The organism is Streptacidiphilus cavernicola (assembly GCF_042510955.1).
Classification (GTDB): Bacteria; Actinomycetota; Actinomycetes; order Streptomycetales; family Streptomycetaceae; genus Streptacidiphilus; species Streptacidiphilus cavernicola.
In genome coordinates, this window is sequence record NZ_JBHFAB010000001.1 from 311,399 (window position 1) to 423,872 (window position 112,474).

Here is a 112,474-nt window from a genome sequence, read left to right on the forward strand (position 1 = left end):
GGGGACCACAGGGCGGGGACCCAGCGGGTGGGGACACAGGGGGAAGCGGACGGACCCGGCGCTCGGGGAAAGAGCCGGGTCCTTCCGCTGTCTGCCGCGCCGGATCAGGCGCGGGCGACGAAGACGTGCGCGGCGATCTCCTTGTCCAGCTCGGCGGCCTCGCCGCCGCTGCTGACCAGGACCCCGCCGGGCGCCTCGGTCACGCTGACCACCGCGCCCGGCTGCACACCGGCCCGGCGCAGCGTGTACATCAGCTGGGCGTCGGTCTGGATCGGCTCGCCGATCCGGCGGATCACCACGCTCTTGCCCTCGGTGCCCGGGGCCAGCAGGTCCAGGGTGACCAGGGTCTCCCCCGCGCCGTCGTCGGACGGCAGCTCGCCCAGCTCCTCCAGGCCCGGGATCGGGTTGCCGTACGGCGACTGGGTGGGGTGCCGCAGCAGTTCCAGCACCCGGCGCTCCACCGCCTCGCTCATCACGTGCTCCCAGCGGCAGGCCTCGGCGTGCACCTGCTCCCATTCCAGGCCGATGACGTCGACCAGCAGGCATTCGGCGATGCGGTGCTTGCGCATCACCCGGGTCGCGAGCTTGCGCCCGCCGTCGGTCAGCTCCAGATGGCGGTCGTCGGCGACCTCAAGCAGGCCGTCCCGCTCCATGCGGGCGACGGTCTGGCTGACCGTGGGCCCGCTCTGCTCCAGGCGCTCCGCGATCCGGGCGCGCATCGGGACGACGCCCTCCTCCTCCAGTTCGAAGATGGTGCGCAGGTACATCTCAGTGGTGTCGATCAGGTGCCCTGACATCGGCCGCGGGCTCCGTTCCTCGTGGGCTGTCGTGGTCGCTGCACCAATTCTGACGCATAGCGCCGACAAACCCCCCGTCCCGTGCCCGGGACCCTGTTGACAGGGCCCCGGTCAAGGCAGCAGCGTGCCTCCGGACGGAGCCCCCATCCCAGCGAAAGCGAGCGCATTCCTGATGAGCGATCTTGCCGGGCAGTACTTCGACGCCGCGGTCTCCCTGCTCCAGCGGGTCCGCACGGAGGAGGCCGGGAACATCGGCCGCGCGGGCGAGGCCCTGGCCGGGACGGTGCGGTCGGGCGGCCGGATCTTCGCCTTCGGCGCCGGGCACTCCTCACTGGCCGCGCAGGACGTGGTCTACCGGGCCGGCGGCCTGGTGCTGATGAACCTGCTCGCGGTGCCGGGGGTGACCGGGGTCGACGTCGTCCCGGCGCACCTGGGCAGCTCGCTGGAGCGGGTGTCCGGGCTGGCCACGGCCACCCTGGACGCCAGCCCGGCCCGGCGCGGCGACCTGCTGTTCGTGATCTCGCTGTCCGGTCGGCAGGTGATGCCGGTGGAGCTGGCGATGCACGCCCGCGAGCGCGGGATGACCGTGGTCGGGGTCACCTCGCTGGCCTACCCGGCGGCGGTGTCCTCGCGGCACCCGTCCGGCACCTACCTCAAGGACCAGTGCGACGTGGTGCTGGACAACAAGATCGCGGTCGGCGACGGCGAGCTGACCGCCGAGGGCGCGGACACCACCTTCGGGCCGGTCTCCAGCATCACCACCATCGCGCTGATGCAGGCCGTGGTCGCCACCGCGGTCGGGCTGCTGGCCGCGGAGGGGCCGCCGCCCGCGCTGTTCCGCTCCGGCAACGTGGACGGCGGGATGGACTGGAACGCCAAGCTGATGGCCGAGCACCGGGACCGGGTCTTCTACACCTTCTGACCGCGGTCGGCGCGGCCGGCCAGGTCGACGGCCGCGGCGACCCGGGCCGCGATGTCCTCGGCGTAGGCGATGTCGGCCCGGTCGAACCGCGGCCGGGTCGCGCCGCGCAGGAAGGTCAGCACCCCGACCGTCCGGCCGCGGCTGCGCAGCGCCGTGCAGAGCCCGTGCACGGTGCCGCTGGGCCAGTGCCGCAGCAGCGCCCAGTCCGGGCGCTGCCGCGGCTCGGACGCGGCGGCGGCGCCCGCGGGGGCGGCCGGGGGCGCGTCGGAGACCGCGACCGTCCCGGCCCGCTCCAGGGCGCGGACCGCGGGGTGGACCTCGCCGTAGCGGGCCGGGATGCCGGAGGGCTCCAGCGCGGCCTCCTGGCCGACCGCGCCGACCGGGGACACCGCCGCCCGCACCAGCCCGCTGCCGCCGCGGTCCTCGACCACGTCCAGCAGCGCGTAGTCGGCGAAGCCGGCCAGCACGAAGTCCAGGTAGCCGACCGCGCCCTCCATCGGGTCCTCGCACTCGGCCGCGGCCTGCCCGGCCCGGCGCAGCTGGGTGGCCCGGAACCGCAGCACCGTGCCCTCCTGCTCGGACTGCTCGTGCAGGGTGACGTCCTCGAAGAACCAGGCCACGCCGAGCGGCACCGGCTCCTCGCCGAGCGGCGAGCCGAGCCGGACGAACTCGCTGCGCCAGCAGCGGCGGCGGCCCGGGTCGGCGCGCAGCGCGGCCCACAGCTTGACCCCGCTGAGCGGCTTCCCGGTGGCCAGCACGTGCTGCAGCGCGGCCTCCAGCTCCTGGACGCCGTCGCCGAGCACCTCCCCCAGCGGATGGCCGAGCAGGGCGTTGCGCTCGCAGTCCAGCCAGCGGGCGGCGGCGTCGCCGACGGCGGCCGGGCGCAGGTCGGCGTCCACCAGCACCACGCCGGTCGGGGCCTCGTCCATCATCGCCTCGGCCAGCGCCAGCGAGCGCTCCAGCTCGACCTGCGCGCCGGCCTCGGAGAAGGCGAAGTAGAGCCCGAGCCCGCGGCCGTCGGGGGCGGCCACCCGGTGCGCCTGGGCCCGGACCAGCACCCGGCGGCCGTCCCTGGTCAGCAGCGCGAACTCGTGCACCCGGGGCGGCGCCCCGGCGCCGGCGCCGAGCAGCTGTGCGCGGACCGCCTCGGCGTCCGCCGGGCGCAGCGCCCAGCCCTCAAGACCGGGGCGGCCGACCGCCTCCTCGACGGTCCAGCCGAGCATCCGGGCGGCCTCGCGGTTCCAGTGGGTGAGGACGCCGTCGCGGTCCATCGCGGCAAGGCCGACCTCCATGCCGTCCAGCAGGGCGGCCAGCAGCCGCGCGTCGGCGTCGGCCTGCACAGTCGCTCCCCGCAGCGCGGGTCCTTGGGCGTCCAATTCCGGGGCACCTCCCCAACCGGGTCGTCCCCATTCAACTCGCCCGTCCCGGCGGATACACCAGTTTCCGCCAAAAGTCCCCCGACCGGGAGGATTCGCGCTATCGACGGCGGCCGGGAAAAGCCGTTGCCGTACCTCCGCGGGGGTGCCTACAGTGGCCGCACACTGAAAGGAGGTGATCCGAAAGTATGAGTACTTCCGGGACTCGTGAGGTGGCTGCTTCCTAGCAGCCCTTACCCGCTGTGCGCGTAAGGGCGGCGGGGCAATCCAGAGCAGTCACCCGGCCCCTGGGCCCGCCGGCCGTCCTCCGGCGCCCGTCCCCCCTTCGGGACGGGAGCAGGCCCAGGGGCCGTTCCCTTTCCCTCCTCCCCGCTCCAGGCCCGCCCTCAGGAAAGTTCGGCGCATACGTGTGCTGTGCAGAGCCGCTGGGCAGCGTCAGACTTGGCGCAGTCCGGCCGTCCTCCGTCCAGGGGCAGCACGGCGACACGAGGGGGATGTCGATGATCCAGAAGGACCCGTCGAGCCAGCGCGAGCGGGAACTGCTCCCGGAGCCCTTCTGGGCGGTGGACCTGGCCTCGCTGCGCGGCCAGTCGCGCTCGATCACCTGGTACCGGGGCCAGATGCTGATGCTGGTCCTCGCCGCGCTGGCCGGGATAGGCAACGTCAGCAAGGACCACCTCAACTGGCTGCAGGGCGTCTCCGCGCTGCTGTTCGCGGGGGCCGGCTACTTCTGGTGGCGGCTGGGCCGGGACAAGCCGCAGACGCTCTGGTACGAGGGCCGCGCCGCGGCCGAGTCGATGAAGACCCTGGTCTGGAAGTACGTGGTCCGGGCCTGGCCGTTCGCCGGGGACGCCGACTCGGGCGAGGCCGACGAGGCCTTCCTCAAGCAGATGAACGAGGTGTTCCTGGCCTTCGGCGAGAGCACGGTGATACCGGTCGACGCCCAGCCGATGATCACCGACGCGATGCGGCGGCAGCGGCAGCTCCCGCTGGCCATGCGCCGCGACGTCTACCTGCAGGAGCGGATCCGGCCGCAGCGGACCTGGTACCAGTCCCGGGCCGACCGCTGCGAGAGCGCCACCACCACCTGGCAGTTGATCTCCAGCGCCACCATCATCGTCGCCGTGGCCTTCGCCGTGATCCAGTTCCTGGGGCTGGCGAACCTGCACCTGCTCGGCGTGTGCACCACCATCGCCGCCGCGGTGACCGCCTGGACCCAGCTGAAGCAGTTCCGCCCGCTGGCCTCGGCCTACCGTCTCGCCGCCGCCGAACTCGGAATGATCGAGGCCGAGTTGACCCACTTCAACATCAACGTCCCGATGGCCGAGGAGCGTTGGTCCCGACTCTCCAGCGACGCCGAGGACGCGGTCTCCCGGGAGCACACCATCTGGCGGGCCCGCCGCGACCGGCGGGTCTGATGCGTCACACGTCCTGACACGTTCTGTACGGGGACGATCCGACTCGGCAGACTGGGACGGACGCCAGGGGGACGCCGATGCCGTACCAGGAACCGCCGCGCCGCCGGGAGGCGGAACTGCTGCCCGACCCGTTCTGGGCCGCCGACCAGGCCGCACTGAGGGGCCAGGACTCCGCCCTGTACTGGTACCGCTGGCAGTTGGGGCTGACCCTGCTCGCCGCCCTGTTCGGGGTGTTCCCGGCGCACCGGGTGGACGGGGTGAACATCGTCCCGCTGCTCTCGGTCGCCTCCTTCGCCGGGGCCGGCGGCTTCGCGCTGGCGCTGCACCGGCTCTCCCCGCAGGAGCTGTGGTACCAGGGCCGTTCCGCAGCCGAGTCGTTGAAGACGCTCACCTGGAAGTACCTGGTCCAGGCCCGGCCCTTCGACGGTCCGGCCCAGTCGCCGCTGGCCGACCGGCGCTTCCTGGAGGCGCTGCGGGACGTCCCGCGGTCCTACCCCGGGATCGGGACGAGCATCGGGACGGCCACCGGACCCGACGGGCCGCAGATCACCCAGCGGATGCGGGACGAGCGGCGGAAGCCGCTGCAGCAGCGCCGCCAGCTCTACCTGACCGAACGGGTCTACGCCCAGCGGACCTGGTACCTCTCCCGGGCCGACGAGTGCGACCACAAGTCCCAGGTGTGGGCCCTGTGGACGGTGCTGATGTTCGTGACCGGCATCGCGGTCGCGGTCGCGGAGGCGACCAGCTACCCGTCGGCGCACGTGCTCGGCCTGTTCTCCACCGGCGCGGCCACGGTGACCGCCTGGGCCCAGCTCAAGCAGTTCCGCCCGCTCGCCGCCGCCTACCGGCTGGCCGCCCGCGAGCTGGACCGCATCTCCGCCCTGCTGGCCCGGATCGACCTCGGCGCCAAGGACGCCGAGGAGGCCTGGTCCCGGCTGGCGGGCGAGGCCGAGGACACCATCTCCCGCGAGCACATCATCTGGCGGGCCCGCAGCCAGCACCGCACCTGAGACCACCCCAGAGGAGCGACATTGCCGGGAACGACCGTCGAACTGCCGGACCGCAGGACACTCGCCGTGGAGACGTCGGGCAGCGCGCGCGGCAAGCCGGTCTTCCTGCTGCACGGCACCCCCGGCAGCAGGCTGGGCCAGGCCCCCCGCGGCGCGCTGCTGACCTGGATGGGCATCCGCCTGATCACCTTCGACCGCCCCGGCTACGGCGACTCCGACCGCTTACCGGGCCGCCGGGTCGCGGACGGCGCGGCCGACGTCGCCGCGGTCGCCGACGCCCTCGGCCTGAAGGAGTTCGCCGTGGTCGGCCGCTCCGGCGGGGCCCCGCACGCGATGGCCTGCGCCGCCCTGCTGCCGGACCGGGTGACCCGCACCGCGGTCCTGGTCAGCCTGGCCCCGCGGGATGCGGCCGGGCTGGACTGGTACGCGGGGATGGCGCCGGCGAACGTCCGGGACCACTCCAGCGCCCTGGACGGCAGCCTGACCCTGGCCCCGTCGCTGCGGGCCCGCTCCCGGGACATCAGGAGCGACCCCTACCGGCTGGTGGCCGCGCTCAAGGAGGAGATGCCGGACTCCGACCGGCGGATGGTCGCCGACCAGGGCGTGCGGGTGATGCTGCAGAACAACTTCCGCGAGGCGATGCGCAGCCCCGACGCCGGCGGCTGGATCGACGACGTGGTGGCGTTCAACCAGCACTGGGGCTTCGACCCGGCCGACATCCCCGGCCCGGTGCTGATCTGGCACGGCGAGGACGACGTGTTCTGCCCGGCCGAGCACGCCCGCTGGCTGGCCGAGCGGATCCCCCGCTCGATCCTGCGGATCGAGCGGGGCGCCGCCCACTTCGGGGTGCTCCGGCGGCTGCCGCAGATCCTCCCGTGGGCGGCCCGCTGACGGTTCGTCAGACCGGCTGCAGCTCCAGGTCCCGGCCGTTCCTGCGCCAGCTGCGGACGCTGCGGGTGGCCGGGTGCTCCTCGCCGAGCTGCCGGATCAGCTCGGCGATGACCCGGCCGCGCAGCTCCGTCGCCTCCTGCTTGCGGCCCGAGTCGCGCAGGGTCACCGCCAGGTTGCCCTCGCAGACCACCACGTCCGGGTGCAGCGACCCGTAGCGCTCGGTCAGCCCGGCCAGCGCCTGCCGGCCCAGCTGCTCGGCCCGGACGTAGTCCGCGCTGTCGCCGTAGCAGTTGGCGAGGTTGACCATGACCGACAGGGTGAACGGGTGCTCCTGGCCGATCACCCGCCGCATCGACGCCAGGGTGGACTCGCCCAACGCGGTCGCCTCGGCGACCTGGCCGCTGTCCCTGAGGTAGATCCCGACGTTGTTGGCACAGGCCAGGGTGAACGGGTGCTCCGCGCCGAGCGACTCGCGGTAGCCCTGGTGCACCGACTCGGCGAAGTCCCGGGCCGCCTCCTTGTCGCCGACCGCCGAGTAGTCGGCGGCCAGGTTGAGCGCGCAGGCCAGGGTGTCCGGCGAGGAGGCGCCGTAGCGGTCCAGGTAGCGGTCGTAGGTGTCCTTGGTGAGCTGCCGGGCCTCGGCCTGCCGGCCGATCCGGCGCAGCGCGACCGCGTAGCTCTTGGCGTAGCGCAGCGTCGGCAGGTCGGTCACCGGCACCGCCGCGTAGGCCTCCTGGAACTGCTCCAGCAGTTGCACCGAGCCCTGGTAGTCGCCCAGCGCCCGCAGGTCCTCGGCCAGGGTGGCCATGCTGGTCAGGCTGTCCTGGTGCTGCGGGCCGAGCACCGCGACCCGCTTGGAGTAGGTGTCCTCGTTCAGGGCGCGGGCGGCGGCGTAGTCGCCGGTGAAGCGGTAGTCCAGGGCCAGGTTGTGGGCGGCCTTGAGGGTGCGGATGTGCTCCTCCCCGAATATCTCGCGGAGTTTGGCGTAGGTCTCCTGGTCCCGGACCAGCGCCTCGGCGAAGCGGCCCAGGGTGCGCAGGTCGCCGCCCAGGCTGCCGACCGTCATCAGCGAGTGCAGGTGGTCCCGGCCGAGCACCGCCTGCTGCCGGTCCCAGGTGTCCTGGTCCAGCTCCAGCGCCTCCTCGAACCGGCCCTGGCTGCGCAGCACGTTGGCCAGCTGGAACCGCAGCACCAGGGTCTGCCGGTCGTCGGAGCCCATCTTCTCGGTCCAGGCCTCGTTCAGCCGGTGGCCGAGCTCCTCGGCGGCCTCCAGCTCGCCGCGGACCCACAGGTAGCGCACCCGGTCCACCAGCAGCTGGCGGCCCTCGGGCTCGTCGCACAGGTGCGCCTCGGAGGGGGTCAGGTGCGGCCAGATCAGTTCGAAGTCCGGCCAGCTGGCCCAGTCGTCGACCTCGCGGTTCTTCGGCCGGGCGGCAGACAGGATCTGGTGCACCTCGTGCTTGGTCACCTCCTGCCGCTCGTGGTCGAGTTCGGACCGGATCACCGCCTGCACCATCCGGTGCACCTGGAAGGTCTGGCTGTTGGTGTCAACCTTCGCCAGCCCGTACCGGGTGACCGCGCGGACCACCTTGCCGAGCATGACCTCCTCGGTCAGGTCGGAGTCGTAGGCGACCAGGAACTTCGCCATCTGCTCGTTGTAGATCAGGCTGAGCGCCACCGGGTCGGCCGAGAAGTAGGCGCACAGCTGGAGCAGCCGGTTGGCCGCCGGGGACTGCTCGCGGAGCCTCGCTATCGAGACGTTCCAGGTGGCGCTGAACCGCTGCGGGTAGTCCTGGGTCTCGATCTGGGTGGTGGTCAGCGCCTTGACCGCCTCCCGCTGCAGTTCGGCGATGTAGGCGCTGACCGGGGTCCCGGTGGTCTCCAGCCAGGCGGCGGCGATCTCCACCGCCAGCGGCAGGTCGCCGACCGCCTCGGCGACCTGGTCGGCGTCGGCCCGGCTGAGGCCGGTGCTGCGGCGGCGCAGGTGCTCGATGCTCTCGTTGCGGGTGAAGACGTCCACCGGCAGCGGCTTGGCCTGGGCGGTCCAGGCCGGGTTGCGGGAGGTGATCAGCACGTGCCCGGGGCCGCCGGGCAGGAACCTGGCGATCTCGGACGGCTTGTCGGCGTTGTCGAAGATCAGCAGCCAGCGGTCGGTCCTGGTGCCCTGGCGCAGCGCCTCCCTGGCCGCCTCGGCCGCCTCGGCGACGTTGTCGCCGACCCGGAGCTGCAGTTTCGCGGCCAGCTCGGCCAGCGACAGCATCACCTGGTCGGACTGCTCGGACTCGACCCACCAGACCAGGTCGTAGTCGGCCATGAAGCGGTGCGCGTACTCCAGCGCGACCTGGGTCTTGCCGACGCCGCCGAGGCCGTAGAGCGTGGTGGGGGTGGGCAGCACCACGGCCGGGCTGCCGCCGCGGAGCTGGTCGCGCAGGTTCTCCAGGATCACCGACCGGCCGGTGAAGGCGGGGTTGCGGAGCCGGACGTTCCAGATGTCCGGGCGGGTGCCGGGGAAGCGCGGCCCGTCCGGGGAGAGCGTCTGGGTGAACTCCTGCCCGTCCCGGCGCAGCGCGCGCAGCAGCGAGGTCGCCGCCTGCGCCTCGTCCAGCCGGACCAGGTCCACCGCGTTGCGGTTGTTGAACGGGGCCGACAAGCGCACCTCGCCGACCCGCACGGGTATCAGCTCACGCCGGTCGCCGGACGGGTCCGCGTCGGTCACCGACCCCCAGACCGCAGCGGCCTGCGGGGAGCGGACGTACGAGGGGGACAGCACCACCAGGGTGCGGGCCGCCGCGTCCATGCCCTGCTCGGCCTCGGCCCTGGGCTCGGCGCCGACCTCGTGCGGCAGCACCCGCAGCCCCGCCCCGGTCAGCAGCGCCGCGATCCAGTCCGCCCACATCCGGTCCTCGGGCGCGTACGACAGGAAGATGTCCTCGCGGATCGCGGGCCTGCGCCGGGTGAAGGAGTCGGCGTAGCGCAGCCGCACGTCCTCCGGCATCACCGGCAGGCTGGTCACCTGGCCGTTCGTCAGCTCCGCGGTGAGCCGCTCGCAGGCGGACAGCAGCGAGTTGGGCGAGCCCGGCTGGTCGCCGAAGGTCGCCAGGATCTCCTCGTAGGCGTAGAAGGGGCGGTAGGGGATCTCCACCGCGCCCCAGTACCGGGCCAGCCGGGTCTCGTTCATCCCCTCGGGCAGGCCGCCGAAGCGCTGCCGGGCCAGCGCCCGGCCCGCGTCCGCCTTCACCTTCTCGAAGTCGTCGACCCGCATCGGGACCGGCAGGATCCGGATGCCGCGGGAGTGGTAGCGCTCGGTGACGGTCCGGGCGATGGAGGAGGCGCCCTCGATGCTCTGGTCGCTGAGGGTGAAGCAGACCACCAGGTCGTCGGGCATCTCCACGGTGCAGATGTCGGCTATGTCGGAGAGGCCGGTCCGGCTGTCGATGAGGATGTAGTCGTAGTGGCTGCGCATGTCCTCGCGCATCGCCGCGAAGAACTGACTGCCGTTCAACTCCTCATAGAAGTGGTCCCAGTTGATGCCGGCGACGGTGATCGCGTAGTCGCTCCTGACCAGTCCGGCGGAGAGGAAGTCCAGGCTCCCGCCCTCGGGGAACAGCGGCCAGTTGACCGAGAGGGCGTGCCGCCGGACCCGGGCGAAGTCCTGGTGCCAGCCGCTCTCCCGGGGTACGTCGCGGAGCGCCTCCTCCCGGTAGTCCATGATCAGGTCGATCACCCCGGTGGTGGCCCCCATCGCCTCCTGGTCCAGGAACGGCCGGAAGAAGTGGGCCAGTCCCGGAGCCTCCAGGTCCCAGTCCACGGTCAGCACCCGGTTGCCGTTGGCGGCCAGGATCCAGGCGGTGTTGGCCAGCGCCATCGTGCGGCCGGTACCGCCCTTGTAGGAGTAGAAGGTGATGATGCGGCCGTTCCTGTCCTCCACCTGGTACTCGCTCATGAGTCCGTTTCCTCCGCCGGGTCCGCTTGGCTGATGTCAGGATCCGTGCTGCCCGGGTCGTCCGTACCCGGGTCGTCCTCGGTGCCGGTCGGTTCGCCCGGGAAGGGTGGGGAGTGCCCGGGGGCGGTACGCAGACTCGGCCGGCCCGACGAGTGGCCCGCATGGCCGCGGGACGGGGCCGCCGGGCCCTTGCCGCCGGCCTGCTTGCCCCGGTCGTTGAACCCGTAGATCGCCCGCTGTGCCGCGCGCGGGAGTTCGGCCTCGAAGGAGTCCAGGGTCGGCAGTCCGTCGAAGCCGCCGCGCAGGCTCGGCCGGGTGTCCCGGCGCCGGTGCCGCAGCGCCTCCTCGGCCGCGCTCAGCAGTTCCCCGTTGGCCCGCTGGCACTCCGGGTCGTCCGCGTTCCACGGTTCCAACAGGCTGATCCAGGCCGGGTTGCGCTGGTCGAAGGCCTTGACCAGCTCCCGCCTGGCCGGGTCGAGCAGGGCCCAGCGGTCGAGCAGCAGCAGCCCGGGGGCGGTCGGCTCCTCGGCGCTCAGCACCGACGCGACCTCGTCCTCGAACTCGTGGATGCTGGGGTGGAAGCCCAACTGCCGGGCCACCCGGTCGGCGTGCTGCACCAGCGGGCGGCTGGAGTCGGGGCGGTAGGGCTGCCAGTCGAGCCCGCTCTGCCCGTAGGAGTCCGCGGAGCGCCCCGGCGGCAGGTTCTCCGACTCGCAGGCGAGCACCGCTATCCGTAACTGCCGGGACGGCGCCGGGTCGTCGAAGGCGCCCGGCCGGGTCAGGAAGTCCTCCCGGCGGCCCACCGGGATCATCGTCTGCTCCGCCACCTGCACGATCCGCTGGGCCAGCCGGTGCACCGCCAGGTCGTAGGCGTCCCGGAAGTAGTTCAGCTTCAGCAGGGCGTAGAGGCCCTCGCGGACGTAGTCCTGGCCGAAGTCGCTGTGGTTGAACTGCAGTCTGCTGGCGACCGGGGGCAGCGAGCTCTGCGGGAGGGTCACCCACAGCGCCGGCACGATCCCGCTGGCGTGGCCGCTGTTCCGGGGTATCCGGTACACCGGGCGGGAGGCGAAGGCGTCCCACTCCTGGCCGCAGGCGACACTGCGGAAGTAGCGCGGCGAGTACAGCGGGACGAAGACCCGGCAGTGCGCCAGCGCCTCGGCTATCCGGTCGGCCCAGCCCTCGCCGAGGTGCATGCCGCGGTCCATGAAGCCCGGCGGCTCGCCCTCGGGCAGGTCCGTCAGCTCCATGACGGCCGCGCAGAGGTCCTTGTAGAGCTGGTGGACCCAGTGGCTGGGATCGCCGTCCACCTGGCTGTTCGCCGGGGTGTGCGCGTAACTCAGAAAGAAGTAGGGGCGAGGCGCGTCCTCACCCCATCCTTCGCGGACACTCAAGCGCTACCCCCGAACACAGGCCTGCTCCGAAGAACAAAGACTCTCACGGACCGTCAAGCTTTGGTCAGAGTACGTGTGATGAGTACTCATCAGACAGTCGGCGGCCCGTCAGCCAGTCGGTCGCGGCGTCGACGGCCGGGACGATCGGCACCAGCAGGCAGTCGGCGTCTCCCAGCCTGCCTTCCCCGAACGGCACCCGTTCACGCACCGCGGCGCCGAGTACCGGGAAGTGCCGGTCGTCGAGGTCCACTCCTTCGAAGTCGATCCAGCGGCGCTCGCCGTCCGCGCCGCGCACCAGGCAGGTGTACGGCCGCCGGGGCGGGTCGGGCACCCGGCAGTCGGCCAGGTGGTAGGGGGTGAGCAGCCAGTCCGGGATGCCGACCAGCAGCGCCGAGGCGTTCAGCTTGTAGAGCCGGCCGAGCGGGGAGTCCTCGCCCAGGTGGCAGTCGAGCCGGTGGTCCTCCACGATCCAGCGGGCGTCCGGGCCGACCGCCGCGAATGAGGTCTGCGGATGCGCGCTGCGCAACGCCCCCGGTGTGGTCCTGACCGCCTCCGCCAGCCGCCCGACCGACGGCGAGCAGGGGGTGGTCGCCGGGTCGAAGGCGGGCATCGCGGCCCGGTGGCGCTCCCGCTCCGGCGCGCCCATCCCGGCCGTGGCCTCCCGGTAGAGCCGTGAGGAACGCGAGTTCTCCGGGGTCGCGGTGTAGACGACCAGCGTGCCACCGGGGCCCAGCGCCCGCCGCAGCGCCCGCACCACCGTGTCCGCCCCCCCGGCCACCGGTCCTACGCTGCGCAGCGAGGACTGGACCAGCAGCACGCCGCCGCGCGGCACCCCGGCGCCGACCAGGTCGTCGACCAGTTCGTCCTCACCGCGCACGCTGGATTCAGCTCCCCGGGACCAGGGCCGGCCCCCGGCCGGACGGCCGGGTCGAGCACGGCTCGTCCAGCCAGGGTGCCACGGTGGCCCGCATTCCGGCAGTGAAGCGCTCGCCGAGTTCGGTGAGCGAGCCGGATCCGGCCAGGTCCTCGACCGCCTGGGCGGTGTGCCGCCGCCAGGTGTCGAACGCGGCCGAGGCGTGCGCGACCGCGGCGTCGTCCGCGCCCTGCCCGATCAGGTCGAGCCGCCGGGAGCGCCAGTACTCCGCCACCGCGACATGGGCGTAGGTGCCCTGGAACAGGCCCTCCAGCGGACGCGGGTCGGGGCGCCAGGGCGGCGAGAACCGCGGCGCGGTGTCGGTGGGGTCGAACAGGTCCGCCAGGTCGAGCACCGCGCCCAGCTTGACGTGCTGGAACTCATGGACGATCAGCAGCGCCAGGGTGTCGGGACCGGCCGGGCGGGCGATACCGACCGTGCCGAAGGCCTGCCTGGCCGCCGCGCTGACATCGCTGCCCTCGGGGCCCGGCGCCAGCGGGGTGATGGTGGAGAGCCCGGCCGCGACGCCGTCGGCGTACCCGGGCAGGGTCCGCCGGATCAGCTGCCAGGCCTCGGCGAGCGCGGACCGCCAGGCCTCGGCCTCGCCCCGGGACAGCCGTCCGGCCACCGGGTGCAGATGGGCGTCGCGCTGCGGATCGGTGTCCTCCAACGCCACGGTCCAGCCCGGCAGTTCGCAGCGCCGCAGCGGCTGCCAGCGCGGGTCCCGGTCGTCGTCCCAGCCGTCGCCGTCCGTGGAGATCCGCAGCGGCTCTCCGCCGGAGCGCACCTGGAAGCCGTCCGGGCGCGCGGTGACCAGCGCCTCGGACACCCCGTCCAGCCGCAGCGCGCCGAGGGTGGGCAGCCGCAGCAGGCCGCCCCGCACCGGGACCCGCACCGCGCGGTCGTAGCCGGCCCGCACCGCGGCCGCGGCGGCGATCTCGGCCAGGCCCCCGGCGTCGGCGCCGCCGTCGCCCTGGAGGCACCGGTAGGCCCAGGAGCGGGTGTACGGGTGCGCCATCACCTGGTCGAGCGCCTGCGGAGCCGCGGTGTCCAGCTCGGTCATCAACTCCCAGGCGGCCCGCGCCTCCGGGCTCCGGCCGGTCTGGCTGAACACCCGCGCGACGATCTCCCGGCTGACCTCGAACTGGCTGTCGGCGAGGGCGCGCACCGCCCCGGCGCCGCCGTAGCCGGCCGCCAGCTCCCGCAGCTGCTCCTGGTCCGGGCCCGGCGTGCGGTCCGGTGCCTGGGCATCCGGTGCCGACACGGTTTGCTCCTCGATGTCGGTGATGAGTTTCAGCAGGTCGGCGCAGAAGACCGAGGGATTGTCGAAGCCGTGGCCGGTGCGGTAGCGGTGGGCGTAGAGGCCGCCGCCGCAGGAACGCACCACCGGGCAGGCGCGGCACTGGGCGCTGAGCGACTCCAGGCCGAGCTGACGGTCGATCATGCCCGGGTGCCGGGCCGCGGTGTCCAGGTCGTGCGAGAAGACGTCGAACCCGGTGGCGGCGGCGCCGTCGAAGGCGGTCTTCAGCGAGTCCGCCTGCTCCAGGGTGCCGTCGGTGTCGATCACCACCAGGTCGGCCGGGTCCAGGCCCAGCGACTCGGTCAGGCTGCTCTGCCCGCGCAGCGTGCGCAGCACCGAGTCGAAGATCCGCACCGGCACCGGGCGGCCCTGCCGCTCCCAGCGCTCGAAGATCGCGCCGAGCCAGTCGGCGTACGGCGTGGGCGACCCGTCCGGTCGCAGCGGCGGCTCGTCCCAGGTGGCGTGCGGTAACAGGAAATCGATACGCGGCGGTTCGAGCTCGACCAGCGCCTCGTACACCGCGATCGGGTCGTTGCGAATGTCGATCGTGCACAGAATTCCGGCGTAGAGATGACGGAAACGGGGCTGGTTCAGCAGCTCGATCGCTTGGATGACTTTCGCATGGCTGCTGCGTCCGTCGGCATAGCGCCGGTGCAGGTCATTGGCTGCCTTGTCGCCGTCGAGGGAAATACCCACCTTGACGTCGAATTCAGCGAAGAGGTCGCAGAACCGCTCGTCGAGCAGCACCCCGTTGGTGTGGATGCGAAGATCGAGCGCGCACACCCCGGCCAGCGCCGCGGTCAGCTCCTCGGCCGCGCGGCGGAGCCGCGGCCGGCCGGCAAGCAGAGGCTCCCCACCGTGGAACACCACGTGCACGGCGCTGAGCCCATGGGCCTTCGCGTGCTCGGCGATACGTTCCGCCGTGCGCGTGAGGACCTCGTCGGAAGCGGCCTTGGGGCGGCCCATCCAACTCGTGTCAGCGTGTTCGTAGATGTAGCAGTGGTCGCAGGCGAGATCGCAACGGCTGTGCATCTTGAGAACGAACTGACTGAAAGGCACCAACGTAGTGTCCATGACGTAGCGGCAGGGAGCCCTCGGCGATCAGATGGATGAACTGAAAGCGGCCACCTCGACGCGATCCGCCCCGTTCACGGGCAGGATGCGCTGGAGCCTGGAACTGGGTGCGGCACCACCACCCGCCGTCATACGGGCCAGCGGAGTACGCGTCGGTCGAGCGGGGGCCGCAGGGACCCCCGCGGACTTGACAGCCACAGCAGTGTTCATAACCGGAGCCAATCAGAGGGAAGGGATTGAAGGGGTGAGCAGCTGCAATGTGCGGCGATATATCGGCTCCGGCGATTCCATGATCAACTAGCCCCAGAGATCCCTCCGGAACGGGTTTTTTCGCGCGCGCATACAACCACATAGCTCGAAGGGCACGTTACTCGCCCCCCGGACCAGCGTAGTTGGATTGAGCCATCCCGCCCTACAGGCGTGCACGAGTCCGCCTCCAAGGGACGTCTGGCCTCCGCTTCTCCGGCAACCCTCGGACCTGGCCTTTTGCCCGGCCCCTAGAATTCACTCGGCAGAGTGAAGGCGGCCTGCGGCCAAACAGTGGATCAGTAACGATTCAATAACATCTCCAGCCCCATCCGTCCCTCGGACGACCGGGCCGGTCCCAACTCCGGTTCCGGGCTCACGGCCTGAGCCGCCGCCAGGCCCCGGCGGGCCCGGCCCGCGGGGCCCGGGGCGAAATCCGAGCCGGGAATCCAGCGGTTTACCTCCGGGCCGATAACCGGGAAACAAACCCCGAAGACCGGACCTACAATCACCTCGGATAAGGAACCGAACGAGGGGCGGATTTCGTGAGTCCTGAACCAGGCCAGGTTCCGCGCGCCCGGGTGGAGCGGGTGGAGCACACGACCCTTGCGGCCAAGGCGGCGGACGGCCGCCTTTTGATGGTTTCCGAGTGGGGGAAACGCACCGGGGTCCCGGTCTTCGTGCTGCACGGCACCCCCGGCAGCCGGCTCGGCGTGGCCCCCCGCTCCAGCGTGCTGTTCCGGCTGGGCGTGCGGCTGATCGCCTACGACCGCCCCGGCTACGGCCGCTCGGACCGCGACCGGGGCCGCACCGTCGCCTCGGCCGCCGCGGACCTGCGCGCGGTCGCCGAGCAGCTGGGCATCGACCGGTTCGCCGTGGTCGGCCGCTCCGGCGGCGGACCGCACGCGCTGGCCTGCGCCGCGCTGCTGCCCGACCTGGTCACCCGGGCCGCCGCCATGGTCAGCCTGGCGCCGCTGGCCGGCCCCGACGGGATGGGCTCCGCCTGGTACGACGGCATGACCGAGGGCAATGTCGAGGCCTACACCCGCGCGGCCGGCGGCATCGCGGTGCTCGCCCCGGAGTTGGACGCCCGTTCCCGCTCGCTCCGGGAGGACCCCTCGCTGATGATCTCCCAGCTGCTGAAGGGGGCCCAGGCCGCCGACCAGAAGGTGATCTCCGACTCCGGGATCCGCCGGCTGCTCCGGGACAACTACCGGGAGGCGGTGCGGAACTCCGCCGACGGCTGGATCGACGACGCGCTGGCCTTCACCCGGGACTGGGGCTTCCCGCTCGACCGCATCCGGGCCGACGTCCTGCTCTGGCACGGCGACGAGGACGCCTTCGTGCCGGTGGGGCACTCCCGCTGGCTGCACCGGCGGATCCCCGGCTCGCAGCTGCGGGTGGTCCCGGGGAAGGCCCACCTGGACGCGGTGCCGGCCCTGCCGGACATCCTCACCTGGCTCAAGGGGCCGGGCCGGGTTGGCTGAAAGCACCACCGAAGGGCCGAGTACGGCTGTTCCCGCACGGCCTCCGCGGTCCTACATTGGAGGGACCCTCGGAAGCGGCGGCAAGGGGATGAATATGCCTCAGACCCCTTGCGCGGCAAGGCATCTCACGTATCATCACGCTCACGTCGCGCGCCCGGCACACGCTTGCGCGGCCCGGGGGCTCGGACACGCCATACCGTACCGGATATTCGTACTGGCGTGCCTTCGATGACCTGTTTGCGTGAATTGCGGAGGGGCGTTCTCGTGTCCGGTGGGTCGGCAGCGGCGGGTTCCGCCAGCATGGGTCCTCTCATACGCCCTACGCACACTCGACGCAAGGCCGGTCGGGGGGTCCGCGGCTGATGTCGGAGAAGCTGGCAACGGCCGAGGCGCCGGGCGGGGACACCGCCCTGCGCACGCACGGCACGGCCCCGGAGTTACCCGCGGCGGGCCGGCCCCGCCACTCCGGACAGAAGGCCCCGGCCCGTCGGCTGGGTCCGGCGTCCGGGAGCCCCCCTGTGAACCATCTGGTCATGAACGCCGGACGCAAGCTGACCGTGAGCGAGTGGGGCAAGCGCACCGGCACGCCGGTGTTCCTGCTGCACGGCACCCCGGGCAGCCGCCTCGGCGTGGCGCCGCGCCCCAGCGTGCTCTACCAGTTGGGCATCCGGCTGATCGCCTACGACCGCCCCGGCTACGGCGAGTCGGCCCGCCACGAGGGCCGCAGCATCGGCGACGCCGCCGCCGACGTGCGGGCCATCGCCGACGAGCTGGAGATCGACGAGTTCGCCGTGCTCGGCCGCTCCGGCGGCGGACCGCACGCGCTGGCCTGCGCCGCACTGCTGCCCGAGCGAGTGACCAGGGCCGCCGCCATGGTCAGCCTGGCCCCCAAGCCGGCCGTCGGCGGCATGGGGACGAGCTGGTACGAGGGGATGACCCCGGGCAACGTCGAGGTCTACCTGCGGGCCGAGCAGGGCATCGGCCAGATCGCCCCGGGTCTGACCGAGCGCTCCTCCACCATCAGGGCGAACCCGGCCGCCATGCTCGCCCAGCTGCTGGCCGAGGTGAAGGCCTCCGACCTGCAGGAGATGTCCGACGCCGGAATCCGCCGCATGCTGAAGGTCAACTACCAAGAGGCGCTGCGCGATTCGGGCGACGGCTGGATCGACGACGCGATGGCCTTCATCGGCGACTGGGGCTTCCGGGTCGAGGACATCCGGGTCCCGGTGCTGCTCTGGCACGGCAAGGAGGACTCCTTCTCGCCGGTGCAGCACTCCCAGTGGCTGCACCGGCGGATCCCGGAATCCCGGCTGGAACTCGTGGAGGGGAAGGCGCACTTCGCCGCGGTGTCGGCGCTCCCCGGGCTGCTCCCCTGGCTCAAGCAGCCCCGCGAGGTCACCAGGAGTGCAGCTCCAGCACATGGCTGATCCGCTCCCAGCGCTCGGCCCTGACCGCGTCCGGATGGGCCTCGCCGAAGTTGCGGTCGCGGCCGAAGCCGCGGACCGCGTCGTCGTGCAGCCGCTGCGCCTCCTCGGTCTGCCCGAGCCCGCGCAGGGTCACCGCCAGATTGGACCGGCAGGCCAGCGTGTCCGGGTGCTCCGTCCCCAGCTTGGCCGCCAGCCGGTCCAGGCAGGACCGCTCGCTCTGCTCCGCTGACACCGGATCGCCCAGCTCCGCACGGGCGTTGGCCCAGTTCACCTCCGCGCAGAGGGTGAACGGGTGGTCCTCGCCGAGTTGTGCGGTCAGCCCCCGGGTCGCCTCCTCGCCCAGCGCCGCCGACCGCTCCAGGGCCGACCCCGAGGCGTCCGGCGAACGCAGGTAGACCGACACGTTGTCGCTGCAGGCCAGGGCGTTGGGGTGGTCCTCGCCGAGGACCCGGATGAACTGGCCCCAGATCTCCTCGGCCTGCAGCAGCGCCTGCTCGTACCGCCCCCCGCACCAGTCGTCCGCGGCCAGGTTGAGCCCGCAGCTCCAGGTGTCGGGGTGGTTCTCGCCGTAGCGCTCGACGTAGCGCCGGTAGGTGTCCCTGGTCAGCCGTGCGGCCCGCTCGTACTCGCCGAGGACCCGGAGCGAGACGGCCAGGCTCCTGGCCGCCCGGAGCGTCTCCGGAAAGTCGTCGCCGCGGGACGCCCGGTAGGTCTCGTAGATCCGCGCCAGGTCCGCCGAGGCCTCCCGCAGCTCGCCCCGGTCCCGCTTGTCACGGGCCAGGTACAGCTGGGTGGTGAGGGTGCGGTCGTTCGCCGGACCCTTCAGCACGCGGCGGATCCGCTCGGTGCGCTCGCTGTACTCCTGCGCCTGCCTGGCCTCGCCCAGCAGCCGGTAGTCGATGGCGATGTTGTGACTGACCGTCAGGACGTCCGGGGCCTCCTCGCCGACCTGCGGGAGCAGGCTGGCGTGGGTGCGCAGATCCCGTTCCAGCGCCTCCCGGTACATCCCCAGCGCGCGCATGCCGGCCGCCATACCGCGCGCGGTCGCCAGGGTGGTCTGGTCCTCCTCGCCGAACAGCGCGCACTGGCTCTCCCAGGTGCGCCGGCTCAGCTCCAGCGACCGCCGGTACTCGCCGAGGTCGCGCAGGATGTTGGCGAGCATGCAGCGCAGCGCCAGGGTCTGCTCGTCCTCGGGGCCGAGCATGCCGGTCCACAGCGCGTCGATCCGGTCCGCCTCGGCTCGGGCGAGCGCGAAGTCGCCGCTGCGCCAGTGCAGTCGGACCAGGTCGATCATCAGCTGCCGGACCGCGGGATCCGCCGAGGACTCGGCCGAGCAGGCGGCCAGGTGCGGCCGGATCAGCTCGAAGGCCGGCTGGTTCTCCTCCTCCTCCACCTCGCCGCCCAGCGGGCGCTGGCGACCAGGACCTGCCGTACCTCGTCGCGGATCTGCTCCCGCTCCGCCTCGGTCATCTGCAGCAGCAGCAGCGACTGCAGCAGCCGGTGCACCTGGATGGTGTTCTTCCGGCCGTCGACCCGGCCCAGGGACAGCCGGCGGATCGCCTGCACCACCCGTCCCAGCGCCTGCACCGGGTTCGACCGCAGCCTGGGGTCGGCCGCGGACAGCGCCCCGACCATCGCCGGGCTCTTGTAGACCAGGGCCTGCGAGAACGCGTCCGGGCCGAGGAACACCGACATCTGCAGCAGCCGCTTGGCGGAGGGCCACTCGGCCGCCAGCTTCTCCAGCGAGGCGGCGAAGGTGGTCACGATGGGCAGCGGGTAGTCCGCGCCCGGCGCCGCGCCGAACATGTCGGACGGATAGGTGTCCAGCAGGTCCAGATAGGTGTCCGCGGACATGCCGGTGGCCAGCAGGTACGCGGCAGCGTGCTCGACCGCGAGCGGCAGGTCGCCGAGCGCCTCGGCCAGCCGCCGGGCCTGGGCCGGGTCCAGGCCGGGGACCCGGCGGCGCAGGTGGGCGACGCTCTCGTCCGGGGTGAACACGTCCACTTCGAGCTCGGTCGCGTCCCGGTTCCAGACCTGGTTGCGCGAGGTGATGATCACGTGGCCGTCGCCGCCGGGCAGGAACTCCCGCAGGCTGTCCGGGTCCTCGGCGTTGTCGAAGACCAGCAGCCAGCGGGCGAACGGGGTCCCCTGGCTGAGCGCGTTGCGCGCCGCGGCCGCCGCGTCCGGGTCGCTCTGGCTGCCGCGCAGGTCCAGCGCCTGGGCCAGCTCCGCCAGGTCCGTGGTGATCGAGGCCGGGCGCTCGGCGGCGATCCACCAGACCACGTCGTAGTCCGGCAGGTAGCGGTAGGCGTACTCCAGAGCCAGTTGGGACTTCCCCACGCCGCCGAGTCCGAACAGCGCCTGCGCGCGGCCCTCGGCGTCCGGGCCGCGGCCGGTGAGCCGGTCCCGGAGCCGTCCCAGCTCCGCGGCGCGGCCGGTGAAGTCGGAGTTGCGGCTCTGCAGGTTGACGACCAGCGCGCGCAGCCCCGGGTAGCGCGGCGCCTGGGGCTCGCCGAGCGCCTCCGCCGCCAGCCGCACCGACTCCTCGTCCGCGCCGACGTGGCGCAGCAGCAGCTCCGCCGAGCGGGGGCCGTTCAGCGAGGGCGACGACAGGTCCAGCGGGGCGCTGTGCCCGGCCGGCGCGCCCGGCTGGACCGCGCCCAGCCGCAGCCCGACCGTGCGCTGCCCCGGCACCGCGGGCTCGCCCGGTGTCAGCGGGCCCCAGAACTCCTCCGCCCGCGGGGTGCGGGCGAAGTGACGGGTCAGCAGCGGCATCGAGACCAGCTCCCGCGGCTGCTCGCCGTTCACCTGCGCGGCCGGGACCGGCGCGGGCGCGGACTCGTCGTCGAGCCTGGCCGCGGTCACCGGGTAGCCGGCCCGCTCCAGCACGAACGACACCCAGTCGGCCCACATCTGGTCCTCGATCGCGTGCCTGAGCCGGAACTCGGTGTGCCCGGCGACCGGCTTGCGGGTGAACCGGGCCAGCGTGCCGAGCCGCAGCTCCTCCGGCATCGGCGGCAGGGCGGTGACCTCCCCCCGGGTCAGCTCGCCGACCAGGCGCTCGCAGGCACCCAGCACCGAACTGGGCACCCCGGGCACGTCGCCGAAGGTGGCCAGCACCTCCTCGTAGGCGTAGAAGGGCCGGTAGGGGATCTCCACCGCGCCCCAGTACTCGGCCGAGCTGACCGTGCGCACCTCCCTGGGCAGGCCGCGGAACCGCTGCCGGGCCACCGCCCGGCCGCGGTCGGCCCGTTCCTTCTCGCCCTCGTCGACCCGCATCGGCACCGGCAGGATCCTGATGTTGCCGTCGTTGAAGCGGAGGTCGACGTGCCGGGCCACCCCGGCCGCGCCGTCGATGCTCTGGTCGCTGAGGGTGAAGCAGACCACCAGGTCGTCCGGCAGGTGCTGGGTGCAGATCTTGGACGAGTCGCTGAGGCCGGTGCGGCTGTCGATCAGGGTGTAGTCGTAGTCGCGGCGCATCTGCTCGCCCAGCGCGTCCAGGAACGTCCCGCCCTCGTAGTCCTGGTAGAACTGGTCCCAGTTGAGGCCGTTGAGGATGGTCGAGTAGTCCTCGTTCTGCCGTCCGGCGGAGACGAAGTCGATACCGCCGCCGCCGGGGAAGTCCCAGCTCAGGCCGATGGCGTGGGTCGCCACCGCGGCGTGGCCGCTCTCCACCGCCTGCTCGGCCGCGGGCATGTCGTAGGCCCGCTCCAGGTAGTTGTTGACCATGTCGACCACGCCGCCGCTGGTGGCCAGCGCGTCCCGCTCGATGAACGGGTGGAAGAAGCGGTGCAGCCCCGGCGCCTCCAGGTCCCAGTCCACGGCGAGCACCCGCTTGCCGTTGGCGGCCAGGATCCAGGCCGTGTTGGCGAGCGTCATGGTGCGCCCGGTGCCGCCCTTGTAGGAGTAGAAGGTGACCACCCTCCCGTCGCGGGGGGCGTCCGGCTCCTGCGCGGTGTCGTTCATCGCGGTTCCTTCACCTGGTTCGGTCGATGCTTCTGAGGGCGAAGAAGGCCTGCCGTGCCTGCTCGGTCGCCCGGGGCAGCAGGTCGGCGAAGGCGGCGGCGTCGGGGATGCCCCTGCGCAGCGGTTCGAAGTCGGGTTTGGGCCGGCCCACCGCGCGGTCCAGGGTGGCCAGGGTCAGTTCCTGGAGCGTGCGTTCGTGGGCGGCGGCGCCGGGGGTCCGGGGGTCCCAGGGGACCATCACCGCCAGCGGGCGCCTGCGCCGTTCGTTGTGGGTCAGCAGCAGGGCGCGCAGCCGGGTGTCGCAGAGCGCCCAGCGGTCCAGCAGCAGCAGTTGCGGGCCCTCCACCGTGCCGGGACCGGGGTCGTCGGCCGCCACCTCCTCGAAGTCCTCGATCGCGGTCACGTGGATGTTACTGGCGTGCGCCTGCCGCGCGGCGAACTCCGCGACGGACAGGGCCGGTTCGAACCCGTACGGCTGCCAGTCCCGGGCCCTGGCGCCGTAGCGCCCGTCGTCGCAGCCCGGCGGCAGGCGGTCGCCGCGGCGGCGGGCCAGCACCCGGATCCGCAGGGTTCGCTCGATCGGGTGGTCCGGCCAGGGCTCCGGCGGACCGTCGAGCGGGCCGGGATCCCCCGGTGCGAGGTCCGCCCGCGCCACCGCGGCCCGGACCGCCTCGGCCACCCCCCGCACCGCGCGCAGGTACTCCTCGCGCAGCCGCGGCTTGGCCGCCGCCGCCCGCAGGCCGTCCTGGCCGAACCGTTCGGCCAGGCCCCGGCGGTCCACCGCGACCCGGCCCGGCCGGTCCCCCCAGAGCCGCTCCCAGAGCACCGGCACCACCGCCGCGTGCGGGTCGCCCGAGGCGGCGGGGCGCCGGTGGAAGGCGGTCCACTCGCGGTGGCACTCCAGGTCGGTGAAGTAGTCCGGCGAGTAGAGCGGGACGAAGGTCCGGCAGCGGCCGAGCGCGGCCGAGCGCAGCTCGCCGCGCCGGGTCTCGCCCTCGCCGGGCAGGTCGAGGAAGCCGTGCGGCCCGGGGCCGCCCGCGCCGAGGGCGCTGGTCAGGTCGGCGTGGAAGCGGCTCACCCAGACGTCGGCGGGCGCGGCACCGCGCCGGTGCGCGTAACTGAGGAAGAACCAGGGCGGAGTGTCGCCTGCGGGCTCCCCCATCGCGGTGGCCATCCCTTCCTCACGCCTGGACCGGGCGCTCCGGCCGGTCCTCCTCGTGCCAGAACCTGACATGGTCCCAGGTCGGTTGACCCTTCACCGCCGCGAAGGCGTTGGGCGCGGTCGCCAGGTTGACCGGACGGCCCCGCTCGACCGTGCTGTGCTCCATCAGTTCGCTGATCCGGGTGGCGATGTGGTTGACCGCCATCCGGTAGTCGGGGTCGCGGCCGTCCCGACGGCTCAGCGCCAGCAGGCCGTCCCTGGTGTAGGAGGCGGGCAGGTAGCGGTTGGTGTACTGCAGCCGCTGCACCAGCGGGTGCATCCCGCCGCTGGGGACCGGCACCCAGATCACCGGCACCACCGCCTGCTCGTCGTCCTTGAGCGGCGCCCGGGTCACCACCCGGCGGCGGCTGAACACCCACCACTCCTTGCCGCACCACTCGCTCTCGAAGAACGGCGGCGACAGCAGCGGCACCAGCACCCGGCAGTGCGCCAGGTAGTAGGCCAGCCGCCGCTGCCACTCGGTGCCGAGCGGCATCTCCTGGTCGAAACCGGCGGATTCGGCCTGCTTCAGGGCCGGGGTGATGTAGCCGATCTCCTCGCCCAGGTCGTCGAAGAACTTCTTGATCGGGCCGAGGTCCGCACCGGTGCCGCGGGTCGGGCGCGCGTAGCTGAGCATGAACGGCGGCGCCTTCCTGGGGTCGGGGCTCCCGTCGCGACCGGGGTCGCCTATCCGCTCCTGCACCTGTGTCCTCCCCCGTTGCAGCTGCCCGACGCTCCGTCAAGAGCGCTTGGCTGCAACGGTAGCGCGCATGACCGACACAAACCGCACGCCCGACGGAGAGAGTGCGCCGGATTCGAGCAGGGCGGTGCAGACCTCCGCCGTCCAGGCCAGGAAGCGGTCGCCGCGCCGGGCCGCCGCGGCGGCGGCCGGGCCGGCCAGGGCCTCCGCCCTGGCCCGCCAGAAGTCGCCCAGCGCCAGGTGCGCGTACGTCCCCTGCAACGCGCCCTCGACCGGGCGCGGGTCGCTCCGCCAGGGGACGGTGAACCGGCCCCGGTGGCCCCGGTCGAACAGGTCCGCCAGGTCCAGCACTGCGCCCAGCTTCACGTGTTGGAACTCGTGCAGCAGCAACTCGGCCAGCAGCTCCGGTGTGCCGGGACGGGCGATGCCCACCGCCCCGAAGGCCGACCGGACCGAGGCGCTGTGCAGCCGGCCGCCGGGGAGTCCGACCAATGGGGTGAGCGCGGACAGCCCCTCCCGCAGGCCCTCGGCGTACTCCGGCAGCCCGACCGCGACCATCCGCCAGGCATCGATCAACTCCCGTTCCCAGCAAGCGAGTTCATCGGCGTTGAGTCGGGCCGACGGCTCACTTCGGTAGCAGTCGCGTTCCGGGTCGGCGTCCTCCAGCGCCAGCGTCCAGCCGGCCAGGCCGCCGGCCGCGGGCAGTGCGGCCCGCCGCACCGGCTGCCAGCGCGGCTCGTCCCGGTCCAGCCGCAGCCGCTCGCCGCCCGTGGTGGTCACCGACCGCCCGGCGGCGTCCACCAGCACCCGGTCCACCGCCCCGGTCCGCAGCACGCCCAGCGTCGGCAGCCGCAGCAGCCCGTCCCTGACCGGCACCGGGACCTCGACCGCGGCGCCCGCCCGCAGCGCCATCGCCGCGGCCGGCTCGGCCAGCCCGGCCGGATCGGCCGGCTGCTCCGTCCCCTCGGCCCGGCGCCCGCTCAGCGCCCGCTCCGCCCAGGGCCGCAGGTACGGGTGGCCGAGCACCTGCTCCACCGCGTCCGGCGCCTCGTCGCCCAGCCGCAGCACCAGCTCCCAGGCGGCGGCCACGGCGGGATCGCCCGCCGCCCGCCGCCGCAGGTTGTCCAGCAGCAGGCCGTTGACGAACCGCTCCGCGTCGGCCAGCTCCAGGACCACCCCCGCGCCGCCGGGACCGGCCGCCAACTCGTCCAGCTGCGCGTCGGTCGGGGCGGCCGGATGCGGGTCCGGCGTGCCCCGCCGCTCCGCGGTCCGCCGCTCCGCGGTCCGGCCGATGAACTCCTTGAGGTCGTCGCAGTAGACGCTCGGGTTCAGGAAACCGGTGTCCGCCCGGTAGCGGTGCGCGTACAGGCCGCCGCCGCAGGAGCGCAGCACCGGGCAGGCCCCGCAGGTCGCGCTCAGGCCCTCGGCTCCGCGCCTGCGGTCGGCCAGGCCGGGGTGCGCGGCGGCGTCGTCGAAGCTGTGGGTCCACACGTCCAGGCCGGTGGCCGGGGCGCCGTCGTAGGCGGTCTTCAGCGAGTCGGCCTGCTCCAGCGTCCCGTCGGTCTCCACCACGACCAGGTCCGCCGGCTCCAGGCCGAGCGACTCGGTCAGGCTGCTCCGCCCGTCCAGGGTGCGCAGCACCGAGTCGAACATCCGGACCGGGACCGGGCGGCCCTCGGCCAGCCAGCGGTCCCGGATCACGCCCAGCCAGTCCGCGTACGGGGTGCTCCCCGGCCCCTCCGGGCGCAGCGGCGGCTGCTCCCAGGTGGCGTGCGGCAGCAGGAAGTCCAGCGCGGGCGGCTCCAGGGCGCGCAGGGCGGCGTAGACGGCCAGCGGGTCGTTGCGCACGTCCACGGTGCACAGCAGGCCCGCGTAGAGGTGCCGGTAGCGGGGCCGCCGGAGCAGCGCGACGCCGCGGAGCACCCGGTCGTGGCTGCTGCGGCCGTCGGCGTAGCGGCGGTGCAGGTCGTTGGCGGCGCGGTCGCCGTCGAGGGAGATCCCCACCGAGATCCGGTGGGCCTCGAACAGGTCCAGGAAGTCCTGGTCCAGGCCCACCCCGTTGGTCTGGATCCGCAGGTCCAGGGCGCAGCGGCGGCCCAGCTCGGACCGCAGCGCCTCGGCCGCCAGCCGGATCGTGCCCAGTCCGGCCAGCAGCGGCTCGCCGCCGTGCAGGACCACCCGGACCTCCGGCAGTCCGTGCGCGAAGGCGTGCTCGGCGATCCGCCGGGCGGTCCGCCGCAGGGTGGCCGGGGTCGGTTTCAGCGGCTTCCCGCGCCAGCTGGTGTCGGCGTGCTCGTACACGTAGCAGTGGTCGCAGGCGAGATCGCAGCGGCTGTGCAGCTTCAGTACGAACTGCCGGAATACCGCCGTCTCGGAATCCATCGGGCTGCGGCGGGCCCCGCGGATCAGATGGAGGACTGGAAGGCCGAGACCCGGGGCACGTCGCAGTCGGGCAGCACCCGCTCCAGGATCGGGGCGTCCGCCGCGGTGGTGCGCGCGTCGAGGGCCCGGAGCGGCGTCCTGCGCGGTCGCGGCGCCGGGACGGTCTCACGGCGTGCAGGTGTGTTGGATGCGCTCATGGAGTACCAACCTTTACCCGAGGATCGTCCCCGTACGAATCCCGCCAGGACGAGTGCCGATTCTTGCATCAGGGTCGCCGGGGTTGACGCGCGTCGCAAGACCCCGGTCGGCGATGGACCGGAATCGTCCCCGCATCGACTGCTTCTGGACCGCTTCTGGCCAGAAACACCCGTCAGGGCTGGAGCCGGCGCACCTGCCAGCCGCCGCCGGGGGCCGCCTCGTAGCGGAGCCGGTCGTGCAGCCGGTTCTCCCGGCCCTGCCAGAACTCGACGCTGGACGGGGCGACCCGGTAGCCGCCCCAGAACGGCGGCGGCGGGACGTCCGCGCCCTCCGGGTAGCGCGCGGCCAGCTCCGCGTAGCGCCGCTCCAGCTCCTCCCGGGTGCCGATCGGCCGGGACTGCTCGCTGGCCCAGGCGCCCAGCTGGGAGCCGTGCGGGCGGCTGCGGAAGTAGGCCGCGGTCTCGTCCCGGCCGATCCGCTCGGCCCGGCCCTGGACGATCACCTGGCGGGCCAGCGGATGCCACGGGAACAGCAGCGCGACCTGCGGGTTCACCTCCAGCTCGGCGCCCTTCCTGGACCCGTGGTTGCTGAAGAAGACAAAGCCGCGCCGGTCGAACCCCTTGAGCAGCACGGTCCGCGCGCTCGGCCGCCCCTCGGCGTCGGCGGTGGAGACCACCATGGCGTTGGGCTCGTCGAGGCCCGAGGTCGCCGCGGCGGCGAACCAGCGGTCGAACTGCTCCATCGGCTCCGCGGCCAGGGCGGACTCGTCCAGCCCGGCGGCACGGTACTGGCGGCGCATGGCGGCGAGGGCCGACTGCGGATGCCCTGGACGGGCGTGTTCCTGAGGCTGCACGCCCACATCATCCCCCAGATGCCCCGGCCGCCCGCCGAAGTGGTCCCTTGATCACTACAACATCTCGATGTCGAGAGATAGGGTGTCCGGACAATCCCGCGCCCGTGCGGGGCATCACCCTCCTGCGCTCTGGCCAAATGCACCCAGTGCCTGCCACCCTGACACTGCGTGCCACACGCCTGCCTGCCCCCGCGCAACCGCGCGCGCCGTACCCGCAACCGACGACTTGGCCACACCACAGTCATCGACGTCGATCAAGAGGAGCCGCCTGATGTCCGATTTCGTACCCGGACTCGAGGGAGTCGTAGCGTTCGAGACGGAGATCGCCGAACCCGACAAGGCGGGCGGCTCGCTCCGCTACCGCGGCGTCGACATCGAGGAACTGGTCGGCCACGTCTCCTTCGGGAACGTCTGGGGCCTGCTGGTCGACGGCCGGTTCAACCCCGGGCTCCCGGCCGCCGAGCCGTTCCCGCTGCCGATCCACTCCGGTGACATCCGCGTCGACGTGCAGTCCGCGCTCGCCATGCTCGCCCCGGCCTGGGGCCTCAAACCGCTGCTGGACATCAGCTCCGAGGAGGCCCGCGACGACCTCGCCAGGGCCGCCGTGATGGCGCTCTCCTACGTGGCCCAGTCCGCCCGCGGCCAGGGCCTGCCGATGGTCCCGCAGAGCGAGATCGACAAGGCCGAGACCATCGTCGAGCGCTTCATGATCCGCTGGCGCGGCGAGCCCGACCCCAAGCACGTCCAGGCCATCGACGCCTACTGGACCTCGGCCGCCGAGCACGGCATGAACGCCTCCACCTTCACCGCCCGGGTGATCGCCTCCACCGGCGCGGACGTCGCCGCGGCGCTGTCCGGCGCGGTCGGCGCCATGTCCGGACCGCTGCACGGCGGCGCGCCTTCCCGCGTGCTCGGCATGCTGGAGGAGATCGAGCGCACCGGCGACGCCACCGCGTGGGTCAAGAACGCGCTGGACAAGGGCGAGCGGCTGATGGGCTTCGGCCACCGCGTCTACCGCGCCGAGGACCCGCGTGCCCGAGTGCTGCGCCGCACCGCGATGGAGCTGGCCGCGCCGCGCTACGAGGTCGCCGAGGCGCTGGAGAAGGCCGCCCTGGAGGAGCTGCACGCCCGCCGCCCCGACCGCGTCCTGGCCACCAACGTGGAGTTCTGGGCCGCGATCATCCTGGACTTCGCCGAGGTCCCGGCGCACATGTTCACCTCGATGTTCACCTGCGCCCGGACCGCCGGCTGGAGCGCGCACATCCTGGAGCAGAAGCGGACGGGCCGTCTGGTCCGGCCCGCCGCCCGCTACATGGGCCCGACCAGCCGCAGCCCGCACGAGGTCGACGGCTTCGACGACATCGCCCGCTAGGGCGGGCTTTTTTGGGGGCGCGGGGAACTGCGCGGCCGGACCTGCACGGAGGTGCACGGCTGGCCGCGCAGTTCCCCGCGCCCCTGGGTGGTCACCTGTCGGCGTCTCATTGGACGGACCTCCCTCTACGGGCCACCCCCGAGCCGGTAGGCTCGCCCCGTGGCTGAGATCCAGATCCCCGCTGACATCAGGCCCGTAGACGGCCGTTTCGGCGCAGGTCCGTCCAAGGTTCGCCCCGAGGCGCTCAGCGCCCTCGCCGCGACCGGTAGCTCGCTGCTCGGCACCTCGCACCGCCAGGCCCCGGTGAAGAACCTGGTCCGGCGCGTGCGCGAGGGCGTCAGCAGCCTCTTCTCGCTCCCCGAGGGCTACGAGGTGGTGCTCGGCAACGGCGGCTCCACCGCCTTCTGGGACATCGCGTCGTTCGGCCTGGTCCGGGAGAAGTCCCAGCACCTCAACTTCGGCGAGTTCTCGTCCAAGTTCGCCGCCTCCACCAAGGCCGCGCCCTGGCTCGCCGACCCGTCCGTGATCAAGTCCGACCCGGGCACCCACCCGCTGCCGGTGGCCGAGGCCGGTGTGGACGTCTACGCGCTGACCCACAACGAGACCTCCACCGGGGTCGCCATGCCGATCTCCCGGGTGGCCGGCGCCGACGAGGGCGCGCTGGTCCTGGTGGACGCCACCTCCGGCGCGGGCGGCCTCCCGGTCGACATCACCGAGACCGACGTCTACTACTTCGCCCCGCAGAAGTGCTTCGCCTCCGACGGCGGGCTGTGGATCGGCGTCTTCTCCCCGGCCGCGCTGGCACGGGCGGCGGAGATCGCGGCCTCGGGCCGCTACATCCCCACCTTCTTCGACCTGCCGACCGCGATCGACAACTCCTCGAAGGACCAGACCTACAACACCCCGGCGCTGGCCACCCTGTTCCTGCTCGCCGAGCAGCTGGACTGGCTGAACGGCAACGGCGGCCTGGAGTGGTCCACGGCCCGCACCGCCGACTCCTCCTCCCGGCTGTACACCTGGGCCGAGAAGGCGTCCTACGCCACCCCGTTCGTGGCGAACCCGGCCGAGCGCTCGCAGGTCATCGGCACCATCGACTTCGACTCCGCGATCAACGCGGACGCGGTCGCCAAGGCCCTGCGGGCCAACGGCATCGTGGACACCGAGCCCTACCGCAAGCTGGGCCGCAACCAGCTGCGGGTGGCGATGTTCCCGTCGGTCGAGCCCAGCGACGTCGAGGCGCTGACCGCCTGCATCGACTACGTGATCGACCAGCTCTGACCAGCGGAGCCGAGCACGACCGAGGGGCCGTCCGGTTCGACCGGACGGCCCCTCGGCGTCTGGCTAGCGCACCAGCGCGCCGATCACGACGGCCAACAGCAGCAGCACCAGCGCGCCGCTCACGATCCTGCTCCGGGTCTTGGGGTCCACGGGTCAGAGCGTACCCGCCGACCGGGTGACGCTCCGCGTCGAGCCCCGCACCACCAGCGTGGTGGCCAGCGGCTCGTCCGGTCCGGCCGGGGCCTCCCCGGCGATCAGCGCCGCCAGCAGCTCCATCCCGGCCCCGCCCAGCCGCTCGCCCGGCAGGTCCACCGTGGTCAGGCCGGGGGCGAGCAGCGCGGCGGCGAGGATGTTGTCGATGCCGACGACCGACAGGTCGTCAGGGATCCGCAGGCCCAGCTCCGCCGCCGCGTGGTAGAGGCCGGCCGCGACCACGTCGTCGTCGCAGACCACCGCGCTGGGACGGTCGGGCCGGTCCAGCAGTTCACGGCCGGCCGTCCGGGCCGCCGCCAGGCCGCCGTTGATCGAGACACCGGTCTCCCGCACCTCCAGCCCGCGCGCGGCCCGCTCGAACCCGGCCTGCCGGGAGCGGAAGGTGTGCGCGGAGTCGGTCGACCGCAGATGGCCGAGCCGGACGTGCCCCAGCCCGCGCAGGTGCTCCACGGCGGCGGCCATGCCCCCGGCGACGTCCAGCTCCAGGGTCCGGCGCAGCGGCGCGGGCGCGGTCGGCGGCTCCGCGTCCAGGAAGACCACCGGGACGGAGTCGGGCAGCCCGCCGAGCTGGCTGTCGTCCGGGGAGCACAGCAGCAGGCCGTCGAACCGGCCGTCGCCGTGGGCGCGGGCGAGGGTGGGGCCGTCCCAGCCGGAGCTGACCACGACGGCGACGCCGAGCCCGGTCGCAGCGCCCTGCGCCCCGTCCAGCACCCGGGCGAAGAAGGGGCCGAGGATGTTGGGCACCGCCAGGTGCACCAGCCCGGTGCGGCCGAGCCGCAGCTGCCGTCCGGCGGCCTGCGGCTGGTAGCCGAGCTCCTGGGCGACGGCCCTGACCCGCTCGCGGGTGGGCGCGGAGACCCGGGCCCGGGTCACCTCGCTGTCGGAGAACACCAGCGAGACGGTCGCCTGGGACACCCCGGCGGCCCGCGCGACGTCGCGTCCGGTGGGACGGGCCCCGGTCACCTCAGCGTCTCCCGCGGAGCGTCAGGCCGTGCCCTGCTCCGCGCGCACGGCGTCGTCCAGGGCGTCCTCGGCGGCGTTCTGCGCGGCGATGCGGTTCTTCAGCCCGCCGCCGTTCTTCGCCCGGAGCTGCTCGATGCCGCTGGTGACCTGCTCCGACACCTGGTCCCGCTGCTTGCTCAGCAGGACGTAGCTGAGCAGCCCGGACACCAGCAGGGCGATCATCAGCAGCAGCAGGACGCCCGCCGAGCCGGCCATCACCGGGAGGATCTTGAAGTGGGCCAGCAGCAGGGCGACGAAGAAGCAGGCCCCGAACAGGCTGACGCGCATGGAGGTGTAGCGGAGGGTGGCGTGTGACTTGCTGCTCACGGCGCTGGGCTCTCTCTTCCGAGCGGTTCCGGACGACCAGTCCAGTACAGCACGCGGCCGGGACAGATCTTCACGGAGGGGAGGCATGGCGTTCACCAGGGGCCGGAGGAACGGACGTCAGCGCAGCTCCAGCCACATCTGCACGTCGTCGTACTCCTCGCCAGGGGCGACCCGGATGGCGCCGGGGAACCGACCGACCTCCTTGTAGCCGCTGCGGCTGTAGAAGGCCTCCAGGCCGCGCCCGCCGCGCAGGGTCAGCCGCAGCCCGGCCAGGCCCCACGCGCGGGCGATCCGCTCGGCCTCGGCCAGCAGCGCGGAGCCGTAGCCCGCTCCCTGGTACCGCGGGTGCACCATGACCCGCTTGAGCAGTTGCCAGTGCGCGAACAGGTCGAAGCGCTGGTCCTCGAAGAACAGGCAGGCGGCGAGCTCCCCGGTGCCCTCCTGACGGCCGATCAGCAACCGGTCCGGGCCCTCGGCGACACCGGCGAACTGCTTCTCCGCGGTCGGCCGGACCCGCTCGGCGGTGACCGGCGGGACGAAGCCCACCGCGCCGCCCGCGTTGCTGACGTCGGTCCAGAGGTCGATGATCTCGGCCCGGAGCGCGGGGGTCAGCTCCGGGTCGAGGGTGAACAGCAGTGCCATGGTCTGACGGGTCCTGAGGTTCTAGAAGCGCATCGGCTGCGGGGTCTCGCGGCGGTCGGCGACCGGCCCGTCGTACTCGCGGATGATCTCGTAGCGGGTGTTCCGCTCGACCGGGCGGAAGCCCGCGTCGCGGATCAGGTCGAGCAGGTCCTCGCGGCTGAGCTTGTTGGGGGTGCCGAAGCCGTCCGCGTCATGGGTGATCTTGTACTCGACCACCGAGCCGTCCATGTCGTCCGCGCCGTGGTTGAGCATCAGCTGCGCGCCGTCCAGGCCGTGCATCACCCAGAACACCTTGACGTGCGGGACGTTGTCGAACAGCAGCCGGGACACCGCGAAGGTCCTGATCATGTCCGCGCCGGTGGCCATGGTCGTCCTGGCCTGCAGCTTGTTGCGGACGATGCCGTCCTTGGAGTCGTGGAAGTCGTGCTGGTAGCGCAGCGGGATGAAGACCTGGAAGCCGCCGGTCTCGTCCTGCAGCTCACGCAGCCGCAGCACGTGGTCCACCCGGTGCCGGGGCTCCTCGATGTGGCCGTAGAGCATGGTCGCCGGGGTCTTCAGGCCCTTGGCGTGGGCGAGGCGGTGAATCCGCGACCAGTCCTCCCAGTGGGTGTCGTGGTCGACGATGTGCTGCCGCACCTCCCAGTCGAAGATCTCGGCGCCGCCGCCGGTCAGCGACTCCAGGCCGGCGTCGATCAGCTCGTCCAGGATCTCGCTCGCGGACAGGCCGGAGATCTTCTCGAACCAGTGGATCTCGGTGGCGGTGAAGCACTTCAGCCCGACGTTCGGCAGTGCCTTCTTCAACTCCCGCAGCGACCGCGGATAGTAGCGCCAGGGCAGGGTCGGGTGCAGGCCGTTGACGATGTGCAGCTCGGTGAGCTGGTCGTTCTCCATCGCCTTGGCCAGCCGGACGGCCTCCTCGATCCGCATGGTGTACGCGTCCTTCTCGCCCGGCTTGCGCTGGAACGAGCAGTACGCGCAGGAGGCCGCGCAGACGTTGGTCATGTTGAGGTGGCGGTTGACGTTGAAGTGGACCACGTCGCCGTTCTTCTGCGTCCGCACGTGGTGGGCCAGACCGCCGAGCCAGGCCAGGTCGTCCGTCTCGTAGAGGGCGATGCCGTCCTCGCGGGACAGCCGCTCCCCGGCGTAGACCTTCGCCTCGAGCTCCCGCTTCAGTCCTGCGTCCATCCGGCCCTCAGCCCTTTCCTCAACGAACGACAAACCCCGATGAGCCTACGCCAGCAGTTCGGCCAGCAATGACGGCTCGATGTTCCCCCCGCTGACCACCGCGGCGACGCTCCGCCCCGGCGGCAACTGCTCCGGGTGGTGCAGGTACGCGGCCGTGGCGACCGCGCCCGAGGGCTCGGCGACCAGCCGCCCGCGCCGGGCCAGCACCGCGACCGCCGCGCGGATCTCGTCCTCGGTCACCGTGATGATGTCGTCCACGTACGCCTGGACGTGTTCCCAGGGCAGCAGGCCCAGCGTGTTGGTGCGCAGCCCGTCAGCGATGGTCCGGTGCGTCAGCTCGAACGGCCAGACCGCGCGCTCGCCGGTGCGGAAGCTCTCCGCGGCGTCCCCGGCCAGCTCCGGTTCGACCCCGACCACCCGGACCCCGGGCATGGTCAGCTTCAGCGCCGCCGCGGCCCCGCTGATCAGCCCGCCGCCGCTGACCGGGACCAGCACCGTGCGCAGGTCCAGGTCCAGCGCGGTGGCGTCCTCGGCGATCTCCAGGCCGACCGTGCCCTGACCCGCGATGATCCACGGGTCGTCGTACGGCGGCACCCAGACGTAGCCGTGCTCGGCGGCCAGCTCGGCCGGGGTGGTGTCGCGCTCGTGCATCCGCACCAGCACCACCTCGGCGCCGAACGAGCGGGTGTTCTCCACCTTCACCGCGGGGGAGGTGTCCGGCATCACGATGACGGCCTTGATCCCCATCTCCCGCGCCGCGTAGGCCACCGCCTGGGCGTGGTTGCCGCTGGACTGGGCGACCACGCCGCGGGCCCGCTCCTCCGCGGTCAGCACGGCCAGCCGGTTGTACGCCCCGCGGATCTTGAACGCGCCGGTGGGCTGCAGGCTCTCCGGCTTCAGGTGCAGCGTGTGGGCGTCGGTACCGGCCCAGGGGCAGGGCACCAGCGGGGTCCGCACCGCCACCGAGGCGATGCGCTTCTGTGCGGCGCGCAGCTCGTCCAGGGTCACCAGGGCCATCGCGGGCTCACGCCTTCCGGTCGGTCAGGACGTCGGTGTCGGGCAGCTCGGTCGCACGGTTCTCCCACTTGGTGGAGAGCACCACGGTGGTCCTGGTCCTGGCCACGCCCTTGGTTCCGGAGAGCCGCTTGACGATGGACTCAAGACCGTCCACGTCGGGCATCCTGACCTTCAGCATGTACGAGTCGTCGCCCGCGATGAACCAGCAGTCCTCGACCTCGCTGAGGTCCTTCAGCCGGTGCGCCACGTCCTCGTGGTCCGCCGCGTCCGAGAGCTGGAGGCCGATCAGCGCGGTGACGCCGAGGCCCAGCGAGGCCGGGTTGACGGTGGCCCGGTAGCCGGTGATGATCCCGGCCTGCTCCAACCGGTTGATGCGGTCGGTGACGCTCGGTCCGGACAGGCCGACCAGCCGTCCCAGTTCGGCGTAGGAGGCGCGGCCGTTCTCGCGAAGAGCCTGGATGAGCTGTCTGTCCACCGCGTCCATGAACTACCGCGCCTTCCGATCGTTGGGCAACCAGGCGACATTATCCGGAATCGAAGACTCCCGACGCGTCAACCCTGACATCCCACCGACAATACCCCGCGCGGGTGAGCTGCCTCACTTCGGCCGACCGCTGTCGCCGCCGCCGCCCAGCTCGCCGTTCCAGCGGCGGTAGAGGTCGTGCGGCACCCGGGCGGCGTCCAGCACCCGCCCGGCGACGAAGTCCACCAGCTGCTGCGCGCTCCTCGTCCCCGCGTAGAAGCCGGGGGCGGCCGGGAGCACCACCGCCCCGGCGTCGTCCAGGGCGACCAGCTGACGCAGCGTCTGCCCGCTGAGCGGGGTCTCCCGGACGCAGACCACCAGCGGCCGGCGCTCCTTCAGGGTGACTCCGGCGGCCCGCTGCAACAGGTCCTTGGACAGCCCGAGCGCGATCCCGGCCACGCTCGCGGTGCTGCACGGCACCACCAGCATCCCCTTGGCCGGGTACGACCCGCTGGACGGGCCCGCGGCGAGATCCCCCGCCGCCCAGTACCGCACCCGCCCCAGCTCCGGGACCTGCGGCTTCGCCGCGTCCAGCGGCTGCCCGAGCCACTCCCGCAGGTCGTCCTCCCAGTGCGCGTCCCGGAACGCGATCCGGGTCTCGTCCAGCAGGGTCAGCCGCGCGGCCCGGCTCACCACCAGGTCCACCGCCTCCCCGGCCGCCAGCAGCCCCCGCAGCACCGCCGCCGCGTACGCCGTCCCCGACGCCCCGGACACCCCGACCACCCACGGTTCTCGCTCCACCCGCCCGACCCTACCCGCGGTCCCGGCGTCAGCCGCCCAGGCCGCGGAGTAGTAGGTCGAGCAGGGCGAAGGCGAAGAGGGAGATTCCGACGAAGCCGTTGACCTGGAAGAAAGCACGGTTGAGTCGGGACAGGTCGCCGGGCTTGACGATGGAGTGCTCGTAGAGGAAGGCGCAGCAGACCACGATCAGGCCCAGCCAGAAGGCCCACCCGGCGTTCGTCAGCACCGCGTACCAGCCGAGCAGCAGCACGGTGACGACGTGGGCCGCGCGGGCGCCGCGCAGCGCGCCGTCGACGCCGAAGCGGGCCGGGACGGAGCGCACGCCGTCGGCGCGGTCCGCGGCGACGTCCTGGCAGCCGAAGATCAGGTCGAAGCCGCCGATCCAGACGCCCACGGCGAGCCCCAGCACCACCGCGTCCCAGGACCAGGAGCCGGTCACCGCGAGCCAGGCGCCGATCGGGCCCATCGCCTGGGCGATCCCCAGGATCGCGTGCGGGAAGTCGGTGAAGCGCTTGCCGTACGGGTAGACCACCATCGGGATCACCGCGATCGGCGCCAGCGCCAGGCAGAGCGGGTTGAGCAGCGCCGCCGAGCCGAGGAAGACGCAGACCGCCACCGCGGAGCCGACGTACGCGGTCCGCATCGACACCGCGCCGGTGACCAGCTCGCGCCCGGCGGTGCGCGGGTTGCGGGCGTCGATCTCGCGGTCGATGATCCGGTTCGCGGCCATGGCGAAGGTGCGCAGCCCGACCATGGCCAGGGTGACCAGCAGCAGCTGCACCCAGTGCACCTGGCCGTTGTCCAGGAACATCGCGGTCAGTGCGGCGATGTAGGCGAACGGCAGCGCGAAGACCGAGTGCTCGATCATCACCAGCCGCAGGAAGGCCTTGGTTTTTCCCGGTACCGGGACGACCGACGCCGTTGTCGCGCTCACAGCCCGTACTCCTTCCAGCGACGGGTGACCGTCGCGGCCGTCCGCGGGTCCGACTCGACCATCTCCGGCCAGCCCCCGTCCCTTGTGTAGCCTTCCCCGGGCAGCTTACGGGTCGCGTCGATCCCCGCCTTGCCGCCCCAGAACTGCTGGTACGAGGCGTGGTCGAGATGGTCGACCGGGCCCTCGACCACGCTCAGGTCGCGGCTGTAGTCGACGTTGCCGAGCGCCCGCCAGGCGACCTCCTGGTAGTCGTGCACGTCGCAGTCGGCGTCCACCACCACGATCAGCTTGGTCAGCGACATCATGTGCGCGCCCCAGATCGCGTGCATCACCTTCTGCGCGTGCTTGGGGTACTTCTTGTCGATCGAGACGATCACGCAGTTGTGGAAGCCGCCGGCCTCGGGCAGGTCGTAGTCGACGATGTCCGGGACGATGATCTTCAGCAGCGGCAGGAAGAACCGCTCGGTGAACTTCCCCAGCGGCCCGTCCTCGGTCGGCGGCCGGCCGACCACGATGGACTGCAGCAGCGGCCGTTTCCGCATGGTCACGCAGTCGATGGTGAGCGCGGGGAACGGCTCCTGCGGGGTGTAGAAGCCGGTGTGGTCGCCGAACGGGCCCTCCGGCAGCAGCTGCCCCGGCTCCAGCCAGCCCTCCAGCACCACCTCGGCGTCCGCCGGGACCTGCAGCGGGACGGTCCTGCAGTCGACCATCCGGGTCCGCTCCCCGGCCACGAAGCCCGCGAACAGGTACTCGTCGATGTCGCCGGGCAGCGGCGCGGTGGCGGCGTAGGTCACCGCCGGGGGGCAGCCGAAGGCGATGGCGACCGGCAGCCGCTCGCCCCGCCTCGCGGCGACCGCGGCGTGGTTGCGGCTGTCCTTGTGGATCTGCCAGTGCATCCCGATGGTGCGCTTGTCGTGCCGCTGGAGCCGGTAGAGGCCGAGGTTGCGGATGCCGCTGTCCGGGTCCTTGGTGTGGGTCAGCCCCAGGTTGAAGAAGGAGCCGCCGTCCTTGGGCCAGGTGAACAGCGCCGGGAGCTGCTCCAGGTCGACCTGGTCACCCGTCAGCACGACCTCCTGCACCGGGGCGTCACCCGGCTTCACCTTCTTCGGCGGGACGTGCGCCATCCCGGCCAGCTTGCCGAAGGCGTCCCGCACGCCGGTGAAGCCGTGCGGCAGTTCGGGCTTCAGCAGCCCGGCGATCTTCTCGGCGATCTCCTCCGGGCCCTTCAGCCCCAGCGCCTTGGCGAGCCGCCGCTCGGTCCCGAACACGTTCATGGCCAGCGGCATCGCCGCGCCCTTCACGTTCTCGAACAGCAGCGCCGGGCCCTTGGCCTTCTGCACCCGGTCGACGATCTCCCCGATTTCGAGGTAGGGGTCGACCTCCACCGTGATCCGCTTGAGGTCGCCCTCACGGTCGAGCGCCCGGAGGAAGGACCGAAGATCGTCGTATGCCATACGTGCCAGTATCGTCCACCGGCTAAGCTCCCCCCGACGCGCCTCGGCGGGGCCTGTCCGCCGGCTGTGCCGTGCACCCTCCCGGCCACGTACAGAACGTACGCCGCGCCCCCGCGCAGACCCGTCGTTCCGACCGTTTACGCGCCGCATACGCGCACCGACACTGACCGTATGACCGCCGCCCCCACAGAGATATCCGCGTACGGCGACCACGTGCTCGCCGTCGAACCCACGGGCGCAGAGCCCGTTCCCGACGACGCCAGACACGGCAGACCCCTCGGCCTGCTGTGGACCTGGACCTCCCCGAACATGGAGTTCGCCACCGTCTTCATCGGCGTCCTGGCCGTCGGCGTCTTCGGCCTCGGCTTCTGGCCGGCCGTGCTCGCCATCGTCCTCGGCACCGCGCTCGGCGCCGTCGCGCACGCCTTCCTCGGCCTCAGCGGGCCCCGCTTCGGCGTCCCGCAGATGGTCGCCGGGCGTTCCGCCTTCGGATACTGGGGCAACGCGCTCCCGGCCGGGCTGAACGCGCTGACCGCGGGCATCGGCTGGTTCGCCGTCAACAGCGTCAGCGCCTCCTACGCGCTGAACACGCTGCTCGGCTGGCCGGTGCTGCTCTGCCTGTTCATCGTGGTGGTCCTGCAGGTCGGCATCGCCTACTTCGGCCACAACTTCATCCAGAGCGCCGAGAAGTACACCTTCCCGCTGCTGGCCCTGGTCTTCCTGATCGCCTCCGGGGTGATCCTCAGCAAGTCCGACATCGGTGCGGCGACCGGTGCGCACGCCTTCAAGGGCGCCTTCCTGCTCACCGCGGGCGCGGCCTTCGGCTACGCGGCCGGCTGGACCCCGTACGGCTCCGACTACACCCGCTACCTGCCGCGGACCTCGCCCAGGTGGGCGGTCGGACTGTGGCCCGCGCTGGGCGTGTTCCTCTCCTGCGTGCTGCTGGAGACCGTCGGCGCGGCCTCGGCCACCATCGCCGTGCCGAAGGGCCTCACCCTCACCGACGCCTTCACCCACGCGCTGCCGACCTGGCTGGCCGACCTCACCCTGCTGGCCATCGCGGTCGGCGGGATCGCGGCCAACGCGCTGAACATCTACTCCGGCTCGCTGTCCTTCGTGGCCACTGGCATCAGGCTCCCGGCCGCGGTCCGCCGGGCCACCGTGGCGCTGGTCTTCGGCGTCGCGGGCACCCTGGTCGCCTGGAGCGGCCTCAGCGACTCCGGCACCAAGTACGAGGACTTCCTGCTGGTCATCACCTACTGGATCGGCCCCTGGCTGGCGGTCGTCTTCATCGACCGCCACCTGCGCCGGAACCAGTCGGACGCGGAGGTCGGCGGCCTGCTCGGCGACCGGTCCTTCAGCAACTGGTCCGCACCGGTCGCGATGGCCGCCGGGACCGGCCTCGGGGTGTGGCTGTTCTCCAACCAGTCCGACTACACCGGCCTGGTCGCCAAGCACGTCCCCGGCATCGGCGACATCGCCTTCCTGGCCGGCTTCGTCATCGCGGGCGTGCTCTACCTGGCCCTGCGCACCGTCCCCGGGCTGGGCCCGGTCACCGCCCCCGGCGCTCCCGCCCCCACCGCGGAGCCCGCCGGGGCCTGACGCCCCCTCACCACCCCGGCGGCCCCCGCAGACCGGAGGGTCCGGCACCACCGCACCGGTGCCGGGCCCTCCTCCTTTTCGGCTATCCGTCGGCCCGCAGCAGCCGGTGGGCGCAGCAGGCGAGGAGCAGTTCGGCGTGGCACTCCGGGTCGGTGACCGGCAGGCCGAGCAGCGACTCGATCCGTTCCAGCCGCTGGTAGAGCGACTGGCGGCCGACGTGCAGCAACCCGGCGGTCCTGGTCGGGCTGCAGCCGTTGCGGAGGTGCACCTCCAGGGTCCGGACCAGGTCGCTGGCGTGCGCGGCCTCCCATTCCAGCAGCGGGCCGAGCGAGCGGCTGACCAGGTACGCCAGCCGGTCCCGGCGGGCCGGGCCGAGCGAGGCGACGCCGTCGAAGGGGGCGCCGTCGAAGGCGCCGGAGACCGGTCCCGGCAGGCCGTCACCGGTCAACTGCCGTTCCAGGGCCAGCGCCCGGGAGGTGGTGACCAGGACCCCGCCGCCCGCGCAGCAGTCCGGCTCGGGCGGCGGGACGGCCAGCGCCAGCGCCAGCGCGGTCCTGGCCTCGCGCAGCGACTCGCCCCAGCGGCTCCAGGCGGCGTCCCCCGGTGCGGCCGGGCCGAGCGCGACGGTCGACCGCCCGGTGGCCGCGCCCGCACCGGACCCGATCCCGCTTCCCGGGCCGCCCGCGCTGCCGCCACCCGGCCCGTCGCCCGGCCCGCCCGCGCCCGCCGCGGTCAGCGCCCGCTGCGCCGCGCGGACCGGGTCGCCCGCGCCCGCCGGGACGGCGAGCAGCGCCGCCACCGTGCCGCCGGGCACCGGGGCCCGCAGCAGCGGCGCGTCCAGGATCACCGCTGCCCGGTCCAGTAGGGCGACCGCCTCGGCCGCCCCCGTCCCGGACCCGTTCACCGCACCGCCCGGCGCGACTCCCGTCGCGGCGACGCCGACCAGCCGCCGTCCCCGGTCCGGCCGGAAGTCCAGTGCTCGGGCGCGGGCCAGCACGTCCGACTGGCTCAGCGCGGTGCCCTCGGCCAGTTCCGCGAGCAGCGCGGCGGCCCGTCCGTCCCGGTCCGCGGCGGCCGGATGCGGACGGTCCGTCAGCGACTGGGTGACGATGGCGGTGTTGGCCGCCTCGGCTATCCGGATGAACGGCACCACCGCGCGCAGCGCGACCAGCGGCAGCCCGCGCCGGCGGCTCTCGTCCAGCAGTTCGTAGGGCATCTCGGCCAGCGACCGGCCCAGTTCCACCGCGATCCCGGCGACCCCGCGCTCGTCGAGTTCGCGGACGTAGTGCCGCCGCGCGCCCGCGTCCGCCCCGGCCAGGCCGAGGCCGGTGGTGAGCAGCAGTTCACCGCCGGAGAGCAGCGGCCCGATCTCGTAGATCTCGCTGGAGTGCACCCAGCGCACCGGCCGGTCCAGGCCGTTCTCCCCGCACAGGATCTCGGGCTCGGCGTCGCCGAGGATGTCGAAGGAGAGGATCTCGCGGAGGGTGAGCGCGGCCATGGGGGCTCCTGGATCGCAGGACACGGTGTCAGCGGCGGGGTGGCCCGGAGCGTACTTTCCGCACGTTGCCGAGGTGTTTCCGGACCGGGACAGTGGTGCCATGACTGACACCGCGAAACTGCTGGCCGTCGCCGTCGAGGAGGCCAGGCTCGGGCTCGCCGAGGGCGGCATCCCGATCGGGGCGGCGCTGTTCGGCCCGGACGGGGCGCTGCTCGGCCGCGGCCACAACCGCCGGGTGCAGGACGGCGACCCGTCCACCCACGCGGAGACGGCGGCGTTCCGCGACGCCGGCCGGCTCCGCGGCTACGGCCGGACCACCATGGTGACCACCCTCTCCCCCTGCTGGTACTGCTCGGGCCTGGTACGGCAGTTCGGCATCGGACGGGTGGTCGTCGGCGAGGCCGAGACCTTCCACGGCGGCCACGACTGGCTGGCCGAGCACGGAGTGGAGATCGTGCTCCTGGACGACCCGGAGTGCAAGGCGCTGATGCGCGACTTCATCGCGGCCAAGCCCGACCTGTGGTTCGAGGACATCGGCGAATGACCCCGGACGACCGGCCCTTCCGCACCAGACGAGGAGCGACATGTCCCCCCGCATTCCCGTGATCGACCTGGCCCCCTGGCTGTCCGAGGACCCGGCGGCCCGCGCCGCCACCGCCGCCGCGGTGGACGCGGCGCTGCGGCAGGCCGGCTTCCTGCTGGTCACCGGGCACGGGGTGAGCCGGGAGGAGCGCGAGCGGGTCCGGGCCGCCGCCCGCGCCTTCTTCGCACTGCCCACCGAGGTCAAGCAGCGCTACGGGGTCAGCGTCGGCGGCCGGGGCTGGCTGGCCAAGGGCGCCGAGGCCAACGGCTACGCGGAGGGCACCGAGACCCCACCGGACCTCAAGGAGTCCTGGACCGTCGGCGCGGACCAGCCGACCGGCGACCCGGAGACCGACGCCTTCTGGTTCCAGCCGAACCGCTGGCCGGAGGCGGAGGCCCCGGCGCTGCGGAAGACGGTGGAGGACTACCTGGCCCGGATGCGGACGGTCGCGGACGAGGTGCTGCGGCTGCTGGCCGCGGCGCTGGGCCAGGAGCCGTCCTTCTTCACCGACCACACCCGGCACCCGACCTACACCCTGAACATCAACTGGTACCCGGGCACCGGCGTGGTCGGCGAGCCGCTGCCGGGGCAGTTCCGGATCGGCCCGCACACCGACTTCGGCACGGTCACCCTGCTGGACCGGCAGCTTCCGGGGGCGCGAAGCGCTTCGGACAAGGGTGGTGGCGGGCGACGGGCGGGCGGCCTGCAGGTCTACATCGACCCGGCCGACGGCGGCACGGGCTGGGAGGACGCCCCCTACGACCCGGACGCGCTGACGGTCAACATCGGCGACCTGATGGCCCGTTGGACCGGCGACCGGTGGACCTCGGGACGGCACCGGGTGCTGCCGCCGTCACCGGACGTGCCGGAGGAGGACCTGATGTCGCTGGTCTACTTCTACGAGTGCGACCCGCACACCGTGGTCCGACCGGTCGGCGGCCCGGTGGCCTACCAGCCGGTCGACTCCTCGGACTACCTCCGGGCCAAGCTGGAAGCCATCACCGTGAGCTGACGGCCTCTCAGCTGACCTTGCGTCAGCTGTGGCCCAGCTCCTCGGCCGGGGCGTCGGCGGCCACCGAGCCGCCGTCCCGGTCGGGGTGCAGCGGGAAGTCCTCGTCGGCGAACTCGTCCAGCACCGGCGGCACCGGCGGCACCGGGGCGGGCACCACGGCTGCCTCGGAGTGGCCGCCGCAGCCGTAGTCCAGCGCGACCACATGGCCGTCGGCCGGGCCGAACTCATTGGCGCAGATGCCGAAGGTCTGGCTCAGCGTCCCGGCCACCGGGATCAGGAAGCCGCAGGTGGAGCAGTCGGCCGGGGCGGCCTGCGCCATCGGGGAGTGCGCGCCGAAGTCCTTCTCCCAGCGGTCGGCGGCGAGGTGCAGGCCGAGCCGGGACAGCACCCTGGTCCGGCCCAGGCCCAGTTCCAGCGCGACGGCCGCGATCGAGCCGCGCAGGGTCGGGCTGGCCAGCGCCTCGGCCCGGCCCGCGGAGCCGGAGCCACCGCCCTCGCCGCCCTCGGCCTCGTCGGGTTCGAGCTCCCGCTCCATCGCCTCGGCCAGGGCGGAGTTCGGCGCGATCTCGTCCGCGCCGGTCCAGCCCGGCTCAAGGCGCAGGTCGTCCTCGTCGGTCGGCAGCAGGTCGCCGGGGCCCATGTCGCCGGGGCGCAGCCGCTCGCTCCAGGGCACCCACTGCGGGGCGATCAGCGCGTCCGCGCCGGGGAGCAGCACCGTTTCGTCGAGGGTGACCAGCTTGCCGCGCGAGGCGCGGGTGACCGTGACGGCCCAGCGCCAGCCCCGGTACGCCCACTCGCGGGTCGCGAAGTAGTGCGTGACGACGCGCTCACCGTCCGCGTCCAGGCCGAGGTGCTCGCCGACCGCGGCCTCGCCCGCCAACTCGACCGCGGCAGCGCGGGCAAAGTCGACAGCATCGGCACAGAGCCGGTCGGGGGTACGGCTTCGCGTCGTCGCAGCACTCATCACAGGATCGATTCTCTCCCAAGCTTCATCCGCGGATCGCCACGACCGCCGGGCGGCACGGCGCGGTCGCCTGCCGGGAGGGGTCGGGCAGTCCCTATTCTGCGTGATTCCGCGGGCCGGTCCCGACGGACTCGACGAGCCGTCCGGACCGCCGCAAGGTCTTCACGCGGCACCACAAAAGTGTCTGCGCGGCGCCTTCGTCGGAAAGTGCCACTGAGTGCACGGTACCGGTCGTTCCGCCAACGCGGACAGTACCTCGCCACTTGTCACCCTCCGGCGTCGTCCGAGCGCGCAGAAGATCGACTCGGTCACCACGCCGCCGTTGCGGGGAATGACCGGCATGGGAAGCCGCTGTTCGGGCAGGATGGGCGGCGTGGCCGACGAAGCGCCTCGGGGAACCCGTCCCGGAGGTCCCGACAGCCCCGCACCGCCCCGGGCAGGGTCGGAGGGGCGGGCCCCGGCTGAGCCGGGCGTCGTGATCACCGGCCGCCGCCGGGGTTTCGGCCGTCGGCTGCACCGGGCCGCCTCGGCCACCGCGCGCGGCACCGGGAACGCCGTGCACGCCACCGGGCGGCGGATCCGCCGGGCCACCTCGGCCGAGGGCGCGGGCGAGTCCGGGCTGGCGAAGCTGATCGAGCTGCACGCGGTCAGCTCGGCCGGGGACATGATGATCACCGTCGCCCTGGCCTCCACCATCTTCTTCTCGGTGCCGACCGGCGAGGCGCGCGGCCGGGTGGCCCTGTACCTGCTGATCACCATGGCCCCGTTCGTGCTGCTGGCCCCGGTGATCGGCCCGCTGCTGGACCGGCTGCCCAGCGGGCGGCGGGCCGCGATGGCGCTGTCGATGCTGGCCAGGGCCGCCATCGCGTGGATGATGACCAGCTCCATCGCGGGCGGCGGGCTGGACATCTACCCGGAGGCGCTGGGCGTGCTGGTCGCGTCCAAGGCCTACGGGGTGGTCCGCAGCGTGGTGGTGCCACGGCTGCTGCCGGCCAGGGTCACCCTGGTCAAGGCCAACTCCCGGGTCACCCTGGCCGGGCTGCTGGCCACCGGCGTCGCCGCGGCGATCGGCGGCGGGCTGCACCTGATCGGCCCGAGCTGGCCGCTGCGCGGGGCGTTCCTGGTGTTCCTGGCCGGGGCGTTCCTGGCGTTCGGCCTGCCGCACCAGGTGGACCTGGCCGAGGGCGAGCAGCGGGCCGTCCTGCACGGGGACGACCCGGCCGACCCGGCCGACGCGGCCCCGGTCTCGCTGACCAAGCGGCCCGCGCCGCTCGCCGACCGGCCCGGCCCGGCCGCCGCCGCTGCTACGGCCGCTGCCGCTGCCGCGCCGCGGGCCGAGGGGCCGTCCGCCACCGCGGCGTCCGCGCGTCCGCGGATGGGCCTGCGCACGGTCGGGCCCGCGGTGGTCCTGGCGCTGCGGGCCGAGGGGACGCTGCGCGGACTGTCCGGGTTCCTCACCTTCTTCCTGGCCTTCCTGCTCCGTGAGCACCCGTTCCCCGGCCTGCGCCCGACCGTCGCGCTGGCCTGCGTGGCGGCGGCGCTGGCCGTCGGCAACACGCTGGGGACGGTGCTCGGCTCCTGGCTGAAGGCCCGCGGCCCGGAGATCCTGGTCACCCTGATGCTGAGCCTGGCCACCGCCGCGGCGGTGGCGGCGGCGCTGTTCTACGGGCTGCTGACGGTCACTCTGCTCGCCGGGGTGGCCGGACTGAGCCAGTCGCTGGGCAAGGTCGCCCTGGACGCGCTGATCCAGCGCGACGTCCCGGAACAGGTCAGGACCTCGGGCTTCGCCCGCTCGGAGACGCTGATGCAGCTGACCTGGGTGCTCGGCGGCGGCCTCGGCATCGTGCTGCCGCTGGTCGGCCGGGTCGGCATGGGGACCGCGGCGGGCATCCTGGCGCTGTCGCTGGCCTTCACCGTCCGCGGGCTGGTCCGGATGCCCCGGGTGTCCACCCGGCCGTACCTGGCGTAGCGGCTGCCCTCGCCGGGGCCACCACCTGGAGTAACCCCGCACCCGGTGGCGGCCCCCCGGCGTGGCGTGATCGCGGGCGGGCGGTAGCCTCAGCACCATGAGTCTCAACCGCGCTGTCGCCGCCCTCGGAGCCGTCGCCGTCGTCGGCGCCGCCACCGTCGGCCTCTCCGTCTGGAAAGCCAACGACGCCGGCAAGCCGGTCCCCCGGATCTACGTGACCTCCGGATCGACCTGGACCCCGGTCTCGCCGCTCTGCTACAACGGCGGCAAGGAGATCGCGGCCAAGGACGTCGCCGCCTGCGCCGCCAAGGTGCAGAAGCTGGGCGCCGCCAACGCCGCCAAGACGATCTCGGTCCGCCCGAACAGCACCTTCACCATCGGCGTGGACAAGGACATCACCAAGGTCGGCTGGAGCGCCAGCGGCTCCGCCGCGCTGGTGGCGCAGACCACCAAGTACCAGGCCAACAACCTGCCGCTGAGCGGCGTCTTCCCGACCAGCACGGACCAGAGCACCGGCGCCACCAGCACCGCCGACAAGGGCACCGTCCTGGTGATCGAGCGTCCGGCCGGCAGCACCAGCAAGATCGTCGGAGTCTGGGTCTTCAGCATGAAGACCGTCTCCTGACTTCCACCGCCGGCATCTCCGCCACCGGCCGTCCCCGGCTGCTCGTGGTCACCGCCGTCGCCCCCGAAGCGGCGGCGGTGCTGCGCGGCCTCCCGGCCGGGTCCGCCGACTCCGCCCCGGACGCCGAACTTCCGCTGCCCGGCGGCTACCTGCTGCACCGCAGGGGCCCGGTGGACGTGCTCGCCGCCGGGGTCGGCCCGGCCGCCGCGGCGGCCGGGACCGCCACCGCGCTCGCGCTGGCCGCCCAGCCGTACCGGCTGGTGCTCTCCACCGGGATCGGCGGCGGCTTCGCCCCGCTGGCGCCGCTGGGCTCGATCGTGGTCGCCGACCAGATCGTCGCCGCCGACCTGGGCGCGGACACCCCGGACGGCTTCGCCACCGTCACCGAACTGGGCTTCGGCCGGGTCTCCCACCCGACCGCGCACGCCGCCGCGGTCGCCGCCGCGCTGCGCGACGGGGGCCTGCCGACCGCCGTCGGCCCGGTGCTCACCGTCTCCACCGTGACCGGCACCGCCGCCCGCGCCGAGCAGCTGACGGCCCGCCACCCGGGCGCCGCCGCCGAGGCGATGGAGGGCTTCGGCGTCGCCGAGGCCGCGGCCGGGCACGGCGTCCCGGTGCTGGAGCTGCGCGCGGTGTCCAACGCGGTCGGCCCGCGCGACCGCGCCGCCTGGCGGATCGGCGAGGCCTTCGCCGCGCTGGAACGGGCCTTCGCGCTGCTCCCGTACGACCGGCTGCTCTGACGGATCGTCCAGGGGTTAGGGTCGGGGACATGACTGCCGCGGACGCACTCAAGGTCGCCTTCTCGCCGTGCCCCAACGACACCTTCGTCTTCCACGCCTGGACGCACGGGCTGGTCGTCCCGGGGCCGGCGGCGCCCGAGGTGACCTTCGCGGACATCGACATCACCAACGGCATGGCCGAGCGCGGCGAGCTCGACCTGCTGAAGATCTCCTTCGCCGCGCTGCCCTGGGTGCTGGACGAGTACACGCTGCTGCCCTGCGGCGGCGCGCTCGGCCGCGGCTGCGGCCCGCTCGTCCTCACCGGCCCCGGGTCGTCCACCGACCCGGCCGAGCTGGCCGGAAAGACCGTCGCGGTGCCCAGCGAGCGGTCCACCGCGTACCTGCTGTTCCGGCTGTGGGCGGCCGAGGCGGTGCCGGGCGGCCTCGGCGAGATCGTGGTGATGCCGTTCCACGAGATCATGCCCGCCGTCCGCGACGGCAAGGTGGACGCGGGCCTGGTGATCCACGAGGCCCGCTTCACCTACCAGCAGTACGGGCTGCACTCGCTGGCCGACATGGGCGAGGCCTGGGAGGCCGCGACCGGTCTGCCGATCCCGCTCGGCGCGATCATCGCCCGGCGCAGCCTGGGCCAGGAGCGGCTGCGCGAGCTGGCGGCGGCGCTCCGGGCCAGCGTGGAGCACGCCTGGGCGCACCCGGAGGACAGCCGTGACTACGTCCTCGCGCACGCGCAGGAGATGGACCCGGCCGTCGCCGACCAGCACATCGCGCTGTATGTGAACGAGTTCAGCGCCGACCTGGGCGAGGACGGCTACGCCGCCGTGCACGGCCTGCTCGACCGGGCGGCGGCGGCCGGCCTGCTCCCGGCGGTGCCGCCGGGAGCCCTGGCCTTCCGGTAGACCGAGGGACCGTCAGACGTCCAGCTGGTCGGCGACCGCCCGCAGCAGGGTCGCGACCTGGTGGCCGGCCTGCTTCTCCGGGTACCGCCCGCGCTGCAGGCCGGGCAGGATCCGCTCCAGCAGGGTGGTCAGGTCCTGGACGATCGGCGCCAGGTCGTCCGGCTTGCGGCGGTTCGCCACGGCCAGCGACGGCAGGTCGTCCAGCAGGGTCACCTTCTGGGCCTGGTCCCCGCGATGCCCCGCGATGATCTCGAACTCGACCCGCTGACCGGGCTTGAGTGCTTCGACCCCGGCAGGCAGCGCCTTGGAGTGGACGAAGACGTCGCCGCCGTCGTCACTGGAGAGAAAGCCGAAGCCCTTCTCGCCGTTGAACCATTTCACTTTGCCCGTGGGCATACCGAGACCTCGTCGCTGCTGGATGGGGGTGAAGGAAGGGAACCGCACGGAGCCGGGGCGGCCTGTTCGGATCAGTGCCGCGCCATTGTTCCAGGATCGCGGTGCGTTGATCGACTGCTTTGCCGTTTCGTACGCGCTTCCGTAGCAGCCACCACACACCCCCGATCGGCTCGCGGGGCCGCTGCCGGACAGGCTCGGCGCAATCCCCGTGCGTGACGTGCATACCCTTGGAGCGTGACTACTGAAACTCCGCGGCCCGGCGACGCTCTGGTACGGGTCGGCGCGATCCTGTTCCTCATCGGCGCGGTGGCGACCATCGCGACCGTCGCCCCGCTGTTCCTGGGCCTGAGCCGACTGCCGACGCCCGCGTACTTCGTCAGCATGGTGATGCCGCTGGGCTTCGGCACGGCCCTGCTCGGGCTGCTCCGCTCGGCCCGCGCGCAGCGCGGGGGCAGCGCGGGAGCCGCCGCGCGGCGCGGGGTCAGCGGCTGAGGTAGGACTCCAGCCAGTCCGGGAACGCGGTGAGGTCGGCCAGCACCACGTCCGCGCCCGCCTCCCGCAGTTCCCCGGCGGAGTAGGGGCCGGTGGCGACGGCGACCGCCAGCGCGTCCGCGGTGCGGGCGCCGACGATGTCGGCCAGGTGGTCGCCGACGTAGACCGTCGCCCCCTCCTCGCGCAGCACCGTGCCCTTCTCCGGGCCGAAGACCGAGCCGTACACGCCGTCCGCCGCCAGGTCGAGGGCGTCCAGGTTCAGCCGGGCGTTGGGGGTGTGCTTGCCGGTGACGACGATGCTGCGGCCGCCGTGCTTGCGGACCGCGGCGAGCGCGTCGTGCGCGCCGGGCAGGGCCAGGCAGTCGTCCACGCCGTGCAGCGCGTACAGGGCGCGGTAGCGGTTGGCGACCGGGCGCACCCGCTCGGCCGGGAACCAGTGCGCCAGCTCCTGTTCGACCGGCGGGCCGAGCCGGCTGACCACGAGTCCGCTGTCGATGGGGGTGCCGGTCTCGGCGGCGAGCAGGTCGTAGACCTTCCGGATGCCGGGCCGGGAGTCGATCAGCGTCATGTCGAGGTCGAAACCGATGGTGGGGGCCGTACGTCCGATCATGCGGCCCAGCCTACGGTGCCGTGCTGAACCGCCAATTGCGGCATGGCTCTTGTGACCCAGGTCACCCCGTTCCACCATGGCAGGATGCCGACCACAGCAGCGCAGGCAGGACAGACGGGACAGACTCCTTCGGACGTCAGGCGCAAGGCCGAGATCGCCCAGGGCTTCGACCTGGTCGCGGACACCTTCGGCTCGGGAAGCGGCTCCTTCTTCGACTCGGTCGGGAGCCGGCTGGTCAGGATCACCGGCGTACGGCCGGGCGACCGGGTGCTCGACCTCGGCTGCGGCCGGGGCGCGGTGCTGCTCGCCGCGGCGGAGGCCGCGGGCGCGGACGGCTACGCCGCCGGGATCGACCTGGCGCCGGAGATGGTCCGCGCCACCGCGGCCGAGATCGCCCAACGGCGGCTGCGCAATGTCGCGGTGCGGATCGGCGACGCGGAGGACCCCGGCTTCCCGGCCGGCTCGTTCGAAGTGGTGCTGGCCGGGCTGATGATGTTCATCACACCGGACCCGGCCGCGGCGCTGACCGCGGCGCGCCGGGTGCTGGCGCCCGGCGGGCGGTTCGGGATGAGCACCTTCGGCCCGGAGGACCCGGCCTGGCAGCGACCGCTGCGCGCGGCACTGGCCGCGGGCGGCTCCGCGCCGGGCGGCCCCGACGACTGGCGCCGCGACCGCAGTCCGGGCGGGCTGCTGGACACCCCGGAGCGGATCGCCGAGCTGCTGGCGCGGACCGGCTTCACCGAGACCGCCACGGTCGAGGAGGAGCACACCACCAGCTACGCCGAGTACGGCGACTGGTGGACCTCGCTCTGGTCCGGCGGGCGACGGGCCGCGCTGCTCCGCAGCATCCCGGAGGACCGCCGGGAGGCGGCCCGGGAGGCCGCCTACGCGGAACTCGACGCCCTCGCCGTCGACGGCGTCCTCACCCGCCGTACGGCGCTCCGCTACACCACAGCCGTCCGGGCCTGACGCTAGGTCAGCGCCCGGTCCGCTCACGGCGGGCGCCGGTCGGAGGCGGGCCGGTCGGAGGCGGGCCCGGTCAGGGGCGGCGGGAGATGCGCCAGGCGAGGAAGAGTGCCGAGGCGCCCGCCGCCACCCGGAGGCCGACGCCGACCGCGGAGCGGACCGCGGCCTTGTACTGGGCGTCCGTCAGCGGGTGTCCCGCGGGCTGCCCGTGGACGTGCTGGTACAGCCAGTAGCCGACGCCGCAGGCGACCACGACCGGGAGCCAGAGCCCGGCGAAGTGCGCGGCCTGCCGGCCGATCCGGCGGCTGACGTAGGCCAGCGGCCAGCCGACCACGGCCAGGTACCAGAGGCCGAGCACGGCGGACGCCGCCAGCACCAGCGCCGCCAGCGACTCCACCAGCGGGATCCGCGACCGCGGCACGGCCACCGCGACCGGCTGCACCGGCGGCGCCGCCGTCGGCGGCGGACCGAGCAACCGGCGTAGCAGGGTGCGCCGGGGCGGCCCGGCCTTCGCCAGCAGCACGGGCTCGTCCGCGGTGGCGGTACCGTCTCCGGGGTCCGGGTCGGGACCCCGCTGGGCCGGGACGGCCGCGCGGGTGGCCGGGTCGATGCCCTCGGGGTCCATGAAGTCGGGCTCGAAGCTCGCCCGCCAACCGGGCAGGCCGCCGGTGGCGGCCCGCGCGTCCAGCTGAGGACCGCCGTCGCCGCCGGACCCGGCCCAACCGCCGACGCCCCCACCCGTGCCGGACCCGGTCCAGCCGCCAGCACTGCCACCAACGCCGGACCCGCTCCAACCACCGGCACCACCGCCCGCGCCGGACCCGCCACCGGACCCGCTGCCCGCACCGGCCCAGTCGCCCGCACCGCCGCCGGACCTGCTTCCACCGCCCGCGCCCCCGCCACCCCCGCCGCCGAAGCGCCACCAGCCACCGCCGCCCGAGGCTCCCCCGCCCTCCCCCGGCGGACCGCCCTGGGCCGGCACGGCAGGGCCGCCCCACGACCCGCCCTGCCCCGACCCGCCCGCACGCCCGTCCCCGCGCCCCGCGCCGCCCGCGCCGCCGCTCTCCGCCGCCCTGGGCACGCCGTTGTGGACCGCGCGGCGCACCACCTCGTCCGGGCTGCCGATGCCGTTCAGGATCCGCTTCACCGCGGTCGCCTCGCCGCGCACGGACGTGCCGCTGCCCGGTCCGCCGCGCCGGGTGTCGATGGTCTCCCGCAGCCCGGACACCAGCCGGGCCCGCTCCGCGGCTGTCAGCGACGTGGCCTGTGCCAGGTCGCCCACCCTGCTCAGATAGTCGTAGACCACCTGGTCGCTCTCGATCCCCATGGCGGCGATCACCCTCCCCAGTACCCACCCCCCGGACCCCGCGTTCAGAAGCTTAGGGCGGCCGGACGGCTGCCCCTCCCGTACCCGCTAACCCGCCCCGGCACGCCCCGCCCGCAGTCCCCCGCAGTCCCCCCGCGGCCCCGCCCGCAACCCCGCCGCGGCCGAACCCACCGGCCGAACTCGCGGCTCCGCCCGCAGCCGCGCCCGCACGGGCAGGCCGGTTACCAGGCGGAGCGACTAGCCTGGGTCGGATGAGCAGTCGACGCCCCGCCACGCCCGCACCCCCCGCGGCGCCCCGCACCCTCGCCGAGGAGCTGCGGGCGCGGTCCGACCAGGGTCTGGCCGAGCTGCTGCGGGCCCGTCCCGACCTGCTGCACCCGGTGCCCAGCGACCTGACCCAGCTCGCCACCCGGCTGTCCACCCGCGCCTCGGTGGTCCGCGCGCTGGAGCGGCTGGACCGGTTCACCCTGCAGACCGCCGAGGCCCTCGCCGTGGCCCAGGACGGCTGCGCCTACGCGGCCTTGGGCGACCTGCTCACCGGCACCGTCCCGCACGAGGAGGTGGACCGGAAGGCGGTCCTCGCCGCGCTCCCCGGCGCGCTGGCCGTGCTCAGGACCCAGGCCCTGGTCTGGGGCGGCGACGACCAGCTGCGGCTGGTCCGCACCGCCCGCGACCTGCTCGCGCCGACCGGCGGGACGCCGGGACCGACCGGCCTCGGCCCGACCTTCGCCGAGGCCGCGACCGCCGCCCGGCTCTCCCCGGCCCGGCTGCAGGAGGTCCTCGCCGACCTCGGGCTGCCCGCCACCCACGACCCGGTCAGCGCCGTCGCCGCGCTGGCCGCGCTGTTCGCCGACCGGGAGCGCGCCGACGCCCTGCTCGCCGAGGGCCCGCCCGGGGTCAAGGACGTGCTGCGGCGGCTGATGTGGGGCCCGCCGTACGGGGCGCTCCCGTCGCCCGCCGCCGGAGGCGCACCGCGCCCGGTCCGGGCCGCCGAGGCGCGCGGCCCGGTCGAGTGGCTGCAGGCCCGCGGCGTGCTGCTGCCGGCCGGACCGGCGAACGTGGTGCTGCCCCGCGAGGTGGCGCTGCACCTGCGCGGCGGACGCGCGCACAGCGCGGTCGAACCCGGTCCGCCGGCCGTCGCGCCCGCCGCACCGCACGCCCCCGACCAGGTCGACCGCACCGCCGCCGCCCAGGCGTTCGCCGCCGTCCGCACCGTCGAGGAGGCGCTCGACCTGTGGAGCACCGACGCCCCGGTGGTGCTGCGCACCGGCGGCCTGGGCGTGCGCGAGCTGCGCCGCACCGCCGCCGCACTGGACCTGCCGGAGCCGCAGACCGCGTTCTGGCTGGAACTGGCCTACACCGCCGGGCTGGTCGCCGCCGACGGCGAGGTCGCCGAACGCTGGGCGCCGACCCCGCTGTTCGACGAGTGGCTCCGGCAGCCGGTCGGCGACCGCTGGCTGCTGCTGGTCCGCGGCTGGCTGGCGAGCAGCCGGGTGGCCGCGCTGGTCGGCGGCCGGGACGCCAAGGACAAGGTGCTGGCCGCCCTCGGCAACGACCTGGACCGCCCGTCCGCCCCCGAGCTGCGGCAGCAGGTGCTGACCCTGCTGGCCGGGCTCCCGGCCGGAAGCTCCGCCGACCAGGACAGCCTGCTGGCGCACCTGCGCTGGCTCAGCCCGCTGCGCGGCGGCTCGGTCCGGGACCGGCTGGTCGGCTGGACCCTGACCGAGGCCGAGCTGCTCGGGCTGACCGGCCGCGGCGCGCTCGCCGACCACACCCGGCGGCTGCTGGACGGCGGGGACCCGCTGCCGGTGCTGGCCCCGCTGCTGCCCGAGCCGCTGGACCACGTGATCCTGCAGCCCGACCTCACCGCCATCGCGCCGGGGCCGCTGCACACCCCGCTGGCGCAGACCCTGGCGGTGGCCGCCGACGTCGAGTCCAAGGGCGGCGCTACGGTCTACCGGTTCACCCCGGACTCGGTCCGCCGCGCCCTGGACGCCGGGCGCAGCGCCGAGGAGCTGCACGGCTTCCTGGCCAAGCACTCCCGGACCCCGGTCCCGCAGCCGCTCAGCTATCTGATCGACGACGTGGCCCGGCGGCACGGACGGCTCCGGGTCGGCGGCGCGTCCGCGTACCTGCGCTGCGACGACGACGCGCTGCTGGGCGAGCTGCTGGCGGACCGTCGGACGGTCCAGCTGCGGCTGCGGCGGCTGGCGCCGACCGTGCTGGCGGCCCAGGCCGACCCGGCCACGCTGCTCACCCAGCTGCGGTCGCTCGGCTACGCGCCCGCGGCCGAGTCCCCGGACGGCGACGTGCTGATCTCCCGTCCGGACGCGGTGCGGACGCCGCCGCGCAGCGCGCCGGTCCCCGTCGGCGACGGGCCGCCGCAGGTCCCGGACGGGCTGCTGGGCGCGGCGGTCAAGGCCGTCCGCGCGGGCGACCGCGCCGCCACCGTCGCCCACCGCGAACCGGCCGCGGGCGGATCCGGCAACGGCGCGGGCCCGGCCGGGGCCGGGTCGGGCACCGGAACGGGCGCCGGGGCCGCCCGTGCGCTGCCGCGCACCAGCGCCGCGGACACCCTGGCCGCGCTCCAGGCCGCGACCCTGGCCGGCGCGGCGGTGTGGATCGGCTACGTCAACGCCGACGGCGCGGCCAGCCAGCGCGTGGTCGAGCCCAAGCAGGTCGGCGGCGGCTTCGTCACCGCCTTCGACCAACTCCGCGAAGAGGTCCGCACCTTCAGCCTGCACCGAATCACCGGCGTCGCCGAGCTCGCGGAGTAGGCCGGTCCGCGAGGGTCGTAGCGGGTCAGATCACGGCGGGTCAGGGCAGTTGCAGCGACGCCCGCATGTCCACGATGGCCTGACCGTAACCGCCCTGGTAGGAGGCGGTGATCCGGGCCAGCGCGGCCTTCCAGTCGGCGTCGTCGTTGGCCGCGACCACGGCGTCCCACAGCTTGGCCTCCTTGAGGTCGGCCGCGGCCAGCGCCCTGGCATGCGGTCCGACCGCACCGGGCCACTTCGCCGCCACCAGCTTCGCCGCCTCGGTGCGCAGGTCAGCGGCCACCTCGACGGCGTACGGCTGTCCGTCGGCCCAGTGCGGGTCGGCCAGGTAGCCGTAGACGTGCCGGGAGACCTGTTCCGGCCGGTCCAGCTTCAGGTACGCGGTCTGGTCGGCGTCGTAGACGATCGGCTCAGCCGCCAGCGGCGCGGTCAGCTTCTTCTTCTGAACGTCCTGCATGAAGCAGTAGATGCCCTGCTCACCGGCCCACCAGGACTGCTCGCTCGGGTAGTTGAAGGTGACGACGACGTTGTCGGGAAGCACGCTGTCGGCGTCAGGCATCAGCGCGAACTCGGCGGTCGCGCAGACGTTCGCCGCCGTGCTCTCCGAGGTGGTCTCCCCGGGGAAGTTGCCGCCCGCCAGTTCGTCGGAGACCTTCAGCAACTGGGCGTCGTGCGGCTCGGTGCAGGGCACCTGCTTGACCCGCAGCAGGTTCACGGGCCCGCTCTGGTCGTAGCAGTCGCCGGGCTTCAGCGTCCGCAGCCGCACCCCGGACGCCGTCCTCGGCCCGGCCGCGGTGGTGGTGCTCGCGTGCCGTACGAACGCGGTGCCGACCAGCGCCACCGACCCCAGCGCCCACACCCCCGCCAGCACCAGCCCGGCGATGGCCAGCCCCTTGCCCCGGCGCCGGTTCGGCCGCTTCCGGACCAGCGCGACGATCCCCAGCGCCAGCCCCACCGGCCAGAGCCCGAGCAGCCCGGTCACGAACGACCCGATGGCCATCCCGTCCGCCCCCGGCGCCTGCTGTCCGCCCCCGTACGGCGGCGGATACCCCTGCCCCGGCACCGCCCAGTGCGCCGACGGCGGCAGCTCGCCCGGTATCGGCGGCTTGGCCGGATACGGCGGCATTTCCCCTGGTGGCGTGCCCATTTCTGTCCCCCCTGCCGATGCTTCGGAAGGGCAGGTTAGCGGATCGCCCGAGCCGGTCCCACCGGTCGCCCCCGCCCCCGCCGCGGCTCGGGCTGGCACACTGGAGGGTCTGCCCTGCGCTCAGCCCCCCGGAGGCCCACCCCGTGAACGACGGCCCGCTCATCGTCCAGTCCGACAAGACCCTGCTCCTGGAGACCGGCCACGCCCTGGCCGGTGACTGCCGCCGTGCCATCGCGCCGTTCGCGGAGCTGGAGCGCGCCCCCGAGCACGTGCACACCTACCGGGTCACCCCGCTCGGGCTGTGGAACGCCCGCGCCGCCGGGCACGACGCCGAGCAGGTCATCGACGCCCTGGTGACCTACTCCCGCTACCCGGTCCCGCACGCGCTGCTGGTGGACGTGGCCGACACGATGGGCCGCTACGGGCGGCTGACGCTGAGCAAGCACCCGGTGCACGGCCTGGTGCTGTCGACCACCGACCGGCCGATCCTGGAGGAGATCCTCCGCTCCAAGAAGATCGTCCCGCTGGTCGGCGCCCGGCTGGACGCCGACACCGTCGCCGTCCACCCCTCCGAGCGCGGCCAGATCAAGCAGGTGCTGCTGAAGCTCGGCTGGCCGGCCGAGGACCTGGCCGGGTACGTGGACGGCGAGGCGCACCCGATCGAGCTGGACCAGGACGGCTGGCAGCTGCGCCCGTACCAGCAGCAGGCGGTGGAGGGCTTCTGGCACGGCGGCTCCGGCGTCGTGGTGCTGCCCTGCGGCGCGGGCAAGACCCTGGTCGGCGCGGCGGCGATGGCGACCGCCAAGGCGACCACGCTGATCCTGGTCACCAACACCGTCTCGGCCCGGCAGTGGAAGCACGAGCTGGTCAAGCGCACCTCGCTGACCGAGGAGGAGATCGGCGAGTACAGCGGCACCCGCAAGGAGATCCGCCCGGTCACCATCGCCACCTACCAGGTGATGACGACCAAGCGGAAGGGCGTCTACGCGCACCTGGAGCTGTTCGACTCCCGCGACTGGGGCCTGGTGGTCTACGACGAGGTGCACCTGCTCCCCGCGCCGATCTTCCGCTTCACCGCCGACCTGCAGGCCCGCCGCCGGCTCGGGCTGACCGCGACCCTGGTCCGCGAGGACGGCCGCGAGGGCGACGTGTTCTCGCTGATCGGCCCCAAGCGCTTCGACGCGCCGTGGAAGGAGATCGAGGCGCAGGGCTACATCGCCCCGGCCGACTGCGTCGAGGTCCGGGTCACCCTCACCGACACCGAGCGCCTCGCCTACGCCACCGCCGAGCCGGAGGAGCGCTACCGCTACTGCGCCACCACCGCCAGCAAGCGCCGGATCACCCAGGCCCTGGTGGAGAAGCACCGCGGCACCCCGACCCTGGTCATCGGCCAGTACATCGACCAGCTGGACGAGTTGGGCGAGGCGCTGGACGCCCCGGTGATCAAGGGCGAGACCACCAACCCGCAGCGGGAGAAACTCTTCGACGCCTTCCGCAACGGCGAGATCACCGTGCTGGTGGTGTCCAAGGTCGCCAACTTCTCGATCGACCTGCCCGAGGCCACCGTCGCCATCCAGGTCTCCGGCACCTTCGGCTCCCGGCAGGAGGAGGCGCAGCGGCTCGGCCGGGTGCTCCGGCCCAAGGCGGACGGGCACACCGCCCACTTCTACTCGGTGGTCGCCCGCGACACCATCGACCAGGACTTCGCCGCGCACCGCCAGCGCTTCCTGGCCGAGCAGGGCTACGCCTACCGGATCATCGACGCCGACGACGTACTCACCGCCGACTGACGCGGGGGCGTCCCCGGTCGTCCGGCGCCCAAGTGACGGAGTGTCAGCGCCGGGCGCCGTCGACGCCGTCGCTGCCGAGCAGCACCACCCGCCAGGTGGTGTCGAGGAAGACGCCGACCCCGCGCAGCGCGGTGCGGACGGGGTGGCGCCGGTCAGGGTGGTCGGTTCGGGTGCTGCCATGGCGGGCGCTCGGGCCGGCCGTGGTCTCCGGGTTCATCTGTGCGGTAGCCATGACTCCAACCTAGGCTTCCCCACCTGCGAAGTCGTCGCCCCGGAGGCCGATCCGGCGGGCCCGGGGGCCTCCTCCCGCAGGGGTACGCCCGGTCATCCCGAGGTCAGGGTTTCCCCTGACCCCGACTGGCGGGACCCAGCGGAACCCCGGCGTTAATTCATTGGCCATCCGCACACGACCGGGTCTACCATGTCCGGTCTGCCGCCTCTCCCTCCGTCGTCGGAGCCGGGGAGTGCGCCGCCCGGCCGGTACCGGGCGGCTCTCAAACTCCATCGAAGACCTTGAGACCGCTGCGCGCCGGGCACCCCCGGTGCCACGCAGCCGGGAAGGCTTTTCCGTGCCTCCGCACACCCAGCGCACCCCCGCAGACGCGTCCAGCCCGTCCACGCCCCCGTCCGACGACCCCCTGCAACGCGAACGCGACCACCTCGCCGCCTCCCGGGCCGCGCTCCGCGCGATGCGGGTGGACGTCGAGTCGCTCGACCTCTCCGACGTCACCGGGAACTGGGTCAACGCCGCGATCCTGCAGCGCGAGATGTCCGACCGGATCAAGGCCCTGGCCGACCTGGCGCACACCCCGCTGTTCTTCGGCCGCCTGGACTACCTGCACGCCCCCGGCACCGACCAGGCCGAGGGGGCCGCCGGAGAGCAGTTCTACATCGGCCGCCGGCACGTCCACGACGCCGACGGCGACCCGATGGTGATCGACTGGCGCGCGCCGGTCTCCCAGCCGTTCTACCGGGCCAGCCGCAAGGAGCCGCTGGACGTCGGGCTGCGCCGCCGCTTCGGCTACACCGGCGGCGACCTCACCGCCTACGAGGACGAGCACCTCACCGACCCGGCCGAGCTGGACACCGCCAGCGCCCTGCTCGCCTCGGAGATCGAGCGCCCCCGCGTCGGCCCGATGCGCGACATCGTCGCCACCATCCAGCCGGAGCAGGACGAGATCGTCCGCGCCGACGTCACCGGCACGGTCTGCGTCCAGGGCGCGCCCGGCACCGGGAAGACCGCCGTCGGCCTGCACCGCGTCGCCTACCTGCTCTACGCCCACCGGGAGCGGCTGGCCCGCACCGGCACCCTGGTGATCGGCCCGAACCGCTCCTTCCTGCACTACATCGAGCAGGTGCTGCCCGCCCTGGGCGAGCTGGACGTGGCCCAGGCCACGGTCGAGGAGCTGGTCTCCCAGGTCACCGTCAGCGGCGCCGACCCGGCCGACGCCGCCGTGGTCAAGGGCGACGCCAGGATGGCCGAGGTGCTGCGCCGCGCCGTCCGCTCCGGCGTCCGGATGCCGACCGAGCCCTGCGTGGTGGTCCGCGGCTCCCGCCGCTGGCGCGTCCCGGCGTACGAACTGGAGGAGATCGTCCAGGAGCTGATGGACCGTGACATCCGCTACGGGGCCGCCCTGGCCGCGCTGCCGCAGCGGATCGCGCACGCGGTGCTGGTGAAGATGGAGAACGGCGGCGAGGCCCCCGACGACCGGGTCCAGGACGCGGTGGCCCGCAACCCCGCGGTGAAGGCCGTGGTCAAGGCGGTCTGGCCGGTGGTCGACCCGGCCAAGCTGGTGTTCCGGCTGCTCTCCGACCCGGACTTCCTGGCCGCCTGCGCCGAGGGCGTGCTCACCCCCGAGGAGCAGGCCACCGTGCTGTGGCCGAAGCCCCCGCGCAGCCTGCGCGCCGCGCCCTGGTCGCTGGCCGACGCCGTCCTGGTCGACGAGGCCCGCGACCTGGTCGAGCGGACCCACTCGCTCGGCCACGTGGTGCTGGACGAGGCCCAGGACCTCTCCCCGATGCAGTACCGCGCGGTCGGCCGCCGCTGCACCACCGGCTCGGCCACCGTCCTCGGCGACATCGCCCAGGGCACCACCCCGTGGGCCACCGCGACCTGGGCCGAGGCGCTGCGGCACCTGGGCAAGCCGGACTCCAGGGTCGAGGCGCTGACCAAGACCTTCCGGGTGCCCAGCGAGGTGATCCGCTACGCCTCACGGCTGCTCCCCGGCATCGCGCCGGACCTGGCTCCAGCCGAGTCGGTCCGCGAGTCGCACGGCGCGCTCAGCGTCCGCCGGGTGCCAACCGGACGGCCGGACCCGAGGACGGCAGCCGACGAGCCGGACGACTCCGCCGCGCTGGACGCCGCCTCGGCGCTGACCGACGCCGCACCAGCGGCGCTGACCGACGCGGTGGTCGCCGCCTGCCGGGAGACCCTGCGCAACGAGGGCTCGGTCGGCCTGATCGCCGCCGACGCCCGGATCCCGGCGCTGGCCGCCGCGCTGGACACGGCCGGCCTGCCCTACCTGGACCCCGGAACCGAGACCACCGCCGAGGCCCGGCTGACCCTGGTCCCGGCCTCGCTCGCGAAGGGCCTGGAGTACGACTACGTGGTGCTGGACGAGCCGGCCGCGATCGTCGACGGCGAACCGGACGCCCGCACCGGGCTGCGCCGCCTCTACGTCTGCCTCACCCGCCCGGTCTCCGGGCTCACCGTGCTGCACGCCAGGCCGCTGCCCCCGGTGCTCACCGACTGAGCCCGGCCGTCCCGTCCCGGGGGACGGGGACTACGCCGCGATGTGCTCGTCCGCGTCGACCAGGCGGCGCCACTGCTGGACCAGGCCGGTGTCCACCGGCGTGGTCCAGCCGCCGGGGCGGACCATCCCGCCGACGTGGAACCCGGCGATGCCCAGCTTGCGCAGCCCGGGGACCTGGTCGGCCTTGAGCCCGCCGCCGACCAGGATCTGCGGACGGTAGCCGGGCTCGCCGGACCGCGCCGACTCGGCCGCCAGCACGTCGATCCCGGCCGCCACGCCCGCGGCCGAACCGGCCGTCAGCACGGTGTCCAGGCCGGGCAGCCCGTCGATCGCGGCCCGGACCGAGGCCCGGTCCACGGCGTTGTCCAGCGCCCGGTGGAAGGTCCAGCGGCAGCCGGGGATGGCGTCCAGGACGGTCCGCACCGCCTCCAGGTCCACGCCGCCGTCGGGGGTGAGGAAGCCGAACACGAACTCCTCCGCGCCCTCGGCCCGGAGCGCCTCGGCAGTGGCCGACAGCGCCTCCAGGTCGCGCGGCAGGAAGCCGTCACGGTCGCGCAGCATGACCCGCAGCGGGATGTGCACCGCGGCGCGGATCCTGGCGAACTCCTCCACCGACGGGGTGAGCCCGTCGGCGCCCATGTCGACAGCCAACTCCAGGCGGTCGGCACCACCGGCGGCGGCTGCCACCGCGTCCTGCTTGCACGTGGCGATGACCTCGAAGATCGGGCGGGCTGACACGGTCCTTCTCCCTCTGCTCATGATGTCCGGACCGACCGTCGAAGATTGGTCTAGACATATTGCTTAGCCTGCCATATCTGACGGCTGCGCGGCGAGTCCTGTTCCGTGCTTGATCGCACAAACTTCGGCAGCCCTCTCCCTCACAATGGCGTCATGCCACCGCTGCCGCATCCGGACGCCGCCCTCGCAGCCGCCCTGCTCGACCGCTGGACCGCCCTGCTCGGACGGCTCGCCCCGGCCGGCTCAGCGCCGCCCGCCCCCTTCGGCGACGAACTGCTCCGCCGCTGGTCCGAGCCCCAGCGGCGGTACCACACGCTGACCCATCTGGCCGCGGTCCTGGACGTCGTGGACCACCTGGCCGAGCAGGCCGAGGACGCCGACGCGGTGCGCCTCGGGGCCTGGTTCCACGACGCCGTGTACGCACCGGACCGGGCCGAGAACGAGGAGCGCAGCGCGCGGCTCGCGGAGCGGGTCCTGCCGGAAGCGGGGGTTCCGGCTGCGGTGGTGGCCGAAGCGGCCCGGCTGGTGCGGCTGACCACCACCCACGAGCCGGCCGCGGGCGACCGGAACGGGGAGGTGCTGTGCGACGCCGACCTCGCGGTCCTCGGCGGGGCCCCCGCGGCCTACGCGGCTTACGCCGCGGCGGTCCGGGAGGAGTACGGCTTCGTGCCCGACGCGGCGTTCCGGGCGGGCCGGGCGGAGATCCTGGAACAGCTGCTGGGGCTCCCTGCGCTGTTCCGTACGGAACGGGGGCACGCCGCTTATGAGGAGGCGGCTCGGGGGAACCTGCGGGCGGAGTTGGACGCCTTGCGTCCGTAGGGGCTCTTGTTCGCGCAGTTCCCCGCGCCCCTGACATGTGCAACTGATCGAGCTGCAGACCCCCAGGGGCGCGGGGAACTGTGCGAACAGCAACCCCCTACCCAGCCGCACCCTTCCGCCGCCGCAGCCCCGCAGCCGCCAGTCGGGAAACGATCTCACGGCTGGAGACCGGAACCGCCCCCGCCGCCACCGCCGCCTCGTACAACCGCGCCGGAACGTCGTAGTGGTCCCGCTCGAACCCCCGCGGGGGAATCTCCAGCCGCCGCGCGAACGCATGCAGCTCCGCGTAGGACGTGTCGCTGACCAGGTGCGACCACATCCGCCCGTGTCCGGGCCAACTCGGCGGGTCGATCAGGATCATGCGCCCAGCGCCCCGACCGCGGCGATCACCAGGCCCTCCTTCTCGCACACCCAGTGCGGATCGGGGCCCAGCTCGGGATCGACGCTCAGCGCCTGAAGCTCGCCCTCGACCGCGCAGGACCCGCACAGCGGCCAGCGGCCGTAAGCCTCCAGCAGGGCGTCCTGGATGTCCTGGGCGACCAGCCCGAGCAGGAACTCCACCCCGTCCGGCCACTGCTCGACCCACCAGCGGCGCTGGGCCACCGCGTCCTCCAGCATCGAGACCACCGCCGCGTCGGCGATGTCGCGTGAGGTCAGGTCCCGCAGCACGTCCGCGCGGGCGCTGTGCAGCGCGGCCTCGATGGCCGGGTCCGGTGTGCCTGCGGGGTTCACGGGGTTCTCGGCGGCGTCCATCCCCCCATTCTCCCAAACCCGGCGGCAGCCGGGAACGCAGCGAGGCGGCCCGCCCCCGAAGGGGAGGACCGCCTCGCTCAGGTACCGCTGATCCGGCCGGGGGCCAGGATCAGAAGTCCATGTCACCACCCGGCATGCCGCCGCCGCCCGCGGGGGCACCGGCCTTCTCGGGCTTGTCGGCGATGACCGCCTCGGTGGTCAGGAACAGCGCGGCGATGGAGGCCGCGTTCTGCAGGGCGGAGCGGGTGACCTTGGCCGGGTCGATGATGCCGGACGCGATCAGGTCGACGTACTCGCCGGTCGCGGCGTTGAGGCCCCAACCCGGCTGCAGGTTGCGGACCTTCTCGACCACGACGCCGCCCTCGAGGCCGCCGTTGAGGGCGATCTGCTTGATCGGGGCCTCCAGCGCGACCTTGACGATGTTGGCGCCGGTGGCCTCGTCGCCCTCCAGCTCCAGCTTCTCGAAGACCACCCCGGCCTGCAGCAGCGCAACGCCGCCACCGGCGACGATGCCCTCCTCGACGGCGGCCTTCGCGTTGCGGACGGCGTCCTCGATGCGGTGCTTGCGCTCCTTGAGCTCGACCTCGGTCGCCGCGCCGGCCTTGATCACGGCCACGCCGCCCGCGAGCTTCGCCAGGCGCTCCTGGAGCTTCTCGCGGTCGTAGTCGGAGTCGCTGTTGTCGATCTCGGCGCGGATCTGGTTGACCCGGCCGGCGACCTGGTCGCTGTCGCCGCCACCGTCGATGATGGTGGTCTCGTCCTTGGTGATGACGACCTTGCGGGCGGTGCCGAGCAGCTCCAGACCGGCGTTCTCCAGCTTCAGGCCGACCTCCTCGGAGATGACCGTGCCGCCGGTGAGGATGGCGATGTCGCCGAGCATGGCCTTGCGGCGGTCGCCGAAGCCCGGGGCCTTGACGGCGACGGACTTGAAGGTGCCACGGATCTTGTTGACCACCAGGGTCGACAGGGCCTCGCCCTCGACGTCCTCGGCGATGATCAGCAGCGGCTTGCCGGACTGCATGACCTTCTCCAGGATCGGGAGCAGGTCCTTGACCCCGCCGATCTTGGAGTTGGCGATCAGGATGTACGGGTCGTCGAAGGACGTCTCCATACGCTCCAGGTCGGTGGCGAAGTACGCCGAGATGAAGCCCTTGTCGAAGCGCATGCCCTCGGTGAGCTCAAGCTCCAGGCCGAAGGTCTGCGACTCCTCGACGGTGATGACGCCTTCCTTGCCGACCTTGTCCATCGCCTCGGCGATGAGCTCGCCGATCTGCGGGTCGGCGGCGGAGATGGAGGCGGTGGAGGCGATCTGCTCCTTGGTCTCCACGTCCTGCGCCTGCTCCAGCAGCTGGGCGGAGACGGCCGCCACGGCCTTCTCGATGCCGCGCTTCAGGGCCATCGGGTTGGCGCCGGCGGCGACGTTGCGCAGGCCCTCCCGGACCAGCGCCTGGGCCAGCACGGTGGCGGTGGTGGTGCCGTCGCCCGCGACGTCGTCGGTCTTCTTGGCGACCTCCTTGACGAGCTCGGCGCCGATCTTCTCGTACGGGTCCTCGAGCTCGATCTCCTTGGCGATGGAGACACCGTCGTTGGTGATCGTGGGGGCGCCCCACTTCTTCTCCAGGACGACGTTGCGGCCCTTGGGGCCGAGCGTGACCTTGACAGCGTCGGCGAGCTGGTTCATCCCGCGCTCAAGGCCGCGACGAGCTTCCTCGTTAAACGCAATGATCTTGGCCATGGAAGTGGTCCTCCCGGACAGGGTGGCTGCGAGTGGACCGCGCTGGCGCCCGCGACGGACGGTCCCGGCCGGCGACGGTCACTTCCCGTCGCGCCCGGAGCCTCACCTACCCGGCCCGTTGTCACTCTCTACCTCAGAGTGCTAACGCCAATGATTAGCACTCTCACCCCTTGAGTGCAAGCAGATGTCCGGAGCCCGACCCGGGACCCGGGGCCGGAAACGCCGGTAGGCCGCCGCCCCTGCTGGGGCATCGGCCTACCGGAAGGTCTGTCAGCGATCGCTCGACCGAGCGGTCACACCACGCGGACCATGTCCGCCTGCGGACCCTTCTGACCCTGCGAGATCTCGAACTCGACCCGCTGGCCCTCTTCGAGCGACCGGTACCCGTCCATCTGGATCGCGCTGTAGTGGACGAACACGTCCGCACCACCGTCGACCGCGATGAAGCCGTACCCCTTCTCCGCGTTGAACCACTTGACGGTGCCCTGAGCCATTCCGAACTCCCCTATTACTGGCCCTTTCACGGACCGCACTCCGCGGACCGGGCCGTGCCCCTGCGCGGCACGCAGTGCATCGACCGACGCTGAATGTATCCACTCCGATGCCCTCTGCAACAGGGCGCACGGCACAGAATTCTCGTCATTGTTTATCGGGCATAAGCCGATCAATATCGGCAAACCGCCACAAGATCGACGGGGCATACCGGTGTCATCCGGGCAAATCACCGGACAATTTCTCAGGAATCAGGCAGCCGTTTCCGGCATATGCCGTCTCGACCCGCGGGACGCCGGTGGCACAAGGGGTCAGGCCAGGCCCGGGGGAAGGTAATCGAAGGAACCGGAATGCACTCTACCTGCTCCGCGGACCCGTTCAGGACAGACCCCGGGCGACAATCGGCCATTGTCCGGCCGATGCGTTTCGGACATGCGAAGGGCGTCCCGGCCGAACGGCGGGGACGCCCCTTCCGGAGAACCGGGATCAGCAGCCGCCGGCGACCGCCGGGATGATGGAGATCGCGCCGCCGTCGGCGACGGCCGTGTCCAGGCCGTCCGCGAAGCGCACGTCGTCGTCGTTCACGTACACGTTCACGAAGCGGCGCAGCTTGCCGCTGTCGTCGAGGATGCGGCCGCGGATGCCGGTGTGGTTGGCCTCCAGGTCCTCGATCACGGCGGCGAGGGTCGCCCCCTCGGCCTTCACCTCGGCGGCGCCGCCGGTGTAGGTGCGCAGGATGGTCGGAATGCGGACGGAGACACTCATACGAGGCCAGCCTCTCGGAACGAGTCAAGGGTGGGGCGGATGGTGGCGGACAGGCCGGTGGTCGGTTCCACCGCGTCCAGGGTCTTCAGGCCGTCACCGGTGTTGAGGACCACGGTCTCGGCGGCCGGGTCGAGCAGGCCGTTCTTGATCAGCTTCTGCAGCACGCCCACGGTGACCCCGCCCGCCGTCTCGGCGAAGATCCCCTCGGTCCGCGCCAGCAGCTTGATCGCGTCGACCACCTGCTCGTCGTTGACGTCCTCCACCGCGCCGCCGGTGCGGCGGCAGATGTCCAGGACGTACGGGCCGTCGGCCGGGTTGCCGATCGCCAGCGACTTGGCGATGGTGTCCGGCTTCTGCGGCCGGATCACGTCGTGGCCTGCCTTGAAGGCGACCGAGACCGGCGAGCAGCCCTCGGCCTGGGCGCCGAAGATCTTGTAGGGCCTGTCCTCGACCAGGCCGAGCGCGATCAGCTCCTTCAGCCCCTTGTCGATCTTCGTCAGCTGGGAGCCCGAGGCGATCGGGATCACCAGCTGGTCCGGCAGCCGCCAGCCCAGCTGCTCGCAGATCTCGTACGCCAGGGTCTTCGAGCCCTCGCCGTAGTAGGGGCGGAGGTTGACGTTGACGAAGCCCCAGCCCTCGCCGGCCGGGTCGCCGATCAGCTCCGAGCAGAAGCGGTTCACGTCGTCGTAGTTGCCCTCGATGCCGACCAGCTCGCCGCCGTACACCGCGGCCATCACCACCTTGCCCTGCTCCAGGTCGTGCGGGATGAACACGCACGAGCGCAGCCCGGTCCTGGCCGCGGCGGCGCCCACCGCGCCGGCCAGGTTGCCGGTGGAGGAGCAGGAGAGGGTGGTGAAGCCGAAGGTGCGGGCGGCCTCGACGGCGATGGCGACGACCCGGTCCTTGAACGAGTGGGTCGGGTTGCCGGAGTCGTCCTTGACGTACAGGCCGCCGGTCACGCCCAGCTCGCGGGCCAGGTTGTCGGCCTTGACCAGCTTGGTCCAGCCGGGGTTGAGATTGGGCTTGTCCGCCACGTCCGCGGGGACGGGCAGCAGCGGCGCGTAGCGCCAGATGTTCGCCGGGCCCGCCTCGATCCGGGCCCGCAGCGCCTCCGGGTCCCCGGTGGGCAGCTCGTACGCCACCTCAAGCGGGCCGAAGCACTCGGTACAGGCGAAATCGGGGGCGAGCGGGGTCCGCGCACCGCACTCCCTGCAGGACAGGGCGACGGCGGGACCGAACGACTCAGCGGTTACTTCAGCCATGATGGCGAGGCCCTCTCTCCTCATCTTCCCCGCGGCGCGTCTCGCCGCAGGACGGAATTGGCACCTTCCCCACCAGGGCCTCTACGGCGTGTGCTGGCAGGAGGGTTGCCGGGACTTCAACGGGCCGTTCCCTCAGTCCCTCTGGATGAGCTCTATGGCGGACGGTCGCTGCCGATCCGCGTTTGTCCGGCGCGTGGATACTGTGGAGTGCGCCGGTCGTCCCCATGACTGTAACCGAAGCACTGTCCGCGATCACAGATCGTCCGCGGGGCGAGACGCGTCACAGCGGGGACCGCGACCGGAGACCACTACCGAGGAGTCCTGTGCTTGACGAGGTCGCGGACTGGCTGCGCCACCGCTCCTGGACGGCGGCCGACCGCTCCCTGCCGGAGCTGCTCGCCGCCAAGCGGGCGACCGGACACAGCGTCAGCGTGGTGCTCCCGGCCCTGGACGAGGAGGCCACGGTCGGCGGGATCGTCTCGGCCGTCCGCCGCGACCTGATGGACGCGGTGCCGCTGGTGGACGAGCTGGTGGTGGTCGACTCCGGCTCCGCCGACGGCACCGCGCGGGTCGCCGCCGAGGCCGGGGCCCGGGTGGTGCACCGGGACGCGATCCTGCCCGCGCTGCCCGCGCTGCCCGGCAAGGGCGAGGTGCTGTGGCGCTCGCTGCTGGCGACCCGCGGCGACATCGTCTGCTTCGTCGACGCCGACCTGCGCGAGTTCGACCCCGCGTTCGTCTCCGGCATCGTCGGACCGCTGCTCACCGAGCCCGGGGTGGCCTTCGTCAAGGCGATGTACGACCGGCCGCTGGAGACCGCCGACGCGGTCATCCCGGCCGGCGGCGGCCGGGTCACCGAGCTGGTCGCCCGTCCGCTGCTGAACCTGTACTGGCCGCTGCTGGCCGGCTTCGTCCAGCCGCTCGGCGGCGAGTACGCGGCCCGGCGCTCGCTGCTGGAGCGGCTGCCCTTCCCCACCGGCTACGGCGTCGAGCTGGGGCTGCTGGTGGACGCCCTGGAGCTGGCCGGTCTGGACGCGCTGGCCCAGGTGGACGTCGGGGTCCGGCACCACCGGCACCAGGACTCCCAGGCGCTGGGGCGGATGGCCGCCGCCATCCAGCTCACCGCGCTGGAGCGGCTCAGCCGCGGCAACCGGCTCAAGGCCGCCGACGACCTGGCCACCCCTCAGCTGACCCAGTTCACCCGGACCGCGGCCGGATTCACCCCCAGCACGGTGGACCTCCCGGTGAGTGAGCGCCCACCCATCGTCACGCTGCCGACCGTCACACCGCCGCCGAACATCACACCGACCGCGAAAGACGTTTGACCAGGGCTTGGGAAGGCAAGGCTCAGCATCATGGTCACCGCAAGCCCGGCATCGATTCTGCTCGCCTCCAACCGGGGGCCGGTCTCCTTCACCATCGAGGACGACGGCGCCCTGACCCCGCGCAGGGGCGGCGGCGGGCTGGTCTCCGGCCTCTCCGCGATCGGTGACGAGGTCGACTCGGTGTGGGTCTGCGCCGCCCTGACCGAGGGCGACCGGGCCGCGACCCGGCAGGGCCTGGACGACCCGTCCGTCCGGATGCTGGACATCGACGCGGGCACCTTCGCCCGCGCCTACAACGGGATCGCCAACTCCACCCTGTGGTTCGTGCACCACCTCATCTTCAACACCCCGACCACCCCGGTCTTCGGCAGCTCGTTCCGGCGCGAGTGGACCTCCTACGAGATCTACAACACCTCCTTCGCCGAGGCGCTGGCCGAGAGCGCGGCCGAGGGCGCGACCGTGCTGGTGCAGGACTACCACCTGTCGCTGACCCCGCGGCTGCTCCGCGAACTGCGCCCGGACCTGCGGATCGGGCACTTCTCGCACACCCCCTGGGCTCCACCGGACTACTACCGGCTGCTGCCCGACGACGTGGCGGTGGACGTGCTGGAGGGCATCCTCGGCGCGGACCACGCCGGGTTCCTCACCCGGCGCTGGGCGGCGGCCTTCGCCGACTGCTGCGAGGCGGTGCTCGGCGCGGAGGTCGACCGGGCCGCGCTGACCGTCAGCCACAAGGGCCGGACCACCCGGCTCGGCGTGCACCCGCTGGGCGCGGACGGCGAGTTCCTGCGGGAACGGGCACACCGTCCGGACGTGGACTCCCGGCTGGCCACCCTGCGCGACGCGGTCGGCGGCCGGAAGACGGTGGTCCGGGTGGACCGGACCGAGCTGTCCAAGAACATCGTCCGCGGCCTGCACGCCTACCGGCACCTGCTGCGGACCCGCCCCGAGTGGCTGGACCGGGTGGTGCACATCGCCTTCGCCTACCCGTCGCGGCACGACCTGCCCGAGTACCGCGAGTACACCGCGTCGGTGCTGCGGGTCGCCCAGGAGATCAACGACGAGTTCGGGACCGCCTCCTGGCAGCCGGTGATGCTCCAGGTCGACGACGACTTCGCCCGCTCGCTCGCGGCCTACCGGCTGGCCGACGTGGCGCTGGTCAACCCGATCAGGGACGGGATGAACCTGGTGGCCAAGGAGGTCCCGGTGGTCTCCGACGCGGGCTGCGCGCTGGTGCTGTCGCGCGAGGCCGGGGCGTACGAGGAGTTGGGCGGTGACGCCGTCGCGGTGAACCCGTACGACGTCATCGCCACGGCCGAGGCCCTGCACACCGCGCTGACCATGCCCGAGGAGGAGCGGTCGGCGCGGTGCGGGCGGCTGGCGGCGGCGAGCACCGCGCTACCGCCTTCGGCGTGGTTCCTGGAGCAGTACCGGGCTCTGACGGACGGTCAGAGTTAGGGCCAGGGTCACTTGGAGCAGGAGTAGTTGAATCCGGCGGTGGCGCTGTGGGCGCCCGGTGCGGTGATCTCCACCGTGGCGGTGGCCTGCAGGTCGCCCTGGCCCTGAACGGTCCAGCGCAGCGGCAGCGACACCGTGTGCACCCCGGAGGGGACGGTCTGGGTCAGCGCGCCGCTGTCGGTGCCGTCGCTGCGGACCCAGTGGTAGTGGATCGTCCCCGAGCTGCCGTTGGTCTGCACGGTCGCGGTGAGCTCCTCGGTCCCGTCGCAGGCGAGGGCGGCGGGGGTCGCCTTGACGGCGACCGAGGTGATCGAGAGCGGTGTGCCGAAGTGCTGCCAGAGCAGGAAGGCGAGGACGGCCAGCAGCACGAGCACGGCCAGCAGCCAGCCGCCGAGCAGCCGCTTCTTCGCCTTCGTCGCACCGGCCCCGGCGCCGGTGCCTGCGGCTGCCCCGGCCGGGCCCTGGCCCTGCCAGACCGCCATGGTGCGGGCGGTCTTGGGGTCGGGCACCCCGGGCCCGAACCGGATCAGATTCTCCGGCTCCGGCAGCTCGTCCGGCGGCGGCACGGGCGGCGAGAACACCGTGGGGGTCGCCTCGTAGGCGGGCATCGGCGCCCCGTACACCCGCTGCGTCGGCTGGTACCCGGCAGCACCGGGCTGCGCCCCGAGCTGCACGGTCGAGGTGTCCGCCGCCGGCGGAGCAGCATGCCGCTGCGGCGGCCGGAGCCGGTGGGTGCCGTCCTGGGGAGCGGCGTCGCGGGGGGTGTCCTCCGGGGTCGTCATCCGATTACCTGCTCTTCCTGACAGTGCAGAGTGATGGTGTCGTTGGACCACAGGAAGCCGGGGTCGTCAGGCGTCTGGTACCACAGGTACGACGAGGTCTTGCACAGGGTGCTGCCCACAAGGACGTTGCTGAAGCCGTCGTCCTTGAGTTCCTGCTGCACCACGGCGAGCGTCACCCGCCGACCCTCGACGAGGCCCGGGTAGGCCACGCAGGCGTAGGTGCGTGAGGAGAAGCTCACCTTGCTGGTCCTGGGTACCGAGCTGCCGGCCCTCAGGCTCTGCTGGTAGACCCCGGCCGGGGCAGCGGCATCGCAGACCTGGGCCAGCGTGTAGCTGATGTTGGCCTTGTCGAACCCGGCCCGGACCAGCGCCGACTGAGCGGCGCCGGTGGAGAGGCCGTTCAGGTCGGGCACTGTCGCCGTCGCCACCGTGGGCTTGGGCGTGGGGGATGTCGTCGGTGCCTTGGTCGGGGCCTTGGTCGTCGGGTCGGTGACCGGGACCGTGGGTGCGGGGCCTGCCGGGGACGTGGTCGGGGCGGCTGTCGGGGTGGCCGAGGCGGTCGGCGTCGGGGTGACCGTGGCCGTGTCCGACGGGGTCGCAATCGGGGTCGGGGTGCCGCTCGGGGTGAAGGACGTGGTGGCGGCTGGGGTCGGGCCGGCTACGGGCTTGGTGTGGGTGGTGCCGTTGCCGACCACGCCGGAGGCGTATCCCCCGCCGAGCAGGCCGAGGACGACCGCCCCCGCCAGCCCGCCGACCAGCACCCGCTTGGGTATCAGCCGCTTGCCGACCCCCTTGCCGACACCGGCTCCCGCCCCCGCCCCCGCGCCGAGCACCGTGGTCGCCAGCGCCGTGCCGCCGTCCGCGGCGACGCCCCCCGCCGAGGGGAACAGCAGCGGCAGCAGCGCCGCCATCGCGGCCAGCTTCCGCTGGCCCTTCTCCTCCCAGTCCTCGCCGTAGGCGACTCCGGCGACCGCCTCCAGCTCCGCGACGAACGCCGCCGCGCTGCTCGGCCGCTCGTCGGCCGTCTTCGCCAGGCCGCGCCGGATCAGCGGGCGGACCGCCTCCGGCGCCTCCTCGTCCGGGATCGGCGCGGTGGTGTGCTGCACCACCAGCTCCGCGAACTCGGTTCCCGGGTAAGGCCGTTTGCCGGTGAGGCACTCGAAGAAGGTGGCCGTGGCCGCGTAGACGTCGGCCGCCGCCGTGGCCGGGTCGCCGGTCCACTGCTCGGGGGCCATGTACGGCGGGGTCCCGGCGATGCCGCCGTCGTCGCCGGTCTTCACGGCGATGCCGAAGTCCACCAGTTTCGACGAGCCGTCCGCCGCGACCAGCACGTTCTCCGGCTTGTAGTCGCGGTGGACCACACCCATCGCATGCGCCGCGGCCAGCCCCAGCAGTGAGCCCTTGAGCACCACCAGCGCGGCTTCGGGGCCGGTCGCCCCGGCCTCCCGCAGCAGGGCCCGCAGGGCGATGCCGTCCACCAGCTCCATCACGATGGCGGCGCCCTCCGGCCCCTCCACGTACTCCCAGAGCCGCACCACGTACGGTGTCTCCAGGTCCCCGAGCAGCCGCGCCTCCGCGCGGAACTCCTCCAGGAAGTCGCTGTCGGCGCGGAGTTCCTCGCCGAGGTACTTGATCGCGACCGCGGTGCCGGTCTCGTCGTGCAGCGCGAGGACGACGCGTCCGCTCGCCCCCGAGCCGAGCTCCCGCGTGTGCCGGTATCCGGGAACAACCCATTCCATCGTGCCACTACCCCCTGTGTCACTGGGAAGGTAGCGCCTCGGAGGTCACCGCGGGGTACTTGAAATGTCACCGTTATCCGACAACAGGCCCTTCGTCAACGGACGTTCTGCCTACGGACTTTGCCCCGTTCGACGCCCCGTCAGCCCAACGCGTCGGCGAGCGCGTCCAGCAGGGCGACCACGCCCTCCGGGCCGGGGACGATCAGGTCGGCCCGGTCGGCCAGCGCCCGCACCGGGGGCTCCCCGGTGGTCGGGGCGCTGCACACCAGCAGCGCGTCGACCCGCTCGGTCGCCCGCAGCGCGTCCACCGCGTCGTACGCGGCGACGTCGCCGAGGTCGTCCCCGGCGAACAGCACGGTCGCGGCCTCCCGCTCGCGCAGGAACGAGGTCAGCGCGACGCCCTTGTCCATGCCGGGCGGACGCAGCTCCAGCACCATCCGTCCGGGCTCCACCGCCAGCCCGTGCCGGGCCGCGGCGGCCCGCAGCGGGGCGTCCAGCGCGGCCAGCGCGGCGTCGGGTTCGGCGGCGCGGCGGGTGTGCACGGCCAGGGCCCGGCCCTTGTCCTCCAGCCAGGTCCCGGCCGGGGCGGCGGCCAGCAGCGCCGGGAGCTCGGTCCGCAGCGCGGTGATGCCCGGGTGCTCGGGCGGGGCGCTCAGCTCACCGGTCGCGGCGTCCCAGCGCTCCAGCCCGTAGTGGCCGAGGACGGTGAGGTGCTCCAGGCCGGGGGCGCCGGCGAACCCGGCCAGCCGGACCGCGGTCGCGGCCGGGCGGCCGGTCACCACGGCGACGGCGGCGAGCCGGGGGGCGAGCCGGGCCAGCGCGGACAGCACGCCGGGGTGGGCACGGGCGCGGTCCGGGTCCGGCACGATCGGGGCCAGCGTGCCGTCGAAGTCGAAGGCGGCGACGGCGCGGGCGGGGTCCTTGAGCAGGGCGGCGAGTCCGGCTGCTCCGGCGGGCGTGGTCGGTGCGATGGTGGCGGCCATGCACCCGAGCCTATCGGCGCGAGCGGCGCTGCTCCCGGACCCGGCGCAGCCGGTTGACCAGGACCGCGTCGTGCGCCAGCGCGGCGGGGCGGTCCAGCAGGCCGTTCAGCAGCTGGTAGTAGCGGGCCGGGGCCAGCCCCAGCTGCTCCCGTATCGCGGCCTCCTTGGCCCCGGCGGTGCGCCAGCTCCGCGCCTCCAGCGCGAGGACGGCCCGGTCGCGGTCGGTCAGCTCGTCCGTCATCGGCGCCCCTCCTCCCTCGGCCTGATCCGGTGTGACGATACGACCTGTCATTGTGCCGGTCGGGTACGACACACAGTGCTGCTGCCCCGCGGGCCCCGTTCGAGGCTAGCGTCGGGGGCATGACCAGCATGAGTTTCGCCGTACACATCCCTGACGCGGAGTTGGAAGCCGACCCGCTCGACCCGGAGCAGATCCTGGAGGGGGCACCGGAGGTCTCCGGCCTGGTGCTGTGGGAGTCCGAGGACGGGAAGCAGATCCGCGGGATCTGGCAGATCACCCCGGGCACCGTCTCCGACACCGAGGCGAACGAGCTGTTCGTCGTGGTCAGCGGCCGGGCCACGATCGCGGTCGAGGGCGGCGACACCTTCGACGTCGGTCCCGGCGACGCCTGCGTCCTGCGCGAGGGCGACCGCACCGTCTGGACCGTGCACGAGACGCTGCGCAAGGCCTATCACATCACCCTGGGCTGAAATTTTCCGAATCTGTACGGATTCGGCCGTCATCAGTTCCCCCGAGATCGAGGGGTGTGATACACCCCACACCCAACGGCCTGCCGTGTCCGAATTTATCGCCTGTTGAATCACGACCAAAGGAGACATATCAGCTTTCAAGACCCGGTCTGACCTGGCCAGATCGTGCGCCTGGCAGAGGCAAAGGAGTTGACTCCGGCGTTCCCTGAATCCATGATGATGCCGCTATCCTCCGAATAAAAGTGTCTGCTCCACCGCATCTGCATCTGCGCGCATCAGCAAAAGGGAACCCGTGACGCATTTCTCCAGGAAACCCATTGCCGGCGCACTTGCAGTCGCAGCGGCACTCCTCTCGCTGGCAGGATGCGGCTCCTCCTCGCCGGCCGCGTCACCCGGTCCCGCCGCGCAGGCCCGCACCGCCCCGCCGGCCGTGGTGGACAAGGCGGACTGGCCCGCCGCCGTCCCGCAGCAGGGCCTGGCCAAGGGCATGGTGCTGCCGATGGAGGCGTACGAGGAGAGCTATCCCGACTCCGTCGTGATCCAGAAGGCCCTCAACAAACTCACCGTCGCCTGCCTGTCCGGCTACGGCTTCACCTATGCGCCGCCCGAGCCGGGGACCGCACCGCCGCCCGACTACGACCCGTCCAACATGGAGCGCCGGTACGGGATCTCCGACCCTGCCAAGGCCGCGGTCTACGGCTACCACCTCGCGCACGGCACCCCGGCCAGTCCCACCATGGCTCCCATGAGCGTGGACGAGCAGACCGCGCTCTACGGGCAGCCCTTCCACTCGGCCACCGGCACACCCGCCCCGGCGCCCACCGAGGTCGCCGGCAAGGCCGTCCCCGCGGGCGGCTGCATGCAGAGCGCCTACGACAGGCTGGGCGGCTTCGTCGACACCAGCGTCCCCGACAAGCTCGATGCCCAGAGCATCGAGACGTCCCAGGCCGACCCCAGGGTGCAGGCGGCGCTGGCGCGGTGGTCGGCGTGCATGGCGCGCAGCGGCTACCACTTCAGCGTCCCCGACGACGCCCCCAACGCCGGCGGAACCATGGCGGCGCCGACGGCCGGGGCGAAGGAGATCAAGATCGCAGTGGCCGACGTCCACTGCAAGGCGCAGTCCGCCCTGGTCTCCACCTGGTACCAGGTGGAGAAGGCCGTCCAACAGCACCAGGTCGACCAGAACCTGGCGGCACTCGACAAGGTCAAGCGGCAACTCGCCGACCAGGTCAGGGTCGCCACCGCAATCGCGCAGTGAAACGGCTGCCGCGTTCCTCTCCTCAGGAGTCCATGTGATGACAACACCCCGCCGCCGCAACAAGCGGGCCGCCGCCACCGCCGTGGCTCTGATGGTCTGCGGCCTCAGCGTGCTCGGCACCACCTCCGCCAGCGCCGACATCTCCAAGACCGTGAAGATGGTGGGCGGCGACGGCATCAACACCGCCCGCATGCTGCAGCTCTACTACAACTCCAACTGCGCCGGAGCCGAGGCCGACTTCACCGACGACGTCCCGGACTACGCCGGCTGGGTCACCCTCACCGGCTCGGGCACCCAGCAGACCGAGACCAACTACGTCTACGTCTTCGGCGGACTCAAGGGCGCCAACGGCTACGGCGTCGCCGTCAAGAACAACGCGGCCTCGATGCGCACGGACACCGGTTACTACCACGTCTACTACAACAGCGGCTACAGCGGCCACTCCCAGATCATCATGGGTGACCTGCACGACGCCTGCGTCAACCTCGACTCCACGCTGAAGAACAACAACGCCTCGCAGCTGTCCGGCTGACCGACCCGGCGAAGCGGTTCCCGAGCAGAAGACCCCGGCCGGGGTGGACGCCCTCACAGGCGTCCACCCCGGCCGGGGTTGTTTCGGGACGGCAGTCGGGTCACTCCTGCTCGTCGTTCTCCATGACGGTTTCATAGCCTTCGAGCCAGCCGGCCCGGTCGAGCTCGTAGGGGACGATCTCGAAGCCGTCCGGGGTGTCTCGAAACCCGGAGAGCAGCTTGGCCGAGGCGACGGCCTGCTCAGCACGCTCCGGGGAGCGAAACAGGCCGATGATCTTCAAGTCCTCCTCCCCCGACTCGAATTCATGCACATGCATGACCAGGAAGTATTCAGGCTTTTCTTCGATCACAGTCAACCACCCTACCGGCCGCCCCTGGTCAGACCCTTCTTGATCTTGGCCACATCACCGCCGGGCCCCTTGTCCGCCTTGGTCGGGCAGCGTCCGGTCCCCTCGGTGAAGATCCTCTCGGCGGCCTGTTCCGGCGTTTCTCCCGCCTTGGCCTTCTGCCCGCGCGCGTAGGACGGCACGTCGTTGGCCTTCGCCTTGTCCGACCTCCGCGACTGCTTGGCCTGGGCGACGTTCGGGCTGTCGTTCCAGCTGTTGATCCGATCGTTGATCGCCGAAGCGACCGCGTAGACGACCACGGCCACGACGATGACCACGGCGACGACGACGACCGCGATGGCCAGTGCGGTGAGTTCCTCGGGAATCGCGGCTATTTCAGCCACGGCCCCGAGCGCGGCCAGGAATCCCCAGTTGCCGGAGGGGTCGACCTCGTTGAGCGGATTGTCGTCGACGTACTCGTAGGGGGTCTGCGTGGCCAGGACCTCGGGGTCGACCGTGAGGAACTGCGCCGTCGCCGGGTCGTAGTAGCGGGCTCGGAGGTACGTCAGGCCGGACTCGGCATCGGTGTAGCCCCCGGTGAACTGCAGCGGGGTGGCCGCCGTTCCGGTGTGCGCGGTCACGTTGCCGTAGGCGTCGTAGCCGTAGGCGGCGGACACCGCGCCGGTGCTGTCCAGCAGCGCCCTGGTGGAGCCGACGTCGTCGTGGAAGTACCACTGGGTGCCGGTCGGACCGACCTGCTCGATCGGGGCGTTGTCGGGACCGTAGAGGTAGCTGGTCGTCCCGTCGCTGAGAAGGCTGGGGACCTGGCCGTCGTCCCAGGTAAAGGTGCTGGTCCCGGCCGAGGTCGTCTTGGTGGCCCGCAGTCCCTGACCGTTGTAGGTGTAGGTCGCCGCGCCTCCGGGCCCGGAGAACCCGGTGAGCTGGTTCTGCTGGTTGTAGGTGTAGGTGCTCGACGTCCCGGTGGCGGGCTTGGCCGAAGTGCGGTCTCCCTGGGCGTTGTAGGTGTAGGTCGTGGCACCGGTCGGCGGGCTCGCGCAGTTCGCCGCGCTGGCCGCCTTGGGGAGGGTCCAGCAGAGCTGGTCCGCGGTGTTGAACGCCTGGCTTGAACCGGCACTGGTGCTGGGGTTCTGTGCCTGGTCGTACCCGTAGCCGGTGGTGCCCGAGCCGGTGGTGACGGACTTCACCTGCTCGGTGGCCGTGTAGGCGTAGGTCTCCGCGCTGCCCGGCAGGCCGCTGGGAGTCAGGCTCGCCAACTGCTCGGCGTTGTCGCGGGTGTAGGTCAGCGACGCGAGTGCGGTGCCGCTCTTGGCCACGGCGCCGGCCGACAGTGAGTCATTGCCGTCGAAGGTGTTGGTGACCACGTCGCCGTTGGGGTAGGTGGTCGTGGTCAGGTTGCTGTCGTTGTCGTAGCCGAAGGTCGAGGCCTTGCCGTTCCAGTCGGTGACACCGGTGAGCCGGTTGGCCTTGTCGAAGGTCTGGACGGCCGTCCCGGCCTGGCCTCCCGGGTAGGTCAGGGTGAGCTGGTTGCCGTTGACGTCGTAGGTGTAGCCGACAGTGGCTCCGGACCCGGAGGTCTTCGACGTGACGTCACCGAACGGGTCGTAGGTCCACGTGCTGGTCCCGGTTCCGTCGGTCATCGAGGTGGTTCGGCCGTCGAGGTCGTAGCCGATGCTGCTGACCGGCGGCGTGGCGGAGTCGGAGTAGCTGACCGAGGTCAGCCTGCTGTCCGCGTCGTAGGTGTTCGTCGTCACGGTCCCCGCGGGGTCGGTGACGGTGAGCACGTTCCCGGTCGGGTCGTAGGTGTAGCCGGTCTTGTGACCCGCCGGATCGGTCCGGCCGGCCAGACGGCCCTGGCCGTCGTAGGTGTACGTGGTCTTGTTTCCGGCGGCGTCGACGGTGTCCGCCGTCGTGCCGTTCGGGTTGTAGTCGGTCTTGGTGACGCCGGCGTCGGCGGCCGTCGTCGAGGTGAGCCGGTCGGCGGCGTCGTACCCGTACTGGGTGGTCCTGTTGTTGCCGTCGGTGCTGGAGATCTTGTTCCCGTCGCTGTCGTACCCGACGGAGGTGGTGTGTCCCAGTGCGTTCGTGGTCTTGGTGAGGTCGCCGAACGCGTCGTACTGGTAGGTGGTGCAGCCCTTGGCCGGCGGGGTGCAGCCGACGGCGGTGCCGGCGGCCGAGCCGTCGGGGCTCACGGCCGAGGTGAGCTGACCGGTGGCGGTGTTGTAGCCGTACTGCGCCTTGTCGCCCATGGCGTCGGTGCTGCTCGCCAGGTCGCCGACGGCGTCGTAGCCGAGCGTGGTGGTGTTGCCCAGGCCGTCGACCACACGCGTGTGGTCCGCGGGGTGGGCCGCGCTGTCGTAGTAGTAGTTCACGGTGTGCGAGGTCGGCGTGCTGACGTTGCCGTCGATGTGCTCGGCCGACTGGTCGCTCGACTGCACCGTGGTGCTGGTACGCAGCCCGTAGGTCAGGCTGCCGTCGTTGGTGCCGGTGCCGGTGGCGATGTGCCCGGCCTGGTCGTAGCCGTTGGTGGTGATGACGCCCATCGCGTCGATGGTGCTGACCAGGTCGTTGTCGGCGTCGTAGGTGTAGTTGGTGGTGTAGCCGAGCCCGTCGCTGGACGAGATCTTGTTGCCGTTGTCGTCGTAGGCGAACGTCTCGACGTTGCCCCAGGGATCGGTGATCGTGGAGATCGCCAGAGTGAGCGGGTCATAGGTGTACCCGGTCGTGCTCGGGGACGAGGACCCGTATCCCTGGACGGAGGAGACCAGCAGGCTGTCCTGGTAGGTGTCCAGGGTGCGGTTGCCGGACGGGTCGGTGACTTCGGTCTGACCCGCCGCCAGACCGCCGTCGGGGCCGTAGGTGAACGTGGTGCTGTGTCCGGTCGCGTCGGTCTGGGTGGTGACCCGCTCCGAGGAGTCGTAGACCATCGACATGGCCGGGGTCGGAGTCGTGGTGGTGTCCCCGTAGTACTTGGGCTCGCGAACACCGGTGATCAGATGGGTGCCCGCCTGGTAGGTGTAGACCGTGTGGTCGTCGTCCTTGAGCGAGGGAGTCCTGGTCGTACCGACACCGTAGACGTCGGTGAGGTTGCCGGACGCGTCGTAGCCGTAGCTGACCTCACGGCCGGCCGAGTCGGTCACGCTGGTGATGTGTCCGCCGCTCCACACCAGGGTGTAGGTGCGGCCGCCCGGGTCCTTGACCGTGCTCAACTGACCCGACCCGTTGTAGGTCAGGTTCGTCGCATAGGGTGGGCTCGCCTGGGATCCCGCGAGGTCGCTCTCGGACAGCAGACGTCCGGTGGCGGTGTCGAAGGTGAAGATGTTCTTCTTGGACCGCGTGTACGTGTACGTGGTGCCGCTCTTGGTCAGCGTCGCGGTGTAGCGCGGCGCCGTGGGCGTGTAGGTGCCCGAGGCGTCGGTGAAGGTGACCTGGGAGCCGTCCTCCTGGAAGACCGTGACGTTCCCCGAGGTGCCGTCCGTGGCGGTGTGCAGACCGTAGGAATAGCTCCAGCCGTAGCCGAAGGGTCCGTTGACGGCGAGTGCGCCGTTGGGGCCGTTGGGGTCGGCGACGGCGGAGGCGTAGCTGCGCTGGAAGCTCAGCGGGACGCCGCGGCCGGGCGTGGTCAGGTCGGTGTACTCGTCCCCGAAGTATCCGGTGGCTGTGTCGACCGGGTCACCGGCCGTGCGCTGGGCACAACCGCAGGCGATGAAGGCGGGGTTGGATCCCTTGGGGGCGTCCTTGATGCCGGGAGGGCCGCCGATCGGATGGCCGGGGGTTCCGCCTTCCGGAGTGAAGGCGATGGCGTCGTAGCCGACGTCGTAGCCGCCGGGGGTCATCCCGCTCTTGTTGGACAGTTGCACATTGGCGCCGGGGGCCATGGCGAAGGTGCCGATGGTGACCCACTGCTCGGATTCCCAGTCCTGGTTGACCCGGATCTTCCAGGGGCTGGCACTGCCACCGGGGTTGATCTGGTAGACGACGTCGGTGGCGCGGGCGCCGGTGGCCGGGAAGTGCAGCTTGATCTTGTAGTACTGGGTGCTGGGGAGGTTGGGGGTCCAGGTGCCGGTGTTCATCACCGCCGACTCGGAGCCGTTCTGGGTGTGGGTGAACATCATGTAGCCGCCGAACCCGGCGCCCAGCTGGTGGGTGTCGATCGCACCGGTCGGATCACCGGCGGCGCTGGTGCCGTAGGCCATGGTGAAGGTGCCGTTGTTGGACCAGTTCTCACCCGAGCAGCCGACGATGTTCAGCGGCGTGCTGCCGGTGGCGAGCCCGACCTGGGCGGACACGATGATCGGCGCCCCGCTGGAGGTCGAGGGCAGCACGCTGCTGTCGCGGTTGCAGGTCGGCGGGTGCGGGTCGGCGGAGGACGGCTCGGTGGACCCGGTGCCGTAGGCGTAGCCGCTGGTGCTGCCGGTGGTGGCGACGTTCGGTATCCAGGTGGCGGGCAGGCTCCACCAGCACTCGGAGTCGGCCAGGCCGCAGGTGCCCGCGGTGTTGGCGGCGTTGGGGGTGCAGTGGTTGTTGGTGCCGCAGAAGGTGGTGAACGAGGGGATGTTCAGCCAGTTGCTGCCTCCGTTGTAGGTGGGAGCGGCGTAGGCCTTGGCGGCGGAGCGCAGCAGCGGGGTGCCCATCCAGCCCAGGACGCGTTCCTGGTAGGGCCAGTTGCCGGGGTGGGCGGCGTCGCCGTAGGTGTAGGCGAGGTAGGGCTGGCGGTTCGGGGGGTAGTTGGGGTTGGCCGGGTTGTTGGACCAGCCCAGGCCCCAGGTGCCGTCGGGGCCGGCGCAGGTGGGACCGGGGGTGCAGCTGGTGGTGTTGCCGTAGGCGGCGGTCGGCTGGATGCCGGAGTTGTAGGCCCAGATCGCGAAGTACCAGTTCTCCAGGTACTTGGGGTCGCCGCCGTTGGCGGTGATGCCGGCCGCGTAGAGCTGGTTCCAGGTGCGCTCCAGGATCTGCAGCCCGGCGGCGATGTTCTCCTCGTAGTCCACGGCGATCTTGATCTGGCCGTGGGCGGAGAACTGGGTGTCGGTGCTGGCCATGCCGTTGGTGACCTGGCCGATGCCGTACCCGCAGTCGGCCGCCGCGTAGTTGATCGAGTCGATCGACCCGGCGGTGCCGTAGTAGTTGCCGATCAGCGGGTTGCCGGCGATGCCGGGCAGGGCGTGCCAGGAGGCCTGGTCCCAGTTGCTCTCCTGGGCCAGGATCGCCTCCATCACCGAGCGCGGCACGGTGGTCTGGCTGCTGGACGCCGGGTGCGAGAGCGGGACCTCGGCGAAGTCGCTGTTGGCCGCGTAGGAGACCAGGCCCAGGTTGTCGAAGTTCGCCGGGCGGGAGAGCGCGGTACCGGTCAGCAGGTTCTGCTCGGCCATCTGGACCGCCCAGTCGACCTGGCTGTTGCTCGGCTGCATCGCCTGCTTGGTCGGGTCGTTGCGCGGCACCGAGCACTTGGGCGTCTGCAGCGTCGCCGCCGCCTGCACCGCGTTCGGGGTCACGAACGCCGCGTTGACGGCACTGCCGGCCTTCACCGCCGTCGCTGCGGCCTTGTAGGCGGAGCCCTTGGCGACCGAGCCGGCCGAGGCCGGCACCCCTGCGGGCACCGTGGTCGAGGCGGAACCGGTGACCGGCACCGTGGCCGCCGCCGCACTGCGCTTGACCAGTTTGCGGCTGCCGGTGACCAGGACGGTCGGGTCGCCGGCGGTGCCGCTCTGGTGGTCGCCGAAGACCGCGTCGCCGTCCAGCGAGGTGTAGGCGGGATCGGTCAGCCCGGAGGTGTCGACCGAACGCAGGGAGGAGCCCTTCGCCAGGCTCTTCGCACCGATCACGGTGTTGTGGCCGCCACGGCCCTGGAAGATCGCCGTCTTCGCGGCGGGCCCGGAACCGAGCGTGCGCACCTTGCCGCCGGCCTCGTGGGCCACCTCGGCGGTGGTCGCGCTCTTGGACATGGTCAGGAAGTCGACGCCGCCGTCAGCCGAGGGCCGCAGATTGAAGGGCGTCCCACCCGCTGCGGCCAGCCTGACCGGTTTGACCGTCGCGGCACCGGTCTGCGGAACGGTCACCAGTTCCGAGCCCATGACGCCCACCACGCCGTGCGTGGTGGGCACCGGAGAGGTGAGCTGACCGGCCACCGTACTGGTGTGCAGGACCTTCCCGGTGGCCAGGTCGGCCGTGACCACCTCGCTGGTCTGCTCATCGGTGCCCAGGTACAGGCTGAAGGCCGCCTGGTCCCCGGTCCCGCAGCCCGGGGAGAAGTACTCCAGCCCCACACCGGTGGCGATCGGACGCACCTTGCCGGTCCGCAGGTCCACCGAGTAGGCGAACGCGCCGTGGTCGCGCGCCGCGTCGGTGTTCACGGCGGAAGAGGGCAGGACCGCGACCGCCTCGTAGCGACCGTCACCCGAGGTGCACTGGTAACCGGTCCAGGACGAGTCGTCCAGGTTCCCGGGACGCAGGACCGCGACCTCCTGCCAGGTGAACCCGGACTTCTCCCGGGCGACCTGGATGTGATAGCCGGTCCCGTCACCGAAGGCGTTGACGGCCAGGTCCGTCGATGCGGGGGCCGCCTTGCCGAAGTCGCTCACCGGGTTGGAGCCGGCCGCCGGGGAGGCCGCAGTCGCCGGGGACGCGATGGCGACCCCCAGCAGCGAGGCGGTCAGGGCGGCAGCGACTGCACCGGACCCCCACCTCAGCACGGGCGCGCGCAGCAAGCCGCCCGCGAAATGACGTGACAACACTCGTTATACCTACCAAACGGCAGTGAAACGGATACGCGCCATGGCCGATGGATAACCATGAAAGCGAGAGGACAGATGATCGTCCCACAGCGTTTGGAATCCGTAGGAAAATCACAGGGCCCCACCGATTCGGCGCCTGTGATCTTGAGCACTGCAAAGGCAGGATAATGTCCCGTTTTGACATCAATGGCGAGTGCGGGCCATAGCGGGCAGAACGGCATCATCGACCCTTTACCACCGCCCCGGGTTCCGGGCGAAAAAGTTTTCCCTTTGACATCCACCCCGGCAGCTCGCCTAGCTTGTGCTTCGCACAGGCACGAGAAGAAACTTTGCTTCGAATTTCGAGGAGACGAACCATGCATATCGCCTCAGGACACCGCAGGAAGTACGTCACGACCGCCACCGTGGCCGCGCTCGTCTGCGGAGCCGCCGTGCTCGGCATCACCTCGGCCAGCGCGGACACGTCGACGACCGTGTACAAGGTCGGCAACACCGTCAGCGACTCGACCGGGAACGCGACTCTCGGCCTCTTCTACAACTCCAACTGCGGTGGCGCCACGGCCGACTTCTACGACTCCGTGCCGAACTACGCCGGCTACACCACGCTCACCGGCTCGGGGACCCAGCAGTTCGAGACCACCTACATCTACATCTTCGAGAACCGTGACAGCGCGAACGGGCACGGCGTCGCGGTGAAGAACAACGCCGCCTCGCTGAGGAACTACGGGGCTGCCACCTACAGCCTCTACTACAACAGCGGTTACAGCGGCCACTCGCAGCGGTTCCTGGGCATGGGCGGCACCTGCGTGAACTTCGACTCCACCCTGAAGAACAACAATGCGTCCCAGCAGCAGACGAACTGATCTGCCGTACATGAACCAAAAATAGAGGGCCACCCTGCGGCTGCAGGGTGGCCCTCTCGCCGTGTTCCCGGCTGTGCCTCGTGGCCGAGGGCTACTTCACCGATCCCGCGGTGAGGCCGGAGGCCACCTTGTTCTCGATCAGGGCAAACAGGATGATCACCGGAATGGTGGAGATCACCGCGCCCGCGAACAGGTGCGCCCAGTCCACGTTGTACTGGCCGACGTACTCGGAGAGCTTGAGCGTCAGCGGGTTCAGCGACTTGCCGTCGGTCAGCGTCAACGCGACCACGAACTCGTTCCAGGCCGCGATGAAGGTGAAGATCAGCGCGGTGACGATGCCGGGTGCGGCCAGCGGGATGATCACCCGGAACATGGCGCCGATCCGGGTGCAGCCGTCCATGATGGCCGCCTCCTCGATCTCCTGCGGGATCGAGCTGAAGTAGGCGTTCATGATCCAGATGGCGAAGGCCATGTTGAACCCGGCGTTCACCAGGATCAGCGCCCAGATCGAGTTGTACATCCCGAACCGCTGGAACTCCTGGTAGATGCCCAGGATCATCGCCGTCGGCTGGAACATCTGGGTGACCAGCACCAGCAGCAGGAAGATCCCGCGTCCGCGGAACTTCCGCCGCGCGGTGTAGTAGGCGGCCGGAATGGCGACCAGCAGCACCAGCGCGGTGGATCCGGCGGCGATCTCCAGGCTGCTGGCCAGGCTGGGGCCGAAGCCGGTGGACCAGATGCTGGTGAAGCTCTTGAAGCTGACGGCCGTCGGGAACAGGTTCCGTTCCTTGATCTGGCTGTCCGGCCGCAGGGCGGTCAGGACCATCTCCAGATACGGCAGCAGGAAGACCAGGCCGATCAGGTAGGCGCCACCGGCGATGGCGATGGTGCGCGGCCGGGGCATCCGGCGGGCGGGCCGGGCGGGCCGGGCGGAAGCGGTCAGGGTGGCCATGTCAGTCCTCCGCGGAGTTCCACTTGGATGCCCGCAGGAAGAGCAGGACGATCACGATGATGAAGCCGAAGTTGACCACCGACATCGCAGCGGCCTCACCGATGCTGGTCGACTTCAGCGTGAGCATGAACACGGTGGTGGTCGACGTCTCGTTGCCCGGACCGCCACCGGTCAGCTCGTAGATGATGGGGTACGAGTTGAAGACGTTCATGATGTTGATCAGCGCGGCCACCAGCAGCGCCGGACGCAGCAGCGGCAGGGTGATCGACAGGTAGGTCCGGACCGGGCCGGCGCCGTCCAGCTTGGCCGCCTCGTACACCTCGGCGGGAATCGACTGCAGGCCCGCCAGCAGGGCGTAGGTGGTGAACGGGACCGAGACGAAGACGGCCACGCCCATCTCCCAGCAGAACGCCGAGAACTGACCGCCCAGGTAGTTGGTGCTGTTGTACTGCTTGATGATGCCGAGGTCGTGCAGCAGCACCACGATCGGGCCGTTGCTGGGGTCGAGCATCCACTTGAAGATGATGGAGGTCATCACCACGGAGGCGGCCCAGGGGGCGATCAGGGCCCAGCGGGCGACCTTGCGGCCGGGGAACTCCTTGTTGAACAGCTGGGACACACCCAACGAGACCAGCACGGTGAGGGTGACGACGACGACCACCCAGAGCACGGTGCGGATGATCACACCGGGCAGGTCGGTCTCGTTGAAGAGGGTGGAGAAGTTCGCCCCGCCCGCCGATCCGAGGTCGATGCCGTAGGAGCTGTACTTCTCGAAGGCGGTCTGGATCATTGACACCACCGGCCAGATCACCACGAAGGCGATCAGTGCCGTGGCGGGGAGGATCCACGGGAGCGGGGCCAGCGCACGCAGCAGGCGTCTTCCCGGTGTACCCGAGGGGCGGCCGGGAGGCAGGTCCCGAGCCGGGCCGGCTGCTGCGTCCAGCGCGTCAGCGTGACTCGTCTGTGTCATGGTCAACTCCGTCGGGTGCGCGCCGGGAGGCCGGCACGACGAGGGGTTCCCCGTCGTACCGGCCGCCGACACTGCGGTGATGAGAACTGCGGAAGGACGTCAGCTGGTGGCGGACTTGGCGAAGGACTGCAGGCTGCCCAGCACCGAGGACGGGTTGCCGGTGACGGTGGTGCCCAGGGTGGTCTTCAGCTTGGCCAGCACCGTGTTCCAGTTGGCGTTGGTCGGGTAGCCCACCGAGGTGGCGATGTTGTTGATGAACGCGGCCTGGACCGGGTCGGCCGCGGCCAGCGCCTTGGAGGCCGAGGTGGTGGCCGGGAGCAGGTCGTACTCCTTGGAGAACTGCTGCTGGTACTGGTCGCTGTAGGCGAAGTCCAGGAACTTCTTGATCTGCGCGGCGTGGTTGTTGGCCTTGAAGGCGGTGATGTCGTCGTGCACGCCGAGCGGGGTGGTCAGCGGGCCGCTCTTGCCGGGCATCGCGACGGTGGCGTAGTCCGACGCGGTGAGCTTCGCGTTCTTCTGGATGTCCGGGAGCAGCGCGCCCGAGCCGCCGACCATGCCGACCTGGCCGGACGAGAAGGCGTCCCACATCTGCTGCCGGTTGGTGGTGGCCGGGCTGGGCTCGGTGGCACCGGCGGCGATCAGGCCCTTCAGGAAGGTGAAGGTCCCGACGTTGGCCGCGGAGTTGAGGGTGTAGTTGCCGGAGCCGTCGACGTAGCCGCCGCCGTTGCCCAGCATCCACATGTACGACTCGCCCTGGGGCTCCTCGGAGCCGAGGGGCAGGCCGTAGCCGATGTAGCCCTTGCCGAGCGCCTTGATCTTGGCGGCGTCGGTCTGGATGTCGGCCCAGGTCTGCGGCGGGCTGGCGATGCCGGCCTCGGTGAAGATCTTCTTGTTGTAGAAGAGGGCGCGGGTGCTGGTGGTGAACGGCGCACCGTAGGCGACGCCGTCGGTGCCGTTCTCCTGCTTGGCGAACGACGGGATCAGGTTGCCGATGGTGCTGGCGGACATGACGTCGCTCAGCGGGTACAGCAGGCCGTCGGCGGCGAAGGACTGGGGGGCGTCGCCCTCCATGATGTCCGGGTACTGCTTGTTCTGGAGCATCGTGGTGGTCTTGGTGGTCCAGTCGTTCCAGTCGATGGTCTGGACGTCCACGGTGATGGTCGGGTTGGCCTTGTGGAAGGCGTCCGCGATGCCCTGCCAGTAGGACTGGGAGCTGTTGGCGGTACCGGCCGTGCCGTAGTCGGCGGCGACCAGCTTCAGGGTGACCGCGCCACCGGCGCCGCCGGAGGCCTTGTCGGTCGACGAGGAGGAGGAGCTGCTGCCACAGGCGGTCAGGGCCATGACGCCCGCAACACCGATCGCAGAGAGAGCAAGCACACGACGCTTCACTAAAAACTACCGCCTTCGCAGATGCGAACCCGGTCCTGGCCGGGTCCGAACGTGAGTCCCAGGCCGGCAGCAACCACCGGATGGCGCAAGAGAAACCGCGCCCACTCCGACCGGAAGACCTGCCGTCCCCGCTGTGGGCGCCAGTCTGTCCGCGAGGCGCTCAAGAGGTCTACACCATTTACCGAATAGCTGAACTTCATTGCAGCCTGTGCAACGACAAATAGGGCATAGGGGTAGATTTTCCATCAGCGGAACCCGCTTGACACCGGCCCAGGTGTCGAAAAGTGACGACGCGAAAGGTTCCTGCAGTGAATTTTCTCGAACCCTCTTGCGGAATCGAGGGGCCGATGACCTGCGTTTCCACTTGGTCTAGACCACAAGGTGGCAGGCGTCGGCATCGCCGCAGCTCAGCGGCGCGCGCCGATCCCATCACCCTCGGTGACGGGGCGTCACCCGCCTTCGATTCGCGTATGGATCCGCCCCTGGACCAGACCAATCCTCAAACTGGACTAGACCTCTACTCCCTCGTACAGGGAGACTGTCCCCCGTGAAGCACGTCATCGCACTCGATGTCGGCGGGACCGGCATGAAAGCCGCACTCGTCGCCCAGGACGGTTCGCTCCTGCATGTGGAGCGCCGTTCGACCGGCAGGGAGCACGGGACCGACGCGGTCGTCGCGGCGATCCTGGACTTCGCCGCGCACCTGCGCGACGAGGGCCTGCGCCGCTACGGCACGGCCGCCTCGGCGGCCGGCGTCGCCGTGCCCGGCACCATCGACGAGGAGCACGGCGTCGCCGTGTTCTCCGCCAACCTGGGCTGGCGCGACCTCCCGCTGCGCCGGCTGCTCAGCGACCGGCTGAACCAGGGGTCCGCGGACCTCCCGGTCGCGCTCGGGCACGACGTCCGCAGCGGGGCCCTGGCCGAGGCCCGGATCGGCGCGGGGCGGGGCATCGACCGCTTCCTCTTCATCGCCCTGGGCACCGGCATCGCCGGCGGGATCGGGATCGACGGGCGGATCGAGTCCGGCGCGCACGGCAACGGCGGGGAGATCGGCCACGTGGTGGTCCGCCCCGGCGGGATCCGCTGCGGCTGCGGGGCCCGCGGCTGTCTGGAGACCGTGGCCTCGGCCGGTGCGGTCTCCCGTGCCTGGGCCGCCGCCAGCGGCGATCCGGACCGGGACGGGGCCGACTGCGCCCGCGCGGTCGAGGCCGGCGACAAGCGCGCGATCGAGGTCTGGTCCGAGGCCGTCGCCGCCCTGGCGGACGGGATCGTGCTGGCCCAGAGCCTGCTCGACCCGCGGACGGTGATCATCGGGGGCGGCCTGGCCGAAGCCGGTGACACCCTGTTCACACCCCTGCGCGACGCGGTGGCCGAACGGATCACGTTCCAGGTGCCGCCCGCGCTCGTACCGGCGATGCTCAAAGACACCGCCGGATGCCTGGGCGCAGGGCTGCTCGCCTGGGATCTGCTCTCACTGGAGGTGACCGCGTGAGCAACGCGGACCGCACTGTGCTGGCCGGGGCCAGGCTCGTCCTGCCCACCGGCGTCGTCGACCACGGACGGCTGACCGTCGAGAACGGCCGGATCGCCGAGGTCGTGGCGACCGGACCGGCCGACGCCACTCCCCCGGGCGGAGCAGCCCCGGCGCTCGACCTCGGTGCACTCGACCTCACCGGCTACACCGTCGTCCCCGGCTTCGTGGACATGCACGTGCACGGCGGCGGCGGCGCCTCCTACGCCTCCGGCATCGCCGAGGAGGCCCTGGTCGCGGCCAGGACCCACCTGGAGCACGGCACCACCACCACCGTCGCCAGCACCGTCACCGGGGAGATCGACGAGATCTGCCGACAGGCCTCGGTGCTCAGCGAGCTGGTCGAGGACGGCGTGCTGGCCGGGGTGCACTTCGAGGGCCCGTTCATCAGCATCAACCGCTGCGGCGCGCACCAGCCGGACCTGCTCCGCGACCCGGACCCGGCGCTGGTCCGCAAGCTGGTGGACGCCGCCAGGGGCACCGCGAAGATGGTCACCCTGGCCCCCGAGCTGGAGGGCGGGATCGAGTCGATCCGGCTGCTCAAGGAGCTGGGCGTGATCGCGGCGATCGGCCACACCGACGCCCGCTACGACAAGACGCTGGAGGGGATCGAGGCCGGGGCGACCGTGGCCACCCACCTCTTCAACGCCATGCCCGGCATCGCGCACCGCGCGCCGGGCCCGATCGTGGCGCTGCTGGAGGACGAGCGGGTCACCGTCGAGCTGGTCGGCGACGGGGTGCACCTGCACCCGGCGGTGGTCGACCTGGCCATCAAGGGGGCCGGCCTCGACCGGGTCGCGCTGATCACCGACGCCATGTCGGCGGCCGGCTTCGGCGACGGCCTCTACCCGCTGGGCCCGCTGCAGGTGCGGGTCGAGGACGGGGTGGCCCGGCTGGTCGAGGGCGGCTCCATCGCCGGCAGCACGCTCACCCTGGACGTGGCCTTCCGCCGCGCGGTCGCCCTGAACGGGCTCTCCCTGGTCCGCGCGGCCCAGGTGCTGTCGCTGAACCCGGCGAGGCTGCTCGGGGTGGCCGACCGGGTCGGCTCGATCGAGCCCGGCAAGGACGCGGACCTGGTGGTGCTGGACGACGCCTACGAGCTGGTCGCGGTGATGCGCCGGGGCGAGTGGGCGGTCGGAGCGGGGCAGTTCCAGGTGCCCGCCTCGGTCTGAGCGGGGCGAACACCAGGAGGGCCGAACCGCGCTCACGGTTCGGCCCTCCTGACGTTCGGGTGCGGCGGCTACCAGCCGGACGGGCGGGTGTCCGAGCCGCCGACGGGCGGGGTCAGCGCCAGCTGGTCCAGGTTGAAGGTGCAGTCGGCGCCGGCCACGCAGGACAGCGCCACCGTGTTCGGGCCCTTGTCCAGCGAGATCGTGCGGTAGGTGCTGAACCAGCTGGTCCACTTGCCGTCGCTGCCGTAGTCCTTCAGCGGTATCGGCGAGCTGAGCGGCTTCTGATCGACCGTCACCGCGGCGGACGCGTCCTTGCCGGTCGCGTTGGCGAAGCGGATCCAGAGGTAGTAGTCGCCCTTGGCCGGGGCGGTGACGTTCCAGGTGACCGTCGCGCCGACGTTGGTCATGCCGTCGACGAAGGTGCCGCCCGCACCCAGCGCGCCCTTCCAGTTGTTGTTGGTCTTGGCCCCGCCGGCCAGCGTCATGGTGGCGGCGTCGGCCGGGGGGACCTCGCCCGTGGTCGGGTCCGCGGTCGGGGTGGGCGAGTCGGTGGGGCCGGTGGACGCGGTGGACCCGGCCGGGGCGGTGCTGCTGCCGCCCGCGGTGGGGGACTTGTCCGGGCCGCTGTTGAACAGCGCCACGCAGATGCCGATCACCACCGCGACCACCACCGCGACGGTGCCGATCATCACACCGCGGCTGTTGCGACCGCCGCCGGAGCCCGCGCGGGCCCCGGCCCGACCGCCGGGCTGGGCCGGCGGCGCGCTCTGCTGCCCCGGGTACGGGCCGGACGGCGCCCCGTACTGCTGCGGCTGGGAGCCGGGCGCGGTGTACTTCGCCGTCGGCTGGTCCTGGTGCGGCAGCTGCGGGTAGCCCTGCGGGGTCTGCTGCGGCTGCTGTCCGTACTGGGTCCGGCCGACCTGGGTCGCCTGGTGGTACGAGGTCCGCGGCACGCCGGGAAGCGGTGACGTCTCCTGCGCCGCCGACCCGGCCTCGCCCTCTCCCCGGTACAGGTAGGCGAACGGGTCGTCGTCCTCGGGCACGCCGTGGTTCTCGGACGACATCGAGATCTCAACTCCCCAGGGGTGGACACACCTATCACCGGGCAGACTACCTGCCGCGCATGACAAGGGGGTAAGCGCGAGGTCAGCCCGCCCTGCGGTGCGAACGGTTCCCGCTGCCCGGCGGACGTCCGGGCAGGCCCGCGGCGCCCGCGCGGGCCCGCTTCTCCAGGTACATCCGCTCGTCCGCGGTGTGCAGCACCTCGTCTATGGACATCCCGCAGCCCGCCCAGCCTATGCCCAGGCTCACACCGACCCGGACCGCCCGGCCGTCCACCCGCATCGGCGGGATGATCGCCGTGCGCAGCCGGCCGGCCAGGTCCTTGGCCTCGTCCCGGCCCACGCCGTCGGCCAGCACCACGAACTCGTCGCCGCCGAGCCGGGCCACCGTGTCACCCTCACGGACGACGTGCTGCAGCCGCCGGGCCACCTCGATCAGCACCGCGTCGCCCGCGTTGTGGCCGAACCGGTCGTTGATCGACTTGAAGCCGTCCAGGTCGCAGAACAGCACCGCCAGGCCGCGCCCGCCGCGCCCCTCCGGGTCCGGGTCGTCCGGCAGCACCGCGTGCACATGGTCGAAGCCGTCGTACCCACCGTACGGGCCGGCGTGCGGGGCCGGCTGGTAGCCGTGCCCGGCCGACGCGGTGACCGCCCGGTGCTCCTCGGTCTGCTCCTGGCCGGTCAGCGGCTGCCCGGTCCGCGGCTGCTCGCAGAGCCGCCGGGTGAGCCGGGCCCGTAGCTCGGCCGCGTTGGGCAGGCCGGTCAGCGCGTCGTGGCTGGCCCGGTGCGCGAGCTGGAGCTCGTGCCGCTTGCGGTCCTCGATGTCCTCGATGTGGGTGAGCAGGAAGCGGGCGCCCTCCTCGGTGTCGGCGACCACCGAGTTCCGCAGGTGCACCCAGAGGTAGCCGCCGTCGCGGCGGGCAAGCCTCACCTCGGCCCGGCCGTTCTCGGCCGAGACCCGGCGCAGCAGCCCCTCGTCGTCCGGGTGGACCAGGTCCTCGAAGCTCTGCCGCTGCAACGAGGTGCGCGGGCGGCCGAGCAGCCGGCACAGGGCGTCGTTGACCCGGGTGAGCTTGCCGCGCTGGACCCCGTGCAGTTCGGTGATGGCCATCCCGCTGGGCGCGTACTCGAACGCCTGGCGGAAGCTCTCCTCGCTGGCCCGCAGGGTGTGCTGCTCGCGCTCCAGCCGGGCCAGCGCCCGCTGCATCTCGGCGCGCAGCCGGGCGTTGCCGATGGCTATCCCGGCCTGCTGGCTGAACATCTCCAGCGACTCGCGGGTCCACGGCCCGGGACGGCGGCCGTTGCGCGGGCGGTCCACCGAGAGCACGCCGAGCAGTTCGCCGCCCAGGCTGTACATCGGGGCGAGCAGGACGTCGTCCGGGTGCCAGGGGGTGATCTGCGGCCCGGCCGCGGGGGAGAGCCCACCGCCGCTGCCGCCCCAGGCGGGCAGGTCCGCGGCGCGGGCCCAGCTGCGCTCGTGCGGGACGAAGACCAGCGAGCCCCAGACCTCGCCGACGTTGAGCAGCCGGTTCCAGGACTCGCGGGAGCCGATCTGGCCGAGCAGCCCGTCGATGCCGTAGCCGGTGTCGGCGGTCTCGCCGGGGGTGTCCTGGTCGCCGGGATCGGGGTGCACGCCGTGCGAGCCGTCGGTCCAGGCGGCGGCGACGACCAGGTCGCCGTCCGGGCGGACCAGGTTGACCACGGCGCTCTCGAAGCCGAGGCCGGTCACCGCGCCCTCGACCACGGCCTGCAACGTACCGGCCAGGCTGCGGGCGGCGTTCAGGTCGGCCACGACCCGGTGCAGGGTGCGCAGGGTCGCGAGACGGACGTAGGGCTCCGACTCGGGGTCCATCACGCACTCCCTCCGTGAGACTCGGGAACAAACTGAATCACAGGGAGCACACCAATAGGCACGCTGGGTCAGCAAATGGACGGCACTTGTGACCCAACTCACACAACTGATCGACCCTCGACGCTGTCGGCCCCGCCTAGGTCCCCCGACGGGGTCTGGTCTACACCCATCGCCCGATGCGGTCGACCGCTCCACGAAGATACGGTGCGTTACGTGTACAACGCCGCGCAGCACTCCGCCAACGGTTCCGGCACCGGCCCGACCGCCGCTCCCGAGCCCCGCCAGGCCACTCCCGAGGAGTTCCGGGCCGCCCTCGGCCAGTTGGCCTCGGGGGTGGTGCTGCTGACGGCGCACGACCCCGAGGACGGACCGCGCGGCGAGGACCTCGGGATGACCGCCACCGCGTTCCTCTCGGTGTCGCTGGAGCCGCCGCTGGTGCTGGTCTCGGTCCGGGAGGACTCCCGGATGGAGGAGGCGCTGTCCCGGGTCGACACCTGGGCGGTGTCCGTGCTCGGCGCGGACCAGCGCCCTGCGGCGGCCCGCTTCGCGATGAAGGGCCGGGTCAGCGACCGGCTGCTGTTCGCCGACCTGCCGCACCGCCGCGGCGACGCCTCGGGGGCGCCGCTGGTGGACGGGGCGCTGGCGACCGTGGAGTGCCGCACCGAGCAGCGGATACCCGCCGGGGACCACGTGCTGCTGATCGGCCGGGTGCTGGCCGCGCGGGTGCCCGGCTCCGAGCAGGGCCCGCTGCTCTACTTCCGGGGCCAGTACCGGCAGCTGGGCTAGTCGAACCTGCCCGAGCGGCCTCGCTTGACGTCGGCCCGGCGCTTCTTGTCGGTGAGCCGCCGCTCCACCGTCCCCCGGCTGGGGCGGGTGGCCCGGCGGGTCCGCGGCGGCGGCGCCACCGCGTCGCTCAGCAGGGCGCCCAGCCGCACCGCGGCGGCCTCCCGGTTGCGCCACTGCGAGCGGTGCTCGGAGGACCGCACGACCAGGACCGCGCCGTCCACCAGGCGGCCGGAGAGCCGCTCCAGCGCGCGCTCCTTCCAGACCTGGGGCAGCACCGCCGAGGCGGCGACGTCGAACCGCAGCTCGACCTGGGTGTCGGAGGTGTTCACATGCTGGCCGCCCGGACCGGACGAGCGAGAGAAACGCCACATCAGCTCGGCGTCGGGCACGACGACCGAGCCGCGGACGCGGACGGGAAGGGACATGCCCCCATGATCCCCGCTCCCGGCCGCCGACCGCCAGGGGTTTAGGTTCCGCGGCGTGGGAGCATCGTCCGGTGATCGACCTCGGCTACTCGCTGTCCACCCGCTTCCCCGACCCCCCGCAGACCGACTACCGCAGCGTCGGCGCCCGCGCCCTGCGGCACGACCTGTTCAGCGGGGACGTCCACCTGGAGGCGGACGGGCGGGAGCTGTCCACCGCCTGGGGCTGGGTGCCGGTGCTGGACTTCGCCTGGGCGCTCTGCGACATCGTCGAGGAGCTGGACCGGGACCCGGCCGGCCCACGGGCCTCGCGGCTGCAGCAGGCCGAGCTGGACTTCACCGAGTCGGCCGACCGGCTGCGGTTCAGCCGCCGCTTCAACTGGGTGGAGATCCGCGCCGACTGGACCGAGGCGCCGCCGGTCACCGTCCGGCACCCCGAACTCCGGCGGGAGGCGCGGGACTTCCTGCAGGACCTGATCGCTGACCTGTCCGACCTGCACGAGGGCTTCGCCGACAACGCCACCGTATGGGACGTACAGGCACGGTATCCGCGGGTCCGGTAGGGAACCGTAAGAGGGCCGCCCCGCGTTCTTACCGGTAGCCGAAATCGACGCAGGATCAGGAAGGGGCCACCACCATGCCGGTAAGCCTGTCCAAGGGCGGAAACGTCTCGCTCACCAAGGAGGCGCCCGGTCTCACCGCCATCACCGTCGGCCTGGGCTGGGACGTCCGCACCACCACCGGGACGGACTTCGACCTGGACGCCAGCGCCATCGTCCTGGACACCTCGGGCAAGGTCCTCTCGGACAAGCACTTCGTGTTCTTCAACAACACCTCGACCCCGGACCAGACAGTGGTCCACACCGGTGACAACCTGACCGGCCAGGGCGACGGCGACGACGAGCAGATCAAGGTGAACCTGGCCGGCCTGCCCCCCGAGGCCGACAAGATCGTGTTCCCGGTGTCGATCTACGACGCCGACAACCGCAGCCAGAACTTCGGCCAGGTCCGCAGCGCGTTCATCCGGGTGGTCAACCAGGCAGGCGAGGCCGAGATCGCCCGCTACGACCTCAGCGAGGACGCCGCGACCGAGACCGCGATGGTCTTCGGCGAGATCTACCGCAACGGTGCCGAGTGGAAGTTCCGCGCCACCGGCCAGGGCTACGCCTCGGGCCTGTCCGGGATCGCCCGCGACTTCGGCGTCAGCCTGTAGCGGAGCGGCAACGGCGAACGGGGCCACCGGAGTTCCTCCGGTGGCCCCGTTCCGTCAGCGCGGGGCGGGCAGTCGGTCCAGGAAGACCTGGAAGGCGGTCGGTTCCACCTTGGTCACCCCGCTGAAGGGGTAGTTCATCTCCTTGATCAGGATCAGCGACCCCACCACCAGTGCCGTCAGGGTCAGCACCATCAGGGCGTGGGCCAGCGAGTTGGACAGGCCGAAGAGGTAGGTGAAGCCGATCGTCAGCACCGCGCCGAGGATCAGCGCCCCCCAGAGGATCGGCGGCACCGAGTCCTCGACTTCCGTCAGCCGCTCCCTGCGCTCGGTCGCCAGCGCCTCCACGTGGGACACCGCGTGGTCGAACAGCACCTGCTGGGCCGGCGTGGTCGGCTGGTAGGAGTTGACGGCGTCACGGATCGCGTAGACCTCCTGGGTGGCCTCGGGGCTGCTCTTGTGGTCCGCCATCAGCGGCCACTCGGTGTCCTCGACGGTGTGGGCGTAGTCGAGGGTCGCGTGCTCGATGGTGGCGCCCAGCGGCAGCGGCATGTCACGGGAGATCCAGTAGATCCCCGCCAGTGCGTCCGCCTCCTGGAAGGTGGTCTGCCGGGCCGCGTCGACGTTCTCCCAGACCGAGATGACGACGAACCCCAGCAGCACCGCGTAGAGCACCCCCACCCCGGCGAAGATGAAGCCGGCGACGTCGTTGTGGCCCTCCCTGGACGGATGCGGGACGAACCGCTGCACCGCCCAGAGCAGGACCACCGAGAGGGCCAGCGAACCAGCGAAGATCAGGATGTCCGACCAGTTCACCCGGTCACGCTCCTTCCGGTCCGGGCCGGGGGCTCAGTCGCGCGGATGCGCCACCTCGACGTTCTCCAGCACCCCGATCGCGTCCGGGACCAGCACCGCGGCCGAGAAGTAGGTGCTGACCAGGTACTGGATCACGGCCTTCTCGTTGATCCCCATGAAGCGGACCGACAGGCCGGGCTCGTACTCGTCCGGCAGGCCGGTCTGGTGCAGCCCGACCACGCCCTGGTTGTCCTCGCCGGTGCGCAGCACCAGGATCGAGCTGGTGTGGCCGCCGTTGACCGGGATCTTGCCGCAGGGGAAGATCGGCACCCCGCGCCAGGACGGGATCCGGTGCCCGCCGACGTCCACCGCGTCCGGGTAGAGACCGCGCTTGCTGCACTCGCGGCCGAACGCGGCGATGGCCCGCGGGTGGGCCAGGAACATGCTGGATCCGCGGCGGCGGGACAGCAGCTCGTCCATGTCGTCCGGAGTGGGCGGGCCGCCGTGGGTGTGGATCCGCTGCTCGTGCTCGGCGTTGTGCAGCAGCCCGAACTCCGGGTTGTTGACCATCTCGTACTCCTGCCGCTCGCGCAGGGCCTCGACGGTGAGCTTGAGCTGCTGCTCGATCTGGTTCATCGGCTGGTTGTAGAGGTCGGCGACCCGGCTGTGCACCTGCAGCACGGTCTGCGCGACGCTCAACTCGTACTCACGCGGCGCGAGTTCGTAGTCCACATAGGTGCCGGGCAGTTCCTCCTCGCCCTCGTGCCCGGCGGCCAGCTCGATCGCGGCCTGCCCGTGCTTGTCCTGCGCCAGCTCGGCCTCGGCCAGGAACAGGTCGACCTGGACCCGGAGTTCCGGGGAGCGGTCGACCAGGCCGGCGAAGGCCTCCTTGGGCAGCGCGAGCAGGGTGCCCGCGGTGGCCGCCTTGGCGGTGTAGGCCCAGGTGGTGCCGGCCCCGGTGAGCACCTCCGTCATCGCCTCGTCGCCGAAGTGGTCGCCGTTGGCCAGGGTGCCGAGGACGGCGTCGTGGTCGCCGAACTTGCCGTCCCCCAGCTTGCGGATCTTGCCGTGCGCGACCACCAGGACGTGGTCGACCGGGGCGCCGCGCTGGGCGATGACCTCGCCCGCCTCGAACTCGCGCTGGGCGAACCGCCCGGCCAGCTCGGTGAGCAGTTCCTGGTCGTCGAACCCGCGCAGCACCGGCAGCTCGCCGAGGGTGGGCGGGACGATCCGCACCTCCGAGCCGGTCTGGGCGAAACTGAGCCGCCCGCGACCGGTGGAGTAGGTGAGCCTCCGGTTGACCCGGTAGGTGCCGCCGGCGACCTGGACCCACGGCAGCATCTTCAGCAGCCACCGCGAGGTGATGCCCTGCATCTGCGGGGGCGTCTTGGTGGTGGTCGCGAGATTCTTTGCCGCTGCCGTACCGAGAGCGGTCTGCTGGTCCGTCATCTGCTACTGCCTCCCCAGAACGTGTGACCTGCGGTTCCAGAGTGTCGGCTGACCAGGCAACCTTCCATTCCCCGATCGAGTGCACATGTTCGACACCCATTCGGGGTAGCCCCAGCGGCTGTTCGCATATGCCAGTGGTTACCGGCCGGAAGCATCACCCTGTGTCGACGCGGCGTCACCCAGCGCGTCCAGCAGGTGCGGCCAGGCGGTGGAGAGCGGGTCGATCAGTCCGTAGTGCTCCATCCCCGGCAGCTCCACCAGCCGGACCGGATCGCCCATCCGCTCGGCCAGCGCCGCGTACTCCCGGCTCATCGCGGCCGGGACCTCCTCGTCGTCGCTGCCGTGCAGCAGCGTCACCGGGACGCCGAGCGGCAGCAGCGCGCCCGGGTCGGCCAGCGCGTAGCGGTCGGGGACGGCGTCGACGTTGCCGCCGAGCAGGGTGGCGGTCGCGCCCCGGCCCAGGCCCCAGATGTCGGCGAGGGCCAGCGAGGCGCAGCCGGCCAGTGACACCACCGCGTCCGGGCGCCACTCGGTGCGCCACGGCGAGCCGACCGGGAGCCGGTGCCGGGCGGCGGCCCACAGCGCGAGGTGGCCGCCGGCCGAGTGGCCGACCAGCACGGTGCGCTTGGTGCGGATGCCCCGGGCGACGGTGATGGTCCGCAGCGACTCGGTGAGGATCGCCAGGTCGTCGAAGGTGCCCGGCCAGCCCCCGCCGGGCGAGCCCACCCGCCGGTACTCGGGCACGGCGACGGCGAAGCCGACCCGGGCCAGCGCGTCGGCCAGCGGCCCGGTGTGCGCGCGGTCGTAGGCGGCCCGCCAGAAGCCGCCGTGGACCAGCACCACCAGGGTGCCCGCGGCGCCGCCGGGCGGCAGCCGCAGGTCGACCACCTGCTCGGGGTGCGGCCCGTAGCGGGCGGTGTGGTCCGGCGGCGGGGCGGGGCGGGACAGGACGTCGTCGCTCGCGCTCACGGTGCTCCTCGCTGTGATGGGGTGTCAGGACGGTTCGACCGGCCGCCAGAGCAGCGGGCTGGAGAGGATCATCGTGCTGGCCGGCTGCCCGTACGCGGACAGCCGGTCGATCAGCGCCTCGAACTCCGCCATGGACGCTACCGCCACCATCAGCACGCAGCAGGCGTCTCCGGTCACCCGGTGCAGTTGCAGTACTTCCGGCCAGTCGGCGACGGCCGGGTCGCGCAGTACACAGCGCGGGCCGTAGCACTGCACCTGGACCAGCGCGGTCACCGGCCGTCCGGCCCGGACCAGGTCGACCCGGGCGTGGTAGCCGGTGAGCACCCCGGCCGCCTCCAGCCGGCGCACCCGCTCGGCGACCGCGGGCGAGGACAGGTTCACCCGCCGCGACAGCTCGTTGAAGGACAGCCGCGCGTCCTGCTGCAACTCGGCCAGCAACCGCCGGTCCACCGCGTCCACAGCCTCTGCCTTTCGTTCGCAAACCCCGGGTGGTGATCTGCCTCGCCCATGGTAGGCCGGGGGTCCCAAGTGGCATCCGACGGCCATTCAGCAGAGGCTCGAAACGATCGAGAATGGCGGCAGCGACCCGAGGAGAACCGCGATGGAACCCAGACTCGACTTCAGCGCCGAGCCCACCACCCCGTACGCCGCCTACGCGGGCATCGACGCCCTGCACGCGCTGCAGCACCCGCGCAGCAAGGAGCCGGCCGAGCGGACCTTCATCGTCGCCACCCAGGTCATGGAACTGCTGTTCGCCCAGCTCAGAGTGGAGTGGACCAGCGCGCAGCACGCGCTGCGGGCCGACGACCTGACCGGCGCGAGCGCCGCGCTGCGCCGCGGCCTCGGCGTCCAGGAGGTGCTGGTCGGCTCCTGGGAGCTGCTGGCGACCATGACGCCGGTCGAGTTCGGCGCATTCCGCCCGTACCTCGGCGAGGCCAGCGGCTTCCAGTCGTTCAGCTACCTGCACCTGGAGTTCCTGCTCGGCAACAAGAGCGAGCGGCTGCTCGACCTGTACGCGGGCCACCCCCGGGTGCACGCCGAGCTGGCCGAGACGCTGCGCGGCCCCTCCCTGTACCAGGACGCGGAGGCGGTGCTGGCCCGGCGCGGGCTGACCGGCCCCGGGGCCTGGGTCACCGTCTACGGCGACCCGGCGTACGCCGACCTGGCCCGGCTCGGCGAGCTGCTGCTGGACGTCGCGGAGCGGGTCACCCGGTGGCGGCAGCGGCACCTCAGCTCGGTGAAGCGGACCATGGGCGCCAAGCCCGGCACCGGCGGCTCCAGCGGTCTGAGCTGGCTCCGCAAGGCCGCCGAGCAGGACGTCTTCCCCGAGTTGTGGGAGGCCCGCAATGCCCTCTGAGCTGCCGCTGCCGCGTTCGGCGGCGGAGGCGCTGGACGCCGCCGACCCGCTGCGCGGCTTCCGCGACCGCTTCACCCTGCCCGAGGGCGTCCTCTACCTGGACGGGAACTCACTCGGCGCACTACCCGCGCACACCCCGGCTCACATTTCCCGAATGGTGGAACAGGAGTGGGGCGGCGGACTGATCCGCAGCTGGAACGAGGCCGGCTGGTACGACCTGCCGCGCGGCCTCGGCGACCGGATCGCCCCGCTGGTCGGCGCGGCGGCCGGGCAGACCGTGGTCTGCGACTCCACCTCGGTGAACCTCTTCAAGGTGCTCACCACCGCGCTGCGGCTGCGCCCCGAGCGCCGGGCGATCGTCTCCGAGCTGGGCAGCTTCCCCACCGACCTCTATCTGACCGAGGGGGCGGCCCCGGCCCACGAACGCCGGCTGATCAGCCGGGACGGGGACACCCTGCGGGAACTGGACGAGCTGCTCGACCAGGACGTCGCGGTGGTGCTGCTCTCCCACGTCGACTACCGCACCGGACGGCTCCAGGACATGGCCGCGGTCACCGAGCTGATCCACCGTCACGGCGCGCTGGTGGTCTGGGACCTGTGCCACTCGGTCGGCGCGCTGCCGGTCCGGCTGGACGCCTGCGACGCGGACTTCGCGGTCGGCTGCACGTACAAGTACCTCAACGGCGGCCCCGGCTCCCCCGCCTTCCTCTACGCCGCCGAGCGCCACCACGACCGCGCGGAGCAGCCGCTGACCGGCTGGTTCGGGCACGCCGACCCGTTCGCCTTCGAGCCCGGCTACCGTCCCGCGCCCGGCATCGGCCGCTTCCTCACCGGCACCCCGCCGCTGCTCAGCCTGGCCGGCCTGGCCGCCGCGCTGGACCTCTGGCAGGACGTGGACCTAGGCGCGCTGCGGGCCAAGAGCCTGGCCCTGACCTCGCTGTTCCTCCAGCTCACCGAACCGCTGGGGCTGCCCTCGCTGACGCCCGCCGAGCCGTCCGAGCGCGGCAGCCAGGTCTCGCTGCGGCACCCGCAGGCCTACCCGGTGATGCAGGCGCTGATCGAGCGCGGCCTGATCGGCGACTTCCGCGCCCCGGACGTGCTGCGCTTCGGCTTCACCCCGCTCTACCTGAGCCACGCCCAGGTCTGGGACGCGGCCGAGGCCCTGCGCGACGTGCTGGCCACCGGGGTGTGGCGCGAGCCCCGCTTCGCCGCCGCGGCCGGAGCGGTGACCTGACAGCAGCATCATTGCTGGACACCCCTGTCGCTCCCGGCGGCCCCGCTGCCAGAATGACGCCATGCACTCCCCCGCCCCCGCCTCCGCGACCTCGCGCCGCCGTACCGGCCTCACCCTCGCCCTGCTCTCCGCGGTCGCCTTCGGCGGCTCGGGGACGGCGGCCAAGCCGCTGATCGAGGCCGGGCTGACGTCGATGCAGGTGGTGTGGCTGCGGATGGCGCTGTCCGCGCTGGTGCTGCTGCCGGTGGCGGTCCGGCACCGCGACCTGCCGCGGCGGCGTCCCGGGCTGCTGATCGGCTTCGGGCTGATCGGCGTGGCCCTGGTCCAGGGCTGCTACTTCTTCGCGATCTCCCGGATCCCGGTCGGGGTCGCGCTGCTGATCGAGTACCTGGGCCCGGCCCTGCTGCTGGGCTACGTCCGCTTCGTCCAGCGCCGCCGGGTGAGCCGGGCGGCGACCGTGGGCGCGGTCACCACCATGGCCGGGCTCGCGCTGGTGGTGGAGTTCTGGAACGGCCTGGGCGGCCTGGACCCGATCGGGGTGGCCTCCGCGCTCGGGGCGGCCTGCGCGATGGTCGGCTACTTCATCCTCTCCGAGAAGTCCGGCGGGGAGCAGGCCGAACCGGTCGGCCAGGCCGCCCCGAGCGAGCAGGCAGACCCGATCGACCCGATCGGGATGACCGCGTACGGCCTGATCGTCGGCGCGCTGGTGCTGCTGCCGATCGCCCGCCCCTGGGAGACCCACTGGAGCCTGCTCGGACAGGACGCGTCCATGGGCGGGACCAGGGTTCCGGCGCTGCTGCTGCTCGGCTGGGTGGTGCTGATCGCCACCGTGCTCGCCTACCTCACCGGGGTCGCCTCGGTGAGCCGGCTGTCCGCGCCGGTGGCCGGGGTGCTCGCCTGCCTGGAGGCGGTGGTGGCGACGGTGCTGGCCTGGGTGCTGCTCGGCGAGCACCTGACGCTGCCGCAGATCATCGGCGGACTGCTGGTCCTGACCGGCGCCTGCGTCGCCCAGACCGCGACCCCGGCAGGACCCGGCCCCGCCGTCCCGGAACCGCTGCCCGGGGTCAGCGTCCCAGCGTCGGAGCCATCCGGGTGGAGACCGCGATCCGGTTCCAGGCGTTGATGGTGAAGACCACCGCGATCAGGTGCGCCAGCTCCTCCTCCTCGAAGTGCTTCGCCGCCCGCTCGTAGACCGCGTCCGGGACGAAGCCGTCGGTGATCACGGTGATCGCCTCGGCCAGCGCGAGGGCCGCCTGCTCCTTCTCGGTGAACACCGGGCCGGCCTCCTCCCAGGCGCTGAGCAGGTAGATCCGCTCCTCCGACTCCCCGGCCCGCCGCGCGTCCCTGGTGTGCATGTCGATGCAGAAGGCGCAGTGGTTCAGCTGCGAGGAGCGGATCTTCACCAGCTCGGCGACCACCGGGTCAAGACCCTTCCGGGCTGCGGCGTCGAGGGCGACCATCGCCCGGTAGACCTCGGGGGCGAGCTTGGCCAGATTGATCCGCTGCCCGTGCATGTGCGTCGTCGTCTGTGTCGTCTGTGTCGTTGTCATGGATCAAGGCTAGGTCAGAATTAGCACAGGAGTATGGTCCATTTCCATGGAAGAACCATGGGCCAATTCTCCGCCCGCGCTCGGCGTGGACCTGCACCTGGACCTGGACCTGTCCGGCCCCGGCGGGGTCAGGGCGTCGCTGATCCGGGCCCTGCGCGACGCCGTCCGCTCCGGGCGGCTGGCGCCCGGCACCCGGCTGCCGCCGTCCCGCTCGCTCGCGGCGGACCTCGGCGTGGCCCGCAACACCGTCGCCGACGCGTACGGCGAGCTGGTCGCCGAGGGCTGGCTGTCCGCCCGCCAGGGCTCCGGCACCCGGGTGGCGCGACGGGCGGCCGGCGCCGCCCCGGTCCGCCGCCGACCGCAGCCGGCCCGCCGACCGGCCCCGGCCGACTCCCGCGCGCCCCGGCCCGCCGCGCGCTTCGAGGCGTTCACCCCGTTCCACGGCGACGGCGGCAGCCACAGCCTGTTCGCCGGGATGCCCGACCTCTCCTCGTTCCCCCGCGCGGCCTGGCTCGCCGCCGCCCGGCGCGCCCTGACCGCCGCACCCAGCACGGCCTTCGGCTACGGCGATCCACGCGGCTGCGCGGAACTGCGCCAGGCCCTGGCCGACTACCTGGCCCGAGCCCGCGGGGTGCGCACCGCCCCGGACCGGATCGTGGTCTGCTCCGGCTTCACCCAGGGCCTTTCGCTGCTCAGCCGGACCCTCCGGCAGCAGTACGGCGCCCGCACCCTCGCCGTGGAGTCCTACGGCCTCGACCTGCACCGCGGCATCGTCACCGCGGCAGGACTGCGCACCGATCCGCTGACGATCGATCACCGTGGCGCGGTGGTAACCGAGCTGACGCCGGATCACGCCGCGGTGCTGCTCACCCCCGCACACCAGTTCCCGACCGGCGTCCCGCTGCACCCGGACCGCAGGGCGGCCGTCGTCGACTGGGCCAGGAGCACCGGCGGACTGATCCTGGAGGACGACTACGACGGCGAGTTCCGCTACGACCGCCAGCCGGTCGGCGCGCTGCAGGGGCTCGACCCCGAGCGGGTGGCCTACCTCGGGACGGCGAGCAAGAGCCTCGCCCCCGCGCTGCGGCTGGGCTGGATGGCCCTGCCCGGACGCCTGGTCGACCAGGTGGTCCACGCCAAGGGCGCGGAGGAACGGCACCCCGGTGTGCTGGACCAGCTCACCCTGGCCGAGTTCATCAACTGCGGGGCCTACGACCGGCACCTGCGGGCGATGCGGCTGCGCTACCGCCGCCGCCGGGACCGCCTGGTCGCCGCACTGGCCGAACGGGCCCCGTCGGTACGGGTCGACGGCATCGCCGCCGGACTGCACGCGGTGCTGCGGCTGCCCCCGGGCACCGAACGCGAGGCGGTACGCAGCGCGGACTGGCTCGGCCTGGCAGTCCAGGGCCTCGACTGGTTCCGCCACCCGGCCGAAGGCCGCACCCCGCCCGATCCGGCTGATCCGACTGATCCGACTGATCCGACTGATCCGGCCGACGGCCTGGTCGTCGGCTACGGCACCCCGGCCGACCACGCCTTCGCCGAAGCCCTGGACACCCTCTGCCAGGCCCTGGAATCCGTCGTCTGACCAACAAAAAGCCCTAGGTCCCACGCCCGAGGCGCACCCGGCGCCCCCGCGCCAGACTCGACACCATGACCACCGCCCCCTCGAACGCCACCCCCTCGCCCATCGCCGCCTCCCCTTCCGCCCCTGCCTCCCCCACCCCGACCCCGCTCCCCGCCGCCCCCGTCCGCGCCCTGCTCGACGCCGTCCGCCGGGGCGACGCCACCGCCTTCACCGACCTCTTCGGCGCGACCGGAACCGTGGACGACTGGGGCCGCACCTTCACCGGCCGCGCAGCGATCCGCGGCTGGAGCGACCGCGAGTTCCTCGGCCTGGACGCCCGCCTGACGGTCCGCCGGATCACCGCCGCAGGCACCGCCCTGGTCGTGGACATCGCCACCACCGGCGGCTACAACGGCCCCGCCGCCCTCGCCTTCACCCTCACCGCCGACGGCCGACACCTCGACCGGATGCGGATGACCGACGAGTGACGCCCCCTGGCGGCGTACAAGAAGGTGTACAACGGGTGGGCCGATCCCACGAGCCGCCGTCTGGAGCCCTTCCGTGATCACCGCGCTGCGCGACGCCTGGGCCACCCTCGTCCCCGACCTGTCGGACCGCCCGGAGAACCGGCACGGCCCGCTCCCACCACTGCTGGTCGCGCTCACCGTGGTGACCGGCCTGGTCGACGCCTTCAGCTACCTGGTGCTGGGCCGGGTCTTCGTCGCCAACATGACCGGCAATGTGGTCTTCATCGCCTTCGCGCTGGCCGGGTCGCCCGACTTCTACCTCGCCGCCTCGCTGACCGCGCTGGCCGCCTTCGCCCTGGGCGCCCTGCTCGGCGGACGGCTGGGCGTCCGCTTCGCCGCTCACCGGGGCCGACTGCTGCTCGCCGCCCTGGCCGCCGAGGCGGTGCTGGTCCTGGCCGCGTACCTGTGCTGCCTGCTGCTGCCGCACGCCGAGTCGGGCCACGCCCGCTATGTGCTGGTGGTGCTGCTCGGCCTGGCCATGGGCGCGCAGAACGCCGCCGCCCGCAGGCTCGCCGTCCCCGACCTCACCACCACCGTGCTGACCCTCACCATCACCGGCATCGCCGCCGACAGCCGACTGGCCGGCGGCAGCGACAGCAGGATCGGCCGACGGCTGCTCTCCGCCCTGTCCATGTTCCTGGGCGCCCTGGTCGGCGGCCTGGCCGCGCTGCACGGCCGGACCGGGCTGCCGCTGCTGCTGGCCGCCGTGCTGCTGGTCCTCGCCGCGGCGGCGCTGGCCCGCCCGTCCCGCTCCACCCCGCCCTGGACCCGCACCGCCGCCTGACCGACGGGCCGTCAGCCCGCCGCCACAGGACCGAGGACGACCGCACGGCTGCCAGGACCGCCCTCGGGCACAGCCCCGCTCGTGACCGGCCACAGCCGCCCAGCAGCGTCGACAACGAAGAGAAGCTCACACCCCGCCACCAGCGGCCCCACCGGCCGCACCCCCGCTCCCGCTCCCGTCCCCGCTCCCGCCCCCACCGGCCGCACCTCGATCGCCGCGCCCGCCCCGTGCCGCCGGGCCAGCTCCCCGCTGGAAAGGCCAGGCCCGAACAACGCCGCCCCGCTCATGAACGGCGCCACCACGCCCCGCCCCTCCTCCCGCTCGGCCAGCCGGTACACCTCCGGGCCGTCCTGCTTCCGCAGCAGCGCCGCGGCCAGCGCATTGAAGTCGTCCTCGTCGGTCAGCAGCAGCACACAGGTGACCCCCTCCAGCTCGGCCCCCTCCCCCGTCGCGGTGGCGAGCAACTGCCCCGGGGCCAGTTCGAGCCCGGCCTCGGTGATCCGGGTGCGCTGCCCCGGCTCGCCCGCCCACATCAGCACGTCCAGGCCCAGGCCGCGCAGGGCGAGGCCGAGTTCGAGCACCCACGGCTCCCCGCCGACCAGCAGCGGCCGGGAGCGGGTGGACCGGGTCACCCCGAGGCGGCGCGCGACCGGCACCGCGGTCAGCCCGTAGACCAGCACGGTGGCGACGATCACCACAAAGGTCGCCGGCAGGATCCGCTGCGCCCCGCCGATGCCCTTCTCGGCCAGGCTCGCCGAGAAGGTGGAGGCGGTCGAGGCGGCGACGATGCCGCGCGGCGCCATCCAGCCCAGCAGTCCCCGCTCGCCCCGCTCCAGGTCGCCGCCGAACGTCGACAGCGCCGCCACCAGCGGGCGGGCGACCAGCACCAGCACCGCCGTCAGCCCCAGCGCGGGCAGCACCACGTGCCGCAGCGAGGCAGGGGTGACCGTGGCGGAGATCGACACGAACAGCACGCCGATGGTCAGCGACACCAGCGTCTCGAAGAACGGGCGGCGCACCGGCAGGTCGAGACCGGGGAGCGCGGCCATCGCCACGCCCATGATGATCGCCGCGATCAGCCCGGCGTCGTCCCGCAGCAGGTTGCAGCCGGCCGCGACGCCGACCACCACGGCCAGCTGCGTGGTGGTGGCCAGGATCTCGCCGAGTCCGAGGCGGCGCAGCAGCAGCCACAGCACAGCCGTGCCGAGCACGCCGCCGGCGATCCCGACCCCGGCGCTGCCGAGGATGTGCAGCACCGCGCGGCCGGGGCTGAGCCGGTGCCCGGACTCCAGTGCCGCGAACACCAGCGCGCCGAGGACCCCGCCGACCCCGTCGATCAGCGAGCCCTCCCAGATCAGGATCCGGCGCAGCCCCTCGCCCGGTCGGACGAAGTTGAGCAGCGGCCCGACCACGGTCGGCCCGGAGACGATCAGGATCACCCCGAGCATGACCGCCGCCTGGGCCGAGATGTGCAGCAGCGGCGCGGCCACCACCGCGGCGATCAGCCAGGTGAGCAGGGTCCCGATCCAGATCAGCCGGACCACGGTGCGCCGGGCGCCGCCGGTCAGCCGCCGCACGTCCAGCTCAAGCCCGGCGTCGTAGAGGATCACCGCCACCGCGAGCGACACCAGCGGCGAGAACGCGGACCCGAGCAGCTTGTCCGGATGCACGTCGTCGGTCAGCGCCCCCGCGACGAAGCCCACCGGCAGCAGCAGGATGATCCCCGGCAACCGCAACCGCGCCGCCAGCACCTGCGCCCCCACCGCCAGCACCAGGATCAGCCCGACCCCGGCGAACACCTGATCGGACGTCACACCACCACCGCCGCAGCACCGCCAGGCTCACCGCACACGCATCCCATCCCCCCAGCTTGACCAGCAACCCCCCGCCCACCCCGCCAGACACGCACCGACCCGACCCGGGATTTCACCCCGGGGCTGCCGTAGCGTCTTCGCGGGGGCTGCGTTAGCACTGTGGTTGATGTGTGGTTCCGGAGAAGGGAAAGTGACGCCGTGTCCGACACCGCCTTTGTCGTGATCGTCTCGCCGCGTCAGGAGGCCGCGCCCGGGGTCGACGCGCAACGCCTCCCCGAGCTCGGCTTCTGGGACACCCCGGCCGTGCACGGGTGGCTGCAGGCCTTCGACGCCGAGGAAGCGGACGGCGGCTCAGCACTGGTACGGGTCGTGCCCGCGGCCGACGAGGGGGTGATCCCGGCGGACGCCCAGCGGCTCCAGGTGCCGGTGACCGGGGCGGAGTCGGAGCTGATCGCCCAGGTCGCGGCGACCCCCGCGGCCGCCCAGGTGCAGGCGGAACTGCTGGCGTTCCGACGGGTCCTGGCCGAGCGCCCGGCGATGCTGGAGCGGGCCAGGGCGGCGGGGCTGAGCCCGGCCCGCATCGACCAGCTGGCGGGGGCGCCGCTCACCGCACAGCTCGACGGCGCCTGACACGAGCTCCGCGGACCCCGCGGGCGCCGAGGACGATGCGGGTGCCGAGGACGCCGTCGTCCGGAGACGCCGTCGTCCGGGCTCTGCCGGAAGCCGGGAGCGAAGCCGGGCGGGGGCCGACCCATGGCTACTGGCCTTGATCGCCCCGGGGCCGGCGCTGATCTCCCTGGGGCTGGTCCTGTTCGGCGCCTCCCCCTTCGCCTCCGCCCGTCGGCGCAAGCCCTGACGAGGCATCAGCCCTGCGGGCCGGGCGCAGCACAGCTGCGACCAGACGCGGCATCAGCGCGCAGCTCAGGGCCGTGGCGAGGAGCCAGCCGGCCAGGACGTCGGTCGGCCAGTGGACGCCGAGGTAGACCCGGCTGACGCCGACGCCCACCGCCCACACCCCCGGCACAGCGCACGCAAGGAGCCGCGTCCACCACCGTCGGCACCCGACGCACAGGGCCGCCGCCAGCCCGATGGCGACCAACGCAGAGGTCGTGCTGTGCCCCGACGGCAGCGAAGCGCCACTCGCCGCGGTGGCCCAGTCGCCCCGGGGCGGCCGCGGCCGGGCCAGCGCCGTCGCCAGGGTGATCCGCACCGTCTGGCCCAGCGCCAGCGCCAGCACCCCGACGATCGCACCCCGCCACCACCGCGACCGGTCTCCCAACGACAGCGACGCCAACGCCCCGGCCAGCGCCGCCAGCGCATACGGCGGCAGGCCGGTCCCGGTGAAGGTGACGCCACGGGCGAGGCCCGTCCACCCGGCGCTCCGGTGGGCCAGCGCCCAGCGGTGCACCGAGGCATCGACGGCGAACGGGGCGCCGTGACGCACCGCCACCACCGCGACCAGCACGGCGAGCAGCCCGGCCGCAGCTCCCGCCGCCGCCTGGCGCAACCAGGGCACGCGCCCGGACCTCCGCTTCGCACCACCCATCGCGCCCCCACCACGGTTCATCAGAGGAATCCATCCTCACACAGTGTCTACATCAACGTAGACACAAGATGCCCCGATGATCCGCCGGGCGTAACCTCGCCAGGCGCGGGTACGCGCCGCCCCGCGCGGGTGATTGCGATCCAGCAGTCCGACCCCCTGCTCAGGAGGATTTCGTGGACAGTGTCGACAAGGCCGTCAGCCAGGTCCCGGTGGTGGCCGAGATCAGCGCGGCCGAGCTGCTGGACCGCATCACCCGCGCCCGCGACTGGGCCAGCAGCGAGGCCGAACGCCACTACGCGCTGGTGGAGCAGCACGTCCAGGACGACGCCAGTCCGGTCCAGGCGCTGGCGCAGCAGGCCCGCGCCGCGGCGTTCGAAGCCGTGCGGGTGGTCCTGGAGGAGATCATCCAGCCCGGCACCCACACGGCCTGACGGCGCCCGGCAGGGCGGTCGTCGCCTCAGGCGTCGTCGCGTACCAGGCGGTACGCCGCTCCGGCCACCGCGAGCGCGGTCCAGGCGGCGAGCACCAGCAGACCGGACCACGGGGAAAGCGTGTGCAGGTCCTGGTGCAGCGCGTACATGGAGTCGCCCGCGTGGCTGGGCAGGAACTGGCTGACGTTGTTCTGCCAGCTCGTCGGCAGCAGCTCCATCAGGCCGGGCACCAGCAGCAGGACGCCGAACAGGACGGCGATGCCGCCGGCCACCGAGCGCAGCAGCGCGCCGAGGGCCACACCGCAGATCCCGATCAGCGCCAGGTAGGCGCCGGCCATGAGCAGGGACCTCAGCACCCCGGCGTCGCCGAAGCCCAGGGAGGCCTTGGTGCCGGAGAGGATGCCGATACCGAAGCCGAAGGAGGCGAACGCGCTGACGACGCCGAGGACCAGCGCGACCGCACCGAAGATCAGCGACTTGGACCAGAGCACCGGCAGCCGGCGGGGGACGGCGGCAAGGGTCGAGCGGATCATGCCGGTCGAGTACTCACCGGCGGTGACCAGCACCCCGAGGACCCCCACCGCGAGCTGGCCGAAGTTCAACCCGAACAGGGCGAGGCCGACCGCGTTCGCACCGACGACCTCGGGGTCGTGGACGTGGCCGCCGCTCATCACCACCGTGTAGCGCCAGCTCCGGATCAGGCCGAAGGCCAGCACCAGCACCAGCGCCACCCCGATGGTGATCCAGCTGGAGCGCAGCGACCAGAACTTGGCCCATTCGGCGCGCACCACGCGGGCGAAGGTGACCCGGTAGGCCGGGCGCACCGGCGCGGCGGTGCCGGCCGGTGTCGTGACGGTTGCGGTGCTCATGCTGCGCTCCCTACGGGCTCGGCGGTCCGGGCCGCCGTGTGGGTGGTGCCGTGGTACTCGACCTCGTCGCGGGTGAGTTCCATGAAGGCCTCCTCCAGCGAGACCCCCTTGGTGCTGAGTTCGAACAGGGCGATGTTGTGCTCCGCTGCCTTGAACCCGATCGACCGCGCGGCCATCCCGGTGACTTCGAGCTCCTCGGAGCCGGCGTGGCCGGTGATGTCGACACCGGGGCCGGCCAGCAGCTCCCGCAGCCGGGCCGGGTCGGCACAGGCCACCCTGACGGTGTCACCGCCCGAGCGCCGGATCAGCTCCTTGACGGTGGTGTCGGCGAGCAGCCGTCCGCGACCGACGACGATCAGGTGGTCGGCGGTCAGCGCCATCTCGCTCATCAGGTGCGAGGACACGAAGACGGTCCTGCCCTCTTCGGCCAGGCCGGTGAGCAGGTTGCGGATCCACAGCACGCCCTCCGGGTCCAGGCCGTTGACCGGCTCGTCCAGCATGATCGTGGCCGGGTCGCCGAGCAGCGCGGCCGCGATGCCCAGGCGCTGGCCCATACCCAGCGAGAAGGCGCCGGCGCGACGGCGGGCCACCGACTCGATGCCCGTCATCTCGATGACCTCGTCCACCCGGCGACGCGGGATGCCGTGGGTCAGCGCCAGCGAGTTCAGGTGGTTGAAGGCGGAGCGGCCGGGGTGGATCGACTTCGCCTCCAGCAGGGCGCCGACCTCCTGCAACGGGGCGGCGTGCTCGGCGTAGCGGCGGCCGTTGACGACGACCGAGCCGCCGCTCGGGGCGTCCAGGCCGACGATCATGCGCATGGTGGTGGACTTGCCCGCGCCGTTGGGGCCCAGGAAGCCGGTCACCGTGCCGGGCTTGACCGTGAAGTCCAGCCGGTCCACCGCCGTCTTCTCGCCGTACCGCTTGGTCAACTGCTGCGCCACGATCATCGAGTGGTTCCCCTCGGCTCCGTACCGGACTGACTGCTTGTCCCGCCCACGCTAGGACGCGGCGGACCGCCGACGGTCGTACCAGGGGGTGATCCCCGAGGGCGGAGTGGCACCGGGGTACTACAGGGGAAACCGGCCACGGGCCGGACCGGTCCGCGGGGCAGAGCTGGAGCCCCCTGTCGGATTCGAACCGACGACCTACGCTTTACAAGCTAGGTGGACTCTAGCCCTGACCTTACCCAATGGCACCCGCTCTGACCGTTTTGGCTGGTCAGGGCGGGTGCTGCTTCCCTGGCCTTCCCGGTCTTTCACCGGTTTCACCGGCCTGTCCGTTCCCAATCCGTTCCCAACCTCAGGGGTCGGAGCGGGCCCGGCAGCAGCTCCAGGGGCTTCTTCCTGGTCAGCCGACGGGTGCGTTCCGCCGACCACCGCTGTGCCCTTCCGAAGCATCGAGGCTCCACCCCGCCGGGGGTGGAGCCTCGCGCGTTCAGACAGGCCGCTCAAACCTGTGACCTCGAACTTTAGCGGAGAGACCACAGGCTGTCAGGGCTTCGGGCGGATCACTCGGCGACGGGCTCGGCCTTCTTCCGGGGGGCGGCCTTCTTCCGGGGGGCAGCGGCGGCCTTGGGCCGGGCCGTCTTGGTCGCGGCTTTACAAACGGGAGCCTTCCGGGCTCGCGGCGCGGTCGGGGCCTCGGTGGTCTCGGCCGCCGGCTTACGGGCGGCGGTCTTGCGGGCGCGGGGGGCTGCCTTCTCGGCGAGCGGGGCCGGAACGGTTGGTTCCTCGGCGTCCACCAGCTCGTCGGCACCGTTCGCCGGGTGCTCGATGCGCAGCAGCTCCTCCGCGGTGAAGGCGTGGCGGAAGTGGTCGGGGACCACGATGGCGTCCGGGCTGGAGGCGCGCAGCTGCTGGTAGTGCTCCTTGATCTCGTCGGCGCTCTCGGTGGCCGGACGGTGGCCGACGTGCTCGGGGGTGAAGTCGAAGGCGGGGATCACCGAGTCGGAGAGCTTGCGGAGCAGGGTGGTGACGGCCTCCGTCTCGGTGGTGACGGTGCGGGTGCGCAGGACGGTGTGCCAGGGCTTCAAGTAGGCGAGCGGGCGGGGGGCGGGGTTGCCGTCGCCCGGCTTGTGGGCACCGGTGGCCCAGAGCTGGAGGGTGGTGCCGTCGTGCAGGGGGCGGATGCCGATGTGGCGACCGTCGGCGTGGTAGAGGTCGACGACCTTGCCGTCCGGGGTGTGGGGTTCGACGGTCCAGCCGGTGCCGAGCTGGGTGGCGGCGTCGGTGGCGATGGGGTGGACGGTGGCGGCGGTGAACTGCATGGGGTTCTCCAAGAGGCAGGTGGTTGAGCGGAAGGAAGGGAGGGGCGGACCCCGGCAGCGGCCGGGGTCCGGTGGAGTGCCGTCAGGCGGTCAGGGCGTCGAGCAGGTCGAGGGCGAAGCCGGTGTCCATGCGGGCGTCGCCGGCGTCGGCGCTGGTGGCGTAGTTCTCGGCGATGATCAAGGCGTCGAGGGCGGCGTCTTCGCGGCCTCGGGCGGCGTAGTGGGCGGCTGAGTCGAGGAGGAGTGCGGCGGCGGCGAGGGTGGCTTGCTGGGTGTCGGTGGCGGCGCGGCGGGCGCGGGTGCGGGCGATGGCGGCGAAGTCGCGGATGGCGGTGGTGAGGTTCATCGGGCTCGC

The 112,474-nt window shown here is 72.5% G+C and carries 99 protein-coding genes, 1 tRNA gene and 1 riboswitch; of the genes, 40 read left to right on the forward strand and 60 right to left on the reverse strand.

The window, feature by feature from the left end:
* Positions 1-104: 104 nt before the first annotated feature.
* Complete coding sequence (locus ACEZDE_RS01390) at positions 105-797, reverse strand: metal-dependent transcriptional regulator (protein ID WP_380530758.1); 693 nt, start codon at positions 795-797, stop codon at positions 105-107.
* A 172-nt stretch (positions 798-969) separates the two neighbouring features.
* Between ACEZDE_RS01390 and ACEZDE_RS01395 the strand changes: the two genes are divergently transcribed.
* Entirely contained in the window at positions 970-1,719 is a 750-nt protein-coding gene (locus ACEZDE_RS01395) for an SIS domain-containing protein (protein WP_380530761.1), read from the forward strand.
* On the opposite strand, the gene ACEZDE_RS01400 is transcribed toward ACEZDE_RS01395, so the two are convergent.
* Positions 1,707-3,059, reverse strand: coding sequence for a PAS domain-containing protein (locus tag ACEZDE_RS01400; RefSeq protein WP_380530764.1), 1,353 nt, complete (start codon positions 3,057-3,059; stop codon positions 1,707-1,709). The two genes, ACEZDE_RS01395 and ACEZDE_RS01400, sit on opposite strands and share 13 nt — an antisense overlap.
* A 536-nt stretch (positions 3,060-3,595) precedes the next feature.
* Between ACEZDE_RS01400 and ACEZDE_RS01405 the strand changes: the two genes are divergently transcribed.
* From ACEZDE_RS01405 to ACEZDE_RS01415, 3 genes are all read left to right on the forward strand, one after another.
* A complete protein-coding gene (locus tag ACEZDE_RS01405; protein ID WP_380530767.1) occupies positions 3,596-4,513 on the forward strand; it encodes a DUF4231 domain-containing protein in 918 nt (305 codons plus the stop codon).
* A gap of 77 nt (positions 4,514-4,590) precedes the next feature.
* Entirely contained in the window at positions 4,591-5,523 is a 933-nt protein-coding gene (locus ACEZDE_RS01410; protein WP_380530770.1) for a DUF4231 domain-containing protein, read from the forward strand.
* Positions 5,524-5,544: 21 nt separating this feature from the next.
* Positions 5,545-6,414: an alpha/beta fold hydrolase gene (locus ACEZDE_RS01415; protein WP_380530773.1), complete on the forward strand. Its 870-nt coding sequence runs from the start codon at positions 5,545-5,547 to the stop codon at positions 6,412-6,414.
* Between the two features lie 7 nt (positions 6,415-6,421).
* Here ACEZDE_RS01415 and fxsT (ACEZDE_RS01420) read toward each other — a convergent pair whose 3' ends face one another.
* The 4 genes from fxsT (ACEZDE_RS01420) to ACEZDE_RS01435 form a co-directional block, all read right to left on the reverse strand.
* Positions 6,422-10,357 (reverse strand): FxSxx-COOH system tetratricopeptide repeat protein, encoded by a 3,936-nt coding sequence (gene fxsT, locus ACEZDE_RS01420; RefSeq protein ID WP_380530777.1) that lies wholly within the window; start codon positions 10,355-10,357, stop codon positions 6,422-6,424.
* Positions 10,354-11,748 carry a TIR-like protein FxsC gene (locus ACEZDE_RS01425; RefSeq protein ID WP_380530779.1) on the reverse strand — a complete coding sequence of 465 codons (1,395 nt, stop codon included), beginning with the start codon at positions 11,746-11,748 and terminating at the stop codon, positions 10,354-10,356. Before ACEZDE_RS01425 ends, fxsT (ACEZDE_RS01420) begins: the two co-directional genes overlap by 4 nt.
* A gap of 64 nt (positions 11,749-11,812) precedes the next feature.
* The gene (locus ACEZDE_RS01430; protein WP_380530782.1) at positions 11,813-12,625 is read right to left on the reverse strand and encodes an aminoglycoside N(3)-acetyltransferase; all 813 of its coding nucleotides are present in this window, start codon (positions 12,623-12,625) and stop codon (positions 11,813-11,815) included.
* 7 nt (positions 12,626-12,632) lie between these two features.
* On the reverse strand, positions 12,633-15,035 hold the full coding sequence (locus tag ACEZDE_RS01435) for an FxsB family cyclophane-forming radical SAM/SPASM peptide maturase (RefSeq protein ID WP_380530785.1): 2,403 nt from the start codon (positions 15,033-15,035) through the stop codon (positions 12,633-12,635).
* Between the two features lie 791 nt (positions 15,036-15,826).
* Between ACEZDE_RS01435 and ACEZDE_RS01440 the strand changes: the two genes are divergently transcribed.
* Positions 15,827-16,768: an alpha/beta fold hydrolase gene (locus tag ACEZDE_RS01440; protein ID WP_380530788.1), complete on the forward strand. Its 942-nt coding sequence runs from the start codon at positions 15,827-15,829 to the stop codon at positions 16,766-16,768.
* Positions 16,769-17,301: 533 nt separating this feature from the next.
* On the forward strand, positions 17,302-18,195 hold the full coding sequence (locus tag ACEZDE_RS01445; protein ID WP_380530791.1) for an alpha/beta fold hydrolase: 894 nt from the start codon (positions 17,302-17,304) through the stop codon (positions 18,193-18,195).
* Here ACEZDE_RS01445 and fxsT (ACEZDE_RS01450) read toward each other — a convergent pair.
* The 7 genes from fxsT (ACEZDE_RS01450) to pdxH form a co-directional block, all read right to left on the reverse strand.
* On the reverse strand, positions 18,164-19,588 hold the full coding sequence (gene fxsT / locus ACEZDE_RS01450) for an FxSxx-COOH system tetratricopeptide repeat protein (protein ID WP_380530794.1): 1,425 nt from the start codon (positions 19,586-19,588) through the stop codon (positions 18,164-18,166). The genes ACEZDE_RS01445 and fxsT (ACEZDE_RS01450) overlap by 32 nt on opposite strands.
* Positions 19,552-22,161: an FxSxx-COOH system tetratricopeptide repeat protein gene (fxsT, locus tag ACEZDE_RS01455; RefSeq protein WP_380530796.1), complete on the reverse strand. Its 2,610-nt coding sequence runs from the start codon at positions 22,159-22,161 to the stop codon at positions 19,552-19,554. The genes fxsT (ACEZDE_RS01450) and fxsT (ACEZDE_RS01455) overlap by 37 nt, the downstream gene beginning before the upstream one ends.
* Positions 22,162-22,171: 10 nt before the next feature.
* A complete protein-coding gene (gene fsxC / locus ACEZDE_RS01460) occupies positions 22,172-23,323 on the reverse strand; it encodes an FxsC protein (RefSeq protein ID WP_380530799.1) in 1,152 nt (383 codons plus the stop codon).
* Positions 23,324-23,342: 19 nt separating this feature from the next.
* Positions 23,343-24,065 (reverse strand): TIR-like protein FxsC, encoded by a 723-nt coding sequence (locus ACEZDE_RS01465; protein WP_380530802.1) that lies wholly within the window; start codon positions 24,063-24,065, stop codon positions 23,343-23,345.
* A gap of 36 nt (positions 24,066-24,101) precedes the next feature.
* The gene (locus ACEZDE_RS01470) at positions 24,102-26,444 is read right to left on the reverse strand and encodes an FxsB family cyclophane-forming radical SAM/SPASM peptide maturase (protein ID WP_380530804.1); all 2,343 of its coding nucleotides are present in this window, start codon (positions 26,442-26,444) and stop codon (positions 24,102-24,104) included.
* Between the two features lie 23 nt (positions 26,445-26,467).
* Positions 26,468-26,641 carry a hypothetical protein gene (locus ACEZDE_RS01475; protein ID WP_380530807.1) on the reverse strand — a complete coding sequence of 58 codons (174 nt, stop codon included), beginning with the start codon at positions 26,639-26,641 and terminating at the stop codon, positions 26,468-26,470.
* A 173-nt stretch (positions 26,642-26,814) separates the two neighbouring features.
* Positions 26,815-27,441, reverse strand: a complete 627-nt coding sequence (pdxH, locus tag ACEZDE_RS01480) for a pyridoxamine 5'-phosphate oxidase (protein WP_380531197.1) — start codon at positions 27,439-27,441, stop codon at positions 26,815-26,817.
* 325 nt (positions 27,442-27,766) lie between these two features.
* On the opposite strand from pdxH, the gene ACEZDE_RS01485 reads away from it, so the two are divergent.
* On the forward strand, positions 27,767-28,867 hold the full coding sequence (locus ACEZDE_RS01485) for a citrate synthase 2 (RefSeq protein WP_380530810.1): 1,101 nt from the start codon (positions 27,767-27,769) through the stop codon (positions 28,865-28,867).
* A 159-nt stretch (positions 28,868-29,026) separates the two neighbouring features.
* Positions 29,027-30,145, forward strand: coding sequence for a phosphoserine transaminase (serC, locus tag ACEZDE_RS01490; protein WP_380530813.1), 1,119 nt, complete (start codon positions 29,027-29,029; stop codon positions 30,143-30,145).
* Positions 30,146-30,298: 153 nt separating this feature from the next.
* On the opposite strand, the gene ACEZDE_RS01495 is transcribed toward serC, so the two are convergent.
* The 9 genes from ACEZDE_RS01495 to ACEZDE_RS01535 all read right to left on the reverse strand — a co-directional run bounded on the left by ACEZDE_RS01495 (position 30,299) and on the right by ACEZDE_RS01535 (position 38,183).
* On the reverse strand, positions 30,299-31,321 hold the full coding sequence (locus tag ACEZDE_RS01495; protein ID WP_380530816.1) for a LacI family DNA-binding transcriptional regulator: 1,023 nt from the start codon (positions 31,319-31,321) through the stop codon (positions 30,299-30,301).
* 21 nt (positions 31,322-31,342) lie between these two features.
* Positions 31,343-31,687: a DUF4229 domain-containing protein gene (locus ACEZDE_RS01500; RefSeq protein ID WP_380530819.1), complete on the reverse strand. Its 345-nt coding sequence runs from the start codon at positions 31,685-31,687 to the stop codon at positions 31,343-31,345.
* Positions 31,688-31,804: 117 nt separating this feature from the next.
* The gene (locus ACEZDE_RS01505) at positions 31,805-32,329 is read right to left on the reverse strand and encodes a GNAT family N-acetyltransferase (RefSeq protein ID WP_380530822.1); all 525 of its coding nucleotides are present in this window, start codon (positions 32,327-32,329) and stop codon (positions 31,805-31,807) included.
* A gap of 21 nt (positions 32,330-32,350) precedes the next feature.
* Positions 32,351-33,514: an aminofutalosine synthase MqnE gene (gene mqnE / locus ACEZDE_RS01510; protein ID WP_380530824.1), complete on the reverse strand. Its 1,164-nt coding sequence runs from the start codon at positions 33,512-33,514 to the stop codon at positions 32,351-32,353.
* 45 nt (positions 33,515-33,559) lie between these two features.
* The gene (locus tag ACEZDE_RS01515) at positions 33,560-34,531 is read right to left on the reverse strand and encodes a threonine ammonia-lyase (protein WP_380530827.1); all 972 of its coding nucleotides are present in this window, start codon (positions 34,529-34,531) and stop codon (positions 33,560-33,562) included.
* A gap of 7 nt (positions 34,532-34,538) precedes the next feature.
* Positions 34,539-35,015 (reverse strand): Lrp/AsnC family transcriptional regulator, encoded by a 477-nt coding sequence (locus tag ACEZDE_RS01520; protein WP_380530829.1) that lies wholly within the window; start codon positions 35,013-35,015, stop codon positions 34,539-34,541.
* Between the two features lie 114 nt (positions 35,016-35,129).
* Entirely contained in the window at positions 35,130-35,795 is a 666-nt protein-coding gene (locus ACEZDE_RS01525) for a UbiX family flavin prenyltransferase (protein WP_380530832.1), read from the reverse strand.
* 28 nt (positions 35,796-35,823) lie between these two features.
* Complete coding sequence (mqnP, locus tag ACEZDE_RS01530) at positions 35,824-36,729, reverse strand: menaquinone biosynthesis prenyltransferase MqnP (RefSeq protein WP_380530835.1); 906 nt, start codon at positions 36,727-36,729, stop codon at positions 35,824-35,826.
* A complete protein-coding gene (locus ACEZDE_RS01535; protein ID WP_380530837.1) occupies positions 36,726-38,183 on the reverse strand; it encodes a menaquinone biosynthesis decarboxylase in 1,458 nt (485 codons plus the stop codon). The genes mqnP and ACEZDE_RS01535 overlap by 4 nt, the downstream gene beginning before the upstream one ends.
* A gap of 171 nt (positions 38,184-38,354) precedes the next feature.
* Here ACEZDE_RS01535 and ACEZDE_RS01540 point away from each other — a divergent pair, with 171 nt between their 5' ends.
* Entirely contained in the window at positions 38,355-39,785 is a 1,431-nt protein-coding gene (locus ACEZDE_RS01540; RefSeq protein ID WP_380530840.1) for a purine-cytosine permease family protein, read from the forward strand.
* 82 nt (positions 39,786-39,867) lie between these two features.
* Here the strand turns inward: ACEZDE_RS01540 and ACEZDE_RS01545 are convergent, their stop codons facing one another.
* Positions 39,868-41,283 (reverse strand): PucR family transcriptional regulator, encoded by a 1,416-nt coding sequence (locus ACEZDE_RS01545; RefSeq protein WP_380530842.1) that lies wholly within the window; start codon positions 41,281-41,283, stop codon positions 39,868-39,870.
* 100 nt (positions 41,284-41,383) lie between these two features.
* Here ACEZDE_RS01545 and ACEZDE_RS01550 point away from each other — a divergent pair, with 100 nt between their 5' ends.
* Together ACEZDE_RS01550 and ACEZDE_RS01555 are read left to right on the forward strand one after the other, a co-directional pair.
* Positions 41,384-41,827: a nucleoside deaminase gene (locus tag ACEZDE_RS01550; RefSeq protein ID WP_380530843.1), complete on the forward strand. Its 444-nt coding sequence runs from the start codon at positions 41,384-41,386 to the stop codon at positions 41,825-41,827.
* 40 nt (positions 41,828-41,867) lie between these two features.
* Complete coding sequence (locus ACEZDE_RS01555) at positions 41,868-42,878, forward strand: isopenicillin N synthase family dioxygenase (protein ID WP_380530846.1); 1,011 nt, start codon at positions 41,868-41,870, stop codon at positions 42,876-42,878.
* Between the two features lie 22 nt (positions 42,879-42,900).
* On the opposite strand, the gene ACEZDE_RS01560 is transcribed toward ACEZDE_RS01555, so the two are convergent.
* Positions 42,901-43,842 carry a DUF3027 domain-containing protein gene (locus ACEZDE_RS01560; protein WP_380530847.1) on the reverse strand — a complete coding sequence of 314 codons (942 nt, stop codon included), beginning with the start codon at positions 43,840-43,842 and terminating at the stop codon, positions 42,901-42,903.
* A gap of 331 nt (positions 43,843-44,173) precedes the next feature.
* On the opposite strand from ACEZDE_RS01560, the gene ACEZDE_RS01565 reads away from it, so the two are divergent.
* The 4 genes from ACEZDE_RS01565 to ACEZDE_RS01580 all read left to right on the forward strand — a co-directional run bounded on the left by ACEZDE_RS01565 (position 44,174) and on the right by ACEZDE_RS01580 (position 48,072).
* Positions 44,174-45,811, forward strand: coding sequence for an MFS transporter (locus tag ACEZDE_RS01565; protein ID WP_449341692.1), 1,638 nt, complete (start codon positions 44,174-44,176; stop codon positions 45,809-45,811).
* A 97-nt stretch (positions 45,812-45,908) separates the two neighbouring features.
* Complete coding sequence (locus ACEZDE_RS01570; protein ID WP_380530850.1) at positions 45,909-46,436, forward strand: hypothetical protein; 528 nt, start codon at positions 45,909-45,911, stop codon at positions 46,434-46,436.
* Positions 46,437-46,480: 44 nt separating this feature from the next.
* On the forward strand, positions 46,481-47,176 hold the full coding sequence (locus ACEZDE_RS01575; RefSeq protein ID WP_380530852.1) for a futalosine hydrolase: 696 nt from the start codon (positions 46,481-46,483) through the stop codon (positions 47,174-47,176).
* A gap of 29 nt (positions 47,177-47,205) precedes the next feature.
* A complete protein-coding gene (locus ACEZDE_RS01580) occupies positions 47,206-48,072 on the forward strand; it encodes a 1,4-dihydroxy-6-naphthoate synthase (RefSeq protein ID WP_380530854.1) in 867 nt (288 codons plus the stop codon).
* A gap of 12 nt (positions 48,073-48,084) precedes the next feature.
* Here ACEZDE_RS01580 and ACEZDE_RS01585 read toward each other — a convergent pair whose 3' ends face one another.
* Positions 48,085-48,468, reverse strand: a complete 384-nt coding sequence (locus ACEZDE_RS01585) for a cold-shock protein (RefSeq protein WP_380530858.1) — start codon at positions 48,466-48,468, stop codon at positions 48,085-48,087.
* Between the two features lie 234 nt (positions 48,469-48,702).
* Here ACEZDE_RS01585 and ACEZDE_RS01590 point away from each other — a divergent pair, with 234 nt between their 5' ends.
* A complete protein-coding gene (locus ACEZDE_RS01590; protein ID WP_380530860.1) occupies positions 48,703-48,960 on the forward strand; it encodes a hypothetical protein in 258 nt (85 codons plus the stop codon).
* Here the strand turns inward: ACEZDE_RS01590 and ACEZDE_RS01595 are convergent.
* Positions 48,950-49,570, reverse strand: coding sequence for an HAD family hydrolase (locus tag ACEZDE_RS01595; RefSeq protein WP_380530862.1), 621 nt, complete (start codon positions 49,568-49,570; stop codon positions 48,950-48,952). The two genes, ACEZDE_RS01590 and ACEZDE_RS01595, sit on opposite strands and share 11 nt — an antisense overlap.
* 84 nt (positions 49,571-49,654) lie before the next feature.
* Here ACEZDE_RS01595 and ACEZDE_RS01600 point away from each other — a divergent pair, with 84 nt between their 5' ends.
* The gene (locus ACEZDE_RS01600; protein ID WP_380530865.1) at positions 49,655-50,539 is read left to right on the forward strand and encodes a class I SAM-dependent methyltransferase; all 885 of its coding nucleotides are present in this window, start codon (positions 49,655-49,657) and stop codon (positions 50,537-50,539) included.
* A 70-nt stretch (positions 50,540-50,609) separates the two neighbouring features.
* Here ACEZDE_RS01600 and ACEZDE_RS01605 read toward each other — a convergent pair whose 3' ends face one another.
* On the reverse strand, positions 50,610-51,863 hold the full coding sequence (locus ACEZDE_RS01605) for a hypothetical protein (RefSeq protein WP_380530867.1): 1,254 nt from the start codon (positions 51,861-51,863) through the stop codon (positions 50,610-50,612).
* Between the two features lie 251 nt (positions 51,864-52,114).
* On the opposite strand from ACEZDE_RS01605, the gene ACEZDE_RS01610 reads away from it, so the two are divergent.
* Positions 52,115-54,640: a helicase-associated domain-containing protein gene (locus ACEZDE_RS01610; RefSeq protein ID WP_380530869.1), complete on the forward strand. Its 2,526-nt coding sequence runs from the start codon at positions 52,115-52,117 to the stop codon at positions 54,638-54,640.
* 40 nt (positions 54,641-54,680) lie between these two features.
* Here the strand turns inward: ACEZDE_RS01610 and ACEZDE_RS01615 are convergent, their stop codons facing one another.
* A complete protein-coding gene (locus tag ACEZDE_RS01615) occupies positions 54,681-55,766 on the reverse strand; it encodes a DUF4190 domain-containing protein (protein ID WP_380530872.1) in 1,086 nt (361 codons plus the stop codon).
* Positions 55,767-55,930: 164 nt separating this feature from the next.
* Here ACEZDE_RS01615 and ACEZDE_RS01620 point away from each other — a divergent pair, with 164 nt between their 5' ends.
* On the forward strand, positions 55,931-57,577 hold the full coding sequence (locus tag ACEZDE_RS01620) for a DNA repair helicase XPB (protein WP_380530874.1): 1,647 nt from the start codon (positions 55,931-55,933) through the stop codon (positions 57,575-57,577).
* Between the two features lie 43 nt (positions 57,578-57,620).
* On the opposite strand, the gene ACEZDE_RS01625 is transcribed toward ACEZDE_RS01620, so the two are convergent.
* Entirely contained in the window at positions 57,621-57,809 is a 189-nt protein-coding gene (locus ACEZDE_RS01625; protein WP_380530877.1) for a hypothetical protein, read from the reverse strand.
* A 337-nt stretch (positions 57,810-58,146) separates the two neighbouring features.
* Here ACEZDE_RS01625 and ACEZDE_RS01630 point away from each other — a divergent pair, with 337 nt between their 5' ends.
* Positions 58,147-60,330, forward strand: a complete 2,184-nt coding sequence (locus tag ACEZDE_RS01630; RefSeq protein WP_380530879.1) for a HelD family protein — start codon at positions 58,147-58,149, stop codon at positions 60,328-60,330.
* A gap of 30 nt (positions 60,331-60,360) precedes the next feature.
* Here the strand turns inward: ACEZDE_RS01630 and ACEZDE_RS01635 are convergent, their stop codons facing one another.
* Positions 60,361-61,068 carry a copper homeostasis protein CutC gene (locus ACEZDE_RS01635; RefSeq protein ID WP_380530881.1) on the reverse strand — a complete coding sequence of 236 codons (708 nt, stop codon included), beginning with the start codon at positions 61,066-61,068 and terminating at the stop codon, positions 60,361-60,363.
* A 153-nt stretch (positions 61,069-61,221) separates the two neighbouring features.
* Here ACEZDE_RS01635 and ACEZDE_RS01640 point away from each other — a divergent pair, with 153 nt between their 5' ends.
* Entirely contained in the window at positions 61,222-61,887 is a 666-nt protein-coding gene (locus ACEZDE_RS01640; RefSeq protein WP_380530884.1) for an HD domain-containing protein, read from the forward strand.
* Between the two features lie 97 nt (positions 61,888-61,984).
* Here the strand turns inward: ACEZDE_RS01640 and ACEZDE_RS01645 are convergent, their stop codons facing one another.
* The 6 genes from ACEZDE_RS01645 to thrC all read right to left on the reverse strand — a co-directional run bounded on the left by ACEZDE_RS01645 (position 61,985) and on the right by thrC (position 66,918).
* Entirely contained in the window at positions 61,985-62,248 is a 264-nt protein-coding gene (locus ACEZDE_RS01645; protein WP_380530887.1) for a DUF4031 domain-containing protein, read from the reverse strand.
* Positions 62,245-62,640: a hypothetical protein gene (locus ACEZDE_RS01650; protein WP_380530890.1), complete on the reverse strand. Its 396-nt coding sequence runs from the start codon at positions 62,638-62,640 to the stop codon at positions 62,245-62,247. Before ACEZDE_RS01650 ends, ACEZDE_RS01645 begins: the two co-directional genes overlap by 4 nt.
* Positions 62,641-62,749: 109 nt before the next feature.
* Entirely contained in the window at positions 62,750-64,375 is a 1,626-nt protein-coding gene (gene groL / locus ACEZDE_RS01655) for a chaperonin GroEL (RefSeq protein WP_380530893.1), read from the reverse strand.
* Between the two features lie 293 nt (positions 64,376-64,668).
* Positions 64,669-64,869: a cold-shock protein gene (locus ACEZDE_RS01660; RefSeq protein WP_030255564.1), complete on the reverse strand. Its 201-nt coding sequence runs from the start codon at positions 64,867-64,869 to the stop codon at positions 64,669-64,671.
* 484 nt (positions 64,870-65,353) lie between these two features.
* The gene (locus ACEZDE_RS01665; RefSeq protein ID WP_380530896.1) at positions 65,354-65,632 is read right to left on the reverse strand and encodes a MoaD/ThiS family protein; all 279 of its coding nucleotides are present in this window, start codon (positions 65,630-65,632) and stop codon (positions 65,354-65,356) included.
* Positions 65,629-66,918, reverse strand: coding sequence for a threonine synthase (gene thrC, locus ACEZDE_RS01670; RefSeq protein WP_380530897.1), 1,290 nt, complete (start codon positions 66,916-66,918; stop codon positions 65,629-65,631). The genes ACEZDE_RS01665 and thrC overlap by 4 nt, the downstream gene beginning before the upstream one ends.
* Positions 66,912-67,046: riboswitch (SAM riboswitch) on the reverse strand. Its footprint overlaps the gene before it by 7 nt.
* A gap of 171 nt (positions 67,047-67,217) precedes the next feature.
* Here thrC and ACEZDE_RS01675 point away from each other — a divergent pair.
* Entirely contained in the window at positions 67,218-68,216 is a 999-nt protein-coding gene (locus ACEZDE_RS01675) for a glucosyl-3-phosphoglycerate synthase (RefSeq protein WP_380530899.1), read from the forward strand.
* 30 nt (positions 68,217-68,246) lie between these two features.
* On the forward strand, positions 68,247-69,674 hold the full coding sequence (locus ACEZDE_RS01680; protein WP_380530902.1) for an alpha,alpha-trehalose-phosphate synthase (UDP-forming): 1,428 nt from the start codon (positions 68,247-68,249) through the stop codon (positions 69,672-69,674).
* An 8-nt stretch (positions 69,675-69,682) separates the two neighbouring features.
* Here the strand turns inward: ACEZDE_RS01680 and ACEZDE_RS01685 are convergent, their stop codons facing one another.
* The 4 genes from ACEZDE_RS01685 to ACEZDE_RS01700 form a co-directional block, all read right to left on the reverse strand.
* Positions 69,683-70,456 carry a hypothetical protein gene (locus tag ACEZDE_RS01685; protein ID WP_380530904.1) on the reverse strand — a complete coding sequence of 258 codons (774 nt, stop codon included), beginning with the start codon at positions 70,454-70,456 and terminating at the stop codon, positions 69,683-69,685.
* A complete protein-coding gene (locus ACEZDE_RS01690) occupies positions 70,453-72,195 on the reverse strand; it encodes a protein kinase domain-containing protein (RefSeq protein ID WP_380530907.1) in 1,743 nt (580 codons plus the stop codon). Before ACEZDE_RS01690 ends, ACEZDE_RS01685 begins: the two co-directional genes overlap by 4 nt.
* Before the next feature lie 140 nt (positions 72,196-72,335).
* Positions 72,336-73,178 (reverse strand): trehalose-phosphatase, encoded by an 843-nt coding sequence (gene otsB, locus ACEZDE_RS01695; protein ID WP_380530910.1) that lies wholly within the window; start codon positions 73,176-73,178, stop codon positions 72,336-72,338.
* A gap of 10 nt (positions 73,179-73,188) precedes the next feature.
* Positions 73,189-73,419: a DUF3263 domain-containing protein gene (locus ACEZDE_RS01700; RefSeq protein ID WP_380530913.1), complete on the reverse strand. Its 231-nt coding sequence runs from the start codon at positions 73,417-73,419 to the stop codon at positions 73,189-73,191.
* 119 nt (positions 73,420-73,538) lie between these two features.
* Here ACEZDE_RS01700 and ACEZDE_RS01705 point away from each other — a divergent pair, with 119 nt between their 5' ends.
* The 3 genes from ACEZDE_RS01705 to ACEZDE_RS01715 all read left to right on the forward strand — a co-directional run bounded on the left by ACEZDE_RS01705 (position 73,539) and on the right by ACEZDE_RS01715 (position 75,679).
* Positions 73,539-73,889 (forward strand): cupin domain-containing protein, encoded by a 351-nt coding sequence (locus tag ACEZDE_RS01705; RefSeq protein WP_380530915.1) that lies wholly within the window; start codon positions 73,539-73,541, stop codon positions 73,887-73,889.
* A 292-nt stretch (positions 73,890-74,181) separates the two neighbouring features.
* Positions 74,182-75,147, forward strand: a complete 966-nt coding sequence (locus ACEZDE_RS01710) for a hypothetical protein (protein ID WP_380530918.1) — start codon at positions 74,182-74,184, stop codon at positions 75,145-75,147.
* Positions 75,148-75,184: 37 nt separating this feature from the next.
* A complete protein-coding gene (locus ACEZDE_RS01715) occupies positions 75,185-75,679 on the forward strand; it encodes a hypothetical protein (RefSeq protein WP_380530921.1) in 495 nt (164 codons plus the stop codon).
* A 100-nt stretch (positions 75,680-75,779) separates the two neighbouring features.
* On the opposite strand, the gene ACEZDE_RS01720 is transcribed toward ACEZDE_RS01715, so the two are convergent.
* Together ACEZDE_RS01720 and ACEZDE_RS01725 are read right to left on the reverse strand one after the other, a co-directional pair.
* Positions 75,780-76,028 carry a DUF7336 domain-containing protein gene (locus ACEZDE_RS01720; protein ID WP_380530924.1) on the reverse strand — a complete coding sequence of 83 codons (249 nt, stop codon included), beginning with the start codon at positions 76,026-76,028 and terminating at the stop codon, positions 75,780-75,782.
* An 11-nt stretch (positions 76,029-76,039) separates the two neighbouring features.
* Positions 76,040-82,753, reverse strand: a complete 6,714-nt coding sequence (locus ACEZDE_RS01725; protein ID WP_380530927.1) for an RHS repeat-associated core domain-containing protein — start codon at positions 82,751-82,753, stop codon at positions 76,040-76,042.
* Between the two features lie 356 nt (positions 82,754-83,109).
* On the opposite strand from ACEZDE_RS01725, the gene ACEZDE_RS01730 reads away from it, so the two are divergent.
* Positions 83,110-83,616: a hypothetical protein gene (locus tag ACEZDE_RS01730; RefSeq protein WP_380530930.1), complete on the forward strand. Its 507-nt coding sequence runs from the start codon at positions 83,110-83,112 to the stop codon at positions 83,614-83,616.
* Positions 83,617-83,707: 91 nt separating this feature from the next.
* On the opposite strand, the gene ACEZDE_RS01735 is transcribed toward ACEZDE_RS01730, so the two are convergent.
* The 3 genes from ACEZDE_RS01735 to ACEZDE_RS01745 all read right to left on the reverse strand — a co-directional run bounded on the left by ACEZDE_RS01735 (position 83,708) and on the right by ACEZDE_RS01745 (position 86,879).
* Positions 83,708-84,568, reverse strand: coding sequence for a carbohydrate ABC transporter permease (locus ACEZDE_RS01735; protein ID WP_380530933.1), 861 nt, complete (start codon positions 84,566-84,568; stop codon positions 83,708-83,710).
* Between the two features lies 1 nt (position 84,569).
* Positions 84,570-85,538: a carbohydrate ABC transporter permease gene (locus ACEZDE_RS01740; RefSeq protein WP_380530936.1), complete on the reverse strand. Its 969-nt coding sequence runs from the start codon at positions 85,536-85,538 to the stop codon at positions 84,570-84,572.
* A 99-nt stretch (positions 85,539-85,637) separates the two neighbouring features.
* Positions 85,638-86,879: an extracellular solute-binding protein gene (locus tag ACEZDE_RS01745; protein ID WP_380530939.1), complete on the reverse strand. Its 1,242-nt coding sequence runs from the start codon at positions 86,877-86,879 to the stop codon at positions 85,638-85,640.
* Positions 86,880-87,474: 595 nt separating this feature from the next.
* Between ACEZDE_RS01745 and ACEZDE_RS01750 the strand changes: the two genes are divergently transcribed.
* Both ACEZDE_RS01750 and nagA read left to right on the forward strand, forming a co-directional pair.
* Entirely contained in the window at positions 87,475-88,419 is a 945-nt protein-coding gene (locus tag ACEZDE_RS01750; protein WP_380530942.1) for an ROK family protein, read from the forward strand.
* A complete protein-coding gene (gene nagA / locus ACEZDE_RS01755) occupies positions 88,362-89,630 on the forward strand; it encodes an N-acetylglucosamine-6-phosphate deacetylase (RefSeq protein ID WP_380530945.1) in 1,269 nt (422 codons plus the stop codon). The genes ACEZDE_RS01750 and nagA overlap by 58 nt, the downstream gene beginning before the upstream one ends.
* Positions 89,631-89,698: 68 nt before the next feature.
* Here nagA and ACEZDE_RS01760 read toward each other — a convergent pair whose 3' ends face one another.
* Positions 89,699-90,694, reverse strand: a complete 996-nt coding sequence (locus ACEZDE_RS01760) for a carbohydrate-binding protein (RefSeq protein WP_380530948.1) — start codon at positions 90,692-90,694, stop codon at positions 89,699-89,701.
* An 82-nt stretch (positions 90,695-90,776) separates the two neighbouring features.
* Positions 90,777-92,543 carry a diguanylate cyclase domain-containing protein gene (locus ACEZDE_RS01765; protein WP_380530951.1) on the reverse strand — a complete coding sequence of 589 codons (1,767 nt, stop codon included), beginning with the start codon at positions 92,541-92,543 and terminating at the stop codon, positions 90,777-90,779.
* 213 nt (positions 92,544-92,756) lie between these two features.
* Between ACEZDE_RS01765 and ACEZDE_RS01770 the strand changes: the two genes are divergently transcribed.
* On the forward strand, positions 92,757-93,329 hold the full coding sequence (locus ACEZDE_RS01770) for a flavin reductase family protein (RefSeq protein ID WP_380530954.1): 573 nt from the start codon (positions 92,757-92,759) through the stop codon (positions 93,327-93,329).
* On the opposite strand, the gene arfB is transcribed toward ACEZDE_RS01770, so the two are convergent.
* Positions 93,326-93,754 (reverse strand): alternative ribosome rescue aminoacyl-tRNA hydrolase ArfB, encoded by a 429-nt coding sequence (gene arfB / locus ACEZDE_RS01775; RefSeq protein ID WP_380530957.1) that lies wholly within the window; start codon positions 93,752-93,754, stop codon positions 93,326-93,328. The genes ACEZDE_RS01770 and arfB overlap by 4 nt on opposite strands.
* A 71-nt stretch (positions 93,755-93,825) precedes the next feature.
* Here arfB and ACEZDE_RS01780 point away from each other — a divergent pair, with 71 nt between their 5' ends.
* Positions 93,826-94,314 carry a hypothetical protein gene (locus tag ACEZDE_RS01780; RefSeq protein WP_380530960.1) on the forward strand — a complete coding sequence of 163 codons (489 nt, stop codon included), beginning with the start codon at positions 93,826-93,828 and terminating at the stop codon, positions 94,312-94,314.
* Between the two features lie 74 nt (positions 94,315-94,388).
* On the forward strand, positions 94,389-94,964 hold the full coding sequence (locus ACEZDE_RS01785; protein ID WP_380530962.1) for a TerD family protein: 576 nt from the start codon (positions 94,389-94,391) through the stop codon (positions 94,962-94,964).
* Positions 94,965-95,018: 54 nt separating this feature from the next.
* On the opposite strand, the gene ACEZDE_RS01790 is transcribed toward ACEZDE_RS01785, so the two are convergent.
* The 4 genes from ACEZDE_RS01790 to ACEZDE_RS01805 form a co-directional block, all read right to left on the reverse strand.
* Positions 95,019-95,777, reverse strand: a complete 759-nt coding sequence (locus tag ACEZDE_RS01790) for a bestrophin-like domain (RefSeq protein ID WP_380530965.1) — start codon at positions 95,775-95,777, stop codon at positions 95,019-95,021.
* A gap of 33 nt (positions 95,778-95,810) precedes the next feature.
* Entirely contained in the window at positions 95,811-97,205 is a 1,395-nt protein-coding gene (locus tag ACEZDE_RS01795; RefSeq protein ID WP_380530968.1) for a family 2B encapsulin nanocompartment shell protein, read from the reverse strand.
* Between the two features lie 138 nt (positions 97,206-97,343).
* The gene (locus ACEZDE_RS01800) at positions 97,344-98,174 is read right to left on the reverse strand and encodes an alpha/beta hydrolase family protein (RefSeq protein ID WP_380530971.1); all 831 of its coding nucleotides are present in this window, start codon (positions 98,172-98,174) and stop codon (positions 97,344-97,346) included.
* Positions 98,175-98,198: 24 nt separating this feature from the next.
* Positions 98,199-98,633, reverse strand: coding sequence for an Lrp/AsnC family transcriptional regulator (locus ACEZDE_RS01805; protein WP_380530973.1), 435 nt, complete (start codon positions 98,631-98,633; stop codon positions 98,199-98,201).
* Positions 98,634-98,775: 142 nt separating this feature from the next.
* Between ACEZDE_RS01805 and ACEZDE_RS01810 the strand changes: the two genes are divergently transcribed.
* The 3 genes from ACEZDE_RS01810 to ACEZDE_RS01820 all read left to right on the forward strand — a co-directional run bounded on the left by ACEZDE_RS01810 (position 98,776) and on the right by ACEZDE_RS01820 (position 101,888).
* The gene (locus ACEZDE_RS01810) at positions 98,776-99,531 is read left to right on the forward strand and encodes a tryptophan 2,3-dioxygenase (RefSeq protein ID WP_380530975.1); all 756 of its coding nucleotides are present in this window, start codon (positions 98,776-98,778) and stop codon (positions 99,529-99,531) included.
* A complete protein-coding gene (gene kynU, locus ACEZDE_RS01815; protein WP_380530978.1) occupies positions 99,521-100,765 on the forward strand; it encodes a kynureninase in 1,245 nt (414 codons plus the stop codon). Before ACEZDE_RS01810 ends, kynU begins: the two co-directional genes overlap by 11 nt.
* A gap of 61 nt (positions 100,766-100,826) precedes the next feature.
* Positions 100,827-101,888 (forward strand): EamA family transporter, encoded by a 1,062-nt coding sequence (locus ACEZDE_RS01820; RefSeq protein ID WP_380530980.1) that lies wholly within the window; start codon positions 100,827-100,829, stop codon positions 101,886-101,888.
* Here ACEZDE_RS01820 and ACEZDE_RS01825 read toward each other — a convergent pair.
* Complete coding sequence (locus tag ACEZDE_RS01825) at positions 101,830-102,315, reverse strand: carboxymuconolactone decarboxylase family protein (RefSeq protein ID WP_380530983.1); 486 nt, start codon at positions 102,313-102,315, stop codon at positions 101,830-101,832. The genes ACEZDE_RS01820 and ACEZDE_RS01825 overlap by 59 nt on opposite strands.
* Before the next feature lie 46 nt (positions 102,316-102,361).
* Between ACEZDE_RS01825 and pdxR the strand changes: the two genes are divergently transcribed.
* The 3 genes from pdxR to ACEZDE_RS01840 all read left to right on the forward strand — a co-directional run bounded on the left by pdxR (position 102,362) and on the right by ACEZDE_RS01840 (position 105,193).
* On the forward strand, positions 102,362-103,903 hold the full coding sequence (pdxR, locus tag ACEZDE_RS01830) for a MocR-like pyridoxine biosynthesis transcription factor PdxR (protein ID WP_380530985.1): 1,542 nt from the start codon (positions 102,362-102,364) through the stop codon (positions 103,901-103,903).
* 65 nt (positions 103,904-103,968) lie between these two features.
* Positions 103,969-104,370 (forward strand): nuclear transport factor 2 family protein, encoded by a 402-nt coding sequence (locus ACEZDE_RS01835; RefSeq protein WP_380530988.1) that lies wholly within the window; start codon positions 103,969-103,971, stop codon positions 104,368-104,370.
* 73 nt (positions 104,371-104,443) lie between these two features.
* Positions 104,444-105,193: a YoaK family protein gene (locus ACEZDE_RS01840; RefSeq protein WP_380530990.1), complete on the forward strand. Its 750-nt coding sequence runs from the start codon at positions 104,444-104,446 to the stop codon at positions 105,191-105,193.
* An 11-nt stretch (positions 105,194-105,204) separates the two neighbouring features.
* Here the strand turns inward: ACEZDE_RS01840 and ACEZDE_RS01845 are convergent, their stop codons facing one another.
* On the reverse strand, positions 105,205-107,007 hold the full coding sequence (locus ACEZDE_RS01845; protein WP_380530993.1) for a cation:proton antiporter: 1,803 nt from the start codon (positions 107,005-107,007) through the stop codon (positions 105,205-105,207).
* A gap of 198 nt (positions 107,008-107,205) precedes the next feature.
* On the opposite strand from ACEZDE_RS01845, the gene ACEZDE_RS01850 reads away from it, so the two are divergent.
* Positions 107,206-107,637: a DUF6003 family protein gene (locus ACEZDE_RS01850; protein WP_380530996.1), complete on the forward strand. Its 432-nt coding sequence runs from the start codon at positions 107,206-107,208 to the stop codon at positions 107,635-107,637.
* Between the two features lie 127 nt (positions 107,638-107,764).
* Here ACEZDE_RS01850 and ACEZDE_RS01855 read toward each other — a convergent pair whose 3' ends face one another.
* Positions 107,765-108,523, reverse strand: a complete 759-nt coding sequence (locus tag ACEZDE_RS01855) for a phosphatase PAP2 family protein (protein ID WP_380530998.1) — start codon at positions 108,521-108,523, stop codon at positions 107,765-107,767.
* Between the two features lie 203 nt (positions 108,524-108,726).
* Between ACEZDE_RS01855 and ACEZDE_RS01860 the strand changes: the two genes are divergently transcribed.
* The gene (locus ACEZDE_RS01860; protein WP_380531001.1) at positions 108,727-108,984 is read left to right on the forward strand and encodes a hypothetical protein; all 258 of its coding nucleotides are present in this window, start codon (positions 108,727-108,729) and stop codon (positions 108,982-108,984) included.
* Between the two features lie 26 nt (positions 108,985-109,010).
* On the opposite strand, the gene ACEZDE_RS01865 is transcribed toward ACEZDE_RS01860, so the two are convergent.
* From ACEZDE_RS01865 to ACEZDE_RS01885, 5 genes are all read right to left on the reverse strand, one after another.
* The gene (locus ACEZDE_RS01865; RefSeq protein ID WP_380531004.1) at positions 109,011-109,853 is read right to left on the reverse strand and encodes an ABC transporter permease; all 843 of its coding nucleotides are present in this window, start codon (positions 109,851-109,853) and stop codon (positions 109,011-109,013) included.
* A complete protein-coding gene (locus tag ACEZDE_RS01870) occupies positions 109,850-110,800 on the reverse strand; it encodes an ABC transporter ATP-binding protein (protein ID WP_380531005.1) in 951 nt (316 codons plus the stop codon). The genes ACEZDE_RS01865 and ACEZDE_RS01870 overlap by 4 nt, the downstream gene beginning before the upstream one ends.
* 167 nt (positions 110,801-110,967) lie before the next feature.
* Positions 110,968-111,036: transfer RNA gene (locus ACEZDE_RS01875), tRNA-Tyr, on the reverse strand.
* Positions 111,037-111,360: 324 nt separating this feature from the next.
* Positions 111,361-112,119 carry a hypothetical protein gene (locus ACEZDE_RS01880; protein WP_380531008.1) on the reverse strand — a complete coding sequence of 253 codons (759 nt, stop codon included), beginning with the start codon at positions 112,117-112,119 and terminating at the stop codon, positions 111,361-111,363.
* A gap of 82 nt (positions 112,120-112,201) precedes the next feature.
* Positions 112,202-112,465: a hypothetical protein gene (locus ACEZDE_RS01885; protein ID WP_380531010.1), complete on the reverse strand. Its 264-nt coding sequence runs from the start codon at positions 112,463-112,465 to the stop codon at positions 112,202-112,204.
* Positions 112,466-112,474 lie beyond the last annotated feature (9 nt).

What these genes read in the sequence shown, in the direction of transcription:
- ACEZDE_RS01390 (WP_380530758.1), bottom strand. Translation starts at nt 797, where the DNA reads ATGTCAGGGCACCTGATCGACACCACTGAGATGTACCTGCGCACCATC.
- ACEZDE_RS01395 (WP_380530761.1), top strand. Translation starts at nt 970, where the DNA reads ATGAGCGATCTTGCCGGGCAGTACTTCGACGCCGCGGTCTCCCTGCTC.
- ACEZDE_RS01405 (WP_380530767.1), top strand. Translation starts at nt 3,596, where the DNA reads ATGATCCAGAAGGACCCGTCGAGCCAGCGCGAGCGGGAACTGCTCCCG.
- ACEZDE_RS01410 (WP_380530770.1), top strand. Translation starts at nt 4,591, where the DNA reads ATGCCGTACCAGGAACCGCCGCGCCGCCGGGAGGCGGAACTGCTGCCC.
- fxsT (WP_380530777.1), bottom strand. Translation starts at nt 10,357, where the DNA reads ATGAGCGAGTACCAGGTGGAGGACAGGAACGGCCGCATCATCACCTTC.
- ACEZDE_RS01435 (WP_380530785.1), bottom strand. Translation starts at nt 15,035, where the DNA reads ATGGACACTACGTTGGTGCCTTTCAGTCAGTTCGTTCTCAAGATGCAC.
- ACEZDE_RS01445 (WP_380530791.1), top strand. Translation starts at nt 17,302, where the DNA reads ATGAACGCCGGACGCAAGCTGACCGTGAGCGAGTGGGGCAAGCGCACC.
- fxsT (WP_380530796.1), bottom strand. Translation starts at nt 22,161, where the DNA reads ATGAACGACACCGCGCAGGAGCCGGACGCCCCCCGCGACGGGAGGGTG.
- fsxC (WP_380530799.1), bottom strand. Translation starts at nt 23,323, where the DNA reads ATGGGGGAGCCCGCAGGCGACACTCCGCCCTGGTTCTTCCTCAGTTAC.
- ACEZDE_RS01470 (WP_380530804.1), bottom strand. Translation starts at nt 26,444, where the DNA reads ATGGATTCCGAGACGGCGGTATTCCGGCAGTTCGTACTGAAGCTGCAC.
- ACEZDE_RS01475 (WP_380530807.1), bottom strand. Translation starts at nt 26,641, where the DNA reads ATGAGCGCATCCAACACACCTGCACGCCGTGAGACCGTCCCGGCGCCG.
- pdxH (WP_380531197.1), bottom strand. Translation starts at nt 27,441, where the DNA reads ATGCGCCGCCAGTACCGTGCCGCCGGGCTGGACGAGTCCGCCCTGGCC.
- ACEZDE_RS01485 (WP_380530810.1), top strand. Translation starts at nt 27,767, where the DNA reads ATGTCCGATTTCGTACCCGGACTCGAGGGAGTCGTAGCGTTCGAGACG.
- ACEZDE_RS01505 (WP_380530822.1), bottom strand. Translation starts at nt 32,329, where the DNA reads ATGGCACTGCTGTTCACCCTCGACCCGGAGCTGACCCCCGCGCTCCGG.
- mqnE (WP_380530824.1), bottom strand. Translation starts at nt 33,514, where the DNA reads ATGGACGCAGGACTGAAGCGGGAGCTCGAGGCGAAGGTCTACGCCGGG.
- ACEZDE_RS01515 (WP_380530827.1), bottom strand. Translation starts at nt 34,531, where the DNA reads ATGGCCCTGGTGACCCTGGACGAGCTGCGCGCCGCACAGAAGCGCATC.
- ACEZDE_RS01520 (WP_380530829.1), bottom strand. Translation starts at nt 35,015, where the DNA reads ATGGACGCGGTGGACAGACAGCTCATCCAGGCTCTTCGCGAGAACGGC.
- ACEZDE_RS01535 (WP_380530837.1), bottom strand. Translation starts at nt 38,183, where the DNA reads ATGGCATACGACGATCTTCGGTCCTTCCTCCGGGCGCTCGACCGTGAG.
- ACEZDE_RS01540 (WP_380530840.1), top strand. Translation starts at nt 38,355, where the DNA reads ATGACCGCCGCCCCCACAGAGATATCCGCGTACGGCGACCACGTGCTC.
- ACEZDE_RS01545 (WP_380530842.1), bottom strand. Translation starts at nt 41,283, where the DNA reads ATGGCCGCGCTCACCCTCCGCGAGATCCTCTCCTTCGACATCCTCGGC.
- ACEZDE_RS01550 (WP_380530843.1), top strand. Translation starts at nt 41,384, where the DNA reads ATGACTGACACCGCGAAACTGCTGGCCGTCGCCGTCGAGGAGGCCAGG.
- ACEZDE_RS01555 (WP_380530846.1), top strand. Translation starts at nt 41,868, where the DNA reads ATGTCCCCCCGCATTCCCGTGATCGACCTGGCCCCCTGGCTGTCCGAG.
- ACEZDE_RS01560 (WP_380530847.1), bottom strand. Translation starts at nt 43,842, where the DNA reads ATGAGTGCTGCGACGACGCGAAGCCGTACCCCCGACCGGCTCTGTGCC.
- ACEZDE_RS01565 (WP_449341692.1), top strand. Translation starts at nt 44,174, where the DNA reads ATGACCGGCATGGGAAGCCGCTGTTCGGGCAGGATGGGCGGCGTGGCC.
- ACEZDE_RS01570 (WP_380530850.1), top strand. Translation starts at nt 45,909, where the DNA reads ATGAGTCTCAACCGCGCTGTCGCCGCCCTCGGAGCCGTCGCCGTCGTC.
- ACEZDE_RS01580 (WP_380530854.1), top strand. Translation starts at nt 47,206, where the DNA reads ATGACTGCCGCGGACGCACTCAAGGTCGCCTTCTCGCCGTGCCCCAAC.
- ACEZDE_RS01585 (WP_380530858.1), bottom strand. Translation starts at nt 48,468, where the DNA reads ATGCCCACGGGCAAAGTGAAATGGTTCAACGGCGAGAAGGGCTTCGGC.
- ACEZDE_RS01595 (WP_380530862.1), bottom strand. Translation starts at nt 49,570, where the DNA reads ATGATCGGACGTACGGCCCCCACCATCGGTTTCGACCTCGACATGACG.
- ACEZDE_RS01600 (WP_380530865.1), top strand. Translation starts at nt 49,655, where the DNA reads ATGCCGACCACAGCAGCGCAGGCAGGACAGACGGGACAGACTCCTTCG.
- ACEZDE_RS01605 (WP_380530867.1), bottom strand. Translation starts at nt 51,863, where the DNA reads ATGGGGATCGAGAGCGACCAGGTGGTCTACGACTATCTGAGCAGGGTG.
- ACEZDE_RS01610 (WP_380530869.1), top strand. Translation starts at nt 52,115, where the DNA reads ATGAGCAGTCGACGCCCCGCCACGCCCGCACCCCCCGCGGCGCCCCGC.
- ACEZDE_RS01615 (WP_380530872.1), bottom strand. Translation starts at nt 55,766, where the DNA reads ATGCCGCCGTATCCGGCCAAGCCGCCGATACCGGGCGAGCTGCCGCCG.
- ACEZDE_RS01625 (WP_380530877.1), bottom strand. Translation starts at nt 57,809, where the DNA reads ATGGCTACCGCACAGATGAACCCGGAGACCACGGCCGGCCCGAGCGCC.
- ACEZDE_RS01640 (WP_380530884.1), top strand. Translation starts at nt 61,222, where the DNA reads ATGCCACCGCTGCCGCATCCGGACGCCGCCCTCGCAGCCGCCCTGCTC.
- ACEZDE_RS01645 (WP_380530887.1), bottom strand. Translation starts at nt 62,248, where the DNA reads ATGATCCTGATCGACCCGCCGAGTTGGCCCGGACACGGGCGGATGTGG.
- ACEZDE_RS01650 (WP_380530890.1), bottom strand. Translation starts at nt 62,640, where the DNA reads ATGGACGCCGCCGAGAACCCCGTGAACCCCGCAGGCACACCGGACCCG.
- groL (WP_380530893.1), bottom strand. Translation starts at nt 64,375, where the DNA reads ATGGCCAAGATCATTGCGTTTAACGAGGAAGCTCGTCGCGGCCTTGAG.
- ACEZDE_RS01660 (WP_030255564.1), bottom strand. Translation starts at nt 64,869, where the DNA reads ATGGCTCAGGGCACCGTCAAGTGGTTCAACGCGGAGAAGGGGTACGGC.
- ACEZDE_RS01665 (WP_380530896.1), bottom strand. Translation starts at nt 65,632, where the DNA reads ATGAGTGTCTCCGTCCGCATTCCGACCATCCTGCGCACCTACACCGGC.
- thrC (WP_380530897.1), bottom strand. Translation starts at nt 66,918, where the DNA reads ATGAGGAGAGAGGGCCTCGCCATCATGGCTGAAGTAACCGCTGAGTCG.
- ACEZDE_RS01680 (WP_380530902.1), top strand. Translation starts at nt 68,247, where the DNA reads ATGGTCACCGCAAGCCCGGCATCGATTCTGCTCGCCTCCAACCGGGGG.
- ACEZDE_RS01685 (WP_380530904.1), bottom strand. Translation starts at nt 70,456, where the DNA reads ATGACGACCCCGGAGGACACCCCCCGCGACGCCGCTCCCCAGGACGGC.
- ACEZDE_RS01690 (WP_380530907.1), bottom strand. Translation starts at nt 72,195, where the DNA reads ATGGAATGGGTTGTTCCCGGATACCGGCACACGCGGGAGCTCGGCTCG.
- otsB (WP_380530910.1), bottom strand. Translation starts at nt 73,178, where the DNA reads ATGGCCGCCACCATCGCACCGACCACGCCCGCCGGAGCAGCCGGACTC.
- ACEZDE_RS01700 (WP_380530913.1), bottom strand. Translation starts at nt 73,419, where the DNA reads ATGACGGACGAGCTGACCGACCGCGACCGGGCCGTCCTCGCGCTGGAG.
- ACEZDE_RS01705 (WP_380530915.1), top strand. Translation starts at nt 73,539, where the DNA reads ATGACCAGCATGAGTTTCGCCGTACACATCCCTGACGCGGAGTTGGAA.
- ACEZDE_RS01715 (WP_380530921.1), top strand. Translation starts at nt 75,185, where the DNA reads ATGACAACACCCCGCCGCCGCAACAAGCGGGCCGCCGCCACCGCCGTG.
- ACEZDE_RS01730 (WP_380530930.1), top strand. Translation starts at nt 83,110, where the DNA reads ATGCATATCGCCTCAGGACACCGCAGGAAGTACGTCACGACCGCCACC.
- ACEZDE_RS01735 (WP_380530933.1), bottom strand. Translation starts at nt 84,568, where the DNA reads ATGGCCACCCTGACCGCTTCCGCCCGGCCCGCCCGGCCCGCCCGCCGG.
- ACEZDE_RS01740 (WP_380530936.1), bottom strand. Translation starts at nt 85,538, where the DNA reads ATGACACAGACGAGTCACGCTGACGCGCTGGACGCAGCAGCCGGCCCG.
- ACEZDE_RS01745 (WP_380530939.1), bottom strand. Translation starts at nt 86,879, where the DNA reads ATGGCCCTGACCGCCTGTGGCAGCAGCTCCTCCTCCTCGTCGACCGAC.
- nagA (WP_380530945.1), top strand. Translation starts at nt 88,362, where the DNA reads ATGCCTGGGCGCAGGGCTGCTCGCCTGGGATCTGCTCTCACTGGAGGT.
- ACEZDE_RS01760 (WP_380530948.1), bottom strand. Translation starts at nt 90,694, where the DNA reads ATGTCGTCCGAGAACCACGGCGTGCCCGAGGACGACGACCCGTTCGCC.
- ACEZDE_RS01765 (WP_380530951.1), bottom strand. Translation starts at nt 92,543, where the DNA reads ATGGACCCCGAGTCGGAGCCCTACGTCCGTCTCGCGACCCTGCGCACC.
- arfB (WP_380530957.1), bottom strand. Translation starts at nt 93,754, where the DNA reads ATGTCCCTTCCCGTCCGCGTCCGCGGCTCGGTCGTCGTGCCCGACGCC.
- ACEZDE_RS01785 (WP_380530962.1), top strand. Translation starts at nt 94,389, where the DNA reads ATGCCGGTAAGCCTGTCCAAGGGCGGAAACGTCTCGCTCACCAAGGAG.
- ACEZDE_RS01795 (WP_380530968.1), bottom strand. Translation starts at nt 97,205, where the DNA reads ATGACGGACCAGCAGACCGCTCTCGGTACGGCAGCGGCAAAGAATCTC.
- ACEZDE_RS01810 (WP_380530975.1), top strand. Translation starts at nt 98,776, where the DNA reads ATGGAACCCAGACTCGACTTCAGCGCCGAGCCCACCACCCCGTACGCC.
- kynU (WP_380530978.1), top strand. Translation starts at nt 99,521, where the DNA reads ATGCCCTCTGAGCTGCCGCTGCCGCGTTCGGCGGCGGAGGCGCTGGAC.
- ACEZDE_RS01820 (WP_380530980.1), top strand. Translation starts at nt 100,827, where the DNA reads ATGCACTCCCCCGCCCCCGCCTCCGCGACCTCGCGCCGCCGTACCGGC.
- ACEZDE_RS01825 (WP_380530983.1), bottom strand. Translation starts at nt 102,315, where the DNA reads ATGACAACGACACAGACGACACAGACGACGACGCACATGCACGGGCAG.
- pdxR (WP_380530985.1), top strand. Translation starts at nt 102,362, where the DNA reads ATGGAAGAACCATGGGCCAATTCTCCGCCCGCGCTCGGCGTGGACCTG.
- ACEZDE_RS01835 (WP_380530988.1), top strand. Translation starts at nt 103,969, where the DNA reads ATGACCACCGCCCCCTCGAACGCCACCCCCTCGCCCATCGCCGCCTCC.
- ACEZDE_RS01865 (WP_380531004.1), bottom strand. Translation starts at nt 109,853, where the DNA reads ATGAGCACCGCAACCGTCACGACACCGGCCGGCACCGCCGCGCCGGTG.
- ACEZDE_RS01870 (WP_380531005.1), bottom strand. Translation starts at nt 110,800, where the DNA reads ATGATCGTGGCGCAGCAGTTGACCAAGCGGTACGGCGAGAAGACGGCG.
- ACEZDE_RS01880 (WP_380531008.1), bottom strand. Translation starts at nt 112,119, where the DNA reads ATGCAGTTCACCGCCGCCACCGTCCACCCCATCGCCACCGACGCCGCC.
- ACEZDE_RS01885 (WP_380531010.1), bottom strand. Translation starts at nt 112,465, where the DNA reads ATGAACCTCACCACCGCCATCCGCGACTTCGCCGCCATCGCCCGCACC.